Annotated in this window: 106 protein-coding genes and 1 pseudogene (1 of these 107 only partly in view); 55 read left to right on the forward strand and 52 right to left on the reverse strand. The window is 49.9% G+C overall.

The features are described from left to right. Nucleotides 1-59: the beginning of a glutaredoxin 3 gene (gene grxC / locus ACTHSQ_RS05290; RefSeq protein WP_003684090.1), read on the reverse strand. 199 nt of this gene lie to the left of the window's left edge; only the first 59 of its 258 coding nucleotides appear in the window; the start codon lies at nucleotides 57-59; its stop codon lies beyond the left edge, outside the window. A gap of 237 nt (nucleotides 60-296) precedes the next feature. Here grxC and ACTHSQ_RS05295 point away from each other — a divergent pair, with 237 nt between their 5' ends. Then, a complete protein-coding gene (locus tag ACTHSQ_RS05295; protein ID WP_070588517.1) occupies nucleotides 297-1790 on the forward strand; it encodes an Rne/Rng family ribonuclease in 1494 nt (497 codons plus the stop codon). A 57-nt stretch (nucleotides 1791-1847) separates the two neighbouring features. Here the strand turns inward: ACTHSQ_RS05295 and ACTHSQ_RS05300 are convergent, their stop codons facing one another. The 4 genes from ACTHSQ_RS05300 to ACTHSQ_RS05315 form a co-directional block, all read right to left on the reverse strand. Continuing rightward, nucleotides 1848-2516, reverse strand: coding sequence for a DUF3108 domain-containing protein (locus tag ACTHSQ_RS05300; protein WP_107696988.1), 669 nt, complete (start codon nucleotides 2514-2516; stop codon nucleotides 1848-1850). A gap of 30 nt (nucleotides 2517-2546) precedes the next feature. Then, nucleotides 2547-3173, reverse strand: a complete 627-nt coding sequence (gene purN, locus ACTHSQ_RS05305; protein WP_440371458.1) for a phosphoribosylglycinamide formyltransferase — start codon at nucleotides 3171-3173, stop codon at nucleotides 2547-2549. Between the two features lie 96 nt (nucleotides 3174-3269). Beyond that, nucleotides 3270-4085 carry an FKBP-type peptidyl-prolyl cis-trans isomerase gene (locus ACTHSQ_RS05310; RefSeq protein ID WP_003686120.1) on the reverse strand — a complete coding sequence of 272 codons (816 nt, stop codon included), beginning with the start codon at nucleotides 4083-4085 and terminating at the stop codon, nucleotides 3270-3272. 160 nt (nucleotides 4086-4245) lie between these two features. Beyond that, nucleotides 4246-5511 (reverse strand): Glu/Leu/Phe/Val family dehydrogenase, encoded by a 1266-nt coding sequence (locus ACTHSQ_RS05315; RefSeq protein WP_188209172.1) that lies wholly within the window; start codon nucleotides 5509-5511, stop codon nucleotides 4246-4248. A gap of 421 nt (nucleotides 5512-5932) precedes the next feature. Between ACTHSQ_RS05315 and ACTHSQ_RS05320 the strand changes: the two genes are divergently transcribed. The 3 genes from ACTHSQ_RS05320 to ACTHSQ_RS05330 all read left to right on the forward strand — a co-directional run bounded on the left by ACTHSQ_RS05320 (nucleotide 5933) and on the right by ACTHSQ_RS05330 (nucleotide 7445). Beyond that, nucleotides 5933-6646, forward strand: coding sequence for a phosphoglycolate phosphatase (locus ACTHSQ_RS05320; protein WP_063067945.1), 714 nt, complete (start codon nucleotides 5933-5935; stop codon nucleotides 6644-6646). A gap of 100 nt (nucleotides 6647-6746) precedes the next feature. Then, nucleotides 6747-7208, forward strand: a complete 462-nt coding sequence (recX, locus tag ACTHSQ_RS05325; protein WP_440371429.1) for a recombination regulator RecX — start codon at nucleotides 6747-6749, stop codon at nucleotides 7206-7208. A gap of 75 nt (nucleotides 7209-7283) precedes the next feature. Continuing rightward, complete coding sequence (locus ACTHSQ_RS05330; protein ID WP_440371428.1) at nucleotides 7284-7445, forward strand: hypothetical protein; 162 nt, start codon at nucleotides 7284-7286, stop codon at nucleotides 7443-7445. Nucleotides 7446-7564: 119 nt separating this feature from the next. On the opposite strand, the gene ACTHSQ_RS05335 is transcribed toward ACTHSQ_RS05330, so the two are convergent. The 3 genes from ACTHSQ_RS05335 to gmk all read right to left on the reverse strand — a co-directional run bounded on the left by ACTHSQ_RS05335 (nucleotide 7565) and on the right by gmk (nucleotide 10703). Then, the gene (locus ACTHSQ_RS05335) at nucleotides 7565-9721 is read right to left on the reverse strand and encodes a RelA/SpoT family protein (protein ID WP_300481995.1); all 2157 of its coding nucleotides are present in this window, start codon (nucleotides 9719-9721) and stop codon (nucleotides 7565-7567) included. A 104-nt stretch (nucleotides 9722-9825) separates the two neighbouring features. Continuing rightward, complete coding sequence (gene rpoZ / locus ACTHSQ_RS05340) at nucleotides 9826-10032, reverse strand: DNA-directed RNA polymerase subunit omega (RefSeq protein WP_003682294.1); 207 nt, start codon at nucleotides 10030-10032, stop codon at nucleotides 9826-9828. A gap of 53 nt (nucleotides 10033-10085) precedes the next feature. Beyond that, nucleotides 10086-10703: a guanylate kinase gene (gene gmk, locus ACTHSQ_RS05345; protein WP_003686079.1), complete on the reverse strand. Its 618-nt coding sequence runs from the start codon at nucleotides 10701-10703 to the stop codon at nucleotides 10086-10088. Nucleotides 10704-10871: 168 nt separating this feature from the next. On the opposite strand from gmk, the gene ACTHSQ_RS05350 reads away from it, so the two are divergent. After that, nucleotides 10872-11432 (forward strand): adenine phosphoribosyltransferase, encoded by a 561-nt coding sequence (locus ACTHSQ_RS05350; RefSeq protein WP_440371427.1) that lies wholly within the window; start codon nucleotides 10872-10874, stop codon nucleotides 11430-11432. A 45-nt stretch (nucleotides 11433-11477) separates the two neighbouring features. On the opposite strand, the gene ACTHSQ_RS05355 is transcribed toward ACTHSQ_RS05350, so the two are convergent. The 3 genes from ACTHSQ_RS05355 to ACTHSQ_RS05365 all read right to left on the reverse strand — a co-directional run bounded on the left by ACTHSQ_RS05355 (nucleotide 11478) and on the right by ACTHSQ_RS05365 (nucleotide 15691). Next, on the reverse strand, nucleotides 11478-12215 hold the full coding sequence (locus ACTHSQ_RS05355) for a toxin-antitoxin system YwqK family antitoxin (protein WP_003686026.1): 738 nt from the start codon (nucleotides 12213-12215) through the stop codon (nucleotides 11478-11480). 225 nt (nucleotides 12216-12440) lie between these two features. Next, complete coding sequence (gene prmB, locus ACTHSQ_RS05360) at nucleotides 12441-13340, reverse strand: 50S ribosomal protein L3 N(5)-glutamine methyltransferase (protein WP_063076008.1); 900 nt, start codon at nucleotides 13338-13340, stop codon at nucleotides 12441-12443. Between the two features lie 95 nt (nucleotides 13341-13435). Further along, nucleotides 13436-15691 carry a nitric-oxide reductase large subunit gene (locus tag ACTHSQ_RS05365; protein WP_003686065.1) on the reverse strand — a complete coding sequence of 752 codons (2256 nt, stop codon included), beginning with the start codon at nucleotides 15689-15691 and terminating at the stop codon, nucleotides 13436-13438. 400 nt (nucleotides 15692-16091) lie between these two features. On the opposite strand from ACTHSQ_RS05365, the gene nirK reads away from it, so the two are divergent. From nirK to ACTHSQ_RS05385, 4 genes are all read left to right on the forward strand, one after another. Further along, entirely contained in the window at nucleotides 16092-17249 is a 1158-nt protein-coding gene (gene nirK / locus ACTHSQ_RS05370; protein WP_440371426.1) for a copper-containing nitrite reductase, read from the forward strand. 174 nt (nucleotides 17250-17423) lie between these two features. Further along, nucleotides 17424-18179 carry a formylglycine-generating enzyme family protein gene (locus tag ACTHSQ_RS05375; RefSeq protein WP_070631376.1) on the forward strand — a complete coding sequence of 252 codons (756 nt, stop codon included), beginning with the start codon at nucleotides 17424-17426 and terminating at the stop codon, nucleotides 18177-18179. Between the two features lie 209 nt (nucleotides 18180-18388). After that, a complete protein-coding gene (gene rpsO, locus ACTHSQ_RS05380) occupies nucleotides 18389-18658 on the forward strand; it encodes a 30S ribosomal protein S15 (protein ID WP_036491726.1) in 270 nt (89 codons plus the stop codon). 175 nt (nucleotides 18659-18833) lie between these two features. Then, entirely contained in the window at nucleotides 18834-20927 is a 2094-nt protein-coding gene (locus ACTHSQ_RS05385) for an AsmA family protein (protein WP_440371457.1), read from the forward strand. Nucleotides 20928-21194: 267 nt separating this feature from the next. On the opposite strand, the gene ubiD is transcribed toward ACTHSQ_RS05385, so the two are convergent. After that, on the reverse strand, nucleotides 21195-22673 hold the full coding sequence (ubiD, locus tag ACTHSQ_RS05390; RefSeq protein WP_440371425.1) for a 4-hydroxy-3-polyprenylbenzoate decarboxylase: 1479 nt from the start codon (nucleotides 22671-22673) through the stop codon (nucleotides 21195-21197). Between the two features lie 249 nt (nucleotides 22674-22922). On the opposite strand from ubiD, the gene ACTHSQ_RS05395 reads away from it, so the two are divergent. The 7 genes from ACTHSQ_RS05395 to trmA all read left to right on the forward strand — a co-directional run bounded on the left by ACTHSQ_RS05395 (nucleotide 22923) and on the right by trmA (nucleotide 31055). Further along, nucleotides 22923-23585, forward strand: coding sequence for a DedA family protein (locus ACTHSQ_RS05395; RefSeq protein ID WP_440371424.1), 663 nt, complete (start codon nucleotides 22923-22925; stop codon nucleotides 23583-23585). 66 nt (nucleotides 23586-23651) lie between these two features. After that, a complete protein-coding gene (locus ACTHSQ_RS05400; protein ID WP_371464646.1) occupies nucleotides 23652-24635 on the forward strand; it encodes an asparaginase in 984 nt (327 codons plus the stop codon). A gap of 13 nt (nucleotides 24636-24648) precedes the next feature. Continuing rightward, a complete protein-coding gene (locus ACTHSQ_RS05405) occupies nucleotides 24649-25416 on the forward strand; it encodes a TatD family hydrolase (RefSeq protein WP_440371423.1) in 768 nt (255 codons plus the stop codon). Between the two features lie 287 nt (nucleotides 25417-25703). Beyond that, nucleotides 25704-26972 (forward strand): Nramp family divalent metal transporter, encoded by a 1269-nt coding sequence (locus tag ACTHSQ_RS05410; protein ID WP_254321614.1) that lies wholly within the window; start codon nucleotides 25704-25706, stop codon nucleotides 26970-26972. 155 nt (nucleotides 26973-27127) lie between these two features. Further along, complete coding sequence (gene prfA / locus ACTHSQ_RS05415) at nucleotides 27128-28204, forward strand: peptide chain release factor 1 (RefSeq protein ID WP_250590335.1); 1077 nt, start codon at nucleotides 27128-27130, stop codon at nucleotides 28202-28204. Between the two features lie 148 nt (nucleotides 28205-28352). Continuing rightward, nucleotides 28353-29855 (forward strand): phosphate acetyltransferase, encoded by a 1503-nt coding sequence (gene pta / locus ACTHSQ_RS05420; protein WP_003686207.1) that lies wholly within the window; start codon nucleotides 28353-28355, stop codon nucleotides 29853-29855. Between the two features lie 117 nt (nucleotides 29856-29972). After that, the gene (trmA, locus tag ACTHSQ_RS05425; RefSeq protein WP_440371422.1) at nucleotides 29973-31055 is read left to right on the forward strand and encodes a tRNA (uridine(54)-C5)-methyltransferase TrmA; all 1083 of its coding nucleotides are present in this window, start codon (nucleotides 29973-29975) and stop codon (nucleotides 31053-31055) included. A gap of 69 nt (nucleotides 31056-31124) precedes the next feature. Here the strand turns inward: trmA and ACTHSQ_RS05430 are convergent, their stop codons facing one another. Next, nucleotides 31125-32165 carry a zinc-dependent alcohol dehydrogenase family protein gene (locus tag ACTHSQ_RS05430; protein WP_440371421.1) on the reverse strand — a complete coding sequence of 347 codons (1041 nt, stop codon included), beginning with the start codon at nucleotides 32163-32165 and terminating at the stop codon, nucleotides 31125-31127. 162 nt (nucleotides 32166-32327) lie between these two features. Between ACTHSQ_RS05430 and mutY the strand changes: the two genes are divergently transcribed. Then, nucleotides 32328-33362 carry an A/G-specific adenine glycosylase gene (mutY, locus tag ACTHSQ_RS05435; protein ID WP_440371420.1) on the forward strand — a complete coding sequence of 345 codons (1035 nt, stop codon included), beginning with the start codon at nucleotides 32328-32330 and terminating at the stop codon, nucleotides 33360-33362. A gap of 6 nt (nucleotides 33363-33368) precedes the next feature. Here the strand turns inward: mutY and ACTHSQ_RS05440 are convergent, their stop codons facing one another. After that, on the reverse strand, nucleotides 33369-33725 hold the full coding sequence (locus ACTHSQ_RS05440) for a hypothetical protein (RefSeq protein ID WP_036473192.1): 357 nt from the start codon (nucleotides 33723-33725) through the stop codon (nucleotides 33369-33371). Nucleotides 33726-33728: 3 nt separating this feature from the next. Beyond that, nucleotides 33729-33926 carry a zinc-finger domain-containing protein gene (locus ACTHSQ_RS05445; RefSeq protein ID WP_003745781.1) on the reverse strand — a complete coding sequence of 66 codons (198 nt, stop codon included), beginning with the start codon at nucleotides 33924-33926 and terminating at the stop codon, nucleotides 33729-33731. 113 nt (nucleotides 33927-34039) lie between these two features. Between ACTHSQ_RS05445 and ACTHSQ_RS05450 the strand changes: the two genes are divergently transcribed. Further along, nucleotides 34040-34534, forward strand: a complete 495-nt coding sequence (locus tag ACTHSQ_RS05450; protein WP_440371419.1) for a DMP19 family protein — start codon at nucleotides 34040-34042, stop codon at nucleotides 34532-34534. A 63-nt stretch (nucleotides 34535-34597) separates the two neighbouring features. Here the strand turns inward: ACTHSQ_RS05450 and ACTHSQ_RS05455 are convergent, their stop codons facing one another. After that, the gene (locus tag ACTHSQ_RS05455; RefSeq protein ID WP_003686108.1) at nucleotides 34598-35371 is read right to left on the reverse strand and encodes a M48 family metallopeptidase; all 774 of its coding nucleotides are present in this window, start codon (nucleotides 35369-35371) and stop codon (nucleotides 34598-34600) included. A 108-nt stretch (nucleotides 35372-35479) separates the two neighbouring features. After that, nucleotides 35480-36388: a serine hydrolase gene (locus tag ACTHSQ_RS05460; protein ID WP_371440889.1), complete on the reverse strand. Its 909-nt coding sequence runs from the start codon at nucleotides 36386-36388 to the stop codon at nucleotides 35480-35482. Nucleotides 36389-36701: 313 nt separating this feature from the next. Here ACTHSQ_RS05460 and clpX point away from each other — a divergent pair, with 313 nt between their 5' ends. After that, the gene (gene clpX / locus ACTHSQ_RS05465; protein ID WP_003686117.1) at nucleotides 36702-37967 is read left to right on the forward strand and encodes an ATP-dependent Clp protease ATP-binding subunit ClpX; all 1266 of its coding nucleotides are present in this window, start codon (nucleotides 36702-36704) and stop codon (nucleotides 37965-37967) included. 206 nt (nucleotides 37968-38173) lie between these two features. On the opposite strand, the gene ACTHSQ_RS05470 is transcribed toward clpX, so the two are convergent. Then, a complete protein-coding gene (locus ACTHSQ_RS05470) occupies nucleotides 38174-38506 on the reverse strand; it encodes a hypothetical protein (RefSeq protein ID WP_003685960.1) in 333 nt (110 codons plus the stop codon). Nucleotides 38507-38936: 430 nt separating this feature from the next. Between ACTHSQ_RS05470 and ACTHSQ_RS05475 the strand changes: the two genes are divergently transcribed. Further along, complete coding sequence (locus tag ACTHSQ_RS05475) at nucleotides 38937-40331, forward strand: DEAD/DEAH box helicase (RefSeq protein WP_440371456.1); 1395 nt, start codon at nucleotides 38937-38939, stop codon at nucleotides 40329-40331. Nucleotides 40332-40514: 183 nt separating this feature from the next. On the opposite strand, the gene acnB is transcribed toward ACTHSQ_RS05475, so the two are convergent. Together acnB and ACTHSQ_RS05485 are read right to left on the reverse strand one after the other, a co-directional pair. After that, entirely contained in the window at nucleotides 40515-43100 is a 2586-nt protein-coding gene (acnB, locus tag ACTHSQ_RS05480) for a bifunctional aconitate hydratase 2/2-methylisocitrate dehydratase (protein WP_003686102.1), read from the reverse strand. Nucleotides 43101-43300: 200 nt separating this feature from the next. Continuing rightward, the gene (locus tag ACTHSQ_RS05485; RefSeq protein WP_440363175.1) at nucleotides 43301-44338 is read right to left on the reverse strand and encodes a sensor histidine kinase; all 1038 of its coding nucleotides are present in this window, start codon (nucleotides 44336-44338) and stop codon (nucleotides 43301-43303) included. Nucleotides 44339-44431: 93 nt separating this feature from the next. Here ACTHSQ_RS05485 and argH point away from each other — a divergent pair, with 93 nt between their 5' ends. Both argH and ACTHSQ_RS05495 read left to right on the forward strand, forming a co-directional pair. After that, nucleotides 44432-45811: an argininosuccinate lyase gene (argH, locus tag ACTHSQ_RS05490; RefSeq protein WP_440371418.1), complete on the forward strand. Its 1380-nt coding sequence runs from the start codon at nucleotides 44432-44434 to the stop codon at nucleotides 45809-45811. A 168-nt stretch (nucleotides 45812-45979) separates the two neighbouring features. Next, nucleotides 45980-46504: a hypothetical protein gene (locus ACTHSQ_RS05495; protein ID WP_440371417.1), complete on the forward strand. Its 525-nt coding sequence runs from the start codon at nucleotides 45980-45982 to the stop codon at nucleotides 46502-46504. A 50-nt stretch (nucleotides 46505-46554) separates the two neighbouring features. On the opposite strand, the gene fumC is transcribed toward ACTHSQ_RS05495, so the two are convergent. After that, on the reverse strand, nucleotides 46555-47943 hold the full coding sequence (fumC, locus tag ACTHSQ_RS05500; RefSeq protein ID WP_440371416.1) for a class II fumarate hydratase: 1389 nt from the start codon (nucleotides 47941-47943) through the stop codon (nucleotides 46555-46557). A 321-nt stretch (nucleotides 47944-48264) separates the two neighbouring features. Between fumC and ACTHSQ_RS05505 the strand changes: the two genes are divergently transcribed. The 8 genes from ACTHSQ_RS05505 (at nucleotide 48265) to ACTHSQ_RS05540 (ending at nucleotide 57411) form a co-directional block, all read left to right on the forward strand. Then, on the forward strand, nucleotides 48265-50184 hold the full coding sequence (locus ACTHSQ_RS05505) for a TonB-dependent receptor (RefSeq protein ID WP_440371415.1): 1920 nt from the start codon (nucleotides 48265-48267) through the stop codon (nucleotides 50182-50184). Between the two features lie 57 nt (nucleotides 50185-50241). Continuing rightward, nucleotides 50242-51219 carry an ABC transporter substrate-binding protein gene (locus ACTHSQ_RS05510; RefSeq protein WP_440371414.1) on the forward strand — a complete coding sequence of 326 codons (978 nt, stop codon included), beginning with the start codon at nucleotides 50242-50244 and terminating at the stop codon, nucleotides 51217-51219. A 378-nt stretch (nucleotides 51220-51597) separates the two neighbouring features. Then, a complete protein-coding gene (locus ACTHSQ_RS05515; RefSeq protein WP_440371413.1) occupies nucleotides 51598-52422 on the forward strand; it encodes a hypothetical protein in 825 nt (274 codons plus the stop codon). A gap of 28 nt (nucleotides 52423-52450) precedes the next feature. Beyond that, nucleotides 52451-53512, forward strand: coding sequence for a hypothetical protein (locus tag ACTHSQ_RS05520; RefSeq protein WP_440371412.1), 1062 nt, complete (start codon nucleotides 52451-52453; stop codon nucleotides 53510-53512). Nucleotides 53513-53603: 91 nt separating this feature from the next. Beyond that, nucleotides 53604-54401 (forward strand): ABC transporter permease, encoded by a 798-nt coding sequence (locus tag ACTHSQ_RS05525; protein WP_377079360.1) that lies wholly within the window; start codon nucleotides 53604-53606, stop codon nucleotides 54399-54401. Further along, a complete protein-coding gene (locus ACTHSQ_RS05530; RefSeq protein ID WP_440371455.1) occupies nucleotides 54401-55093 on the forward strand; it encodes an ATP-binding cassette domain-containing protein in 693 nt (230 codons plus the stop codon). Before ACTHSQ_RS05525 ends, ACTHSQ_RS05530 begins: the two co-directional genes overlap by 1 nt. A gap of 310 nt (nucleotides 55094-55403) precedes the next feature. Further along, complete coding sequence (locus ACTHSQ_RS05535) at nucleotides 55404-56018, forward strand: CadD family cadmium resistance transporter (RefSeq protein WP_036491903.1); 615 nt, start codon at nucleotides 55404-55406, stop codon at nucleotides 56016-56018. 295 nt (nucleotides 56019-56313) lie between these two features. Next, the gene (locus ACTHSQ_RS05540) at nucleotides 56314-57411 is read left to right on the forward strand and encodes an NnrS family protein (RefSeq protein WP_440371411.1); all 1098 of its coding nucleotides are present in this window, start codon (nucleotides 56314-56316) and stop codon (nucleotides 57409-57411) included. A gap of 52 nt (nucleotides 57412-57463) precedes the next feature. Here the strand turns inward: ACTHSQ_RS05540 and pgi are convergent, their stop codons facing one another. From pgi to zwf, 5 genes are all read right to left on the reverse strand, one after another. After that, the gene (pgi, locus tag ACTHSQ_RS05545; protein ID WP_440371410.1) at nucleotides 57464-59107 is read right to left on the reverse strand and encodes a glucose-6-phosphate isomerase; all 1644 of its coding nucleotides are present in this window, start codon (nucleotides 59105-59107) and stop codon (nucleotides 57464-57466) included. A 143-nt stretch (nucleotides 59108-59250) separates the two neighbouring features. Beyond that, nucleotides 59251-60099, reverse strand: coding sequence for a DNA-binding transcriptional regulator HexR (hexR, locus tag ACTHSQ_RS05550; RefSeq protein ID WP_049329830.1), 849 nt, complete (start codon nucleotides 60097-60099; stop codon nucleotides 59251-59253). A 77-nt stretch (nucleotides 60100-60176) separates the two neighbouring features. Then, on the reverse strand, nucleotides 60177-61157 hold the full coding sequence (locus ACTHSQ_RS05555) for a glucokinase (RefSeq protein ID WP_440371409.1): 981 nt from the start codon (nucleotides 61155-61157) through the stop codon (nucleotides 60177-60179). Continuing rightward, nucleotides 61138-61833 (reverse strand): 6-phosphogluconolactonase, encoded by a 696-nt coding sequence (gene pgl, locus ACTHSQ_RS05560; protein ID WP_285070562.1) that lies wholly within the window; start codon nucleotides 61831-61833, stop codon nucleotides 61138-61140. Before pgl ends, ACTHSQ_RS05555 begins: the two co-directional genes overlap by 20 nt. Before the next feature lie 63 nt (nucleotides 61834-61896). Next, a complete protein-coding gene (gene zwf, locus ACTHSQ_RS05565) occupies nucleotides 61897-63342 on the reverse strand; it encodes a glucose-6-phosphate dehydrogenase (protein ID WP_440371408.1) in 1446 nt (481 codons plus the stop codon). Between the two features lie 477 nt (nucleotides 63343-63819). On the opposite strand from zwf, the gene edd reads away from it, so the two are divergent. Together edd and ACTHSQ_RS05575 are read left to right on the forward strand one after the other, a co-directional pair. Beyond that, on the forward strand, nucleotides 63820-65655 hold the full coding sequence (edd, locus tag ACTHSQ_RS05570) for a phosphogluconate dehydratase (protein ID WP_440371407.1): 1836 nt from the start codon (nucleotides 63820-63822) through the stop codon (nucleotides 65653-65655). Nucleotides 65656-65864: 209 nt separating this feature from the next. Then, nucleotides 65865-66503, forward strand: coding sequence for a bifunctional 4-hydroxy-2-oxoglutarate aldolase/2-dehydro-3-deoxy-phosphogluconate aldolase (locus ACTHSQ_RS05575; RefSeq protein WP_440371406.1), 639 nt, complete (start codon nucleotides 65865-65867; stop codon nucleotides 66501-66503). A 97-nt stretch (nucleotides 66504-66600) separates the two neighbouring features. On the opposite strand, the gene ACTHSQ_RS05580 is transcribed toward ACTHSQ_RS05575, so the two are convergent. From ACTHSQ_RS05580 to ACTHSQ_RS05610, 7 genes are all read right to left on the reverse strand, one after another. Further along, nucleotides 66601-66969, reverse strand: coding sequence for a hypothetical protein (locus ACTHSQ_RS05580; protein ID WP_440371405.1), 369 nt, complete (start codon nucleotides 66967-66969; stop codon nucleotides 66601-66603). A 68-nt stretch (nucleotides 66970-67037) separates the two neighbouring features. Then, nucleotides 67038-68648: an NAD(P)-binding protein gene (locus ACTHSQ_RS05585; RefSeq protein WP_440371404.1), complete on the reverse strand. Its 1611-nt coding sequence runs from the start codon at nucleotides 68646-68648 to the stop codon at nucleotides 67038-67040. A 67-nt stretch (nucleotides 68649-68715) separates the two neighbouring features. Beyond that, nucleotides 68716-68988 (reverse strand): hypothetical protein, encoded by a 273-nt coding sequence (locus tag ACTHSQ_RS05590; RefSeq protein WP_254321596.1) that lies wholly within the window; start codon nucleotides 68986-68988, stop codon nucleotides 68716-68718. Continuing rightward, nucleotides 68978-69361, reverse strand: coding sequence for an adenosylmethionine decarboxylase (gene speD, locus ACTHSQ_RS05595; protein WP_003686184.1), 384 nt, complete (start codon nucleotides 69359-69361; stop codon nucleotides 68978-68980). Before speD ends, ACTHSQ_RS05590 begins: the two co-directional genes overlap by 11 nt. Further along, nucleotides 69358-71052, reverse strand: a complete 1695-nt coding sequence (locus ACTHSQ_RS05600; RefSeq protein ID WP_440371403.1) for a DUF4178 domain-containing protein — start codon at nucleotides 71050-71052, stop codon at nucleotides 69358-69360. The genes speD and ACTHSQ_RS05600 overlap by 4 nt, the downstream gene beginning before the upstream one ends. 203 nt (nucleotides 71053-71255) lie before the next feature. Then, nucleotides 71256-72269 carry an SPFH domain-containing protein gene (locus ACTHSQ_RS05605; RefSeq protein WP_440371402.1) on the reverse strand — a complete coding sequence of 338 codons (1014 nt, stop codon included), beginning with the start codon at nucleotides 72267-72269 and terminating at the stop codon, nucleotides 71256-71258. A 50-nt stretch (nucleotides 72270-72319) separates the two neighbouring features. Continuing rightward, nucleotides 72320-72718, reverse strand: coding sequence for a DUF350 domain-containing protein (locus ACTHSQ_RS05610; protein ID WP_440371401.1), 399 nt, complete (start codon nucleotides 72716-72718; stop codon nucleotides 72320-72322). A gap of 205 nt (nucleotides 72719-72923) precedes the next feature. Here ACTHSQ_RS05610 and ACTHSQ_RS05615 point away from each other — a divergent pair, with 205 nt between their 5' ends. Continuing rightward, nucleotides 72924-73676: a CPBP family glutamic-type intramembrane protease gene (locus tag ACTHSQ_RS05615; protein ID WP_440371400.1), complete on the forward strand. Its 753-nt coding sequence runs from the start codon at nucleotides 72924-72926 to the stop codon at nucleotides 73674-73676. Between the two features lie 73 nt (nucleotides 73677-73749). Here ACTHSQ_RS05615 and ACTHSQ_RS05620 read toward each other — a convergent pair whose 3' ends face one another. Continuing rightward, a complete protein-coding gene (locus ACTHSQ_RS05620) occupies nucleotides 73750-74097 on the reverse strand; it encodes a hypothetical protein (protein ID WP_440371399.1) in 348 nt (115 codons plus the stop codon). A 174-nt stretch (nucleotides 74098-74271) separates the two neighbouring features. Between ACTHSQ_RS05620 and ACTHSQ_RS05625 the strand changes: the two genes are divergently transcribed. Both ACTHSQ_RS05625 and ACTHSQ_RS05630 read left to right on the forward strand, forming a co-directional pair. Then, nucleotides 74272-75162, forward strand: a complete 891-nt coding sequence (locus ACTHSQ_RS05625; RefSeq protein WP_440371398.1) for a DMT family transporter — start codon at nucleotides 74272-74274, stop codon at nucleotides 75160-75162. A gap of 18 nt (nucleotides 75163-75180) precedes the next feature. Further along, complete coding sequence (locus ACTHSQ_RS05630; RefSeq protein WP_440371397.1) at nucleotides 75181-75537, forward strand: STAS/SEC14 domain-containing protein; 357 nt, start codon at nucleotides 75181-75183, stop codon at nucleotides 75535-75537. A 253-nt stretch (nucleotides 75538-75790) separates the two neighbouring features. On the opposite strand, the gene ACTHSQ_RS05635 is transcribed toward ACTHSQ_RS05630, so the two are convergent. Then, nucleotides 75791-76270 (reverse strand): hypothetical protein, encoded by a 480-nt coding sequence (locus ACTHSQ_RS05635; RefSeq protein WP_440371396.1) that lies wholly within the window; start codon nucleotides 76268-76270, stop codon nucleotides 75791-75793. Between the two features lie 98 nt (nucleotides 76271-76368). Next, complete coding sequence (gene argS / locus ACTHSQ_RS05640) at nucleotides 76369-78087, reverse strand: arginine--tRNA ligase (protein ID WP_440371395.1); 1719 nt, start codon at nucleotides 78085-78087, stop codon at nucleotides 76369-76371. Between the two features lie 153 nt (nucleotides 78088-78240). Between argS and ACTHSQ_RS05645 the strand changes: the two genes are divergently transcribed. After that, nucleotides 78241-78777 (forward strand): isochorismatase family protein, encoded by a 537-nt coding sequence (locus ACTHSQ_RS05645; RefSeq protein ID WP_440371394.1) that lies wholly within the window; start codon nucleotides 78241-78243, stop codon nucleotides 78775-78777. Nucleotides 78778-78790: 13 nt separating this feature from the next. Beyond that, the gene (locus ACTHSQ_RS05650) at nucleotides 78791-79291 is read left to right on the forward strand and encodes an N-acetyltransferase family protein (RefSeq protein WP_440371393.1); all 501 of its coding nucleotides are present in this window, start codon (nucleotides 78791-78793) and stop codon (nucleotides 79289-79291) included. 56 nt (nucleotides 79292-79347) lie between these two features. Here ACTHSQ_RS05650 and tehB read toward each other — a convergent pair whose 3' ends face one another. Continuing rightward, the gene (gene tehB / locus ACTHSQ_RS05655) at nucleotides 79348-80217 is read right to left on the reverse strand and encodes an SAM-dependent methyltransferase TehB (RefSeq protein ID WP_440371392.1); all 870 of its coding nucleotides are present in this window, start codon (nucleotides 80215-80217) and stop codon (nucleotides 79348-79350) included. A 12-nt stretch (nucleotides 80218-80229) separates the two neighbouring features. Beyond that, a complete protein-coding gene (locus ACTHSQ_RS05660; RefSeq protein ID WP_003678731.1) occupies nucleotides 80230-80619 on the reverse strand; it encodes a PH domain-containing protein in 390 nt (129 codons plus the stop codon). A gap of 118 nt (nucleotides 80620-80737) precedes the next feature. Here ACTHSQ_RS05660 and rnhA point away from each other — a divergent pair, with 118 nt between their 5' ends. The 3 genes from rnhA (at nucleotide 80738) to ACTHSQ_RS05675 (ending at nucleotide 83088) form a co-directional block, all read left to right on the forward strand. Further along, the gene (gene rnhA / locus ACTHSQ_RS05665) at nucleotides 80738-81175 is read left to right on the forward strand and encodes a ribonuclease HI (RefSeq protein WP_036473212.1); all 438 of its coding nucleotides are present in this window, start codon (nucleotides 80738-80740) and stop codon (nucleotides 81173-81175) included. A 248-nt stretch (nucleotides 81176-81423) separates the two neighbouring features. Then, on the forward strand, nucleotides 81424-81822 hold the full coding sequence (locus ACTHSQ_RS05670; protein WP_070748987.1) for an HIT family protein: 399 nt from the start codon (nucleotides 81424-81426) through the stop codon (nucleotides 81820-81822). A 72-nt stretch (nucleotides 81823-81894) separates the two neighbouring features. Then, nucleotides 81895-83088, forward strand: coding sequence for an LD-carboxypeptidase (locus tag ACTHSQ_RS05675; RefSeq protein ID WP_440371391.1), 1194 nt, complete (start codon nucleotides 81895-81897; stop codon nucleotides 83086-83088). A 63-nt stretch (nucleotides 83089-83151) separates the two neighbouring features. Here the strand turns inward: ACTHSQ_RS05675 and serC are convergent, their stop codons facing one another. Then, nucleotides 83152-84258, reverse strand: coding sequence for a phosphoserine transaminase (gene serC, locus ACTHSQ_RS05680; RefSeq protein WP_440371390.1), 1107 nt, complete (start codon nucleotides 84256-84258; stop codon nucleotides 83152-83154). A 342-nt stretch (nucleotides 84259-84600) separates the two neighbouring features. On the opposite strand from serC, the gene rimP reads away from it, so the two are divergent. The 6 genes from rimP to ACTHSQ_RS05710 all read left to right on the forward strand — a co-directional run bounded on the left by rimP (nucleotide 84601) and on the right by ACTHSQ_RS05710 (nucleotide 90854). After that, nucleotides 84601-85032: a ribosome maturation factor RimP gene (gene rimP, locus ACTHSQ_RS05685; RefSeq protein WP_003685973.1), complete on the forward strand. Its 432-nt coding sequence runs from the start codon at nucleotides 84601-84603 to the stop codon at nucleotides 85030-85032. A 28-nt stretch (nucleotides 85033-85060) separates the two neighbouring features. Next, complete coding sequence (gene nusA / locus ACTHSQ_RS05690) at nucleotides 85061-86566, forward strand: transcription termination factor NusA (protein ID WP_003686161.1); 1506 nt, start codon at nucleotides 85061-85063, stop codon at nucleotides 86564-86566. Between the two features lie 11 nt (nucleotides 86567-86577). Then, nucleotides 86578-89472 (forward strand): translation initiation factor IF-2, encoded by a 2895-nt coding sequence (infB, locus tag ACTHSQ_RS05695; RefSeq protein ID WP_003686028.1) that lies wholly within the window; start codon nucleotides 86578-86580, stop codon nucleotides 89470-89472. 349 nt (nucleotides 89473-89821) lie between these two features. Further along, entirely contained in the window at nucleotides 89822-90010 is a 189-nt protein-coding gene (locus ACTHSQ_RS05700) for a hypothetical protein (protein WP_003686017.1), read from the forward strand. Next, a complete protein-coding gene (locus tag ACTHSQ_RS05705; protein WP_003686128.1) occupies nucleotides 90007-90186 on the forward strand; it encodes a calcium-binding protein in 180 nt (59 codons plus the stop codon). The genes ACTHSQ_RS05700 and ACTHSQ_RS05705 overlap by 4 nt, the downstream gene beginning before the upstream one ends. A 110-nt stretch (nucleotides 90187-90296) precedes the next feature. After that, entirely contained in the window at nucleotides 90297-90854 is a 558-nt protein-coding gene (locus ACTHSQ_RS05710; RefSeq protein WP_003686181.1) for a nitroreductase family protein, read from the forward strand. A 79-nt stretch (nucleotides 90855-90933) separates the two neighbouring features. On the opposite strand, the gene ACTHSQ_RS05715 is transcribed toward ACTHSQ_RS05710, so the two are convergent. The 4 genes from ACTHSQ_RS05715 to yajC all read right to left on the reverse strand — a co-directional run bounded on the left by ACTHSQ_RS05715 (nucleotide 90934) and on the right by yajC (nucleotide 95275). Beyond that, nucleotides 90934-91815 carry a carbohydrate kinase family protein gene (locus tag ACTHSQ_RS05715; RefSeq protein ID WP_440371389.1) on the reverse strand — a complete coding sequence of 294 codons (882 nt, stop codon included), beginning with the start codon at nucleotides 91813-91815 and terminating at the stop codon, nucleotides 90934-90936. A gap of 325 nt (nucleotides 91816-92140) precedes the next feature. Then, entirely contained in the window at nucleotides 92141-93076 is a 936-nt protein-coding gene (secF, locus tag ACTHSQ_RS05720) for a protein translocase subunit SecF (protein ID WP_003686183.1), read from the reverse strand. A gap of 3 nt (nucleotides 93077-93079) precedes the next feature. Then, the gene (secD, locus tag ACTHSQ_RS05725) at nucleotides 93080-94933 is read right to left on the reverse strand and encodes a protein translocase subunit SecD (RefSeq protein ID WP_070632148.1); all 1854 of its coding nucleotides are present in this window, start codon (nucleotides 94931-94933) and stop codon (nucleotides 93080-93082) included. A 75-nt stretch (nucleotides 94934-95008) separates the two neighbouring features. After that, entirely contained in the window at nucleotides 95009-95275 is a 267-nt protein-coding gene (yajC, locus tag ACTHSQ_RS05730) for a preprotein translocase subunit YajC (protein ID WP_070632146.1), read from the reverse strand. Between the two features lie 178 nt (nucleotides 95276-95453). On the opposite strand from yajC, the gene ACTHSQ_RS05735 reads away from it, so the two are divergent. The 6 genes from ACTHSQ_RS05735 to ACTHSQ_RS05760 all read left to right on the forward strand — a co-directional run bounded on the left by ACTHSQ_RS05735 (nucleotide 95454) and on the right by ACTHSQ_RS05760 (nucleotide 101252). After that, nucleotides 95454-96512: a histone deacetylase family protein gene (locus ACTHSQ_RS05735; protein ID WP_440371454.1), complete on the forward strand. Its 1059-nt coding sequence runs from the start codon at nucleotides 95454-95456 to the stop codon at nucleotides 96510-96512. Between the two features lie 234 nt (nucleotides 96513-96746). Beyond that, on the forward strand, nucleotides 96747-97811 hold the full coding sequence (locus tag ACTHSQ_RS05740; protein ID WP_070632139.1) for a 2,3-butanediol dehydrogenase: 1065 nt from the start codon (nucleotides 96747-96749) through the stop codon (nucleotides 97809-97811). 118 nt (nucleotides 97812-97929) lie between these two features. Further along, nucleotides 97930-99033, forward strand: a complete 1104-nt coding sequence (locus ACTHSQ_RS05745; protein ID WP_440371388.1) for an NADH-dependent flavin oxidoreductase — start codon at nucleotides 97930-97932, stop codon at nucleotides 99031-99033. A 19-nt stretch (nucleotides 99034-99052) separates the two neighbouring features. Further along, a complete protein-coding gene (locus ACTHSQ_RS05750; protein ID WP_440371387.1) occupies nucleotides 99053-99232 on the forward strand; it encodes a hypothetical protein in 180 nt (59 codons plus the stop codon). A 63-nt stretch (nucleotides 99233-99295) separates the two neighbouring features. After that, nucleotides 99296-99457 (forward strand): hypothetical protein, encoded by a 162-nt coding sequence (locus ACTHSQ_RS05755; protein WP_224783524.1) that lies wholly within the window; start codon nucleotides 99296-99298, stop codon nucleotides 99455-99457. A gap of 199 nt (nucleotides 99458-99656) precedes the next feature. After that, nucleotides 99657-101252: a peptide chain release factor 3 gene (locus tag ACTHSQ_RS05760; RefSeq protein WP_440371386.1), complete on the forward strand. Its 1596-nt coding sequence runs from the start codon at nucleotides 99657-99659 to the stop codon at nucleotides 101250-101252. A 47-nt stretch (nucleotides 101253-101299) separates the two neighbouring features. Here ACTHSQ_RS05760 and ACTHSQ_RS05765 read toward each other — a convergent pair whose 3' ends face one another. From ACTHSQ_RS05765 to ACTHSQ_RS05775, 3 genes and pseudogenes are all read right to left on the reverse strand, one after another. Next, the gene (locus ACTHSQ_RS05765; RefSeq protein WP_440371385.1) at nucleotides 101300-102070 is read right to left on the reverse strand and encodes a sulfite exporter TauE/SafE family protein; all 771 of its coding nucleotides are present in this window, start codon (nucleotides 102068-102070) and stop codon (nucleotides 101300-101302) included. 132 nt (nucleotides 102071-102202) lie between these two features. Further along, nucleotides 102203-103153: pseudogene (locus ACTHSQ_RS05770) on the reverse strand (bile acid:sodium symporter family protein). 206 nt (nucleotides 103154-103359) lie between these two features. Beyond that, nucleotides 103360-104247 (reverse strand): YicC/YloC family endoribonuclease, encoded by an 888-nt coding sequence (locus ACTHSQ_RS05775; protein ID WP_003686158.1) that lies wholly within the window; start codon nucleotides 104245-104247, stop codon nucleotides 103360-103362. 138 nt (nucleotides 104248-104385) lie between these two features. Here ACTHSQ_RS05775 and rph point away from each other — a divergent pair, with 138 nt between their 5' ends. Next, nucleotides 104386-105114: a ribonuclease PH gene (gene rph, locus ACTHSQ_RS05780; RefSeq protein WP_440371384.1), complete on the forward strand. Its 729-nt coding sequence runs from the start codon at nucleotides 104386-104388 to the stop codon at nucleotides 105112-105114. Nucleotides 105115-105285: 171 nt separating this feature from the next. Then, on the forward strand, nucleotides 105286-106506 hold the full coding sequence (locus ACTHSQ_RS05785) for an aspartate kinase (RefSeq protein ID WP_440371383.1): 1221 nt from the start codon (nucleotides 105286-105288) through the stop codon (nucleotides 106504-106506). A gap of 79 nt (nucleotides 106507-106585) precedes the next feature. On the opposite strand, the gene ACTHSQ_RS05790 is transcribed toward ACTHSQ_RS05785, so the two are convergent. Together ACTHSQ_RS05790 and ACTHSQ_RS05795 are read right to left on the reverse strand one after the other, a co-directional pair. Further along, nucleotides 106586-107026, reverse strand: coding sequence for a DNA polymerase III subunit chi (locus tag ACTHSQ_RS05790; RefSeq protein ID WP_440371382.1), 441 nt, complete (start codon nucleotides 107024-107026; stop codon nucleotides 106586-106588). Between the two features lie 37 nt (nucleotides 107027-107063). Then, the gene (locus tag ACTHSQ_RS05795; RefSeq protein ID WP_440371381.1) at nucleotides 107064-109550 is read right to left on the reverse strand and encodes a heavy metal translocating P-type ATPase; all 2487 of its coding nucleotides are present in this window, start codon (nucleotides 109548-109550) and stop codon (nucleotides 107064-107066) included. Nucleotides 109551-109910: 360 nt separating this feature from the next. Here ACTHSQ_RS05795 and ACTHSQ_RS05800 point away from each other — a divergent pair, with 360 nt between their 5' ends. Further along, a complete protein-coding gene (locus ACTHSQ_RS05800) occupies nucleotides 109911-110036 on the forward strand; it encodes a hypothetical protein (RefSeq protein WP_003678791.1) in 126 nt (41 codons plus the stop codon). 68 nt (nucleotides 110037-110104) lie between these two features. Here ACTHSQ_RS05800 and hflX read toward each other — a convergent pair whose 3' ends face one another. The 4 genes from hflX to lptF all read right to left on the reverse strand — a co-directional run bounded on the left by hflX (nucleotide 110105) and on the right by lptF (nucleotide 114832). Further along, entirely contained in the window at nucleotides 110105-111265 is a 1161-nt protein-coding gene (gene hflX / locus ACTHSQ_RS05805; RefSeq protein WP_440371380.1) for a GTPase HflX, read from the reverse strand. Between the two features lie 44 nt (nucleotides 111266-111309). Further along, entirely contained in the window at nucleotides 111310-112530 is a 1221-nt protein-coding gene (locus ACTHSQ_RS05810; protein ID WP_440371379.1) for a glycosyltransferase, read from the reverse strand. Between the two features lie 119 nt (nucleotides 112531-112649). Further along, nucleotides 112650-113720, reverse strand: coding sequence for an LPS export ABC transporter permease LptG (lptG, locus tag ACTHSQ_RS05815; RefSeq protein WP_049323849.1), 1071 nt, complete (start codon nucleotides 113718-113720; stop codon nucleotides 112650-112652). After that, nucleotides 113717-114832 carry an LPS export ABC transporter permease LptF gene (gene lptF / locus ACTHSQ_RS05820; protein WP_107768894.1) on the reverse strand — a complete coding sequence of 372 codons (1116 nt, stop codon included), beginning with the start codon at nucleotides 114830-114832 and terminating at the stop codon, nucleotides 113717-113719. The genes lptG and lptF overlap by 4 nt, the downstream gene beginning before the upstream one ends. Nucleotides 114833-114984 lie beyond the last annotated feature (152 nt).

Genomic DNA, 114984 nt, shown 5'->3' on the forward strand with positions numbered 1-114984 from the left:
CTTTTCGCCATGGTGCAGTACGGGCAATATGGACCGGTATAAACAGTAACGGTTTGCATGATTTCTTCCAAAATACCAATGTTCATGACTATATGGGCATAGGTGCTATTTTACAAGTGTTCCCGCCGTACGGTCGTAAAAAACATTCAGACGGCCTCTTGGCCATAAACATTTGTGCAGATGCGGAAAAACCATAATTAAAGTATGATAAGCGCTTTCGCAGAATGACTTTTGCCATTTGTTTTTTGGAGAAGAACACATCGCAAAAGTTTTTCTATTCAAAATCAGGTATCCCCATGCTTTCAGGAATTCCCATCCCCAAGGACGCCGTGCGTCCGTCCGAAACCGTCCTCGTCAACATTACGCCGCAAGAAACGCGTGTGGCCGTTTTAGAAGAGAACAATATCTGCGAGCTGCACATCGAGCGTAACAGCGGCCATAGCTTAGTCGGCAATATTTATTTGGGCGTCGTCAAACGCGTCCTTCCCGGCATGCAAAGCGCGTTTATCGATATCGGCTTGGAACGCGCCGCGTTTTTGCATATCGTCGACGTCCTTGAACAACGCCGCAATCCGGACGAAACCCAACGCATCGAACACATGCTCTTTGAAGGTCAGTCCGTCTTGGTTCAGGTCATCAAAGACCCCATCAACACCAAAGGCGCGCGCCTATCCACCCAAATCTCGCTGGCCGGCCGTTTCCTCGTCCATCTTCCGCAAGAAGACCACATCGGCATTTCACAACGCATTGAAGACGATGCCGAACGCAGCAATTTAAGGGAGCGCCTCAACAACCTGCTGCCCGAAAACGCCTGCCACGGCTACATCATCCGCACCAACGCCGAAAACGCTTCCGATGCCCAACTGCAATCAGACATCAACTATCTGACCAAAGTGTGGGAACACATTCAAAAACAAGCAAAAATTCAGCCGCCCGAAACCCTGCTGTATCAAGATTTGCCTTTGAGCCTGCGCGTATTACGCGATATGTTCAGCCTTGATACGCACAAAATCCTGGTCGATTCCACTGAAAACCACCGCCGCATGACCCAGTTTGCCGAACAATACGTTCAAGGTGCATTGGGCAGGATCGAATTGTTTAAAGGCGAACGCCCCCTATTTGAGACCCACAACATCGAGCAGGAAATCGCCCGCGCACTGCAACCGCGCGTCAATCTCAACTTCGGCAGCTACCTCATCATCGAGTCCACCGAAGCCATGACCACCATCGATGTCAACACCGGCGGCTTTGTCGGCGCGCGCAATTTTGATGAAACCATCTTCCGCACCAACCTCGAAGCCTGCCACACCATCGCCCGCGAACTTCGCCTGCGCAATCTCGGCGGCATCATCATCATCGACTTCATCGATATGGCGCAGGAAGTCCACCGCGAAGCCGTCCTGCAAGAACTTGCCAAAGCCCTCAGTTTCGACCGCACCCGCGTCACCCTCAACGGCTTTACCAGTCTGGGCCTTGTCGAACTGACCCGCAAACGCTCGCGTGAAAACTTAAGCCAAATCCTCTGCGAACCCTGCCCTTCCTGCCAAGGCCGGGGCCGTCTGAAAACGCCGCAAACCGTGTGCTACGAAATCCAACGCGAAATCGTCCGCGAAGCGCGCCGCTACGATGTCCAAGCCTTCCGTATTTTGGCCGCTCCGAATGTCATCGACTTGTTCCTAGACGAAGAATCGCAATCGCTGGCAATGTTGATAGACTTTATCGGCAAACCGATTTCGCTGGCAGTCGAAACCGCCTACACGCAGGAACAATACGATATTGTGTTGCTGTAAAAATAAAAGGCTGTCTGAAAACTTTTCAGACGGCCTTCTTGTTTGAGCAAATAGAGATTACGGTTTCACTACTTTACCGTTGATTTTGACGGAAGTCAGTTTCAGGTTGTAGGTTTTGCCGTCATCGGTATAGCTGATTTGCGCAGGGATATTGTCGATATCGGAAGCAAAAGAGTAAGTAACGGTATCGTCGCCACGGCGGACGCGATATTTGCTCACAGGCGTTGTACCACCGTTCAGTTTATAGCTTTCGCTACCGATTTTGTTCATGCTGCCGACGGTGTACAGTTTTTTACCGTTGGTAATTTTCAAACCTGACGGCAGGCGCACGTCATTGGCGGCCAGTTGCCATGCCAAAGTGAACAAGTCCATGGCCGGGCCGGATTTTTCGGTTTTCAAATCACCTGCTTTGCCGTAAGTGATGTTGCCGCCGGAGAATTTGGCCTCGGCATACAATTTACCGCCGCGTACATCTTTGTAGTAAGACGGATTCAAGGTTGTGCCGTTGATGCTGCCGCCGGATTCAAAGCGGATATTGTAAAGCGGTACTTTGATGGTAGAGACGATTTTGTATTGGCTGCCGCTGCGGGTGAAGGTCATGGTCGCAGGAATACCGTAGCTGCCTGAGTATTGCAAAACGGCAGATTGCGGCAATTCAGCGGCTTGTGCGCCGATAGAGGCAGTGAGCAGGGAAAGTGTCAGCAGGGTTGTTTTAATCGGATTCATGATGTTTTCCTTGTGTGTATGGTATTTTAATTAAGCCAACAGGCTTTGACCGGCGGCATTGCGTTGTGCATTCAAAACGCGGTTGCCTTCGATTTTCAGACGACCTGCAACAAAGTCGGCAACGGCTTGCGGAAAAAGCTGGTGTTCAACCGTCAGCACGCGTGCGGCAACGTCATCAGCGGTATCACCGTCCAAAATAGGAACAATGCCTTGAGAAATAATCGGGCCGCAATCCAGCTCGGGCGTCACGAAATGGATGGTGCAGCCTGCCACTCGGCAACCTGCTTCCAATGCGCGTTCGTGGGTGTGCAAACCGGTAAAGGAAGGCAGGATGGACGGATGGATGTTTATCAGGCGGTTTTCATAATGGGCGCAGAATTCCGGGGTCAAAATGCGCATAAAGCCCGCCAACACAACCAAATCCGGCTGATAGGTATCGATTTTTTCCATCATGGCCTGATCAAATGCCAGACGCGAGTCGAAGTTTTTATGGTTCAAACTGTCGGTGGCAATACCGCGTTCTGCCGCCCATGCCAATCCGGCTGCGGTCTCGCTGTTGCTCAATACGGCTGCAATGTTAGCATCAGGAATATCGGCATTCACAATCGCCTGCATATTGCTGCCGCGTCCGGAAATAAGGATGACGATATTTTTCATCATAATTCCTTGCTTGTTTGGAACAAAGGCCGTCTGAAACGGAATTTTTCAGACGGCCTTTTATCCGTTGTTTAAGGGCGTAAGCCTTGATTCGGATTATTGAACTTTTTGTACGTCAACTTGTACAGGTTGTTGTGCAGCGGCATCAGGCGCGCCGACTTTAACCAGTTTCACGTCGAATACCAAAGTAGCGTTCGGGCCGATTTTATCGCCAGCACCAACTTCACGATATGCCAATTTGGCAGGGATGTAGAATGTTGCTTCGCCGCCTTCTTTCAAGAGCTGGATACCTTCAGTCCAACCTGGAATCACTTGGCTTACAGGGAAGCTTACAGGTTCGCCGCTGTTTTTGCTGCTGTCAAATACAGTACCATCAATCAGACGGCCTTCGTATTCAACGGTAACGATGTCGTCTTTAGTCGGTTTTTTGCCTTCGCCTTCTTTGATGATTTTGTATTGCAGACCGGAAGCGCTGGTTTTCACGCCTTCTTTAGTCGCGTTTTCTTTCAAGAACGCTTCGCCTTTTTCCAAGTTTACTTTGGCATCTTCAGCACGTTTGGCAGTGGCTTTTTCTTGTTGCTCTTGCAGGAATTTCATCATCACTTCCTGAGCTTGGGCTTCAGTCATTTTGACTTCTTTACCTTCAAACATGGCTTCCATGGCTTCGGTGAAAACTTTCAAATCGATTTCCGTACCTTGGTCTTTCATTTGTTTCAATGAACGGCCGATGTCCACACCCATTGCGTAGCTGGCTTGTTGGGCAGTAGAGCCGATGGCAGAAGCATCTGCAGTCGCATTTGAAGCTGCGGAAGCAGCAGGGGCGTCTTTAGCGGCAGTGTCTTTTTGGTTGCAAGCAGTCAGTGCCAACAAAGCAGACAAAGCCAATGCGCTGAATTTGAAAGTTTTGTTCATGATTATGTCTTTTCCGGAAAGGTCAAAAAAGGGGATTATAGCTGAGTTTGAATGAAATGGAATCAAGGTGGATAAAAATTTGTAAAGGCGCTTATCAAAAACATTAAGGCCGTCTGAAAACAGGTTTCAGACGGCCTACTCTTAGCTATCGGTCAAACGATTAATACCAGCCGCGCAGTTTCATTGCTTTTTCAACACGACGGATACTCATCATGTAGGAAGCGGTACGCAGGTCGACATCGTATTCTTGAGCCAAGTTCCAAATATCGCGGAACGCACGGCGCAGGACAACGGTTTCTTTCTCTTGAACTTCGTCAAACTCCCAGTAGTAGCCTTGCAGGTTTTGTACCCATTCAAAATAGGATACCACCACGCCGCCGCAGTTTGCCAAAATATCAGGAACAACCAGTACGCCGTTTTGACGCAGGATAACGTCGGCTTCTGGAGTGGTCGGGCCGTTTGCGCCTTCAACCACGATTTTCGCGCGGACTTTACCGGCGTTTTCAGAAGTCAGTTGGTTTTCCAGCGCGCAAGGGGCGAGTACGTCCACGTCCAGAGCCAAAAGTTCGGCGTTGCTGATTTCTTTGCCGTAGCCGGCTTCGTTGGTGATGAAACCTTTTTCTTGGAATTCTTTGATGATTGCTTCCATATCCAAGCCGTTTTCGTTGTAGATGGCAACGTCAACAGTAGATACGGCAACGATTTTCGCACCGGCTTTGTGTGCATAGTAACCGGTGTGGTAGCCCACGTTACCGAAACCTTGAATGGCGTAAGTGGCACCCTTCACGTCTTTGCCCAGTTTTTCCAAAGCTTGGACGGCGGCGAAGTTTACGCCGTAACCGGTGGCTTCGGTACGCGCCAAGGAGCCGCCAAACTCAACCGGTTTGCCGGTGAACACGCCCGGTGCAGAATGTTTCACTACGTTTTCATAGGCATCAACCATCCAAGACATGATTTTGCCGTTGGTGTTCACATCAGGGGCAGGAATATCGATTTTCTCGCCGATCAGCGGAGAAATAGCTTCGGAATAAGCACGGGCGATGCGTTCCAATTCCGCTTCGGAATAGTTACGCGGATCCAAAGTAATACCGCCTTTACCGCCGCCGTAAGGAATACCGGCCACGCAGCATTTGATGGTCATCCAGATAGACAGGGCTTTAACCTCGTCCATATTCACATTAGGATGGAAACGCACGCCGCCTTTGTAAGGGCCGACGGCATTATTGTGTTGTGAACGGTAGCCGGTGAAGTTTTCTACTGTACCGTTATCGAGTTTGACAGGGAAGTTGACTTCCAAAACACGTTGCGGCTTTTTCAAGATTTCAAATACTGCTGGGTCGGCATTCAGACGGTCGCAGGCAGTTTTCACTTGTTTTTGCGCAATTTCAAACGGATTCAGCGTTTCTTTTACAGCAGATGCGGACATGTATTTTTCCTTTTCATACATATGATTAGACGAGAGCCATACACGTTACTATATACAAAAACGGACAAAAATGTAATAGCGTGTAGTCGATAAAAAGCGAATCTATTCATTTATATATGAATTTAGTTTGAGGTCGTCTGAAAATATCGGCACACCAACCAAAAAATTTTCAGACGGCCTAGTATAAATGCTTATCAAACCATTCAAAAAAACACACAAACCCTTTGTTTTTTAATACCTACCAAACCACCCTTTTTGTTGACAAAATCCCTTTCACATTCCCAATAGGCTGACAGCCTTACACCAGCAAAAATTGTTAACAATTTAAACAAACATCTTTTTAAAGAATCGGCAAAACATCGGCAAATCAGGCAAACAATGTTAAAATAACCGCTTAAATAATATGACAGAAAGCTACTCAATGACCACTGCTGCTTTAGAACACGTCCAAGCCGTTGCCTTTGATTTGGACGGTACCTTATGTGATTCCGTTCCCGATTTGGCCGCAGCAGCCCAAGCCATGTGTGCGCACTTGGGTTTACCTGTTTTACCCACCCAAACGGTTGAAAGTTATGTCGGCGACGGCATCAGCAAGTTGGTTCATCGCGTCATTACCAATGATCGTGAAAAAGAAGCCGATCCTGAAATCTGGGAAAAAGGCTTTGTGTTCTTTATGAAATATTATCGCGAGCATTTGAGCGACTTTACCCGCCCCTACCCTGAAACCGAAGCCGGCCTCGGCCTGCTCAAGTCCTTGGGTATTCCATTGGTTGTCATTACCAACAAAAATGAAATTCTGGCTGCCGAGTTGCTGAAACAGCTTAATCTCGATGGCTACTTCAGCCTGGTTCTTGGCGGCGACAGCCTGACTGAGAAAAAACCCAGCCCATTGCCGCTTCAACATGCGGCCGAAGTTTTGGGCATCGACGTTGCCAATATGCTGATGGTGGGCGACTCTAAAAATGACATTATTGCCGCCAAAGCGGCCGGTTGCTTCAGCGTCGGCGTAACATTCGGCTACGGCGACATGACCTTGCTCTCCCAAGACAAAGCGACCAAACCTGATTTGTTGATTCGCGCCCTGCCTGAAATCTACGAAAATCTGCAACCGCAAAAAAACAAAGACGAAGAATAATTCGGCTTTATTTTCAGACGGCCTTTTCGGTTCTTTCACCTAATCAGGCCGTCTAAAAATGTAATTCAATGTAGTTAAATCCCTACCCTTCCATATCCCCATGAAACCTCCCAAAACCTTACGCGTCCGCGCCTTGGATATTCTTTCCCGTCAGGAAGTCAGCCGTGTTAGCTTGAAACGCAAACTGGCTCCACACGCTGAAAGCGAAGAAGAATTGGAAAAGGTTTTGGACGAATTCACCGAACGGAATTGGCAATCCGACCAGCGTTATGCAGAAGCCTATATTCACAGCAAGAGCAACCGTTACGGCACGCTCCGCCTCAAGCAAGCCTTGGCGCAACAAGGTATCGATGCAGACGACTGTCGGGAGTTCCTACCCGACAGGGAGGACGAGCTGCAAACCGCCATTTCCGTCTTACGTAAAAAATTCAAGCAAGAAGCTCAAGATTTGAAAGAAAAACAAAAACAAGCGCGTTTCCTTGCCTATCGCGGCTTTGGCGCCGACACCATTCAGACGGCCTTAAAAACCGCGTGGAATGAAGACGAAGACTTCTATCAATAATCATTCCCACTTGAATCTTTGCTTCTATCGGCGTACCCTTACGCTTTTATTCAATAATTCAATCAGAGCTTCATCATGTCCAACAAACCGCACAATACACCTAATCCCCTACTCGAAGACGAACGCAAAAATCCTGTTTACCGCTTGGGTCAGGCAGTAGCCGGATTCATGTTGCTGGTTTGGGCCGGCGTTTTGGCCTTGGTTTTCTTCTTGGTTTTCCGTTTTTGGTTGAGTTAAACCCAATCCAATTACAAAAAAGCCATAAACCCTCTTAAAAAGAAGCCAACAGCTTTTATTTGTAAACATCAAAAAGGCCGTCTGAAAACACTTTCAGACGGCCTTTGCTTATAACGAGATCATCCTCGAATCACTTTGCGGATATTCGGATTGGCATGCATTGCATGAATAATCTGATTAACCTGATCCAAGTCTTTGACTTTAATTGTGAATTTAAATTCTACAAAACCTTCCGTTCCTGCTTGCGCTTTGGTTGGCGTATCGACAGATTCGATATCCGCACCGGAATTGGAAATCGCTTGCGCCATTGAAGCCAACAAACCATGCGCATCTTCGGATTTGACGTTGAGGATAGTGCGGTACGTTTGATTGCGCAAACTGTCCCAACCCGCATCGAGTTGCTCTTCCGGATCAGCTTTGACCAAAGTTTGACAGGTATCACGGTGGATAATCATACCCTTGTCTTTGACCAATAAGGCGCGGATCGCATCGCCGGGAATCGGATGGCAACATTCGGCAAAATGAATCCGGCCGGTTTCCTGATCGTTGACTTTGATCGGACTGAGTTTGACCGCACTGCCAAAATGTTGGCCTGCCAACTCGGCAATGTGCATGGCAACGTGTACCGGCAAAGTATGCCCCATCCCGACATTGTAGAGGACCTCTTCAAACGAGGTTTGTTTGGTATTCAAATCGGCAAGGTATTTTTCTTTGAGGTCGTCTGAAAGCAGGATATCTTTAGGCAACAGGCTGGATAAAGCTTTTTGCAGCAAGTTTTCACCCAAAACAACGGCATCGTGACGATTCAGATTTTTAATGTATTGACGGATGGCGCTGCGCGCACGGCTGGAAACGGCAAAGTTCAGCCATGCTACATTAGGCTTGGCGTGCTCGGAAGTAATGATTTCTACCGTATCGCCGGTTTTCAGCTTGGTGCGCAACGGCATCATGACGTTATTGATACGCGCGGCAACGGTTTTATGACCGATATTGGTGTGAACGGCATAGGCAAAGTCAATCGGCGTTGCACCTTTAGGCAAGGTAAGGATATCGCCTTTCGGGGTAACGATATAGACTTCGTTGGGGAACAAATCGACTTTGACATGCTCCAGAAACTCGATGGCATTTGAGCTGCTGGCTTGCAAGTCAAGAATATTTTTCATCCATCGGTTCATATGGAGGACGGCTTGGTCCGGAGTGTTTTCACCGGATTTGTAAATCCAATGGCCGGCAATACCGCCCTCAGCCACAGCGTCCATTTCACGCGTACGGATTTGCACTTCGATCGGCAAACCGTAAGGGCCGACCAAGGTCGTGTGCAGGCTTTGATAACCGTTGCTTTTCGGAATGGCGATATAGTCTTTGAAACGGCCGGGCTTGGGGTGGTATAAATTATGCAATGCGCCCAACGCGGCGTAACAGGCAGGAATGTTGTTTACGATGACCCGAAAGCCATAGATATCCATCACTTCTGCAAAACGCAGCTTTTTAGCCAGCATTTTTTGATGGATGCTGTATAAGTTTTTCTCGCGGCCTTTGATTTTGGCTTCAATATTGACACCGACCAAACGCTGACCGAATGCACGCAACACTTTGCCGACAACATCGCGGCGATTTTTGCGGCTGTTGTCCATGGCTTTTTTCAGGGTTTCGTAGCGTCTTGGGTGGAGATTTTGGAACGATAAGTCTTGAAGCTCTTGATACGCATTGTTCAGGCCAATGCGGTTGGCGATTTGAGCATAGATTTCGAGGGTTTCTTTGGCGATGCGGCGGCGTTTTTCCGGACGCATAGAGCCAAGGGTGCGCATATTGTGCAATCGGTCGGCAAGTTTGACGACGATGACGCGCACATCTTTAGTCATGGCGAGGATAAGTTTGCGGAAACTTTCCGCCTGATGCTCGGCATGATCTTCAAATTTGAGCTTTTCCAGCTTAGAGAGGCCGTCTACCATTTCGGCAATGGTATCGCCGAATTCTGCCGCCATTTCGACTTTGGTTACACCCGTATCTTCCAATACATCGTGCATAACGCCCGCGCAGAGGCCTTGAACATCCATGTGCCAAATCGCAAGCTGCGTGGCAACGGCAAGGGGATGGGTGATGTAGGGTTCGCCGCTTTTACGGGTTTGTCCGTCATGGGCGTGGAAAGCGTAGGCAACGGCTCTTTCAAGCTCGGCCTGCTCGTTGGTATTGAGATAGGATGCGGTGCGAAACAAAAGCTCGCGCGCTTCCGCTGTCAACGGATCATAGGGGGCGGTAGGCAGTGGGGCTGGCATTTTCAGACGGCCTTTTATGGCTATTTTTAAGCCGTCAGACTGTATCGGTTGTGATATCGCACCGATACAGTCCGCGCGGCGGTTTTATCGGTTTGCCGGTTGGTTTATTTGTTGCGGGTCAGCAGCTCGGTTCCGATTTGTCCGGCTGCGATTTCGCGCAGGGCGGTAACGGTTGGTTTGTTGTTGCGGATGTCGTCAACCAAAGGCGTGTTGCCGTTTTCTAATTGGCGTGCGCGACGGGCGGCAACAAGTGTAAGGTCGAAGTGGTTAGGGATTTTACCTGTGCAATCTTCAGTAGTAATACGGGCCATGTTTGCTTGCTTTCTTTCTATGTTTCAAATAAAACGGTTATTTTCGCTGTTTTTTACGAATTTTCCAACAGGTTTGAGATAAATCCCTGTTGAGAGGATTTTTTCAGACGGCCTGCTTTAATAATGTGGAACAAATCGGCTTCGGCACGATCCAAATCGTCATTCACGACGACGTAATCGAACAAAACGGATTGCTCAATCTCATGACGGGCTTTTGAAAGGCGTGTTTGAATAACTTCTTCGCTGTCTGTACCACGGCCGATCAAACGTTGCGCCAATACTTCAAAGGAAGGCGGCAGAATAAAAATGCTGCTGGCTTCAGGCAACGATTTACGCACTTGCGCCGCACCTTGCACATCAATTTCCAAAATTACGTCATAGCCCTCTTCGCTCAACGAATTCACGCCGGCAATGCTGGTGCCGTAATAATTGCCGAACACATTGGCGTGTTCCAAAAAGGCTCTTTGCTCAATCAGCGATTCAAATTCTTCTTTGGGAACAAAGTGATAATGCACACCATGTGCCTCACCTTCACGCGGCTGGCGTGTAGTATGAGAAATGGAAACACGGATATCGTCATGATTTTTCAACAGGCGCGACACCAAGGTCGTTTTACCTGTGCCGGAAGCGGCAGAAATGATGTAAATATTGCCTTTTTTATGATTTTGCATGGTGGTTCAGCCGATGGTATGTATCTGTAAATTATAACACAACACAATATTTCTCGGAATTTCAGACGGCATGTTGCAAAATTTGGCTATTGTATCGATTAATTTGGCAAGTCCGCATATGACCGCTACAATATCGTGTTAAAAACTTTTTGATTTCGGAATGTCGAGATGTTGATTCATCCTGAAGTAATAGGCGTAGAGGCTTTGGCGGACAAAATCCGTAAAATTGAAAACTGGCCGCAAAAAGGGATTTTGTTTCATGACATTACTCCCGTTTTGCAAAGCGCAGAATATTTCCGCCTGCTGGTTGATTTACTGGTTTACCGCTATATGGGGCAGAAAATTGATGTCGTGGCAGGCTTGGATGCGCGTGGCTTCATCATTGGTGCAGCTTTGGCCTATCAGCTGAATGTCGGCTTTGTCCCCATCCGCAAAAAAGGCAAACTGCCGTTTGATACGGTTTCTCAAAGTTATGCTTTGGAATATGGCGAAGCAACGGTAGAAATCCATACCGACGCCATCAAGCCGGGCGCACGCGTTTTGTTGGTAGATGATTTAGTGGCAACCGGCGGCACAATGCTGGCAGGTGTCGAGCTGATCCGAAAACTGGGCGGCGAAGTAATCGAAGCGGCTGCCATTTTGGAATTTACCGACTTGGACGGTGGCAAAAAAATCCGTGAAAGCGGCGCTCCGTTATTTACCCTATGTCAAAACAAAGGCTGTATGTAATAAAAAACCGCAAGCTGCTCAGCCTGCGGTTTTTTATGATCAAAATTATTCAAGGACGTATCCGTCCGTATCCCAAAAAGTTTTTTTCACCAACTGGTCGTCTTTATAAACCAACTCGGATTTCTTCGCACCATCATCATACCAATCCAAAATGATGCCGCTGCGTTTACCGTTGCGAATACTCAATTCAGACACGATGCGGCCATTTTCATCCCAACTGATAATCTCCGTCGGTTTGTCATTGCTCATCATCATTTCGGTTTTCGGGCTGCCGTCTGAATACCACTGTTTCCAATGGCCATTGGCTTTATCGTGCTTAAATTGGATTTCGCTTTCTTTCACACCATTTCGGTAATAGCGGGAACCCACGCCCTCACTCAGGCCATTTTGATAAGGCATTACCGCAGATTTTTTGCCGTTTGGATACCAGTTGACCCATTCGCCATGCGGTTTGCCGTTGCGATAGCTGCCAACCATCTTTTTCTGACCGTTGAAATGCCACAGGGTCAGCGTACCATTATCCAACGCCGGCACAAAAACCTTAATCTGACCGGCGGGTACTTCATAAGGATCAGAATATTTCTTCATCGATGGATAGTAAAAATCCTGCACCTGCGCCTTTCCTGCCTCAATCTTGTATTGGCGGACATAAGCAACCGAAGGCATGGTCGCCGTCAGTTTACCGTTTTGATTGAAATAAACGGTATGTTGCTGGGCAAAGGCGGCAACGGGCATACTGAACAAGGCAGCAGCCAACAGGCCTGATTTTAAATAATTATTCATAATATGGAGTTTGGCAGTATATGTTCTACAAAAAGTCAGCAATAAAAATTCACTGACATTAGAAACTATGACGAATATTATAAGCCATAGTTTCAAAGCCTGCTTGGATTTCATATTCGGCATACCATAGGCATTTGTATTTTCTTAAAATATTAAAATTTTTATAAAACAAAGGCCGTCTGAAACTTTTTCAGACGGCCTTTGTTTTATTTATATCAAAATAAACTATTCTTCACCCAGTAATTGCTCGCGGGTCAACAAGAATACAAACCCATCTCCACCGCTGGTTTCCAACCAAGTAAACGGTAATTCAGGATAAGCCGCTTCCAATACCTCACGGTTGTGACCGATTTCAACCAGCAATACACCTTTCGGATTCAAATATTTCGCCGCTTGCAGAATGATTTGACGTGTAGCGTCCAAACCATCTTCGCCACTGCCCAAAGCCAATTCCGGCTCGTGCAGGTATTCATCAGGCAATGCTTCCACAGATTCCGCGTCGACATAAGGAGGATTGGAAACAATTAAGTCGTATGTTTCATCCAAACCTTCAAACAAATCGGTATGCACCAAGCTGATGCGGTCTTCCAAGCCATAATCTTCGATATTGATGGCGGCCACTTCCAGCGCATCCAAGCTTAAATCAACGGCATCGATTTGTGCGTCGGGATAGTGATGCGCCATTTGAATGGCCAAACAGCCGCTACCGGTACACAAATCTAAAGCTCGATGCACCAACTCATCATGTTCAATCCAAGGACGGATACCATCACCAAGCAATTCGTAAATAAAAGAACGAGGCACAATAACGCGCTCATCGACATAAAAATCAAACTCGCCCTGCCATGCCTGATGCGTCAGATATGCGGCAGGAATATGCTCAACTGCGCGACGTTCGATAATCGACAACACTTCCTCCTTCTCACTTTGCAACAATTTGGCATCCAAATAAGGCTCCAACGTATCCAAAGGCAGGTTCAAAGTGTGCAAAATCAGATAGGCCGCCTCGTCATGGGCATTATCACTTCCGTGTCCGAAAAACAGTCCGGCATCATTAAAACGGCTGACGGCGAAACGCAATAAATCGCGAACAGTGGTCAGCTCTTGAGCAGCTTGGTTGAACATAATGTTTTGTCTTGTCAATTTAAGAATGTTGAAATTATAACAGAAAGGCCGTCTGAAAACTTTTCAGACGGCCTTCGATTTAATTCAGCTTAAGATTATTTATCGCGGCTGAATACAATTTTGGTAGCTTGGATAGCAACGCAGACAGCACCACCGATGAAGATCAAGTCAGCAGCGGTACGAACCCAACGCAGGGTATCCAGGATTTCCATTTGCAGGAACTCTTCGCTACGTGCATACCACAGACCATGAGTGATAGAAGCGTAAGCTTGAATCACGCCGACCGGCAACAGGCTGATGGCAATCATACCCACCAGACCGCCGTTCAGCAGCCAGAAACCCCAAGTCATCAGTTTGTCGTCAAATTGAACATTAGGTTTCAGGTAGCGTGCAACCAGCAATACGAAGCCCAGAGCCAAGAAACCATACACACCGAACAGAGCCGCGTGAGCGTGAACTGCAGTAGTGTTCAGACCTTGGATGTAGAACAGGGAAATCGGCGGGTTAATCAAGAAGCCGAATACGCCGGCACCGATCATGTTCCAGAAGGCAACTGCTACGAAGCACATCAGAGGCCAACGCAGACGTTTCGCCCAGTCGGACAGGTGTTGGTAAGACCAGTGTTCGTAAGCTTCTCGACCCAGCAGAACCAAAGGTACAACTTCCAAAGCGGAGAAACATGCACCGATTGCCATAGAAGCAGAGGTAGAGCCGGAGAAGTACAAGTGGTGCAATGTACCTGGAATACCACCCAACATGAAGATTGCAGCAGCTGCCAGAGTAGAAGCAGTAGCAGTACTACGGCGGACAAAGCCCATGTTGTAGAAGATGAATGCGAAGGCGGCAGTAGCGAACACTTCGAAGAAGCCTTCTACCCACAGGTGAACCACCCACCAACGCCAGTATTCCATCACAGCGATTGGAGATTTCTCACCGTAGAACAGGCCAGGAGCGTAGAACACACCCACACCGACCATAGAAGCTACGAAGATAGCCAACAGGTTTTTATCTGTACCTTTTTCTTTAAAGGCAGAGATAGTACAACGCAGCATCAGGAACAGCCACAACAGCAGGCCGACCATCAGCAGAAGTTGCCAGAAGCGACCCAAATCCAAGTATTCGTAACCTTGGTGGCCAAACCAGAAGTTCAGTTCAGGTGGAATGATGTGAGTCAAAGCAAAGAAGTTACCTGCGTAAGAACCGCCAACTACGATGAACAGGGCGATGTATAGGAAGTTCACACCGGCACGTTGGAATTTAGGATCTTTACCGCCGTTCACAATCGGAGCTAAGAACAGACCTGCTGTCAGGAAGCCGGTTGCAATCCAGAAAATAGCGGATTGGATGTGCCAAGTACGGGTCAACGCATATGGGAACCAGTCGGCCATTTCAAAGCCCAGTGCAGTATCGATACCGTAGAAGCCTTGACCTTCGACAGTATAGTGAGCGGTCAAACCACCCAACAGTACTTGTACGACAAACAGCGCAACAGTCAGGAATACATATTTGCCCAACGCTTTTTGAGAAGGAGTCAGTTGTACTTTAGAGATAGGATCTTCAGTAGGTACTTCAACCTCTTCATGCTTGGTCAAGAAAGAGTAACCCCACATCAACAAGCCGATACCCATCAGCAACAATACCACGCTGGTGAAAGACCACATGTAGTTTTCAGTAGTCGGTACATTGTTGATCAAAGGCTCGTGAGGCCAGTTGTTGGTGTAAGTGAAAGTCTCGTCAGGACGGTTGGTCGAAGCAGACCAAGAAGTCCAGAAGAAGAAGTTGAACAGTTTTTCACGCGCTTCTGGGCTTGGCAATGTGTTGTTTTTCATTGCAAAGTGTTCGCGAGTGGTTTGGAACTTAGGATCGTCACTGTACACACCGTGGTAGTAAGGCAGGATGCTTTCGATCGCTTTCACACGAGTTTCACTGACAACGACAGAACCATCTTCCTTAACACGGCTTTGGTTGCGGTATTCGTCAGCCAAACGGGTTTTCAGAACAGCTTGTTCTTCAGGAGAAACTTCGTCAAATTTTTTGCCGTAAGTTTCTTGCGCAGTCAGATCCAACCATGCAACCAGCTCGCGGTGCAGCCAGTCGGCAGTCCAGTCCGGAGCTTGGTATGCACCGTGCCCCAATACAGAGCCGACTTCCATACCGCCGATAGTTTGCCATGCAGATTGACCTGCCAAAATATCGTCTTTGGTCATCAGGACTTTGCCGGATGCAGAAACGACTTGTTCAGGGTATGGCGGAGCCTTTTTATAGACTTCGCTACCCATATAACCAAGAATGGTAAAGCATACTGCCAGCACGGCAAACAGCAAGTACCAAAGCTTCTTGTACTGTCCCATTTTAAGTACTCCTTAATTTTGGTAAAAAGTGGTTGGGTGGTATTAATTCATCAAATATGAATGTTAAAGATTGTATCACGGTTTAATAAGTAAAGAAATATTTTGTCAATAATATTCCTTTAAAACCATTAACTTATATGATATTGATTCCCATTTTCCTATACAAACCCTCCTTTATCGTATTTGTGTTAAGTTTTCGCTAACATTTTCACACAAAAATAAACTTTTCGATGTATTTTTTTATACTTCTAAAGGAGTATTTAGGGATTAAAAGATTCATATTCCCTGAACAATTTGATTTACATCAAAATATGACCAAACAAGCGCCTACATAATCATACAAAATTTCAAACCATCCTATCAGGATTCTTACTTTTCTTACTATAAGGAAACTTTAAACATGAAACGCCAAACCTTAGCCGCACTTATCGCTTCTGTATTTGCACTGGCCGCATGCGGCGAGCAAGCTGCTAAACCTGCTGAAACTCCAGCTGCTACCGCTTCTGCTGAAGCTCCTGCTGCTTCCGACTCACAAGCTGCTGCCGAGACTCCTTCTTCAGAACTGCCTGTAATCGATGCTATCGTAACTCACGCTCCGGAAGTTCCACCTCCAACTGATCGCGATCATCCGGCTAAAGTACGCGTTAAAATGGAAACCGTTGAAAAAACCATGACCATGGAAGACGGTGTTGAGTACCACTACTGGACATTCAACGGCGACGTTCCAGGTCAAATGATCCGTGTACGTGAAGGCGATACTGTTGAAGTTGAATTCTCTAACAATCCTTCTTCTACCGTTCCTCATAACGTTGACTTCCACGCTGCAACCGGCCCAGGCGGTGGTGCAGAAGCTACCTTTACTGCCCCAGGCCACACTTCTACCTTCAGCTTCAAAGCACTGCAAGCTGGTTTGTACATCTACCACTGTGCCGTTGCTCCTGTAGGTATGCACATCGCCAACGGTATGTACGGTTTGATCTTGGTTGAACCTAAAGAAGGTCTGCCTAAAGTGGACAAAGAGTTCTACATCGTACAAGGCGACTTCTATACTAAAGGTAAAAAAGGTGCTCAAGGCCTGCAGCCTTTCGATATGGATAAAGCGATTGCTGAACAACCTGAATACGTTGTATTCAACGGTCACGTAGGCTCTATCGCCGGCGACAACGCTCTGAAAGCTAAAACTGGTGAAACTGTTCGTATGTACGTTGGTAACGGTGGTCCTAACTTGGTATCTTCTTTCCACGTTATCGGCGAAATCTTCGACAAAGTATATGTTGAAGGTGGTAAACTGATCAACGAAAACGTACAAAGTACCCTGATTCCTGCCGGTGGCGCCGCCATGATCGAATTCAAAGTCGACGTTCCAGGCAGCTACACTGTGGTTGACCACTCTCTCTTCCGTGCGTTCAACAAAGGTGCTTTGGGTCAATTGAAAGTTGAGGGTGATGAAAACCCTGAAATCATGACCAAAAAACTGAGCGACACCGTTTACCAACCTGCCGGTGCTGCCGCTTCTGCTCCAGCAGCTGCGTCTGGTGCTTCTGAAGCCGCTAAATAATCTCTCGGTTTAATACGCCAAGCCACTGCTGCCCTACTCTTTAGAGCAGCAGTGGCTTCCATCACGATTAATCTTCCTGTTCAAATCAGACAGATTGATTTTTCAGACGGCCTTGTTATGATTAGGCTATCTGAAAAATAAATTTTCTGTTTCAATCGATAATAAGGGCGTACCATGAAACTCATACGACTCCTCCTCTTAGGCAGTGCCTTAATCTGCGGCAATACATTTGCTGCCGAAATGGTAAAAATCGAAGGAGGCAGCTACCGTCCTCTCTATCTCAAAAAAGAAACTTCCCTTATTAAAGTCAAACCCTTCCAGCTTGACAAATATCCGGTGACTAATGCTGAGTTTGCCGAATTTGTGAACACGCATCCGCAATGGCAAAAAGGCAAAATCAGTTCCAGACATGCTGAAAAAGCTTACCTGAAACATTGGGTAAAGAACGGCAGCAACAGTTTTGCTCCTAAAGCCAGCGAACTCAAACATCCGGTAACCAATGTTTCATGGTTCGCCGCGAATGCTTACTGTGTTTCCAAAGGTAAACGCCTGCCGACTATTGACGAGTGGGAATTTGCAGGCTTGGCCTCTGCCACTCAAAAAGACGGCTCTGCCGAACCCGGCTACAACCGCACCATCTTGGATTGGTATGCAGACGGTGGCCGCAACGGCCTGCATGACATCGGTAAAAACAAACCCAACTACTGGGGCGTATACGATATGCACGGCCTGATTTGGGAATGGACTGAAGACTTCAACAGCAGCCAACTCTCAGCTGGCTCGTCCAACACCCAAATGTTCTGTAGCGGCGCATCCGTAGGCTCAAGCGACCCATCCAACTATGCGGCTTTCTTGCGCTACGGCATCCGTACCAGCCTGCAATCCAAATATGTTTTAAATAACTTAGGCTTCCGCTGCGCAAGCAAATAAAGTTTAGTTTTATCACCAAAGCAGCTTTGGCGGTACTGGAAGGTATCGCCGCTTTTTTTGGCCGTCTGAAAAGATGTGGCACACAAAGACAAATTGTGGCATAATCCGCCCGTCTTTATAAAAAGACACTTAGGAGTTTGCTTAGGTCGCTTGGCTTGGCAAACTTGTCCGAACCTGAAAAGGTTCTTTTATTTTCGGAGTTATCCATCATGGCATTGACCGTAGAACAAAAAGCACAAATTGTTAAAGATTTCCAACGCAAAGAAGGCGATACCGGTTCTTCTGAAGTACAAGTCGCTCTGTTGACTTTCCGCATCAACGACCTGACTCCTCACTTCAAAGCCAACCCTAAAGACCACCACAGCCGTCGCGGCCTGTTGAAAATGGTTAGCCAACGTCGTCGCCTGCTGTCTTACCTGCGCCGTACTCAGCCTGATACTTACCGTTCACTGATTACCCGCCTGGGTCTGCGTAAATAATTTATGCTTAAAATCAACACCGCCTTTGGGCGGTGTTTTTATTCATATGCCCATGCCGTCTGAAACCAGGCTCACTCTGTGTTATACTTCCACACGCTTAAGCAGCAAGGCTTAAACTCCCAATCATTCCTTAAAGCTCCCATCAAAGCGAGAATCTGAATTGTCTGTTCATTCCATGTTGCACTCAGGAAAATTTTGGCTGAAAACCCTGGTTTTCAGCATTACCGCGCTTTTATGCCTCGCGGCAGTATTGAGTGCCCTAATGTTCCGCATATTCAACACAGAAAACATCGACGCATTCATACAAAAAAACTTTTCCGCCCATGGCTGCCAAATCAAATACAACGCCACTATCGGCAGAAAATGGCTGCCGCGCCCCACGCTGATTTTAAAAGACCTCAGCCTTTCCTCTTCCGAACCTGACACGCCGACGCTGAACATCGCCGAGTCAAAAATGGGCTTTGGCTGGAGCAGCCTATGGTCGGATGCCCCCATTCTTGAGAAATGGATTCTTTTAAACCCGGCACTGACACTGGACTCAAAACACCATCTGCCCACCTGCCTGCAACAAGACCCATCGTCAAAAGAAAGTTTTCAGCTCAACCGCATCATCATCAATAACGGCAGCATCCGTTATCACACTAAAGAGCAAAATATTGCCTTAAACAATCTGCAATTTTCCCTGCAGCAAGCTGATTCAGACGGCCATCCCTTCGACATCAGCGGCACACTGCAAAACATCGGCAACCCCATCAGTTGGCAGGGTGCAGGCTATCTGGTACCCAACAATGCCGGTTGGAGTGTTCCCGCCCTTAAGCTGAACCTGCAAACCGTATTACTCAAAAACAAGCTGGATGCCCAAATCGCAGGCAGCCTTAATTGGCAAAACCAAACCGCCCTACTCCGCGACTTCAATCTGCAAGCCGAAAGCGGCTTTCAAAACTTGCATATCAACGCACGTTCTCCTCTATTGCAATTCAAAAACGGCTATTTACACCTTAATACACTCAACGGCGCATTGACCGCCGGCAGCGAAAACAACCAATGGGACGGCTCATTCAAACTGGACAAAGCCAACCTCTACGCAACCGTTTTGACCGCCGCCAATTTTGAACTCAAAGGCAGCCATAAAGACAACCGCCTCCAAACCAACTTTACCTTTTCCAGCCCATTGGTTTGGCAAAAAGGCAAAGGCATCGATGCGCCCAAACTGCACCTCAGCACCCTGCAAGACACCATCAACCGCCTTCCCCGCCCCCGATTCATCAGCACCCTTGAAGGACAGGCCAATTTCAGCCTCAATACATGGGAAGGCCGTCTGAAAGGCGCATTTGACAGACAAGCCCTCGCCTTGGCCTTTAAATACCAACGCGATGCCCAACCTCGTCCGCACCTTGACGCCGGTATCGCCTTACAAAAACTCAATCTGACCCCTTACTTGGAAGATCTGAAAACCCAGCCATCACTAAACTTTCCTTCCCTGCTGGCCAAATCCTGGTTGCCCGACATTGAGGCCAACCTCCAAATCGGCAGCATTCAAACCGCCGGCCTGCAATTAGAAAACATTGAATCCCTGCTTACCGCCGATAAAGAACATATCGCCCTGCACCGTTTCAAAGCCGGGCTTTATGGCGGCAAAACCGAGGGCGGCCTGAGTATTGCGGCGACCCAACCTGCTTCCTACCACCTTCAGCAAAACGCAAAAGGCATACAAATTCAGCCGCTGCTGCAAGACCTGTTCGGTTTCCACAGCTTCAGCGGCAGCGGCGACGCCGTTATCGACATTAAAACCACCGGTAACGACCGCGCCCAAATGATACAAGCCCTAAACGGCAGCCTGTTCCTCGATATTACCAACGGCGCATGGCACGGCATTGATATGGATAGCATTCTGAAAAACGGCATTTCTTCGGAAAAAATCGACAACAGCAACCTCAAAACCCCTTTCCATCATTTCACCCTCAATAGCGAAATCGAGAAAGGCATCAGCCATCACATCAACACCGAACTGTTTTCCGACAGCCTGCACGTTGTCAGCAGCGGCTATACCGATTTGAATACCCAAAAGCTATCGGAAAACCTGCTTATCAGCAACGTGCTGCAACCCAAAAACAAACCGATTCCCCTAAAAATCGGCGGAACCGTACAAAACCCTTCCATTACCCTCGACTACAGCCGTTTGATCAATGGCATGAACACGCCTGCAGAAAAACAAAAAGCCCTACAAGAAACCATACAAGAACAATGGAAGTGGCTCAAACCGCGCTAAGTATTCAAATCAAAGGCCGTCTGAAACCCCAAAAGTTTCAGACGGCCTTTTAACAGATACATTGTCAGAATAAGATGTTTACTGAGGAATGACCATATACACAATCAGTGCAACAATGATGGCAAACCATATCGCCAACATTATTAAGCCTTTTTTGGAGAGTTTTCTTTTTCTCCAATCGAGCCTCAATATTTCTACCGTACCCTCAAACATAGACCCAATCATTTCCATCAATATTTGAAGTAGAAACTCCAATAAATCCGACATCTACAAACCCAAACTCTCCCAAATCTCATCGATTTTGGCTGTAACGGCAGGGTCTTTTTTGATCACACGCCCCCATTCGCGGTCGGTTTCTCCCGGCCACTTGTTGGTCGCATCCAAACCCATTTTGCCACCGAGTCCGCTGACGGGGCTGGCGAAGTCGAGGTAGTCGATGGGTGTGTTTTCCATCAAAACAGTATCGCGTACAGGGTCCATGCGCGTGGTGACCGCCCAGATGACTTCTTTCCAATCGCGTACGTTCACATCATCATCGACCACGATGATGAATTTGGTATACATAAACTGGCGCAGGAACGACCAGCAGCCCATCATCACGCGCTTGGCGTGTCCGGCGTATTGTTTTTTCATGCTGACCACCGCCATGCGGTAGGAGCAGCCTTCTGGCGGCAGGTAGAAATCGGTGATTTCGGGGAACTGCTTTTGCAAGAGCGGTACGAACACTTCGTTCAACGCCACGCCCAAAACGGCGGGTTCATCAGGCGGTTTGCCCGTGTAGGTGGAGTGGTAAATCGGATTTTCGCGCATGGTGATGCGTTCGACAGTGAACACAGGGAAATGGTCCTGCTCGTTGTAATAGCCCGTATGGTCGCCGTATGGGCCTTCCAACGCGGTTTCGTTCGGATGAATAACGCCTTCCAGCACGATTTCTGCACGGGCGGGCACTTGCAAATCGCTGCCGATACATTTCACCAGCTCCGTCCGCGAACCGCGCAGCAGTCCGGCAAACTGGTATTCGCTCAAGGTATCGGGAACAGGCGTTACCGCACCCAAAATGGTGGCGGGGTCGCAGCCGAGCACGACGGCGACGGGGTACGGCGTATCGGGATTGAGTTTGCAGAACTCCTGATAATCCAGTGCGCCGCCGCGATGCGACAGCCAGCGCATAATCAGCTTGTTTTTGCCGATTAATTGTTGGCGGTAAATGCCGAGATTTTGGCGTTTTTTGTGCGGGCCGCGCGTTACGGTCAAGCCCCACGTTACCAGCGGCGCGACGTCTTCCGGCCAGCAATGTTGAATCGGAAGTTTATATAAATCAACGTTTTCGCCCTCCCATACAATTTCCTGACACGGCGCGTTTTTCACCACGTTCGGCGCCATGCTCCAAATGTCTTTCAACAGCGGTAGTTTGGAAAACGCGTCTTTGATGCCTTTGGGCGGTTCGGGTTCTTTCAAATACGCCAGCGTCTGCCCGATTTCGCGCAGCTTGGACACGCTGTCCGCGCCCATGCCCATCGCCACGCGTTCGGGCGTGCCGAACAGGTTTGCCAACACGGGATAATCATAGCGCGTACCGTCGGGCTTAATCGGGTTTTCAAACAACAACGCCGGCCCTTCGGCACGCAGCACGCGGTCGGCGATTTCGGTCATTTCCAAATGCGGCGACACCGGATGCTGAATGCGCTTGAGTTTGCCATCAGCTTCCAATCCGGCGATAAATTCTCGCAAATCTCTGTATTTCATGATTTCATTTTCCTGAACAGGCCGTCTGAAAACAGACTGCCATTTCGGGTTTGAAAGATAAACCAGCGGCTATTGTACCTGCCAAATCTGTTCAAATCTCAACTTTCCACGTCCGAATTTCGAGATTTTTTGCAAACTACCGTCAAATTTAAACAATATCTGCTTGTGATTGCTTTCAGACGGCCTTATCTTTGGTAAAATTCCAACTTAATCCAGTTATCAATCAATATCTATCGTGGGACAGCGGCCATGTTTGCTTTTTTGGAATCTTTTTTCGTTGAATACGGCTATGCGGCCGTGTTTTTCGTTTTGGTTATTTGCGGCTTTGGCGTGCCGATTCCTGAAGATTTGACACTGGTTACAGGCGGCGTGATTTCCGGATTGGGTTATACCAACTCGCATATTATGTTTCTTGTCGGTATGCTCGGCGTATTGGCGGGCGATGGCTTTATGTTTGCGGCCGGCCGGATTTGGGGGCAAAAAATCCTTAAATTCAAACCGATTGCGCGCGTGATGACGCCCAAACGCTACGCCCAAGTACAGGAAAAATTCGACAAATACGGCAACTGGGTTTTATTCGTCGCCCGTTTCCTGCCCGGCCTGCGTACCGCCGTTTTCGTAACCGCCGGCATCAGCCGCAAGGTTTCCTACCTGCGCTTTATCCTGATGGACGGCTTGGCCGCGCTGATTTCCGTTCCGGTTTGGATTTATCTGGGCGAATACGGCGCACGCAATACCGACTGGCTGATGAAAAAAATGCACAGCCTGCAATCCGGTATCTTTGCGGTACTGGGCATCGGTGCCGTCATTGTCGGCTGGATTTGGTGGAGAAAACACCGCCGCCATACCTTCTTCCGTGAAAAATTACACGAAAAACGCGCTGCAAAAGCCAAAAAACAAACCAATCAATAAACCATTCCAGGCCGTCTGAAACACTTCCCCGCTTTCAGACGGCCTCAATCATTCATCAGAAACACCATGAAACAAAAAATCTTCGTCCTCTACACCGGCGGCACCATCGGCATGACCCAAAGCAGCGCCGGCCTGCGTCCCGACACCGCCCTCGTCGATAAAGCCCTTGCCCCCTTTTCAGACGGCCTTGATTTCGAATGGCACGTTTGCCAGCCGCTCATCGATTCTTCCGCAGTAACGCTGCAAAACCAACGCGACTGGTTGGAGCTTATTATCGCCAAACTGCCTGACTATGACGGCATTTTGGTGCTGCACGGCACGGATACCATGGCGTACACAGCCAACCTCTTCGCCCTTTCGCTGCAAGGTTTGGACAAACCTATTATCCTGACCGGCTCGCAATGGCCTTACGATGCCGCCAACAGCGATGCGCCGCGCAACCTTGCCATCTCCGTTTCCGCCTTCTCGCTCAAACTCAAACAAGTGGCGATTGCCTTTGACGGCAAGCTCTTCCCAGCCGTCGGCAGCAGCAAGGTCAGCACCGAAACCGCCGCAGGTTTTGACAACCTGCATTTTGGCGCGCTTGCCGAATGGGAGAAAAACAAAGGTTGGCACAATATCCGTACCGCCCCGACCCAACATTCAGACGGCCTCAAACCGCGTCTTCCATCCCCCGAAGCAAAAGTTTCCGTCCGCACGCTGATTCCCGGTTATGCCGCGCAAGAACTTTCAGACGGCCTGCCCCATCTTTCCACCCAAGCCCTGATTCTGCAAAGCTACGGCCACGGCAATGCGCCGAGCGACGATGCGTTTGTCCGAGCCGTCCAAGCCTTTACGCAACAAGGCAAGTTACTGCTCAACATCAGCCAAGTGCCGCAAGGTTGCGCCGCCGCAGTCTATGCCCAAGGCGATGCTTTGCGTCAGGCAGGTATCATCAACGGCGGCAAATGCAACCTCGAAACCGCCACTGCGCTGATGACCCTTGCCGTATCGCATGACTGGAATGCGGATAAGGTGCAACAAGAATTGCGACAATTAAATCTGCTGTAAACCGCCATTTAATATGACTTTCACCGACACCCACTGTCATCTTGCTGATCCCAAACTTGCCGACACGCTGCCTACCGTGCTTGCCGAAGCGCAAGCCGTTGGCGTAGCGCGTTTTATCGTACCGGCTACATCACCAAATGATTGGCAGGCAGTTGCACAGTTGGAAAGGCCGTCTGAAAACATCCATATCGCTTTGGGCATTCATCCTTGGTTTTCAGACGGCCTCAACGAAGCGGCATTCCAAGAGTTAGAGTCCGAATTAATCCGGCATCCGCAAGCATGGGTTGGCGAAATCGGCTTGGATTTTTATGGCAAAGAGCAAACCCAAGCACAACGCGACACGCAGACCGACGTCTTTATCCGCCAACTCATCCTCGCCCAAAACCTCAACCGCCGCGTCATCATCCATAATCTGAAAGCTACCGCCGCCATTGCCGCCGCCGTTAAAACCGCCGGTTTCACACAAGGCGGTATCGTTCACGCCTTCTCCGGCAGCGTAGAAGAAGCGCGGATTTTGGTGAAACTCGGCTTCAAAATCGGCATAGGCTCGCTGCTACTCAATCCCAATGCAAAAAAAGTCCGTGCCGCCTTACAAGCTTTAAACGACACAGATTTCGTTCTCGAAACCGACAGCCCTTTCATGCTCGGCCATGAAACCAATACACCAGCCAACATCCGACGTATCGCCGAAATTGCCGCCGAATTGCGCGGCATACCGCTGACACAACTGGCTGAAATCACCGAGCAAAACGTGGATTCCCTGCTCCATACTTCCCCTTAATATGCCCTCCTCAAAGCATCAAAAAGCCTTGCCCTGCCATTTCGTTTCCAAACCGACACACTCTGCCTCCCCTACCCTATATTCATGAATAAAAAGCGATACAAGGCCGTCTGAAAAAATGTTTTTGGCACAAAATATCGCTAATTCCCCTATTTCAGCTTTTTCAAACCGTATTTTCCCCTTGATTGATAAAAAGTATTACGCATATTATTGGGCAAACTTTTTATTTACGTTAAAATATGCTTTTTTTTGATAATAAGGCCGTCTGAAACAGGCGGAAAATACTTATGGCAGAACAACATACACACTCCTCTACCTGGCAGAGCAAAATTAATGCCCTCGGCCCTGGCATCATGATGGCTTCGGCAGCGGTCGGCGGCTCGCACCTGATTGCCTCCACGCAGGCAGGTGCGCTTTATGGCTGGCAGCTTGCGCTAATCATTATTTTAACCAACCTGTTCAAATACCCATTTTTCCGTTTCAGCGCACATTACACGCTGGACACGGGCAAAAGCCTGATTGAAGGCTATGCCGAAAAAAGCCGCGTTTATTTGTGGGTATTTTTGATTTTGTGTATTGCATCGGCAACGATTAATGCCGGCGCGGTCGCCATCGTCACCGCCGCCATCGTCAAAATGGCAATCCCATCCCTAACGCTCGATACCGGTATAGTGTCCGCCCTGATCATGGCTTCCTGCCTGCTGATTCTGGCAAGCGGCCGCTATAAAGCGTTGGACAACGTTTCCAAAATCATCATCGTCAGCCTGACCATTGCCACCGTCGCCGCGGCAGCCGTGGCCATGTCTCGCGGTATGCAGATGAAACCTGACTTTATCGAGCCCACCCCATGGACGCTGGCCGGCTTGGGTTTCTTAATCGCACTGATGGGCTGGATGCCTGCGCCGATTGAAATTTCCGCCATCAACTCTTTGTGGGTAACCGAAAAACAACGCATCAACCCTTCCAGCTACCGCGACGGCATTTTCGACTTCAACGTCGGCTACATCACCAGCGCAGTGTTGGCCGTCGTCTTCTTGGCCTTGGGTGCATATGTCCAATATGGCAACGGCGAAGCCGTACAAATGGCCGGTGGCAAATATGTCGGCCAGCTGATTAATATGTACGCCGTGACCATCGGCGACTGGTCGCGTCCTCTGGTGGCATTTATCGCCTTCGCCTGCATGTACGGCACCACCATTACCGTAGTGGACGGCTACGCCCGCGCGATTGCCGAACCGGTACGCCTGCTGCGCGGCAAAGACAAAACCGGCAATGTCGAATTGTTTGCCTGGAACGTCTGGGTTGCAGGCTCAGGCTTGGCTGTGATTTTCTGGTTCAACAGCGCAATGGCCGAGTTACTCAAATTCGCCATGATTACCGCCTTCGTTTCAGCCCCTGTGTTCGCTTGGCTGAACTACCGCCTCGTCAAAGGCGACAAACGCCACAAACTGACCATGGGCATGAACTTCCTCGCCATCCTCGGCTTGATTTACCTGACCGGATTTACCGTTTTGTTCCTACTGAACCAAACAGGCATCTTGGCTGCGCCTAAATAAGCCCATATGAAAAAGGCCGTCTGAAACTCAAAAACAGGTTTCAGACGGCCTTTCCAATCCATCATATCTTTTTGAATTTTCATTCAAACCCATTATAATGACTCCTTATTTCGCCGTTGCAGACCACTCGACGGCATCCGTATTTTGGAAAATTTATGAAGCCGTCTATCTTAGAAAAACTACAACAACTCAGCGACCGACTGGAAGAAGTCACGCACCTGCTCGGCCAGCCTGAAGCCACGTCCGACATGGACAACTACCGCAAACTCACACGCGAACACGCCGAATTAACCCCCGTCGTCGAAGTCTTCCAAAACTACCAGCTGGCGCAAAGCGACTTAGCGGATGCCGAAGAAATGCTGTCCGATCCCGAAATGAAAGACTTTGCCGCCGAAGAAATCGAAGCGGCCAAAGCCAAAATCGACGAACTCGATACCGAACTGCAAAAACTGCTGCTGCCAAAAGATGCCGACGACGACAAAAATATCTTTATCGAGGTACGCGCCGGTACCGGCGGCGACGAAGCCGCGCTGTTTGCAGGCGATTTGCTGCGTATGTACAGCCGCTACGCCGAACGCAACCGCTGGCAGGTTGAAATCGTTTCCGCCAACGAAAGCGAATTGGGCGGCTATAAAGAAGTCATCGCCCGCATTGTCGGTTTGGGCGCGTACAGCCGTCTGAAATTCGAATCGGGTGGCCACCGGGTGCAGCGCGTCCCCGCTACCGAAAGCCAAGGCCGTATCCACACCTCCGCCTGCACCGTCGCCGTCATGCCCGAAGCGGACGAACTCGAAGACATCGAGCTGAACCCTGCCGACCTGCGTATCGATACCTTCCGCGCATCCGGCGCGGGCGGTCAGCACATCAACAAAACCGACTCCGCCGTCCGTATTACCCACTTGCCGACAGGCATGGTGGTCGAATGCCAAGACGGCCGCAGCCAACACGCCAACAAAGCGCAAGCGATGAAAGTCCTCGCTGCCCGCCTGAACGACGCGCAAAAACGCGAAGCACAAGCCAAAGAAGCCGCCGAACGCAAATCCCTGATCGGCAGCGGCGACCGCAGCGAACGCATCCGCACCTACAACTACCCGCAAGGCCGCGTTACCGACCACCGCATCAACCTTACCCTGCACAAACTGGATTTTGTGATGGACGGCGATTTAGAAGAAATCACCAATGCCCTGATTGCCGAGCATCAAGCCGAGCTTTTGGCAGCAATGGGGGATTGATGGATTTGGTCCATTGCGTTTATACTTTTCAGACGGCCTGATGACATATGTTAATATGGCCGTGTATATGTTATCCCGAAGTGATAAATGCAGCACCAGCTGCGCCACAGCAACACCCTTCTACAATCACCGAATGAGAGGACACAAAATGGCAAAAATCCTGATCGCACCGGTATCTGCCGGTCTGAGCGCCGATGCAGCGGCAAAAGCATTTGCAGCAGCATTAAATGCGCAAGTTTTCCAAGCCGTTGACCCTGCTGCTGAAACCCTATTGGCTCAAGGCAAAAGTGACGATTGGTTTGACGCACTTGTCGGTAAAGTTGCAGCATTAAATGCAGACAATCTCGTTATCGAAGGCATCACTCCTGATGCGGACAAATTGTTCTTGGCAGGCAAAAACGTTGAATTGGCGCTGTCTTTGGATGCAGGCGTTGTATTGGCGCTGAAATCCGACAACACTGATGCCGCTGCCGTCACTCAACAATTGAATCTTGCCAAACAGCTCTATACCAACTCTCCAGGCTTATTGGAAGGCTTTATCATTGACGGCGCAGCCGCTGCTTTGGGCGCACAAGTTGCCGAACAAACCGGCCTGACTTTCTTCGGCTCCAGCGACAAACTGCAAGACGTATCCGCTTTGGCCAAACGCGAAGCCAAACGCCTGTCTCCAGCCCAATTCCGTTACAACCTGATCGATTTTGCCCGCAAAGCCGATATGCGCATCGTTCTGCCTGAAGGCGCAGAACCGCGCACCGTCGCCGCTGCCGCCATCTGCCACGAAAAAGGCATCGCCCGTTGCGTACTGTTGGCGACCCGCGAAGAAGTTGAGGCCGTAGCTAAAGAACGCGGCATCTCCCTGCCTGATTCTTTGGAAATCATTGATCCTGCTTCTTTGGTTGAGCAATACGTTGGGCCGATGTGCGAATTGCGCAAATCCAAAGGCCTGACTCCTGAAGACGCACGCAAACAGCTGCAAGATACCGTCGTACTCGGCACCATGATGATGGCTCAAAACGACGTAGACGGTTTGGTTTCCGGTGCAGTCCACACTACTGCCAACACTATCCGCCCTGCCCTGCAACTGATTAAAACCGCTCCGGGCGCAAGCCTTGTATCCAGCGTATTCTTCATGTTACTGCCTAACCAAGTATTAGCATTTGCCGACTGCGCGGTTAACCCAAACCCAACTCCGGAACAACTGGCCGACATCGCCATCCAATCTGCCGACAGCGCCAAAGCCTTCGGTATCGATCCAAAAGTAGCCATGATTTCCTACTCTACCATCAACTCAGGCAGCGGCCCTGATGTCGATGCGGTGATCGAAGCAACCAAACTGGCGAACGAAAAACGCCCTGATTTGGCCATCGAAGGTCCGTTGCAATACGATGCGGCTACCGTTCCATCTATCGGCCAATCCAAAGCTCCGGGCAGCGCTGTTGCCGGTCAAGCAACCGTTTTGGTTTTCCCAGACCTCAATACCGGCAACTGTACTTACAAAGCCGTACAACGCAGTGCCAACGTCCTGAGCGTAGGTCCGTTGTTGCAAGGTTTGCGTAAACCGGTTAACGACTTGTCCCGCGGCGCATTGATTGAAGACATCGTCTTCACCATCGCCCTGACTGCCGTTCAAGCCAAACAAATGCAAGGCTGATTGACAAGCTGATGCTTTGAAATCAAAGGCCGTCTGAAACTGATGTTTCAGACGGCCTTTCGTATCTTTGCGCCAACTATATTATAATTCGCCATTATTTTCCGAAAGACTGCCCCAATGACTGCCTACCAGCAACAACTAGCCGACAAAAAGCAATATCTTCAGCAACTTTTCCAAGGACTGGATTTCCCTGAAATCGAAGTCTTTGAATCTCCGGAACAGCATTACAGAATGCGTGCCGAGTTCCGTATCTGGCATGAGGGCGGTGAAATGTTTTACGCCATGTTTGAGCGCGGGCAAAAGGCAAGCGGGGCAAGCCTGATCCGTTGCGACCAATTTCCTGCCGCATCCGAATCCATCAATGCCTTGATGCCGAAATTGATTGAAGCCACATCCAATCATCCCGAGCTGAAAAACCGCTGGTACGCCGTCGAATTTTTGTCCACTTTAAGCGGCGAAATGCTGGTTACCATGATTTACCACAAGAAACTGAACGAAGCATGGCAACAAGCCGCGCAAGAGTTGGCGCACAATTTGGGCATCCACATCATTGGCCGCAGCCGCGGACAAAAAATCGTATTGAGCCAAGATTTTGTGACCGAAGCATTAGAAGTCAACGGAAAAACCTTCCGCTATCGTCAAATTGAGGGCAGCTTTACCCAACCCAATGCCCAAGTGTGCCAAAAAATGCTGACGTGGGCGTGTGATGCTGCGCAAAACTTAGGCAAAGACCTACTTGAGCTGTACTGCGGCAACGGCAATTTCACCCTGCCACTTTCGCAACATTTCACTCAAGTATTGGCAACCGAAGTCTCCAAAACTTCCGTCAACGCCGCCCAATGGAATATTGAAGCCAACCAAATTACCAATCTCAAAGTCGCCCGCCTGTCTGCTGAAGAATTTACCGAGGCCTACACGCAAAACCGCGAATTCCGCCGCCTGCAAGAACAAGGCATCGACTTGAAAAACTATGATTTTTCAACTATTTTTGTCGATCCTCCACGCGCCGGTGTTGATGATGAGACGCTCAAATTGGTTGCCCGATTCGACAACGTCCTCTATATTTCCTGCAACCCTGAGACCCTACGCACCAACCTCGATACGCTCTGTCAAACCCATACCATCGAACGCGCCGCCCTGTTCGACCAATTCCCATTTACCCACCATATCGAAAGCGGCGTTTGGTTGAAGAAAAAATAAAACCATACAAAAAGGTCGTCTGAATGTTCAGACGGCCTTTAATTAACGGCATATTAAACGATTTTCAAATCAATCCGCCTCCAAAACCACTTTCATGGCTTGGTTTTCAGCAGCATGCTTGAATACATCGTAAGCTTTTTCCAATTCGCTGAATTTGAAATGGTGGGTCATCATTTTGGTGTAATCCACTGAGCTGCTGGAAATGGCTTTCATCAGCATTTCGGTGGTATTGGCGTTAACCAGGCCGGTAGTGATGGCAAGGTTTTTAATCCACAGTTTTTCCAGTTTGAAATCAACGGATTGACCATGTACACCAACCACAGCAATATGGCCGCCGGGTTTCACGATGTCTTGGCACATATTCCAAGTTGCAGGGATACCGACCGCTTCGATGGCGCAATCTACGCCGTCTTCGCCGACGATATCGGCAACTTGCTTGCTCACATCGCTGGAAGCGGGGTTGATGGTATGGGTTGCGCCCAATTCTTTCGCCAGTTTCAAGCGGTTTTCGTCCATATCGCAAACAATGATGGCGGCAGGGCTATACAGCTGCGCAGTCAGCAAGGCAGACATACCGACAGGGCCGGCACCGGCGATGAATACGGTATCGCCAGGTTTCACATCACCATATTGCACGCCGATTTCATGGGCGGTCGGCAAGGCATCGCTCAACAGCAGGGCAACTTCTTCATTGACGTTGTCAGGCAGTGGAACCAAGCTGTTGTCGGCATAAGGCGTACGGACGTATTCGGCCTGAGTACCGTCAATCATATAGCCCAAGATCCAACCGCCGTTGCGGCAGTGTGAATAAAGTTGGATTTTACAGTTGTCGCAAGTACAGCATTTGCTGACACATGAAATAATGACTTTATCACCGACTTTGATGTTTTTTACAGCATCGCCGACTTCTTCTACAATACCGATGCCCTCATGACCGAGAATACGACCATCGGCAACTTCAGGGTTTTTACCCTTCCAAATACCCAAGTCAGTACCGCAAATCGTGGTCTTAACGATTTTGACGACTGCATCGGTCGGATCGATAATTTGAGGGCGAGGTTTTTCTTCGAAACGGATGTCGTTTGCGCCATGATAAACCATTGCTTTCATGTGAATCTCCTTGAGGGGTTAATAAATTTTAACAATACCGCGTAAATCCACGTTAACTATATTTATATACCCCTACATCAGATAAGTCAATTCTGATTATTATTTCATATATTATATTATAACATATTGTTTTAAAAATAAATAATTAAAAAGTAAATATTAATGAACACACCCACATCCTTCGCTCGACGACTCATCGATTGGCAGCGCCAACACGGCCGCCACAACCTGCCTTGGCAGGTCAAAGACCCTTATTCCGTCTGGCTTTCAGAAATCATGCTCCAACAAACGCAAGTAGCCACCGTATTGGACTACTATCCGCGTTTCTTAGCCACATTCCCGACCGTGCAATCGCTTGCCGCCGCGCCGCAAGACGAGGTTTTATCCTTGTGGGCAGGCTTGGGCTATTACAGCCGCGCACGCAACCTGCACAAAGCAGCGCAACAAGTCGTCGGACAATTCGGCGGTATCTTTCCATCCGAGCGCAAAGACTTGGAAACGCTCTGCGGCGTAGGCAGAAGCACCGCCGCCGCCATTTCTGCCTTTGCTTTCAACCGACGCGAAACCATCTTGGACGGCAACGTCAAACGCGTTCTCTGCCGTGTCTTTGCCCAAGACGGAAATCCGCAGGACAAAAAATTTGAAAACTCGCTCTGGACGCTTGCCGAAAGCCTGCTGCCGTCTGAAAACGCCGATATGCCCGCCTACACGCAAGGTTTGATGGACTTGGGCGCAACCGTGTGCAAACGGACAAAACCTTTGTGTCATCAATGCCCTATGGCAGAGATCTGCGAAGCAAAAAAACAAAACCGCATTGACGAGCTACCCCGCAAAAAAACTGCTCCTGAAGTGCAAACCCTACCGCTTTATTGGCTGATTATTCATCACACTGACGGAGCATTATTGCTTGAAAAACGCCCTGCCAAAGGCATTTGGGGCGGTCTGTATTGCGTACCCTGTTTTGAAAAATTAGACGATTTGTATACTTACGCCGAACACTTCGGCATTGTTTCAGACGGCCTTGAAGAACAAACTACGTTTACCCACAGCCTGACCCACCGTTTATTGATGATTACCCCTTTTCAGACGCAACAAAGGCCGTCTGAACATCTTTCAGACGGCCTTTGGGTATCATTGGAACATTTGGCGGATTATGGTTTGCCCAAACCTTTAATCAAATATTTGGCTAAAGGCTAAACCGCCCTATTCCACAATCTCTTTAAATACAACTTCTTTCCCGCCGCGAATCAGTACGGCAAACCCATCGCCAATTTGCCAACGCGAGCTCGGATTGGCGTACTCGACGCCCTGACTCCGCAAGCGGACTTGCACCAGTTTTTCAACCGTATTGCCTTCACGCAGCTCAACCATCATCGGGCTGTGGCTGTTGATATAAATTGCAGTAATCGTCCGACCTTGTGCGGATTGATAACGGACAGAATACGTCTGCGCTTGTGCAATGACCGGTAACGGCGCGTCAGGACGCACGGCCTTATACGAGCCGCACGCAGCGCACAAACTCACGCACAAAGCGCAGATAATTTTGTTCAACATAGGCATAGATCAGTAATGGTGATGCGGAATCTCGCCATCAAGACGGTAATAAGTGCCGCAATACGGGCATTCAATCTCACTGTTGGACTGAATCGGCAAGAACACACGCGGATGGCCGTTCCATGTTTCATGATTAGGGCCGGAGCAATGTAGCGGCAAATCCTGCGGCTTGATGACTACAACGTTTTTTTCAGACTGTGTACTCATGGTTTGGTTCCTCACTATGTTTTCTTATCTTCCGATATTGTAAAGCAAAACGGCCGCCAGGTTCAGACTGAAAACATTATATAATCACTTTTTTCAGACGGCCTTTGATGATTATGACCACCCTGCTCCGCCTTCAAGATTTCGATACTTCCGATTCCGCTTCATTTCTTTATACACTCAGCGCAGCCTATTTGGAACACACCGAACAGGCAGGCGACGAGGAAATGTCCAGCCTCAACGACGAACAGCATACATTGACCGCCCTTTGCTACCTCGACAGCCAAGTTCAAGAAGGCGGCTTCGTACAGCTTATCGCTTCAGGATACGGAGAATACATCTTCGGCAATCCAGTTGCCGACAGCCTGCGCCGCTGGCGCATCAAGCCGATACCGAAAATCTTAGACAAAGCCAAAGCCCTGTACGAAAAACACGGCGAAGCCATTGAAAAAATGGCAGATGAGCAAAGAGATTTCGATGAAATCCGCAAAGCGTTTCCCGATTTTGAAGAGCTTGACGGCGATTATTATGATGTTGCCGACGAAGACTTGGAAACCGCAGCAGCCTACGTTCAGGCAAATTGGGATAAATTTGCCAAACTGTCAGGCTGAAACCATAAAACTTTGCCGGTTTGAATCATCTGATCAAACCGGCAAAATCATCAATACGTCAAATTAACGTTTGTTTTTCTGATAAATCGGCATTACTTCAGGCAACATTTTGCGGATTGCATTGATACGCGCCTGATTGGTTGGGTGAGTCGACAAAATAGCCAATGAGCTGCCGCCCTGTACTTTGTTCATTTTTTCCCACACGCTTACCGCTGCCTCAGGGTTGTAGCCTGCTTCAGCCATCAAACGCACACCGCCGGCATCCGCTTCGCTTTCCTGATAACGTGAGAACGGTTTGGTCGCCAACAAATCTGCACCCAAGCCGACCAAATCACCATCCACACCGGTTGAGCTGGCCAAAATCGAACCGCCCAAGCCGGTCAATACTTGTCCGCCCAAAGCTTTTTTACTGTGTTCCAACAAAGCATGGGTCATTTCATGGCCGACAACGGCGGCAATTTCATCATCAGTCAGCTTCAATTTTTCTACTATGCCGGTGTACACGGCCATTTTACCGCCCGGCATTGCCCATGCGTTCATTTCATCACTGCGGATAACGTTCATCTGCCAGTTGAAAGGCACGCCGGTTTTGTTGGCGCGCTCAGCATGAGGACGCAGACGTGCAAACACGCGTTGAACGCGTTGAGCGGTTGGAGATGAAACATCCAAAGCTTTTTGACCACGCGCTTTTTGAATGACTTGCGAGTAACTTTTAGCCGCGTCTTCATTTAAAGTCGCGGTATCGTAGCCAACCATATCTGCTACAGAAGTACAGCCGGTCAACGCCAAAATCACGCCCATGCCGGCCCAATATTTTTTATTCCATTTTTTCAACATGTTTTCTCTCTGTGTTTTAAAATTAATGTAACGACATTGTACCCAAATTTAATACACTTTACACAAAAGGCCGTCTGAACGGTTTCAGACGGCCTTTAAGCGCAATATTTAAGAGCGGCGCTGCAACATCCAAGACTCAATCTTACGCGCATCGTTCACACGTGTTGTGGAAGACGGAGAGTTGAGCAATACGATGGTAATCGGCTGATTCTGTACATTGGCCTTAACCACCATAGAACGTCCTGCCTCGCGGATATAGCCGGTTTTCTGCAATTCAATATTCCAGCTACCTTCACGCACCAAGGCATTGGAGTTTTTGTAGTTTTGACGACCATTTGCCGTCCAAACCGAGCCATAATTTGAAGTAGAATTTTTGCGGATCAGCGGATATTTGCTGGCTGCCGCAACCATGCGGTTCAAATCGCGCGCAGTGGAAACGTTTTGGAAATTCAAACCGGTAGGCTCATAGAAACGGCTGCTGGTCATGCCCAGGCTTTGCGCTTTGGCATTCATTGCCGCAACAAACGCGCTCATACCGCCCGGATAGGTACGGCCCAACGCATGGGTAGCACGGTTTTCACTGCTCATCAGGCTCAGGTGCAACAATTCGCCGCGTGTCAGTGTCGTGCCGATGCTCAAACGGCTGCCTGTACCTTTCAAACGGTCGATTTCAGCCTCGGTAATCGTGATAGGCTCGTTCATATCCAGATGCGCATCCAACACCACCATCGCGCTCATCAATTTGGAAATAGAGGCAATCGGCATAACACGATCAGGATTTTTCTGATACAGCACTTCACCGGTTTTATTATTGAAAATCAAAGCAGATTGCGAAGAAAGCAGAGGACCTGCCAAAGCGGCTTGAGCTTCGACTTGGTCGGCATGACTCAACGCAAAAGCTTCCATCGGGTCATTTTGCACTGGGAAATTTTGCTCCAAAAATTGTCCCAATACATCCATATCATCGGCAACGGCAGGTGCAGAAGCAAAGGCCAATGCCACACCTGTCCATACCATTCCTAAAGTTTTATAGAATTTCATATCTGCCAATTCAAAAAAATACATTTAATTCAAAATTCTGTTAAATTTTTCACTAATTGTAAAGCGAGTTGAGAAAACTTTGCGTTTGTTTGCGAGATATTCAAATCCAGCGCCCTCATCTGTTTCTTAGACGATACGGCGCAATGCCTGCTCTGATTTGAAAAAACACAAGATAGTCATTATACTTAGGCTCCTTTGTCAGAGGCATTCCCTCAATCCGGCAATACGCCCGAAAGATCTGTTCCCCCTTTACAACACAGCCTCCATACAACCATACGAAGAAATTATTATGTCTGAAGAAAAACGCACCTGTTCATTCTGCGGGAAGTCCGAAAACGACGTTAAAAACCTGATTGAAGGCGAACACGCCTTCATCTGCAACGAATGTGTAGAAACTTGCGGCATGATGCTGCAAGACAACGAATCAGGCGAGATTGAAAACGAGCTTGCCAAAGCGAAAGAAGAAAACGCCGAAAAAAAACTGCCTACCCCGGCTGAAATCGTTGCCAACCTCAACGATCACGTTATCGGTCAGGAACACGCAAAAAAAGCGTTGGCAGTATCGGTTTACAACCACTACAAACGCCTGCGCCACCCGAAAGCGGAAGGCAAAGTCGAGTTGTCCAAATCCAATATCCTGCTCATCGGCCCTACCGGTTCAGGTAAAACCCTGTTGGCACAATCTTTGGCGCGCAAACTGGATGTACCTTTTGTCATGGCGGATGCCACAACTTTGACCGAAGCGGGTTATGTAGGTGAAGACGTCGAACAAATCATCACCAAACTTTTGGGCAAATGTGATTTTGACGTTGAAAAAGCCCAGCGCGGCATCGTTTATATCGATGAAATCGATAAAATTTCACGCAAAAGCGACAATCCGTCCATCACGCGCGACGTATCCGGCGAAGGCGTGCAACAAGCCTTGCTGAAACTGATTGAAGGCACGGTAGCGAGCGTTCCTCCGCAAGGCGGCCGCAAACATCCGAACCAAGAATTCATCAACGTTGATACCACCAACATCCTCTTTATCTGCGGCGGTGCATTTGCCGGCTTGGAAAAAGTCATCCGCCAACGTACTGAAAAAGGTGGTATCGGCTTTGGTGCGGCGGTGCACAGCAAAGATGAAAACGCCGATATTTCAGCCCTGTTTGAAACAGTCGAGCCTGAAGACTTAATTAAATTCGGCTTGATTCCCGAGCTTATCGGCCGTCTGCCCGTGATTGCCACATTGGCAGAATTGGACGAAGATGCTTTGGTCAACATTTTGACCGAACCGAAAAATGCCTTGGTCAAACAATATCAAACCTTGTTTGCAATGGAAGATGTCGGTCTTGAGTTTGAAGAAGACGCCTTGCGCAGCATCGCCAAACTGGCGATGGAACGCAAAACTGGTGCGCGCGGCCTGCGCTCTATCGTCGAACGTTGCCTCTTGGACACCATGTACACCCTACCAGATTTGAAAGACGTAGCAAAAGTCGTCATCAATAAAGAGGTCGTGGAAAAAGGCGAACAGCCAAAACTTTTCCGCGAAGACGGCAGCGAATATAAGCAATAAGGATCATTCTCCAAAAAAGACGTGTACCCGTTACACGTCTTTTTTATTTTTTAATAAAACCAAAAGCATATCTTTGAATAATGGTCATATACATAAAAAACAAAGGCCGTCTGAAATATACTCAGACGGCCTTTGTTTTCAAGTTGCTCTAAGTCTGTCTTCATCTGGAGTATTGATAAGAGTGACTTCCTTGAATTTTATGAAGCTTATTTTTTTGCTTTCTTAGCAGCTTTTTTAGCAGGAGCAGCTTTGTCGGCAGGCTCAGAAGCTGCAGCTTCAGGAGCAGTAATTTCAGGAGCAGCTACAGGCTCAGATGCAGCAGGCTCGGAGGCAGCTGATTCAGCCGTACGTTGATAGCCTTTACCTTTCATGCAGGCATCAAATACAGCGCGATCAGCATTTTCACCAGATGCTTGTTGACATTGAGTCATTGCTTCTTCAACAGTGATGCGTGGCGCTGCCGCCTCTTCAGTTTTAGAAGAAGAACAAGCTGCCAACATCAGGCTACCGGTTGCAAGAGCGATTAATAAAGTTTTCATAATTGTATATTCCTAAATTTTGATTTTATGGTTTACCGTTAAACGGGAGATACGGGCTACAAAACAAGCCCTGCACCTCAATATTGAGTACGTGAGTACAATTTAGTTTCATTTCAGCTTGTAAGTTTTTGATAAATTAATTCTATTGACGTTAAGACAAATGCTTAATTCCCAATAAACTCAAAACCTTGCAGGCCAGTAAATTTTTCTGTTTTTGAACTGTGAAAATATCAAAACTTGGTCAATCCTAGCCGCAACCATCATTTGGGGAGTCCCTCTTTTTATGGCATAATGGACTACTTGACGGATTATTCCGCCCCCCATTTTTTTTCAAACCGCAGAATCAAGATCATACTGCGGTTTGTCCATTTCAGAATCAGATTTTTCAGACGGCCTATCATTCAAAAGGCCGTCTGAACAGAAAGCCACCATCATGAATCCTTTCTCTTCACTCGGTTTAGGCAGCGAATTAGTCTCTGCCCTGACCGATCAGGGTTATGAAAACCCGACGCCCATCCAAGCCGCAGCGATTCCTAAAGCCTTGGCAGGACACGACCTTTTGGCCGCAGCACAAACCGGCACAGGTAAAACCGCCGCCTTTATGCTGCCCAGCCTCGAACGTCTGAAACGCTACGCCACATCCAGTACCTCCCCTGCCATGCACCCTGTCCGTATGTTGGTATTGACCCCAACCCGCGAGCTGGCCGATCAAATCGATCAAAACGTGCAGGCATACATTAAAAATCTTCCTTTGCGCCATACCGTCCTCTTCGGCGGCGTCAATATGGACAAACAAACTGCCGACTTGCGCGCCGGTTGCGAAATCGTTGTCGCTACGGTTGGCCGACTGCTCGACCACGTCAAACAAAAAAACATCAATTTAAACAAAGTTGAAATCGTTGTACTCGACGAAGCCGACCGTATGCTTGATATGGGTTTCATCGACGATATCCGTAAAATCATGCAGATGTTGCCCAAACAGCGACAAACCCTGCTTTTCTCCGCCACTTTCTCACCACCTATCCGCAAGCTTGCGCAAGATTTTATGCACACGCCCGAAATGGTTGAAGTGGCTGCGCAAAACACCACCAACGCCAATGTCGAGCAACACATCATTGCCGTTGATGCACTCAAAAAACGCAACCTGCTCGAACGTCTGATTGTTGATTTGCATATGAATCAAGTCATTGTATTCTGCAAAACCAAACAAAGCGTCGATCAAGTTACCCGCGACCTCGTCCGCCGCAACATTGCCGCGCAATCCATCCACGGCGACAAATCCCAACAAAGCCGACTGGAAACCCTCAACGCCTTTAAAGAAGGTACATTACGCGTTTTGGTTGCCACCGACATTGCCGCGCGCGGCCTGGATATTGCCGAGTTACCTTTCGTCATCAACTACGAGCTGCCAACCCAACCTGAAGACTACGTCCACCGCATCGGACGTACCGGCCGGGCCGGTGCCGACGGCGTTGCTATTTCCTTAATGGATAAAACCGAACAGAAAATGTTTGAATCCATTAAAGAGCTGATCGGCAGCGATTTGAATGTGGAACGCATCGAAGGCTTTGAACCGCATTGGTGGGGTAATGACAATCAAGATGAAACCGAAGCGCAACCGGTTCAGCACAACGACAGCCGCTCTCGCCGCGATGATAGAAACAAACGCAACGAATACGCGAATAAATCAGACAAAAACTCGAAAAAAGCAGAAGAGAAAAACGATCCGAGTATTGTCTGCGGTAAAATTGCCGGCAGAACACGCCGCAGCCGTCACGAGCGCCAGCCTTGCGCCCTGCTCCAACCTAGTTTTGGCGTAAAGTAAACAACACTGATTAATCGGTTTTTTGATTATTTATCCTAAGCAAAGGCCGTCTGAAACTTATCTTTCAGACGGCCTTTTATTAAACTAAAAATAAAAAGGACGTGATGAACACGTCCTTTATTTTTCCGTTTCAGACGGCCTTTGTTACTTAAGGCCGTCTGAAAATCGGTTTACCTTGCTATATTAAACATTCACTTTCTCGGCTACTTCGTTGTAGCTGTCGATTTCGTTGAAGTTCATGTAACGGTAGATTTGGTCGCCCTGTTCGTTGATGATACCGATGTTGGCTTGGTATTCTTCAACGGTCGGGATTTTACCCAGTTTGGAACAGATTGCCGCCAACTCAGCCGAGCCGAGGTAAACAAAGGTGTTTTTACCCAAGCGGTTCGGGAAGTTACGGGTAGAAGTGGACATCACAGTCGCGCCTTCGTGTACTTGGGCTTGGTTACCCATACACAATGAACAACCCGGCATTTCCATACGCGCGCCTGCACGGCCGAGTACACCGTAGTGACCTTCATCAGACAACTCTTTCGCATCCATTTTGGTTGGAGGAGCCATCCACAGACGTACCGGGATATCGGTTTTACCTTCCAAGAGTTTGGAAGCGGCGCGGAAGTGGCCGATGTTGGTCATACAAGAACCGATGAACACTTCGTCAATTTTGGTGCCGGAGCGTTCAGACATGAAGCACACGTCGTCAGGGTCATTCGGACAAGCAATAATCGGCTCTTTAATGTCATCCATGTTGATTTCAATCACGGCTGCGTATTCGGCATCTTTATCCGCTTCGAGCAATTCAGGATTTGCCAACCATGCTTCCATGGCTTTGATACGGCGTTCCAAAGTGCGCGAATCTTGATAGCCGTCGGCAATCATGTTTTTCATCAACACAATATTGGATTTCATGTACTCGATAATCGGCTCTTTGTTGAGCTTCACGGTACAGCCTGCAGCAGAACGTTCGGCAGACGCGTCAGTCAATTCAAAGGCTTGTTCCACTTTCAAATCAGGCAGACCTTCGATTTCGAGGATGCGGCCGGAGAAGATGTTTTTCTTACCGGCTTTGGCAACGGTGAGCAAACCTTGTTTAATTGCGTAAAGCGGAATGGCGTTCACCAAATCGCGCAGGGTTACACCTGGTTGCAGTTTGCCACTAAAGCGTACCAATACGGACTCAGGCATATCGAGCGGCATTACGCCGGTGGCTGCTGCGAAAGCAACCAAGCCGGAGCCGGCAGGGAAAGAAATACCGATAGGGAAACGGGTGTGGCTGTCGCCGCCGGTACCGACTGTATCAGGCAGCAGCAGACGGTTGAGCCATGAGTGAATCACGCCGTCACCCGGACGCAGGGATACACCGCCACGAGTAGAGATGAAGGCAGGCAATTCTTTATGGGTTCTGACATCGACAGGTTTTGGATAAGCCGCGGTGTGACAGAAAGATTGCATCACCATATCGGCGGAGAAGCCCAAACAAGCCAAATCTTTCAACTCGTCGCGGGTCATCGGGCCGGTAGTGTCTTGCGAGCCGACAGTCGTCATGCGCGGTTCGCAGTAAGTACCCGGACGCACGCCTTTGCCTTCCGGCAGACCACAAGCACGGCCAACCATTTTTTGAGCCAATGTGAAACCAGCTTTGCTTTCAGCAGGCGCTTGAGGCAGACGGAATTCGGTAGAAGCAGGCAGTTTCAATGCTTCACGTGCTTTGGCAGTCAGACCGCGGCCGATAATCAGGTTGATACGGCCACCGGCTTGCACTTCGTCCAGCAATACTTGAGATTTCAGGCTGAACTCGGCAACGGTTTCGCCGTTTTTCACGATTTTGCCTTCATAAGGCAGAATATCGACGACATCGCCCATTTTCAGCGCGGAAACATCGACTTCAATCGGCAGCGCGCCGGAGTCTTCTTGAGTATTGAAGAAAATCGGCGCGATTTTGCCGCCTAAGCATACGCCGCCGAAGCGTTTGTTCGGTACGAACGGGATGTCTTCGCCGGTATGCCAAATCACGGAGTTGGTTGCGGATTTGCGTGAAGAACCGGTACCGACCACGTCGCCGACGTAGGCAACGGGATAACCTTTGGCTTTGAGTTCTTCCAACAGTTTAATCGGACCGACTTCGCCCGGTTTGTCGGGATTAATGCCGTCGCGCGGGTTTTTCAACATCGCCAGCGCGTGCAGAGGAATATCAGGACGGCTCCATGCATCAGGTGCAGGAGAGAGGTCGTCTGTATTGGTTTCGCCGTCGACTTTGAAGACGGTAACAGTGATTTTTTCGGGAACTTTGGCGCGCGAGGTGAACCATTCGGCGTCCGCCCAAGATTGCAAAACTTCCTGCGCGTATTTGTTGCCTTTTTCGGCTTTTTCTTGAACATCGTGGAAAGAGTCAAACATCAGCAGAGTGTGTTTCAGACCATTTGCAGCGATAGGCGCAAGTTTGTCGTTGTCCAAGAGTTCGATGAGTGCATGAATGTTGTAACCGCCAAGCATGGTACCCAACAGCTCGGTAGCATACTCAGGGGAAATCAGCGGACTGGATACGCTGCCTTCGGCAACGGCTGCCAAAAATGAGGCTTTGACTTTGGCGGCATCGTCCACACCGGGTGGTACGCGGTGAGCCAACAGCTCAACCAAGAACTCACCTTCACCGGCAGGTGGATTTTTCAGCAGCTCAACCAAATCAGCAGTCTGCTGAGCAGTCAGAGGAAGGGGGGGAATACCAAGGGCGGCGCGCTCGGCGGCGGCTTTACGATAGGCTTCTAACATCTCTTTGTTCCTTTTTCTGTTTTTTCTTCTGGGCAATTGCAAATGATTTGCAATTAAGGATTGTAAACAATCCTTTTAAGCATCATAGACCAGTTTTCAAAAAATGGGAACAGTTATGTTACTGAATGTAATAAATTTAAACTATTTTATTTAATGTGTTAATAGTCTAACCTATCTAAAGCCACCCTCTTCTATGCGGTTTAGCCAAACAGACGGGAAACTTCGGCTGATTTTTTACGGTACGGCAATATGATTTCAACGCGGAACAGGCCGTCTGATTGGATGTTTCTGATTTTCGCGTCGGTGTCATACATCAAAGTCAGACGCTCTTTCAGATTGCGTAAGGCCATAGAATTGCCTTTATGCGGCTTGGTATTTTCATTAGGTTCTTTTCCACACGGATTTTCGATACTGATGAAAATAGATGATTTTTCCAATTTTGTTAATACTGTAATTATCCCTGGGCGGTGGCTGGATTCGACACCATGGAATACAGCATTTTCCAAAAGCGGTTGCAGCAGCAGATGCGGCGTTTCCGCATCGTCGGGTGCATGGTGCTGCCACATAACCTGTACACGCATATGTCCCATGCGGATTTGCTCGATGGCAATATATTCCTGCGCCCACTCGATTTCCTGCCCCAAGGTGCTGTTTTGACTACCGTCGCGCAGTTGTGCGCGGAACAGGTTGGCTAGATTCTCCAGCAAAGTTTCCGCATCATACGGACGCAGACGGATTAAGCTGATCGCGGCATTCAGGCTGTTAAACAAGAAATGCGGACGGATACGCGCCGTCAACGCACTCAATCTAGCTTCGGAAATAGAAGGCGCAAGGCTGTTGCGGCGGGCCGCTTCGATGTACATGAAACTGAAACAAAAAAAGGTCAGCAAGAAGAAGTGCTGAATCAACGACCAAATATCTGTCTTCAAAATTACTAAATCGACAAACAAGAAAATCAGCAGGTTGGAGACGTAGGAAACCACAACGCTGTACTGCGAGCGAAGCAGGGACGGCGCAAATGCCTGTAAGAAATAGACTTTAAGTAAAATTAAAAGGATGACGGGGCAAGCCCATGAAAAATGTTGGAAAATCTGTTCCGGATAAGGCACGCCCGATACCGTCATCAGCGGAAAGATAAACAAACTGATTAACAAAACAATGAGTAGGCGCACCAAAGTTGCGGAATTGCGCAAATCCGGCACTGCGAAATTCTGGTTTATTTGACGTATAATAGACATGATTTCAACCGTTTTCTTTCATAATGTATAGACGGGTCTGCTATATTGAAGACGTAGACCCTGTTTTTTTATTTATATTTTAAGGATGCTGATATGAGCAAGGACAAAACCTGGTCAGGCCGTTTTAACGAACCTGTTTCCGAGCTGGTCAAAAAATATACCGGCTCGATTGATTTTGACAAACGACTGGCAGAATGGGACATCCAAGGCTCGCTAGCACACGCGCAAATGCTGACACAGTCGGGCGTTTTGAGCGAAGACGACCTCTCCGTCATCCATCAGGGCATGGCCGAGATTATAGCAGAAATCAAAGAAGGAACGATTTCCTGGTCGCTGGATTTGGAAGATGTCCACATGAACATCGAACGCCGTCTCACCGACAAAATCGGCGATGCGGGCAAGCGCCTGCATACCGGCCGCAGCCGCAACGACCAAGTCGCCACCGACATCCGCCTGTGGCTGCGTGATCAGATTACCGTTATTCAAGACCTGATTCGAAGCCTTCAGACGGCCTTAGTCGATTTGGCGGAACAAAATGCCGAAACCGTTATGCCCGGTTTTACCCACCTGCAAGTTGCCCAGCCGGTCAGCTTCGGGCATCACATGCTCGCCTATGTTGAAATGCTCGGCCGCGATTTCGAGCGCATGGCCGACTGCCGCAAACGCGTCAACCGTATGCCGCTCGGCGCCGCAGCTCTTGCCGGTACCACCTACCCGATTCAGCGTGAAATCACCGCCGAATTGTTGGGTTTCGAACAAATCTGCCAAAACTCGCTCGATGCCGTATCCGACCGCGATTTTGCCGTCGAGTTCACCGCCGCCGCCTCGCTGATTATGGTTCACTTGAGCCGCCTGTCTGAAGAATTGATTTTGTGGATGAGTCCGCGTTTCGGCTTTATCGACATCGCCGACCGTTTCTGCACAGGTTCATCCATCATGCCGCAGAAGAAAAATCCCGACGTTCCCGAACTCGTGCGCGGTAAGTCAGGCAGAGTCATCGGACACCTTATCGGCTTGATTACCCTGATGAAATCGCAACCTTTGGCATACAACAAAGACAATCAGGAAGACAAAGAGCCTTTGTTTGACACTGCCGACACACTTATCGACACCCTGCGCATTTACGCCGATATGATGCGCGGCGTGACCGTCAAACCCGACAATATGCGCGCCGCCGTAATGCAGGGTTTTGCAACGGCTACCGACTTGGCGGATTACTTGGTGAAAAAAGGCATGCCTTTCCGCGACAGCCACGAAGTCGTTGCCCAAGCCGTGCGCCATGCCGATGAAACAGGCGTTGATTTGAGCGAATTGCCGCTTGAAGTCCTACAAGGTTTCAGCGGTTTGATTGCCAACGATGTTTACAGCGTGCTGACACCCGAAGGCAGCTTAAACGCGCGCAACCACTTGGGCGGTACTGCGCCTGAACAAGTCCGTTTCCAAGTCAAACGCTGGCGTGAATTGTTGGCTTAAACCCATCTAAACACATAATAAAAGGCCGTCTGAAAATTTTCAGACGGCCTTTTGATTACCCATGTTACACTCAACCTCACAATAAAAACAGCTAAAACCTAAACTTACCTTCAAACGAGAAAACACGCCTCCTGACTTTGCCGCCGTCTTCAAACAAAAGGAGCAAGGATGAAAAACATTGTCTTAAAATTGGTCATGATCTGCCTATGCTGCGGATGCTATGCCGTATTCGTCGCCTGGGAAAATGGCGGATTCAGCCAGCTCCATGATTTTCAAGCAATAGAGAGCAACGGCATGAGCGCATACCTTCATCAAACCTCCTCCGCAGTCATGCAGGCTGAAAAAAACGAGCTGTCGATTTTGCAAAACAACCAAAACAGCTTGGCCTCTTGCGTCGGCATTGAATCTTTATGCGAACACGCCAAGCCAGGCATCTGGGTTGAACATGCCAAATTCTTACAACACAAAGACACGGGTAAATTATTGGTACTTTCGTTGGACTATTTGGAAAACAATGACACCGCAAAAACCCTACACAACCGCTATACCGCATCGCTCCTACCTCAAGCAGACAGAACGGAGACGTGGCATTACGCCTGGCGTACATTTCTGAACTCAATAATGTTTTTAATGGTCGCCAATCTGCTGCCAATGATTTTTGCCCTATTCGAACAAAAAACAAGCGCAGCATAAAAACATGCCGTCTGAACACATTTTCAGACGGCATGTTTCATTATTAAAGCTTAACGCGGATGAACCATATCGGCAGGAACGACCAATTCGTCAAACTCTTCGCCTGTCAACAAGCCCAATTCGATGGCGGTTTCGCGCAACGATTTGTCGTTTTTGTAGGCGGTTTTGGCGACCTTCGCGGCGTTTTCGTAGCCGATTTTGCGGTTTAACGCAGTAACTAACATCAGTGAATGGTGCAGGAAATAATCGATTTTTTCCGGTACGGGTTCGATGCCGATGGCGCAGTTTTCGTTGAAGCTGTTGCACGCATCGCCCAACAGGCGGATGGATTGCAAGAGGTTGTAGGCGATAACGGGCATATAGACGTTCAGCTCGAAATTGCCCGACGCGCCTGCCATGCCGATGGTGACGTCGTTGCCGAACACTTGGCAGCACACCATGGTCATCGCTTCGCATTGAGTCGGGTTGACTTTGCCCGGCATGATAGACGAACCCGGCTCGTTTTCGGGGATTTTGATTTCGCCCAAACCGCAGCGCGGGCCGCTTGCCAACCAGCGGATGTCGTTGGCGATTTTGTTCAGGCTTGCCGCCAGCGTTTTCAATGCGCCCGAAGCGGCAACGGCGGCATCGCGTCCGCCCAAGGCTTCAAATTTGTTCGGCGCGCTGACAAACGGTAGACCGGACAATTCGGCGAGTTTGGCGGCGGCTTTTTCGGCGTATTCGGGATGGCTGTTCAAGCCCGTACCGACCGCCGTGCCGCCCAAAGCGAGTTCGTATAAACCTTTGAGTGCGTCGTTCAGACGGCCTAAGCTGTGGTCGAGCTGGGAAACGTAGCCGGAAAATTCTTGTCCCAAAGTCAGCGGCGTCGCGTCCTGCAAATGGGTGCGGCCGATTTTGACGATGGGGGCGAAGGCTTGGGCTTTTTTGTCCAATGTATCGCGCAAGGCTTTTACCGCCGGAATAAGGTGGCGGTTGATTTCAATCGCGGCGGCGACGTGGATGGCGGTCGGGAACGCGTCGTTGGTCGATTGCGCGTGGTTCACATGGTCGTTGGGATGGACGGGCTGATACGCCGCCAAACCCGTACCGGCGATTTCGTTGGCGCGGTTTGCCAGCACTTCGTTCATGTTCATATTGGACTGCGTGCCGGAGCCGGTCTGCCAAACCACTAAGGGGAACTGCCCGTCGAGCTTGCCGTTCAACACGTCGTCCGCCGCCTGCGTAATCAAATCCGCCTGTTCGGGCTTAATCCTGCCGAGGGAAACATTGGTGGCGGCTGCGGCTTTTTTCACCAGCGCCAAAGCATAAATCAAAGGCCGCGGCAGGGTTTCGCCGCCGATTTTGAAATTGTTGCGGCTGCGCTGGGTCTGCGCGCCCCAATAGGCTTCGGACGGGACTTCGACATTGCCCATGGTGTCGTGTTCGGTACGGGTGCTCATGCGTTTCTCCTATATTTAAATAGAAATAATAATGATTCGTAAAATTCATTATAACCAGCAATAGGCCGTCTGAAAAGAGAGAGTTTTTTTCAGACGGTCTATCTGCTTTATGAACGGAAAACACAAACGCAAAATAAAACTCAAATACAAACCTCGCTAACACTTTCTTCTAAAAGTTTTTAGCCCATATCGGCTTGTGTTCAAGGCTAAAGCATTCCTTACCGACAATAAAGTTTTATCGGCTTCAGATACTTTATCGTTTCTTTACTTTGCTTCTCTCTAAGAGCATAATAAATAAAAACGATTATCAGGATATAAATCATGAAACAAAACCATTTGATTTGCTTATTAATGAGTAGTTTTGCCGCCGCAAACGGCTTTGCCGAAACCTTGGCAGACCCTGACGAAATCCAGCCTGTCAAAGCCTTCTCGCCCCCCAAGCCCGTTGCGCCGACCGCAGCTCAGGGCTACTTCCCCGAAAACCAATTCGACCGCACCGACCGCAGCAATCATTACTTTGTTACCGAAAACATAGACCAAGCCTTCCGCCCGCTGAAGGCAAACAGCGGCTTTTACGGCAAAAGCTTTTACAACTCCGTTACCGCGCAAGCGCGTGGGGCGAAGGTATACGGCGTAGCCAACCTCAATCACACCAAGGCAAACGGCTACAAAGACGGCGGCGGGCGCGATACCGATTGGAAATACAGCCGTTTTAATCAAGCTTTGGTACTCGGTTTCGTGCCGTCTGAAAATCAGGAATACCGCCTCACTTATCTGCACGACGACATCAACAACGACCGCCAGCCGCAGTTCGTCAACGACGCATTGGACACCGAACGCCACATCACCAAACTCAACGCGCGTTGGGGCAATGCCGATTTGAGCAATACGGTCAGCGCGGAAGCAGGCGTCATCAAACTCAAACGCCATGCCGACAATTACTCACTGCGCCAAAACAATACGCCGCAGCAAGTATTCGTAGAGCTTGACCGAAAAGTGTACGACTTCTCGCTCAAACACGATGCAGATTTCGGCAAGTTCCACAACAACGCCGCAGTCAGCTACCGCAACGACAGCCAAAACGGCGAGCGCAACGCCCACACCGCCATGCGCGATTTCCTCAACGGCTACCGTTTCGCCGATGTACACCTCGACCGCTGGCGCATTGCCGATACCTTGTCTTACAAGTTTGACGACCGACACAAACTGGACTTGGGTTTGAGCTACGAACTCAACGAAGCGGACGTTCGCAAAAATACGGCGCAACCCGCCCATCCGATGAACCGCAATCTCGCCTTTGCCTCGGCGCAACAAATCTGGAAAACCCATTACGGCTACGACTTCAACGGCAAAGTGCGCCGTCATGCTTTGTCGGGCGAACTCAAATACGATTTCACGCCGTCTGAAACGCAAAAATACAGCGTTTCCCTTGCACATTTGGAACGCATCGGCGACAACACCGAACGCTTCAACTCGCTTGCCGCCATCATACAAAACCGCATGAACGGCGCGCTGATGAACCAAAATCCAGCCGCCGCCATCGCAGGCAATCCCCTGCTGAAAACCGAAAAACACAACCGCATCAAGCTCACCGCCGACAGCCGCAACGACTACTACAACGGCTACATGAACTCGTTGGCAGGCGCGGGCTGGAACGTAGGCGGCACGCTTGTGGCGGACAAAGTCAAAGACCTGATTATTTTTGACCGTGCCCACGGACAAAGCGGCACGGCTTCCAAAGGCGGCGGCATCATCACACGCAACGTGGACGCGCGATTATTTACCGCGCAAGCCTACGCGCGTTACAACTTCAATCCGCATTGGGCGGCAGGTATCAAAGCTACCTACAACTACGGACACAACGAAACCGACAGCAGGCCGCTCTATCAAATCCGTCCGTTTGAAGCCGCCGTCCAAGCCGACTACAAAAACTACTTTGCCCACGGCAGCTACAACATCGGCGCCGCAACACGCTTTGTCGCCAAACAAACGCGCGGCGATTTTGACGCGGCAAGCGGTCTGGGCATAGACAAACGCGAAGCCGCCAAAGGCTTTACCGTTGCCGACGTGTATGCCGGCGTGAACATCAAAGACAAATACGGCTTGCGCCTGGGCGTGAACAACGTGTTCAACAAAAAATACGCCGAACACATCAGCGGCGACCACGTCCTCGCCCTATCCCCCAGTGTAGTGTATGCACCGGGCAGGACATATTGGTTGAGTTTGCACGCGGCGTTTTAAAATCAGGCCGTCTGAAAGAATGCCTACACTGGCTTATTAAGAATTAGGAGATAAAAAATGGATATGAAAAGACGTGATTTCTTAAAAATGACCGCCGCGCTGGCAGCAGCAGGCGTTTCGCCTTCATTGTTGGCAGCCGGTAAAGAACAATTTACCGTGTACGGCGCGCCGGCAATGCCCAGCGTTACCATCGCCGTAGCGGCGTTGCAAGGCAAGCTGGCGAAGCAGGCGGACGTGTCGCTAAAAATTTGGCGTTCGCCCGACCAACTTCGCGCGGGCGTGGCGAGCGGGCAATTTAAAGTGATGATGAGTCCGAGCAATGTCGGCGTGAACCTGCGTAACCAAGGGCAGAAAGTCGGCATGGTCAATATTTTGACCAACGGCATCACGCAGTTGGTCTGCAAAGGCAGCGCGATTGCCTCGCCGCAGGATTTGGTCGGCAAAAAAATCCTCGTGCCGTTTAAAAACGACATGCCCGACATCGTGCTGCAAGCCTTGCTGAAAAAACTGAAAATCGACGCGCACAAAGTCGGCATCACTTATACCGCCACGCCGCCCGAAGCGGTGGGGCTGTTTTTGAGCAAGGACTACCACGCCGCCATCCTGCCCGAACCGATGGCGAGCGCGGGTATGCTCAAAGGCAAAACCATGGGCGTAAACGTCGTGCGCGGCTTTGATTTGGTGAAGGCATGGGGGCAGGCGTTTGACACCAAACCGCTGATTCCGATGGCGGGCATCATCGCCAACGAAGAATATTTCCACGCGCACAAGGCGCAGTTCGACATCTTCCATCAGGATTTGAAAAACGCGCTCAACTGGATACTTGCCAACCGCCAAAGCGCCGCGAAAATCGGCAAAAACTACCTCCCCGCCCCCGAACCCGCCCTAGTCATGGGCTTGGACGGCGCGCGGCTGACGGTAACCAAAGGCAGCGAAGTGAAGAACGAGATTTTGAAGTTTTACGAAATCCTGATGCAGTTCAACCCGAAACTCTTAGGAGGCAAGCTGCCGGATAACGGGTTCTTCTTGGCTTAAAAGAGGATAGAGGCCGTCTGAAAATAGTGGAAGCCATGAAATCTGACTTGTCATTTTCAGATGGCCTATCAGATAATAATTAGAACAGTACACAAAAAGCCGTTATTCGCACACAGGCGGGAATCTAGCCCCCGATATTGCAGGAATATTTTAAAATTACAGCAACGTCAAACTTCTAGATTCCCTTCTGTGCGCGAATAACGATAGGTGGTAACAGCGGATTGGGTTGCCAAAACTAGAAACCGTTGAATTACCTGAAATGTCAGGACATAGCCCAACTTACGTTTACTACAATTTTTGTAAATAAACCCCAAATTTTCTGATTATAATTTAAGCTATAAAACTTTAACTTTTACAGCAGATGATAAGGAATAGTTGATGAAATATTTTACCGTAAAAAAATTATATGCCGTCTTCTGCCTGTTGCCGTTTTTAATCGCTTGCAATCCGCCCCAAAAAAACGATGCACAGGCTGTATTTGATCAAAAAGAGAGTCGTTACCCTTACCCGCATCATGATACGGTCGGCAATTTCGGCGGTATCCCCATCCGTTTTTCTTCATATATTACTCCCGGCCCTGTTGTCAGTTACGAAGACACGCCGAGTGGTTTGTCGAAGGAATGGGAAACCTATAATCCTCCACCTCGAACCTTAGAATCCCCTCTAACCGGATTTTTAGTTATATGGAACCTGAAAACGGACGAGATTTTCGATTTGCGAAATCAGACGGGATTTGATTATTATGATGCCATGGATTATCCGGAAAACCCTTGGGTGGAGTTCAGCTATCATGCGGATAAAACGCCTTGGTCATTGGACTTTTTGACCAAGCGGCTGGAAAGGAATTTGGATAAAGATAATATTCCCCCATACAGATACCGGAAAACAGGTAGGGTATTGTATAATTTGGAAGAATACGAACCGCAGGCAGAGCATTCGTTGGGAGGTTCTGATAACCTGTTTATCGGAAAGGATAAAAATGGCAATGTAACAACATATATTTCTTGTTTCAATAATAAGAAAAATGAATCAATTAACCCGCCATGTACACATGACTTTCTCTGGAAAGACAATCTATATATTAACTTCCGCGCCTCATATAGCAAATTTTATTTGAAAGACTGGAGAAAAATCGAAAGTCAATCTAAAAAAATATTGGAAGAGTTTAAAGATAATGCTAAGCATCTTGAAAGAAAACTTTAATTAACTTTGCCATAGAAAGGAAATAAAAATGCCGCAAACGATTAATTTGCAGGATATAAAACGCTATCAGGATATGATAGACAGAAACCAAGTACAGGGAGCTATCCGTGTTTACGAAGAACTTTTGTCCAAAGGCTACGACTATGCGGGTTGGGCAAAAGGCGTTGCCAAAGGCGATACTGTAACGGGCGAAGCCGCCATTCTGTTTATGAAGGAAACCTCGGGACGGAAATTCAGTGAAAGTAAGCTGAATGAAATCCGTGTCGATATGGCCCGAGGCTATCTCGACGCATTAGCCGTTCAAATGGAGCAAACGGGTCAAACCAATACCGATGTTAAATTTGAAAAAATCCGCGATTTCCATGAGAAAGCGTTCATTAAGCACAAATTGAGCTTGAAGAACTGGACACTTGAAGAGCCTATGCGCCTGCTGGGTAAATATGGACACGGTAAAGCGACGCAGGAAAGAATATGGCGGGATCTTGCCAAGACTCAGGGAGACGGACCGGATGCGATAGCGGCAAGCGTCATGCTATACCTGACCGTTGCTGATTTTGCCAACGGTGCGATTGATGTCGATAAAAACGGCAAGTACTCCCCCAGACCGCAGGCAGTTACGCCTTATTCACTGCCGATTTACGGATATGAGCACAGTGTCCGTCGCGTTGACGCAGATGACCAAAAGCAAGCATTGGGCTGGCTGAAACATGCGGCACAATGGCGTTCGCTTTCCAAAACGTTTGCAGATGCCCAAGATATTACAGATCAAAAAATCGGTTTGGCAGCGGGAAGCCCTACATTTCAAGGAATTCAGACAGAAGCAGACAATGCCGCAATGTCCGCTTCGACAAGCAGAGTCCAAACAGCGGAGGAAAGGCTTAAGCACCTGATTGACGGACTGAAGAATGATACGGACGGTTCGTTTGCCTTGCAGCTGAGGGAAAAGAACAAAGACGTAATTGAAGCATTTAACAAGGAGCTAGAGGAAAGACTTGAAGTAGTCCGACAATCAGAGAAATCCTCTGAATTTCAACAGGATTTGGTGCAACAGGGACAACAGGAACGCTCTCGCGGAATCAGTTTGTCTTAGGAATATCGGATAGGTCGTCTGAGAAGTAGGCAAATATTTTTCAGACGACCTATCATCCCTACACCATTCCCATCAAACCAACACCCAAACCATGATTAAAACCGACAAAATCCGCAAACCGCAGCCTGCGGTGTTTTACATCATCGACTACCTTTGGAGCGGCTTTGCCGGTCTGAGCGTGGCGATGGTGGTGGTAGCGTTGTGGGCGTGGGGCAGTGCCGTGTTCGGCGAGTTTATGCTGCCTGCGCCGGTGGAGGTGTTTCAAAAGTCTTTGGATTTATTGAAACATTTTCAGGAAAACGAAATCGGGATTTCGCTGTGGCGGTCGGTGGTGGGGATTTCGGTTGCGCTGGCAGCGGGATTGGCGGCGGGGCTGGTGGCGGGCAGCTTTAAGACGGCGATGGCGTTGCTCAAGCCTGTGATTACGGTTTTGTTGGCGATGCCGCCGATTATTTGGGTGGTGATGGCGTTGTTTTGGTTCGGATTCGGCAATCCGAGCGTGTTGTTTACCATCATTGTGTTGGTTGCGCCGCTGACGTTTGCGAGTGCGGCGGTCGGGATGGCGAGCGTGAACAAGCAGCATGAGGAGTTGTTTGACGCTTATAAATTAGGCCGTCTGAAAAAAATCCGTTATCTGTATATCCCGCATCTGACGGGCTATGTGATTTCCAGCGTCGGCGTGGCGGTGGCGATGGGGGTGAAGGTGGTGATTATGGCGGAACTCTTGGGCGCGAGCGAAGGCGTGGGCGCGCGGATTGCGGACGCGAGGGCGATGCTGGAGACTTCGACGGTGATGGCTTATGTGGTGTTGGTTATCGTGTTTGTGTCGCTGTTTGAATACTTGATTACCAAGCCTTTGGAAATTTTGTTTATGCCGTGGAGGAGATGATGCTCAGCCTTGAAAACGTGCGTTTTGAAATTCTCCGCGACCCCATCGTGCGCGATTTCAGTTTGAACCTGCAACACGGCGAAGTGAAGGCCTTGTTCGGGCCGAGCGGCTGTGGCAAGACGACGGTTTTGCGTTTGATTGCGGGCTTGGAAACGCCGAAATCGGGCTCGATACGCAATACTTTCCGCAAAACGGGTTTTCTGTTTCAGGAAAACCGCCTGCCGGAAAACTTGACCGCGATGCAGAATATCGCTATTTTTATGGACAAACCCGATGAAGGCGAAATCATCGCGCTGGCGGCGAAAGTCGGGCTGACTGCGGGCGATTTGAACAAATATCCGACCGAATTGTCCGGCGGCATGGCGAAACGGGTAGCATTTTTGCGCCTGCTGCTGTGCGGCTGCGACCTTGCCTTGCTGGACGAGCCGTTCGTCGGTTTGGACCGCGATTTGCGCGATATTTTGGTCGCCATGCTGGTGGAAAAAATCGAGCAGCAGGGCATGGCGTGTATGCTGGTAACGCACGACCGCTTCGAAGCCGCGCGCCTGAGCCATGAAATCATGCTGCTTTCCACTAAGGGCATGAACGTACAAAACGTGATGACCCTGCCCACGCCGCTGTCCGAACGCGATTCGGCTTTTGAAGAGGCAGTTGTGGCAAGGGAGTTTCAGGGGATTCATTATTATGAGTGATGAGGGGATTTGAGTATCTGACGAACCTTGCGGTTCGTTGCCCTCTCCCTAACCCTCTCCCACGGGGAGAGGGGATTAGGTTGCTGAAAATCAGAGCGTGCAGGATTGGGAATCAGATGTCAGGTAAACCTGAAAATGTTAGGGTTTGGTAACCCGATTCCCTCTTCCCGTGGGAGAGGGCTAGGGAGAGGGTAAGCAAGCCGCAGGCTTGCCTCTTTAGCGAAAGATACGAATCTGTTATCCGAACGCGATTCGGTTTTTGAAAAAGCCGTGGTACCAAGGGGGCAGGGAATTCATTATGAGGTGCTTTATGTTTTCGACTGTGATTACTGCTGCTGTTTTATATATTGCTACAGCAGTAGATTTGTTGGTAATACTATTAATATTTTTTGCTAGAGCAAATACTAGAAAAGAATATCGAGATATTTATATCGGACAATATTTAGGTTCTGTAATTTTAATATTAGTTAGTTTATTTCTAGCTTTTGTTTTGCATTATGTTCCGGAAAAATGGGTGTTGGGTTTATTAGGTTTAATACCGATTTACTTAGGTATTAAAGTTGCTATTTACGACGATTGTGAGGGCGAAAAAAGAGCTAAAAAAGAATTGGATGAAAAAGGGTTGTCAAAATTAGTCGGTATTGTTGCTTTGGTTACAGTTGCTAGTTGTGGTGCAGATAATATTGGACTTTTTGTTCCTTACTTTGTGACTTTAGATCTTGTCGACTTATTAGTTACTCTTCTTGTATTTTTAATATTGATTTTTGTTTTAGTATATACAGCACAAAGATTGGCTAATATTTCAGGTGTTGGTGAAATTGTAGAGAAGTTTAGTCGTTGGATAATGGCTGTTATTTATATTGGTTTAGGATTATTTATTATTATTGAAAATAATACAATTCAAACAATAATATCAATAATATGAATGATACGGGGATTTGAGTGTCTGACGAACCTTGCGGTTCGTTGCCCTCTCCCTAACCCTCTCCCACGGGGCGAGGGAATCAGGTTTCTGAAAATCAGAGGGCGCAGGATTGGGAATCAGCTGGCAGGCAAACCTGAAAATGTTCGGACTCGACAGCTTAATCCCCTCTCTCCGCGGGAGAGGGCTAGGGAGGGGGCAAGCAAGCCGCAGGCTTGCCTCTTTGGCAAAAGATACGGCCCTGTCCGCCCAATAAATCCATATCCGAAAGCATCTTCATGCAGAATCAAGCCAAGCGATGAATAAATTTTTCACCCACCCTATGCGGCCGTTTTTCGTCGGCGCGGCGATGCTTGCCATACTCGGCGCGTTGGTGTTTTTCATCAGCCCCGCCGCTATCGTCCTGCACCGCCAAATCTTCTTAGAACTCATGCTGCCTGCGGCATACGGTGGCTTCCTGACTGCCGCCATGCTTGAATGGACGGGCTATCAAGGCCGTCTGAAACCTGTCGCTACTTTGATGGCGGCATTATTGCTCGCCTCATCCGCCATACTGCCCTTTTCGCCGCAAACTGCCTCGTTTTTCGTTGCTGCCTATTGGCTGGTGTTGCTGCTGTTCTGCGCCTGGCTGATTTGGCTCGACCGCAACACGGACAACTTTGCCCTGCTAATGCTGCTTGCCGCATTTACTGCTTTTCAGACGGCCTACGCCGCAACTGGCGATTTGAACTTACTTCACGTGCAAGTGCATCTGAACATGGCAGCTGTCATGTTTGTATCCGTGCGCGTCAGCATTCTTTTGGGCGCGGAAGCCCTTAAAGAATGCCGTCTGAAAGACCCTGTTTTTATTCCAAATATCGTTTATAAAAACATCGCCATTACTTTCCTGCTCTTGCACGCCGCCGCCGAACTTTGGCTGCCCGCGCAAACCGCCGGGTTTACTGCGCTTGCCGTCGGCTTTATCCTGCTCGCCAAGCTGCGTGAGCTTCACCATCACGAACTCCTGCGCAAACACTACGTCCGCACTTATTACCAGCTCCAACTCTTTGCCGCAGCCGGCTATCTGTGGACAGGCGCGGCGAAACTGCAAAATCTGCCCTCCTCCGCCCCATTACACCTGATTACCCTCAGCGGCATGATGGGCGGTGTGATGATGGTGTGGCTGACCGCCGGACTGTGGCACAGCGGCTTTACCAAACTCGACTACCCGAAACTCTGCCGCATTGCCGTCCCCCTACTCTTTATGGCCGCCATCTCGCGCGCTTTCTTGATGAACGTGAACCCGATATTTTTCATTACCGTTCCTGCGATTCTGACCGCCACCGTATTCGTACTGTATCTTTTCACATTTGTACCGATATTTCGGGAAAATGCGTTTACGGATGATCCGGAATAAAACAAAAGGCCGTCTGAAAATTTCAGACGGCCTTTTGTTTTAAATAAATGCTTTATTTGTTGGCATTCAAATAAAGATTAATCAGACGTGTAGTCGAGCTGTCGTGTTTTTGCACTTCGGTCTCGCCGGTCAATTCGGCAAGAATGGTTTTAGCCAGTTGTTTGCCGAGCTCTACGCCCCATTGGTCAAAGCTGTTGATGCCCCAAATAATGCCTTGAACGAAGGTTTTGTGTTCGTACATGGCAATCAGACTGCCCATATTACGCGGGTTGATTTTGTCCATGAGGATGAGGTTGGTCGGACGGTTGCCGGAGAAGGTTTTGTGCGGAACCAGCTCTTCGATACGCGCTTCGTCCATGCCTTGGGCTTGAAGCTCGGCGCGTACTTCGCCAGGCGTTTTGCCGCGCATAAAGGCTTCGGCTTGGGCAAAAACGTTCGCCAGCAGGATTTCGTGGTGACCGCGCAGGTTGCTGCGTTTTTCAAGGGATGCAATCAGGTCAATCGGCGTGATGTGCGTACCTTGGTGCAGCAGTTGGAAGAAGGCGTGCTGGCCGTTGATACCGGTTTCACCCCAAATAATCGGTGAGGTTTCGTAACCGACAGCTTTGCCGTCAAGGGTCACTTGTTTGCCGTTGCTCTCCATATCGAGCTGCTGGATGAATTTGGGCAGGCGGTGGAGATGTTGGTCGTAAGGCGCGATAACGTGGCTGCCGCCGCCGTAGTAGTTGATGTACCAAACGCCGATAAGGGCAAGGATAACAGGCAGGTTGCGCTCCAGCGGCGTGTTGATGAAGTGTTGGTCCATCAGGTGCGCGCCATTGAGCATTTCAATGAAGTTTTCTTCGCCGAGATACAGCATAATCGGCAGGCCGATGGCCGACCACAGGCTGTAACGGCCGCCGACCCAGTCCCAGAATTCAAACATATTGGCGGTATCGATACCGAATTCGGCGACGGCTTTTTGGTTGGTCGATACGGCAACGAAATGTTTGGCTATGGCGCTTTCATCGCCTGCATGATCCAAGAACCATTTACGCGCGGTCAGGGCGTTGGTCAGGGTTTCTTGAGTGGTAAAGGTTTTGGAAGCAATGATGAACAGCGTGGTTTCAGGGTGGACTTTAGACAATACGTCGCTCAGTTGGGAGCCGTCTACGTTGGAGACGAAGTGCATCTTCAGGCGAGGATGACCAAAAGGCTTGAGCGCGGTACACATCATCAGAGGGCCGAGGTCGGAGCCGCCGATACCGATGTTGACAACGTCGGTAATGACTTGATTGGTATAGCCCAACCAGCTGCCGCTGCGGACTTCGTGTGCGAACTCGCCCATGCGTTGCAGGACATGGTTGACCTTAGGCATGACATCCTCGCCATCTGCGACGATAGGGGCATTGGTGCGGTTGCGCAGGGCAACGTGGAGTACGGCGCGGTTTTCTGTCGTATTGATTTTTTCGCCGTGGAACATTTGCTGCATCCGCTCCGGCACGCCTGCTTCACGCGCCAACTCGAACAAAAGCGACATGGTTTCGTCGTTGATACGGTTTTTAGAATAATCCAAAGTCAGGCCGCCAACCTGCAGCCAGTAGCGCTCGGCACGTTCGGGATCTTGCTCGAACATTTCGCGCATATGTTGTTCTTTGGTTTCGTCAAAATGTATCCATAATTTTGACCAAGCTGGTAAATCGTGAAGGTGTTTCATCGGATGCTCTCCTGGATAGTGGACAGTTTTGTTGAGAAAACGGCCGTGAGGTCGTCTGAAACGGGAACGGGGTGGTTTCCGTTTTTTGAGGTTTCAGACGGCCTTGATGTAGGTTGGGGCCGTCTAAAGATATCAGTGAAGAATCAATCTTTATCGTATTCGATGTGTTTGTTATGTATGCTTTTTTTACTTTTTTGCAGTTGAATGCTGGCCGTGTCGCCCAAGCGTAAAGCCAAGCCGATGGCAAGAATGTCGATAACGGCCAGCTGCAGAAGACGGGACACCATAGGCGTATAAAGCTCGGCATTTTCCTGAGTGGCAATGCTCAATACGCAGTCGGCCATTTGGGCCAACGGCGAATCATTGCGGGTCAGCGCGATAACGGCTGCACCGTTTTCTTTGGCAATACTGGCCGCATCCAACAATTCGATAGATGAGCCGGTATTGGAAATCGCCACCAATACATCCTGCTCGGTCAATACGGAAGCCGCCATCAACTGGGTATGCGTATCGACATAGGCGACGGTTGACATACCGAAACGGAAGAATTTGTGCTGCGCATCTTGGGCAACAATGCCGGAGTTGCCGACACCATAAAACTCAACGCGTCGCGCGTGCATCAGAATGGCAATCGCGTTTTCCAGCTCAGACTCTTTCAAGAAACGGCGCTCACCCAAAAGGGAGGCTGCGGCATTGCCCAATACTTTTTCGACCACGCTGCTCATGTTGTCATCGGCGTTCAATTCTTCATGAACGTAAGGCATACCTTCATGACCGATGCTGGCAGACAAAGCGAGTTTGAACTCAGGTAAGCCTTTGTAACCCAAACTGCGGCAGAAACGGATCACTGTCGGCTGACTGACGGATGCACGCTCGGCGATTTCCGCCACAGCGGCATGAACAAACCATTTCGGCTCGGCCAGCGCAGATTCGGCAACTTTGCGTTCTGCACCGGAGAGATTGGACAATGATTCGCTGATTTTGCTTAACATATACTCTACCCTTTGATTCTTTGACGTTCAGGACAAGGTACATTTTCGTACCCTGCCCTGCACCGCCGTTTGTGTGTTTAAACGTTATTTAAATGATTGTCTAATGCCACCGTCGCGCCGACGATGCCCGGAAATTCGCTCAATACGACATACACGGGAATGGCGGCAAGATAAGCTTCAAAGCGGCCTTTATTTTCAAAGCGGCTGCGGAATGGAGACGTTTTAAAGTAATCCAACACGCGCGGGATAATCCCGCCGCACAAATACACGCCGCCGCGCGCGCCCAAAGTCAAAGCTAAATTGGAAGCAACCGTACCCAGCATGGCGCAGAAAATATCCAAAGTCTGACGACAAATCGGTGATGTTCCGCTCAATGCCTTATCGGTGATTTCAGAAGGCTTCAGACGGCATTGTTTGATGTTGTCGCGTTTGGCCAATGTTTCGTAAATCAGGCTCAAACCTGAGCCGCTCAAGAAACGCTCGGCAGAAACATGGCCGTATTTGTTTTTAGCGTATTGCCAAATCAACACTTCCATATCGTCAAACGGTGGGAAGCTGGTATGGCCGCCCTCGCCTGCCAACGCCACCCAGCCGGCAGCGCTATGCACCAAACCGCTGACACCCAAACCGGTACCTGGGCCGATAACGGCTTTAGGCGCAAACTCGATTGGTTTTTGACCGCCGATTTGTATCAAGTCTTTCTTATCGGTTTGCGTTACCGCCAAAGCCTGTGCGGTAAAGTCGTTCAACAGAATCAACGTTTCCAAGCCCAAAGCCTGACGAGTGGTTTCAATGGAGAATGCCCAGTGGTGGTTGGTCATCTGCACCCAGTCGCCCAAAATCGGATTGGCAATCGCAAAGGCGGCATGCAAAACTTTCGGGCTGCCTGCGCGTTCCAAATAAGTTTTGGCGGCATCGACGATGGTGTCGTAATCCTTGCAAGGCAAGACTTCAGCTTTTTCAATAACCTGTGGTGCAGTTTCAAGTGCAAAACGGGCATTCGTACCGCCGATATCGGCGATCAAACGAGGATAAGCCTCAGTGTGCATAGTAGACATGGCAGTTAATTCCTTGGTGATTGAGAATCAGACTGGTCGGATATTCGGTGTCAGCCCTTGCAGCAGCCTTATCGAATACCGCTTTTTTCTCTGCGCCTTGAATGGCCAAAAATACATTCGGCGTTTTGGCAATCGCACCCAAAGTCATGCTCACACGTTCATGCGGCGCGGTAACCGGCGTTGTATGAATCAATGTCGGGTCATTGGCTTCATTGATTGCGGCCTGTAATTGAGGCGCTTGAGGGAACAACGACGCTGTATGCCCGTCTCCGCCCATGCCCAACACCAGCACGTCAGGTTGCTTATAATGTTTCAATGCGTAAGCAACGACAACTTCAGGTTGTAATTCAGTTTCAGACTTTCCGTCTTCAACAACAGGAATCCATGTGGCAACAGCCGCGTTATTTTTGAGCAAATATTCGCGTACCAAGCCTGTATTGCTGTCGGCATGCGTGGTCGGAACAATACGCTCGTCCACCAAAGTAATGCCGACGTTTTGCCAATTTAAATCTTTTTGCGACAAAGCCTCGAAAAACGCAATCGGCGAACGACCGCCGGAAACGGCCAAAACCGCATGGCCTTTCTCATTCAACGCAGCTTGCAATGCGGCGGCAACGGCATCGGCAAGAGCTTGCGCGGCAGTTGCAGCGTTTTCTTGTTCGTGCCAAACAAACATGTTTCGTCCCTCCATGGTCTCAGACGGCCTTTTGTTGGAAAACAAGGCCGTCTGAAAGAAATATTATTGCTCTTCGTGCCATTTGTTGCCGTCACGGGCCAACAGCGCGCGCGCAGCTTCAGGGCCCCAAGAATGGGCTTCGTAAGCATGTGGAGGCGTTGTATTGTTCGCCCAGTTTTCCAAAATCGGCATCACATATTCCCAAGCGGCTTCGAGTTCGTCACGACGGTTGAACAAAGCGAGTTTGCCGTTAATCACATCCAGCAGCAGACGCTCATAAGCCTCGGCGCGGCGGCCCTCGACGGCTGTGCCCAAGTCCACACCAATCGGTGTCACTTCGACTTTGTTGCCTGCACCCGGGGTTTTCACTTGAGTGTAAAGGCGGATGGATTCGGTCGGTTGTAGTTCAATAACCAAACGATTCGGCGCAGGTTGGCTGTTGTCAAAAATATGGTTTTGCAGCGGACGGAAGTTCAACACGATTTCCGCCACTTTGCCTGCCATGCGTTTGCCGGTACGCAGGTAGAAAGGTACGCCTTTCCAACGCTCGTTTTCGATTTCGGCTTTGATGGCGACATAGGTTTCAGTGAAGCTGTCTTGCGGAACGTTGACTTCTTCCAGATAGCCGTTCATGCCGTTTGCTGCAACATATTGGCCGCGAATAACATTTTCGTTAACGGATTCGATGGTCAGCGGTTTCAGCGATTTGATGACTTTTACTTTCTCGTCGCGTACGGCATCGGCATCCAAGCTCGCCGGTGCTTCCATCGCAGTCATACAAAGCATTTGCATCAAGTGGTTTTGCACCATATCGCGCAACGCGCCGGTAATGTCGTAAAACTCGCCGCGTTCTTCCACGCCGAGCTGTTCGGCGATGGTCAGTTGTACGCTTTCGATGTATTTGTTGTTCCACAATGGCTCGAACATTACGTTCGCAAAACGCAGCGCCAGTAAGTTTTGCAGGCTTTCTTTACCCAGATAATGGTCAATACGATAGATTTGTTCTTCTTTGAAATAACGGGCCACATCTGTATTGATTTGTTGGGAAGAGGCCAAGTCCGTACCCAACGGTTTTTCCAAAACCACGCGCACGTTATCGGCATTCAAACCGATTTCGGCAAGGTTTTCACAGGCTTGCGCAAAGAATTTCGGCGCAGTTGAGAGATAGATCACGACATTTTCAGTATTCTTGCGTGCTTTTACCAAGTCGCCCAAGGCAATGAAATCGCCTTTCTCTGTAACATCGACTTTTAAATACTCGATACGTTGGATAAACGACGTCCACGCTTCATCTGAGAAGTTTTGTTTGATATGGATTTTAGAATTCGTTTCCACTTTAGACAAAAAGCCGGCGGTATCCAATTCGCTGCGGCTTACACCCAAAATACGACCTTCGGGATGAAGCAAACCGGCTACATGCGCCTGATACAGGCAAGGCAAAAGTTTACGCATTGCCAAATCGCCGGTCGCGCCAAACAACACCAAATCAAAATTTGTCTGTGTACTCATCGTTTCATCTCTCGTTGAGGAAGCTTGCTTCAAAACTTTTGGACTGTCGTCATCCATAAAAATCAATTAAAATCAAAAGCCTTTAAGCAATAAAAAACCAATCGCCTGCACCAAAATTTCAAACAAGCAGGCTAGTGAGTAGTAATACTACACATGGCTACAGATTTTGTCCATTCTCATTTTTACAAATTGTTTGATTTAACATAAAAGTTTGATGACTTTTGCAGCCCAACATTTTACGAATTGACCATACCTCGATTTAAATCAAATTTCTTCCACTTAGCGAATTATTTTGTAACAAAATTACAGAATTTGTACTATAATACGCAGGCGCTTCGAAGAGAAATCTTCAATATTTCAGACGGTACTCATTATTTATTCCCACAGCTCCAGGCCGTCTGAAAAAACACCCAATACAAAAATCAGAAACGCGCAAACAAAATCCCCATACTACCCCCTTTCGACAGGAGACCGAACATGAACCCCACTCCTATCCACCCCAAGCTCACCGAAATCACCGAGCGCATCATCGAGCGCAGCCGCCCGACGCGTGAAAAATATCTGGCGAAAATCCGTAGTGCCAAACAGATGGGACGCTTAGAGCGCAACCAACTCGGCTGCAGCAATTTGGCTCACGGCTACGCCTCCATGCCCAAAAGCATCAAAATCGAAATGCTTCAGGATACCGTCCCCAACTTAGGCATCATTACCGCCTACAACGACATGGTTTCCGCACACCAGCCGTTTAAAGACTTCCCCGACCAAATTAAAGACGAAGCGCAGAAAAATGGTGCGACCGCGCAAGTCGCCGGTGGTACGCCCGCCATGTGCGACGGCATCACGCAAGGCTACGCCGGTATGGAATTGTCGCTGTTCTCCCGTGATGTGATTGCCATGAGTACCGCCATCGGCCTATCGCACCAAATGTTTGACGGCAGCCTGTTTATGGGCGTGTGCGACAAAATCGTTCCGGGCTTGATGATCGGCGCTTTGTCTTTCGGCCATATTCCGGGCATCTTCGTTCCGGCAGGCCCGATGTCCAGCGGTATCGGCAATAAAGAAAAGGCCCGTACCCGCCAACTTTTCGCCGAAGGCAAAGTCGGCCGCGATGCCTTGCTTGAAAGCGAAATGGGTTCTTACCACAGCCCGGGTACTTGTACCTTCTACGGCACTGCCAACTCCAACCAAATGATGATGGAAATGATGGGCGTGCACCTACCTGCCGCCGCCTTTGTCCACCCATACACCGACCTACGCGAAGCCCTGACCCGCTACGCAGCCGGACACCTCGCACGCGGCATCAAAAATGGCACCATCAAACCATTGGGCGAAATGTTGACCGAAAAATCCTTCATCAACGCCCTGATCGGCCTGATGGCGACCGGCGGTTCGACCAACCACACCATGCACCTCGTTGCTATGGCGCGTGCCGCAGGCGTAATTTTGAACTGGGACGACTTCGACGAAATTTCCTCCATCATCCCGTTGCTCATCCGCGTGTACCCCAACGGCAAAGCCGACGTGAACCACTTTACCGCAGCAGGCGGCCTGCCTTTCGTTATCCGCGAATTACTGGATGCAGGCTTGTTGCACGACGATGTCGATACCGTCGTCGGACACGGTATGCGCCACTACACCAAAGAACCTTTCCTCATCGACGGCAAACTCGAATGGCGCGAAGCCCCCGAAACCAGCGGCAACGACGACATCCTGCGCAAAGCCGACAACCCATTCTCCCCGGACGGCGGTCTGCGCCTGATGAAAGGCAACATCGGACGCGGCGTGATTAAAGTGTCCGCCGTGCGCGAAGGCTGCCGCATCATCGAAGCGCCCGCCATCGTGTTCAATGACCAACGCGAAGTGTTGGCTGCATTTGAACGCGGCGAGTTGGAACGCGATTTCGTCTGCGTCGTCCGCTACCAAGGCCCGCGTGCCAACGGTATGCCTGAGTTGCACAAACTAACCCCGCCTTTGGGCATCCTACAAGACCGCGGCTTCAAAGTGGCGCTACTGACCGACGGCCGTATGTCCGGCGCATCCGGCAAAGTGCCCGCGTCCATCCACATGACGCCCGAAGCCCTGATGGGCGGCAACATCGCCAAAATCCGTACCGGCGACCTGATCCGCTTCGACTCCGTTACCGGTGAACTCAACGTCCTGATTAACGAAGCCGAATGGAACGCCCGCGAAGTCGAGCGCATCGACTTGAGTGCGAACCAACAAGGCTGCGGCCGCGAACTCTTCGCCAACTTCCGCAGCATGACCAGCAGTGCAGAAACCGGCGCCATGAGCTTCGGCGGCGAATTTGCCTGATGCACGTTTCAGACGACCTTTTCAAACGGAAGGTCGTCTGAAAAATTATTGAAGCTGTTTAAGAGATGCAGGCGTAGCGTGGGCTTTGCCCACGAACAAAACCAAAGCAACATCAGAATGTTTTACCCTAGAGGTCGTCTGAAAACTTAACCTCCCATCCCGTTTGACCGCAGCAAAAAACAACACCCCATTCCACTTGGAGAACCGAAATGTCCAAACTGACCCCACGTGAAATCCTGAGCGCAGGCGCAGTTGTGCCTGTTATGGCGATTGACGACTTAAGCACCGCCGTCGATTTGTCCCACGCCCTTGTCGAAGGCGGCATCCCCACCCTCGAAATTACCCTGCGCACCCCCGTCGGCCTCGACGCCATCCGCCTGATTGCCAAAGAAGTGCCCAACGCCATCGTCGGCGCGGGTACGGTAACCAACCCCGAGCAGCTTAAAGCCGTCGAAGACGCAGGCGCGGTTTTCGCCATCAGCCCGGGTTTGCACGAATCCCTCGCCAAAGCCAGCCACAACAGCGGCATCCCCCTGATTCCCGGCGTTGCCACTCCGGGCGAAGTCCAACTGGCTTTGGAACACGGCATCGATACCCTCAAACTCTTCCCCGCCGAAGTCGTCGGCGGCAAAGCCATGCTCAAAGCCCTCTACGGCCCTTATGCCGACGTACGCTTCTGCCCGACCGGCGGCATCAGCTTAGCATCCGCACCCGAATACTTGGCGCTGCCTAATGTCTTGTGCGTCGGCGGCTCATGGCTGACTCCGAAAGAAGCCATCAAAAACAAAGACTGGGATAACATCACCCGTCTGGCTCGCGAAGCTGCCGCTTTGAAACCAAAAGCCTAATCAGAATAAAAGAGCAAAGGCCGTCTGAATATGATTTCAGACGGCCTTTTTTACTGCAAGCATACCGAATCAAGCATTATTCGGCTTAATATTTATCCTAATTGGCAGCATTAACACACAAAGATTCAATCTTACCCGCGCGTGGGAAGCGGATGGTGTAACGTCCTTTTTGATTGATTTCGGCAAAGCTGAAGCGGTTTTCAGGTGCATCTCCATCAGCCCCTACTTCCAAAGCAATCCGTTTGCCTTTCGGGTCTTTCACAACGACACCTGGACTGACAGGCGCGAATGAAAGCACTAAACCGGCATCTGCCGAACTATTAAAACCAAACACTTGACCACGTTTAACCTGTAAGGGTTGGTCAATGCAGCCTGTTTCGTTCAGAGGCAGCATTTTTTCAGCAGAGGCAAATGCCGCGCTCCCTACCCCTAAGGCAACAATCAGAGAAAAGCTCAAATATTTCATATAATTTCCTTTTAGAATTGAAATTTGAATACAAACAGATATTTAGCCCAGTATCCGCCTAATTCAAATTATCCCTGTCCCAACACTTTCCGTGCCGCTTCCACACCCCAATACAAAGCCTCTTCAAATACCGAATAGCTGCTTAAGTCACTGTGTGCAAATAATAATCCAGAATTTCGGTTTCTGATTTTTAATAAAGCCTCATCGCTTAAATAGCCGGGTTTCGGCACGCTCATGCCATGCCCGCGAACGGTAATGTCAACACGGGAAACGTGCCGCCAAAAGCCTTCGCCGTAAGCGGTAAGCAGATCTTGGGCGGCAAGCTGGAGCAACTCTTCGTCGCTTGCTTCAAGCAGCTGGCGGCGGACGACTTGTGGCGTATCGTGGTTAAGCGCGGCGTAGGCGGTAAAAATCGTGCGTTCAGGACGGGCAACCCGGATAAGCTGGTTGGTCGCAACAACATAGCCCAACCCTTGGCTGCCGTAAACCACATTGTCCCACGCAAGTTCGCTGTTGTTTTTTTCTTTCGGGAAACTGTGCAGTTCAAAATTAGAAACCAGCCATGGCGCGTATTCTGGGATGTCCAGACCAAATTGTTCAGGAGATTCAATAATGCGGGCGGCAACCATCAGCGGCATGGCGGAGATAACGTGTTGTGCGGTTACGGCAACGGTTTCCCCTTTTGCATTATCACGCAGCCACACTTCAATCCGGCCATCCGAAAGCGGTTTGATTTTGACGGCAGAAGCATTAATTGAAGCAGGTTTCTCCAAATGGATACTATTTTCAGACGGCCATTGCCAACCTTCCTGCAAACCGGCATGACGGCGCAGGTTTTCAGAAAGATGCGCCAAACCTTCGGGCCAAGTGAGGACGGTTTCCGCGCTGTTGCGGGCGGCAAAATAATGAAGTCCGGCAAAGGCAGAAACTTGGCCAATGCCTTGTCCGTAATCATCGCGGCAACAATAATCGAGATACCATAAAAGCTCGGGCGAGTTATAACTTTCTTGCTCAAGCCATTGTTTGAACGTCAGATTATCGAGTTTGCGCCATGTCTCATCTGCCGATGACAGCGCAATCGGAATGGCAAAAATTTTCTTACCGTCATTGCCGTAAGCCTGTTTCAGACGACCTATCAAATCAAAAAACCGTTTGGAGTCCGCATCTTCTTTCGGCAATAAATGTTCCACCCATTTATCCTGATACAAAAGGCGCGATTCGGGCGCATAGACCAAATCGGTTTCCCTAAAGCTGCCGTCTGACTGCAAAATACCGAAATCCGCCAGCATCTCGCGCACATACACGCTTTCTTTCGACGGCAAAGCCAAATAATGCGCACCACTCGGCGCTTTCAGGCCGGCTGAAGACGTATAGGCGGCATTGTTGCCATTGCGTTCAAACCCTTCTGCCAATAATACATCGCAGTGATTATGCTTCGCCAAATACCACAACGCCCCCAAACCAGCCGCACCGCCACCGAGTATCAAGGTATTGCATTCATAACGACGGGTCGGCTGATTGATCAATTCTCCGTCGCGCAACAAATGCCCCAACGGCAAGCCGACACGGTTAATAGAAACCGGAGGTTTGCGGTTGAGGTATTTATAAGTCTGCCAAGAGAAAGCAGAGGCAGCACCAAGCGCGGCAGTATAGCTGAGAAATTGACGGCGGGTTAGCATGTTTTATAAAAAGGTCGTCTGAAAAAATAAAAGTAAAACGGTACAACGAGGTTAATCAGGCCTCGCGTTATTTATGCCCTGCCGAATAACCATGATAGGAGCCGCCGGAACCGGAATGCGATGAATCACTTTCTTCTGCTTGGACATAGTTGAACAAGACGGTAAGGAAAATGATGAAAGCAAAGAAAATAATCGTCCCTACCCGTTCTTCTTCATAATCACGATCGTTTTTATATCTGTCAGAAACCCATATCCATACCAATGCACACAGACTGACCGCTATACCAACAGGGTTACGTAGGTGCGGTGACAGCCAGGCCGGAAAGATTTTATTGTTCAACAGCTGGTTGTATATCGCCCAGTATCCCTTCGCCACGTCGCGCAACCGTCCAAACAGCCCTTTCTGCCGCCAATTCCCTGCGCAAGATTTCCTTCACTTTTTCCAATTTCATACCGCCGCAGATAAATGCGTCAATGGCGGCGAAATGGTGTTCCGGCCAAGTATGGATACTGATATGGGACTCGGCAAGCAGCAAAACGCCGGTTACGCCGCCTGCGCCGCCGAATGTGTGGAAGTGTTCGGTTAATATGGTGGCTTCTGCGGCCTGTGCGGCAGCTGCTAAAGCGGTTTTCAGACGGCCTTCATCTTTTAAGATGGCTTCATCGCAGCCGTATAAGTCTAATAGGCCATGGTTACCGGGCATGTGGGTCATTTATGGCCTCCGGAATAGCCGCTTGAATAACCGCCGTAGCTTCCTCCTGAATGAACTCGGCTACCGTCATCATCCAAATCAGACAAATCTGCATAATTCATCATCGTAACAAAAACAATCAAAGCCATTGCACAAATAACATATCCCACTCGAGAGATACTCTGTTCGCCATTTTCATCTCTCTTCCGTCCAACTATAAAAAGAGCATAGACACCCCAACCGATAAGAAATATATCGAACAGTATATCGAAGCCATTCATAAACAATGACGGAATATTGACGATAACCAAAATAGCAATCATCAGAAGTCGTAATTTTTCATCGATATCATCTGCACTCATTTTCACGGTGTAAGATGATATTTTATTGGTCAGATTAAATGCGTCCGCAATTTCCCGATAAGCAATGGGGGTACTTCTACTCCATGCCATTTCGCGACTGTTTAGTTCGGAACCAAGCTTACGGCTTTGTCCGTCTCGGTAATCGCTGTAATAGTTCAAATCACCGCTTCGGACACGCCAATAGAAGGCGCCGGCAGCGACTTCTACCCTGCCTCCATAGTCATAAAGTTTGCCATAGCCTTGCGGTTGGCGGTTTCGGTCGAGGCGCGGCCAATCGTTCAAGGTTTCAGAAATATTCCAACCTTCATCAGCTTCAACCAGCCATAAGAAACCCTGAGTTGGGTTGTAAAGCAGATATTCCGACCATTGGCCTTCGGGTATGAGCACGCGGTTGGCTCCGTTGAACAGGTTGTCGAACGTTTCCTGTGCGTCAGTTTCGGCGTATCTGATCGCTCCCATAACGTAAAATTCGCGTTTTTTCAGACGGCCTGTCGAGCCGACAGGCAAAGTAAACATCGTATTTTGCGACAAACGCAGATTATTGGCGGTAATAAGCTCCGCTTTATCTTTGCCGACTGCCAATTCGCTGCCGCAACTTTGACAGTTCAGATGGGAAGTCAGACCGTTCACCCAATGAATGGATGAGCCGCAGTTAGGACAGTTTTCTGAAGTAATACTGCCTTTCAGACGGCCTGCACTTTCTTTAATTTCATCTTCGTGGCGCGTGTTTTCCAGCTTCAAATCATCTAGGTTTACCATGCGGCCAAAGAAGGCTTCGGGTGTTTTATTGTTGTAATCGAGCGTGATGAAAAGGTTTTCGCAACGCCAGTCGGAAACCCGATTTTCTGTATCCTCTTTCAAAACAAACGGTAATTCGCCCTGCGCAGCCACGCGTTTCAAACTGATTTTGCGGACATCGGAGGCAATATAGCGCTTATCTTGAAAAGTCAGCTCGCTAAATCCGGCTCGCGTGTCTTCAAATTTCGGCGGATTATCGATTTCGACCGGCATGGTCATCACATACAAATCGCCCGCCTCAGAAAGCCAACCGGCCCTGCCGTCGTCAAACAGCGCATACCATTCATTCCACGCACCATCGTCGTATTGCACCTGAAGCCGTCCGACCAAGGTAAAGCGTTGAGCGACAAATGTGCCGCTGGTTCCGATTTGCAGCGGACTAAAATCTTCCAGCAATGCGGAATCGCGGCCGGAGTCGACAACGCCGTTATCTTGCCGCACCAGCATGCTGTTGCAATAGCCGCACACCAGCGTCACAGCAGAAGCAGAATGCGCTTCGACAGGTGCGCCGCAGCTTGGGCAGTCGGTTTTGAAGAAAGGAGTTTGAGACATGGGTTTGCTTTTTCAGAATGGGTTGGAATGTTTCAGACGGCCTTAACGTTTATATCAACTGGTTTTATCAATGATTTCAAATTAGAAACAAACCAAATCGCCGAACGGACTCAATCAAATGATTCAAAAGGCCGTCTGAAACCTTTTCACAGAAGCAGCTCAACGCTTCTTTGAATGATATTTTTCAGACGGCCTTCAATTGATTAACCAATCAACTGTTTCAACACTTCAGCCTTGGCCTTATCAAAATCTTCTTGCGAAATCAAACCGCCATCCAGCAAAGACTTGAGTTTCACCAATTTCGCCTGCGGATCTTCGGCAGCCGGCTGAGCATTTTGCTGAGCCTGTTGCACATTCGGCTGCATCATGCCAGACATGGCACCCGCCATCGCCTGACCGATACCGGCACCCACACCCAAGCCTGCACCGATTCCGGCAAGTCCGCCTTCATTTTGTGCCGCAAGCGGGATGGATTCGGCGGTTTGATATTGGGTGTAGCGTCCCAAATCGCCGATAACGCCCATCGAAATTTTCTTATCCAACGCAGCCTGAATAGACGCAGGCAAGGTAATGCTTTCAACAGTGAAATTTTCCAACGCCAAACCCAGCTTGGCAAATTCCGCACCGAGCAATTCGCCGATTTTTTGCGACAGCAAAACTTGGTTCGCCGCCATATCCAAGAATGGGATACCGGAGCTGCCAAACGCGGCCGCCAATTGGGTGACTGCAATATTGCGCAGCTGGTTTTCCAAGTCTACACCGCTGTATTGCGCCGCCACGCCGCTGACTTCTTTGAAGAATTTTGCCGGATCGCTGATGCGGTAAGAATACATACCGAACGAACGCAGTTGCACCGCGCCAAACTCGGCATCACGTACGGTAACAGGTTGGGACGTACCCCATTTTCGTGCGAGCTGTTGTTTGGTATTGAAAAAGTAAACATCCGATTTAAAAGGGGATTCAAAAAGCTTGTCCCAGTTTTTCAAGTTGGTCAGCACAGGCAACGTTTGCGTATTGAGTGTGTAACGCCCCGGACCGAACACATCGGCGGTTATGCCTTCATCGACAAACATCGCCATCTGCGCCTCACGCACAGTCAGGCTTGCACCGTTTTGGATCTCCTCATCGGCAATTGGAAAACGCCACATCAGCAGGCTGTCGTCGGGATTCGGCCATTGAATGACGTCGATAAACTGTTTCTTGATAAAATTGAACATTTCAGTTCCTTATAAAATAAATCGGGATACAAAATTCAAGGTATGGGTATTCAAGTCAAGCAAGCAGCGTTCAAAATGCCGATCGAGATGGACACTGCACCAAACAACGCGCCGACGGCGACATTGTTGCCGATAAGTTCTGCGGTAGCGCCTTTAATCATCATTGTTGCTGCGAAATAGACAAAAATCTGAATCACTGCTGCGGCAAGTCCCCACAGGATAAAATCGATGAAGCTGATGCTGTGGGCAATGCTTGAGGCAAGCGTCAGACAGAAACCGACCAATGCGCCGCCAAACGACAAGGCGCAGGCAAGGTTGCCGTTTTTAATCAGGCGCAACTCTTCGACGGGGGTAATCCGCAGATATACAGCACCGAAAACTACAGTCATGGCAACACCTGCCAACATATATTGCAGGTAAAGCAGATATTGGGACAGAGAAATACTCACGATAAGATTCCTTGTTTTGCAATAAAGTGATTATGCCATATTTTTGAAGATAAACCCTTCGGAAATATGGCATTTTTAGAAGCGCTTCAGGCCGTCTGAAACGGTCAGATTTTTTAATTCATGTTTTATTGTGATAATTGTTGACAATTTTTGTATATTTATGTAACTATTGCGCACCGCTATTTATTAGAGTAACGAGGAGAATATGAGCATACTCGCCGCCATCCGCCCTAAAGAGCCTTTGCGCCATCTGCGCTGGTTTGACATGCTGATTGTAACCGCCATCCTGTTCGGTCAATTTGCCTACCGTTCTACCCAACTTTATATCGCCAGCCTGATGCCGCAAGTGGAAACAGCCGCTGCTACCGAAGAAGTGCGCGATACTGCAGTAACCGGCGTGGCTTATTCTGAAAACATGAGTCTGCAGTTGACGCTGCTTACTATTGCTTTGATTTACCTCGTTATCCGCCGTTTCGACTTCAAACAGTTGCCGATTCGCTTTAATTTAGGCGTATTGTTTTGGACGCCTGTAATTTTTATCCTGATGGGTCTGACCGCCGATGCGGTGACTTCGTTAAGCGGCGGCTACAATTACTTCACCACTGAAATTTTCCAATACATCAAGCCATTATCCATCTTCGACAAATTCGCTGCCCTTGCGCCGATGGCCATCCTCTACGGCCTTTTAAACGGCTTTTATGAAGAATTCTGTTTCCTCGGTCTTTTGACCTGCGTGGAAGACAAATACAAATGGCAGGCATTGGCCTATTCGATCTTGGTGCGCGTCTCCTTCCATACTTACCAAGGCATGCTTTGGGCGACCGTTATCGGCGTTGTTTTCGGCTTGATGTACTACTTCTTCTACAAATACAAAGTCAAAAACCTGCTGCCGTTTTTCCTGATTCACGCCTTGGCAGATATCTTCGGCTCCGGCTTCATCTATTTGATTTGCGCTTAATGGTAATGGTTGACTGAATAAACCAGGCCGTCTGAAACATCATTTTTCAGACGGCCTTTTATCATCTATCGGTTTACTTAATCAAAGTAATTGCCACATCCGCATCTTCGGTTGCAACGGCCTCAATCACTGCATCGCCGCCAAACCTCAACACCGATCCTGCGCCGACCGTATGTTTTTCAGTCTGATTCAACGTTACGTCAAAGCTTCCTTTTCCAACGGCAAAAATCAGCGTTTTAAAACCCGGATGATCGTGCGGTTTAATCTGCTCCCCTTTCTTCATGTCTTTCTTAACAACAATGTAATTTTCGCCGCTGAAAATTTTACCGTTTTCGGAAGAAACCTCTCCCAAAGGCGCGGCAGAAACGGCAATGGAAAACAAAGCAGACAGCAATACAGCAGGAATATTAGATACTTTCATGACAAGCCTTTCTTAAAACAGGGCTTCCATTCTATAAAAACCCGCTTTATTATTCCATAACAATTCTCATTTCCTAATAAAAAGGCCGTCTGAAACCCAACGATATTTTTCAGACGGCCTGATTGACCTGTATAATATTTTCTTATTAATAAAATCGCTTTACATACCCATCAAATGGAAACCATCAGAAAAGATCCGCTCGGCTCGGCATGGGTGGTTATTGCCACGCTCGGCTTTACCGTCATGAACCTCTCCGTCAAAGCCGCCTCTACACATTTCGGCTTTTCCAGCGGCGAGCTGGTCTTTTGGCGCATGCTGGTCTCCACCCTGTTCTTAGGCATCATGGCCAAAGTGCAAGGCAACACATTTTCCACACCGCATTGGAAAACCCATCTCAACCGCAGCGTCATCGGCACGCTTGCCATGATGTGCACGCTTTATTCCGTCATACATCTGCCGCTGGCAACAGGCGTCACGCTCAACTACACCTCCTCCATCTGGCTTGCCATCTTTTCATTTTTCATTTTAAAAGAACGAATTACGCTTTATACCCAAGCCATTCTGGTTATGGGCTTTATCGGAGTTATCCTGTTGCTCAATCCATCTTTTCAAGGCGGACAGGAATTTGCCGCGCTGGTCAGTTTGGCAGGCGGCGCCATGTCAGGCTGGGCGTATTTGCAAGTGCGCGAACTCTCGCTTTTGGGCGAACCGGGCTGGCGCGTGGTGTTTTACCTCTCGCTTACCGGCCTGATTATGAGCGCAGTCTGGAGCACCATCACAGGCTGGCATCCGCTGACCGTCTCTTCCCTGCCCTATCTGGCCGGCATCGGCATCTCCGCCATGATTGCACAATTGACCATGACCCGCGCCTATAAGGTCGGCAAGAAATTTACCGTTGCCTCGCTTTCCTACCTGACCGTCGTTTTCTCCGCCCTGTCCGGCGTACTGCTTTTCGGCGATAAAATCACTTGGCAGGAAGCTGCCGGCATGGTTATCATTGTTGCAGGCGGCGTGTTCAGCAGTTTTACTCCGGCCTCAATCAAAAAATTTCTGATGAAGCAATAATTTAACAAGGAGAACACCATGATTTCCATCCGCGAACAATCTTACGGCTTAAACGTAGCGCTGTACAACGAGTTCACTTTGGACGATTTCCGCCAATTGGAAGAAGCCTTGTTGGCCGCAAAACAAAAAGTCCATCTGCCCGACATCCTGTTGGACTTGTCCATGCTGAAAGACTTCACCATCGATATGGCGGTCGAGCAAATCAAATTTCTCAACCAACACGATACCGACTTCGGCCGCGTTGCCGTCATTACCGACGACATTTGGATCAAACTCGGCGCGCGCCTGTCCAGCCTTCTGACCAACCAACATCCCAAATATTTCAGCGACGCTGCCGAAGCACAGGCTTGGTTGTTGGCAAGCAATTTGAAATAAAGACAAGGCCGTCTGAACGCATTACCTGAGCAAATTCAAAACCGCTTAGGCTCAAAATCAACGGCATCACAATATTTTTCAAAGCATAAAAAAAAGGCCGTCTGAAACTTTCAGACGGCCTTTCTTGATTCAAACGAAGCGGTAATGGAAAACGACGGCCGGCAATCCGTTTCAAGCCAAAACACCGCATCCATACCGTCCGACTACCCTGCCGATCCACCTCCGCAGCCATTGTCCCGCATTGCCGCCAAACCTACTTCGGCTGACTGCTCCCGCCGGCTTTGGCATCCCAATAATCGGCCTGCCGTTTATTCTCGGGCGTTTGTTCCGCAGAGAGGCTGTAATATTGCCAAAGCCGCTTGGCGGCGGCCGTGTCGCCGTTTTCCGCTTTCTCCCGCAGCAGGTCGATTTGCTGCGGCCGGAGATGGTAGATACTGCCGGTGGACACGGGGGCATCGGGATCGTAGCGTTCTTCATCCAATACTTGTTGCAGGCGTGGCGGGAGGGTGATGCCCCGCCGTTTCAGTTCGTATGCCCACGCGGCGGCATCGTGATAACGGTAGGCAGCCAAGTGTTCTTCGGCATAGGCCGACAATTCTTCATTGGTCGGCACGGCATCGGAAGCCGTTGGCGGATGTTCTTGGGAAGCGGGTCGGTTATCGGGCATGGCGGGACTTTCCCGGCAGGAGGTAAGGAGCAATAAGGCGGCAAAGATGGCCGGCAGGCGTTTCATGATTTTTCGCTCCGATAAAAGGTTTGAAAAGACGGCAGGCGGAAGGAAGCCGATAAACAGAGGCCGTCTGAAAAACAGTTTTCAGACGGCCTTTTCATTTACATCACATCCAACACATCAATGCCCAGCAAATCCAAGCCTTGTTTCAGCGTGTCGCCGGTGAGCTTCGCCAGTTGCAGGCGGCTGTTGCGGGTTGCGCCTTCTGATTTCAGAATCGGGCAGGCTTCGTAGAAGCGGCTGAACAAGGTGGCGATTTGATATAGGTAGGCAGCGAGGTAGTGCGGATACGCAGTATCTGCCACGCTTTGCAGCACGTCTTCGAATTTCAGAAGCTCGGCGGCAAGTTGTTTTTCCAGCGGTTCGGTCAAAACGGTTGACGCGGTCGCGTCCCATTCGCCGGCTTTGCGGAACACGCTTTGCACGCGGGTGTAGGCGTATTGCAGGTAGGGGGCGGTGTTGCCTTCAAATGAGAGCATGGCGTCCCAGTCGAACACATAATCGCTGGTGCGGTTTTTGCTCAAATCGGCGTATTTGACCGCGCCGATACCGACGGTTTTGCCGATTTTCGCCGCTTCGTCTGCGCCCAATTCGGGATTTTTTTCTTTCACCAAAGCCGTGGCGCGCTCGACGGCTTCGGTCAGCAGGTCAACCAGTTTTACGGTGTCGCCGCTGCGCGTTTTGAACGGCTTGCCGTCTTTGCCCATCATGGTGCCGAAGCCGATAAACTCGGCTTTTGCATGTTCCGGCAGATAGCCTGCTTTACGGGAAGTGGTAAAGAGTTGCTCAAAGTGCAGGGCTTGGCGGTGGTCGACGACATACAGCAGGCGGTCGGCTTTCAGACGGCCTATACGGTAGCGCAGACATGCTAAGTCGGTGGAAGCATAAAGGAAGCCGCCGCCTTGTTTTTGGACGATAAATGCGGCAGGTTCACCCTCTTTATTTTTGAACTCGTCCAAGAACACGACTTTCGCGCCGTCGTCTTCGACTGCCAAACCTTTTTCGACCAAATCATCAACTACGGGTTGCAAATCGTCGTTGTACTTCGATTCGCCCGCCACGTCTTCAGGGCGCAGCTTCAAGCCCAGCGTGTCGTAAACGGCCTGGGCGTGCGAGAGCGAAATATCGACAAACTGTTTCCACAACGCCAACACGGTTTCATCGCCGCCTTGCAGCTTCACAACATATTCGCGCGCGGTGTCGGCAAAGGCGGGGTCTTCGTCAAAGCGCACTTTGGCGGCGCGGTAAAACTGCTCCAAATCCGCCAGCTCGAACGCGGCGTTGTCTTTTTGCTGCTCGACCAAATAAGCGACCAACATGCCGAACTGCGTACCCCAGTCGCCGACGTGGTTTTGGCGGATGACGGTGTTGCCCATAAATTCCAACACGCGCGAAATGCTGTCGCCGATGATGCTGGAACGCAGATGGCCGACGTGCATTTCCTTCGCCAGATTGGGTGAGGAATAGTCGATGACGACGGTTTGCGGTTTGTCAGTTTTTGCCACGCCGAAACGCGCGTCGTTTAAAGCCGCATGAATGTTTTGGGCGAGAAATTCGGGGCGCAGGCGCAGGTTGATGAAGCCCGGGCCGGCCACTTCCGCGCTTTCAATCACGGCATTGCCCGCCAATGCTTCGGCCACTTTTTGCGCCAACTCGCGCGGATTTTGTTTGGCTTTTTTCGCCGCACCCATCACGCCGTTGATTTGGAAATCGCCGTGTTCGGCGTTTTTGGTCGGCTGCAAAACAACGGGACTGTCGGCGATGCCTGCGGCGGCAAAGGCGGCGGCGGCTTCGCGTTCGACGGTTTGGTATAAATTCATGTTGTCGGTCTCTATCAATTCAAATCAGGCGGTATTTTAAAAGAATTTCAGGCTTTAAAACAGGGCAAGCTGCAATACTTTTCCAGCGGCTTGTTATATGATTGCATTCTGATTCAACGATTTTGCTGTCAAGGCCGTCTGAAAGGAAAAGCCATGAACCCGAAAAATACGCTTTGTCTGATTGTCGATATTCAAGAACGCCTGCTGCCCGCCCTTTCCGGCGCGGACGAAATGTTGGAACGCTGCCGCCTGCTGATTCAAGGCTTGACGGCTTTGGACGTACCCTTTGCCGTAACCGAACAATATCCGAAAGGTTTGGGCAACACCGTATCCGCCGTATCGCTGCTGTTGCCCGAAGGTACGCCTATTGTCGAGAAAACCCGATTTTCAGCGTTTTTACCCGAAATTCAGGAAATATTACGCAAAAACGACATTAAAAACGTTATTTTAGTTGGAGCGGAAGCGCATATCTGTATGCTTCAGACGGCCTTGGATTTGAAGGCGCAAGGTTACGCCGTATCCCTGCCTTTTGAATGCACCGCCTCGCGTACAACGGCCAACCGTGACAATGGTTTGGCGCAAATGAACCGTCAAGGCATTATCGTTTCCAATGTCGAAAGTATTTTGTTCCAACTGCTCGGCGATGCCAAACATCCAGCCTTTAAGACTATCTCCAAACTGATTCAATAACAGGCCGTCTGAAATGCAATACACCATCCGCCCTGCCCTGCGCCAAGACTTGCCCGCCATCGTCGATATTTACAACAGCACCGTGGCCACGCGCCAATCTACGGCCGATTTGTCGCCGACCACGGTTGCCGAACGCGAAATGTGGTTTGCCGCACACACGGACAAACGCCCGATCTACGCCCTTTACGACACCGACGGCACCGTATTGGCCTGGGGCAGTTTCAGCGACTACCATCCGCGCTACGCCTACCACATCAGCGCGGAAGTCAGCGTTTATGTCCGCCACGATATGCGCGGCGCAGGCGTGGGCAAAATCCTGTTGCGGCACATGCTCGAACGCGCGCCGTCCTTAGGCATCCGCAACGTCATCGCGCTTGTGTTCGGCCACAACTATCCGAGCCTGAACCTGTTTCACCGTTTCGGTTTTGAAGAATGGGGGCGGCTGCCGCAAGTCTGCGATTTGGACACCATGTTGGCAGACGTGGTGATTTTGGGCAAAAGGATTGTGGATTGATTACGGCAAAGGCCGTCTGAAAACTGAATTCAGACGGCATTTTGACGGTAAAACCTTTATTCCGGTTTCTTCGCCAGCATGGTAACGAATTTAAACTGAATCGGATTGCCGAATTCGTCTTTCGCGTGCATCGAACCCAGCTCTTCCTTGTATTCCACCAATTCCCAATCCTTATAGTATTCGCGCAGTTCGCCCTCGCCAAACTTGAACGGGAACGGCATCGGGCAAGGGAAATCTTCTGTATCCATCGCAGACACGATCAGATTGTAGCCGCCGGGGTTGGTGTGTTCCTTCATGTTGGTAATCACGTCAGGAACGTAACGCGGCATCAGGAACATAAACACCACGGTCGCCACCATATAATCGAAGTTTTCCTGAATATTGGCGGCGTTGAGGTCGTATTCAAACGCGCGGACATTCAGTTCTTCGATACGCGCCAGCTCTTCCACGTTTTGAACCGCATTCGGATTATTATCGACAGCGGTAACGTCAAAACCTTTCAAACCCAAATACAGCGCGTTTCGACCCTGACCGCAGCCCATATCCAAAACCTTGCCGACAGGCACGATGCCTTCGGCGGCGCGGACGGCCGAATGTGTCGCGCTCATGCCGTATTTCTTATTGAAATAGTCCGCCGCCTCGCAGTAAAACGACAGTTGAATTTCCGTATCTTGCGTTTGCGGCGCGATAAAGTGCCATGCTTGCGGATGGATAATCCAATCATCGCTTTCAGGCGTCAGCTCATGCGTGGCCGTAATATTGCCCGCTTCGTCCACTTCGTTGAAGTTCAGACGGCCTTGGAGGACATTGAGGCAGCCCCAAGTACCGGCAGCAGTATTGTGTTTGGACAACAAGGCTTCGGGAATCTCGTCCGCCGTCCACACAGGCATCTGTTTGTAACAAAACAACTCTTGCTGTTCGCTCATCATGTTTCCTTTCTATTTTGACGGTTTCAACACAGCTTCTGCCAAGGCTTTCTGAATGGCAATCACGCTCTTGTCGCTTTTAAACTGCAAGGTTTCGGTCGGCGCTTCGCCGGAAGAAACCCAAATCTTCAGCTCGGCATCCAAATCGAAATGACCCGAGGTTTCCACCGAAAAGCGCGACACGGAACGATACGGAATCGAACGGTAAGACACTTTCTTACCGGTCAACCCCTGCTTGTCCACCAACACCAGCCGATATTCGGTAAACACAATCAAATCGCGCACCAGGCTGAATGCCATTTTTACCTGTTCGCCATCAATCAGGATATTCGCCAAATCGCGTTCCACCGCATCGGCGTCTTTTTGCGAAGCATTGCCCAAAAGGCCGCTGAACAATCCCATATCTGCCTGCTTTCTATACGAGTGATAAGTCAGGGTATTTTACACGCGCAAACCGTATTTGCCGATATTTCAGACGGCCTTATGTTATGATACCGCCTTATTCGACAAAGACATGCCCATGGATAAACCCGTTTACCTCTACACCGACGGCGCATGCAAAGGCAACCCCGGCGCAGGCGGCTGGGGTGTATTTATGCGCTACGGCACACACGAAAAAGAATTGTTCGGCGGCGAAGCCGAAACCACCAACAACCGCATGGAGCTGACCGCCGTCATCGAAGGACTGAAATCCTTAAAACGCCGCTGCCAAGTCGTCATCTGCACCGACTCGCAATATGTCAAAAACGGCATGGAAAGCTGGATACACGGCTGGAAAAAAAACGGTTGGAAAACCGCCGCCAAAAAACCGGTTAAAAACGATGATTTATGGAAAGAGCTGGATAGTTTGGTTCAACAGCACGATGTCCGCTGGACGTGGGTAAAAGGCCATGCCGGACACCCTGAAAACGAAAAAGCCGACGAGCTTGCCAATCAGGGGGCTGCAAAATTTGCATAACACTTCACCCATGACTGTCCTAAAACATCTCAAGCCGTTGTTTTGGATTGCCGTCATTGCATTGATTTGTGTGATCACGTTAAGAGTGCCGAAGAATGTGACGACTGAATCACGCTCGCCTATTTATTTTGGTGGTTTATACCCAAACCGTGGTTTTTCACATTCATCACACTGACTGCTATTTACCTCATTCTAAAAATCCTGATTGAAATCATCCGATTCCTATTCAGACTGAGAAAGAAAAACCCATGACCTGCCCCATCTGTACTGCCGACAACGAAGACATTTTGCTGCAAACGCCAAACCTGCGCGTTATCGCCGTCCACAACGAAGCCGGCGCACCGGCATTCTGCCGCGTTATTTGGAATAACCATGTTTCCGAGATGACCGACCTTTCCCCTGCCGAACGCAACGAAATCATGGAAATGGTGTATCAGGTTGAAGCCGCCATGCGCCAAGTCTTCCGCCCGGCAAAAATCAATTTGGCCAGCCTCGGCAATGTTGTGCCCCACCTGCATTGGCACGTCATCGCCCGTTTTGAAAACGACGCCAACTTCCCCGCGCCGATTTGGGCTACGCCCGTCCGCGAACACGGTATGACCTTGCCCGAAAATTGGCCGGAACAAATCAAAAACTTAATCGCTTAACTTTCAGACGGCCTGTAAGGTCCGACATGCCAAGTTCAGGCCGTCTGAACATATAACGAAAGGAAAACCTCAATGAACTCCACCACGCGCCGCCATTTCCTGCGCACCTGCTCTGCCGCGGCAGGCGCAGGATTGTTGCAAGCCTGCGGTACAGGTACGACCACCACGCCGCAAACCAAAACCACATCTACCACCGCGAAAGCCCAAACCGTGCAACCTAAGCAACCTCATCCGCCACGTTCCGGCGACAACCTCCTGCGCGTTGTTGCGCCGTCAGGCTTTGCCGAAGACCCCAACCGCGTGACCACCGGCCTGACCCGCCTCTACAACGCAGGCTTTACCGTGACCAACCAACAGGCAGGCAGCCGCCGTTACCAACGCTTTGCCGGCAGCGACGCCCAACGCGCCGCCGACTTCCAAGACGTTGCCAGCGGCCGCGTTGAAACGCCTAAAGTCTTGATGGGCCTGCGCGGCGGCTACGGCGCGGCACGCATCTTGCCGCAAATCGACTTTGCCTCACTCGGCGCCAGAATGCGCGAACGCGGTACATTGTTCTTCGGTTTCAGCGACGTGTGCGCCGTCCAACTCGCCCTGTTGGCCAAAGGCAATATGATGAGCTTTGCAGGCCCGATGGTGTACAGCGAATTCGGCAAAGCTGACCCCAGCGTCTTTACCATGGATTCTTTCATCCGCGGCACGACCAACAACGTCAATATCGTTGATGTCCCAACCATCCAACGCGCCGATGTCAACGTCGAAGGCACATTGTGGGGCGGCAACCTCAGCGTTCTCGCCTCCCTCGCCGGTACGCCTTACATGCCCGATATTCAAGGCGGCATCCTCTTTATCGAAGACGTCAGCGAGCAACCCTACCGCATCGAACGTATGCTCAACACGCTTTATCTGTCAGGTGTTTTGCAAAAACAACGCGCCATCATCTTCGGCGATTTCCGCATGGGTACTATCCGCGACGTGTACGACTCCAGCTACGACTTCTCCGCCGTCGTCAACCACATTTCGCGCACTGCCAAGATTCCTGTGTTGACCGGTTTCCCATTCGGCCACATCACCAACAAAACCACTTTCCCGTTGGGCGCGTATGCCAAAGTCCGTAGTACCGGCAACGGCGGTTATTCCGTAACCTTCAGCGGCTATCCTACGCTGAACCCGTCCGCGCTGACGCTCAACAACCTGCTGCCGCCTCCTGTTCCGACTTACGACAGCACTATCTACCGCGACAGCATCACTGAAGAAGTCACCGAATAAGGCTTGTTCAAATAAAAAGGCCGTCTGAAATCCAGTTTCAGACGGCCTTTTTATATCTTCATCTTAACCGTAACGTCGTTGAAAATCTTTCATAAAGTCAGCCAACGCGTTCACACCTTCAAGCGGCATCGCATTGTAAATGCTGGCACGCATACCGCCGACGGTTTTATAGCCCTTGAGCAGGCACAAGCCCTGCAACTCAGCTTCCAACACAAAACGGCGGTCCAAGTCTTCGCTTGCGGTTTTGAAGACCACGTTCATTTTGGAGCGCGCATCAGGATGAATATCGTTGATGTAAAAACCGCCGCTGCCGTCTATCGTCTCATACAAGGTTTGCGCCTTTATTCGATTGACCGCTTCAATTTTTTTCACACCGCCCTGCGTTTGCAGCCAGCGGAACACCAAACCCGACATATAAATCGCATAAGTAGAAGGCGTGTTGTACATACCGTCGCGGTTGATATGCGAACGGTAGTTGAACACATCGGGAATATCGTTCGGACAACGCTCCAGCAAGTCATCGCGGATAATGACCACGGTCGCACCGGCAGGACCGATATTTTTTTGTGCGCCGGCATAAATCAAGCCGTAATCGGATACATCAAACTCACGCGACAAAATCTCGCTCGACATATCGCACACCAGCGGCGGCAGGCCGTCTGAAAGTTTGGGGACGTTTTGATACTGCAAGCCGTTTACGGTTTCATTAATCGCAAAATGAACAAACGCGGAATTCGGGTTGACATCCCAATCCTCCACCGCAGGCAGGTTTTTATAGGCATATTGTTCGCCGCCATGCGCGGCCAAACGGATTTCGGCATTGCTCAAACGGCTCATCTGTTCATAGGCAATACGACTCCAGTTGCCCGTTACCACCGCGTCGGCAGTCGCAAAACCGTGCGCCAAATTCATGGCCACCATATTAAATTGCGTGGTCGCACCGCCCTGTAAAAACAGGATTTTATAGTTGGACGGAATATTCAAAAGCTGGCGCAAGTCTTGTTCGGCATGATGCAGAATGCTCAAAAACATATCCGAACGGTGGCTCATCGCCATCACGGGGAAGCCCGTATCGTTGTAGTCGAGCATTTCCTGTTGTGCGGTACGCAATACCGCTTCCGGCAATACGGCAGGACCTGCAGAAAAATTGTAAATCGGGTGTGCAGACATGGCGGCCTCCTTTCTTATTCGGTGGGTATGAAGAAATTGTAGAACCGCCTTGCACATTGTGCAAGCGCGAAAAATCAGGAAATCCAAGGCCGTCTGAAAACAAAGCAATACCAATTCTTTGTTTTCCAAAATAATTTCAGAAACGCCATATCAAAACTTGTCAACAATTTCCTTTTCAGACGGCCTCAACCCTACTCTTCCATTTAAGCAATCACTTCAAAAAATCCACGCCAAATCAACACTTTTCTTTTATCTTGAAAACAGTTATAATAGGCCAATTTTTCAAATCACACGAAAAATGGCCGCGCGGCCATTTTTTTGTTTATGTACTTCTGGAGAAGCATGGATATTCAAAGCATTCTTGATAAAACCCTGCCCGGCTTGGGCTACGAGCTGGTCGATTTCGAACTGACCGCACAAGGCGATTTGCGCGTTTTCATCGATAAAGAAGGCGGCATCACCGTCGAAGACTGCGCCACTGTCAGCAACCATCTGAGCCGCGTGTTTATGGTTGAAGACATCGACTACAAACGTTTGGAAATCTCCAGCCCTGGCCTTGACCGTCCGCTGAAAAAAGCCGCGGACTTCGTGCGCTTTGCCGGCCAGAACGCCAAAATCAAAACACGCCTGCCGATTGATGGTCAGAAAAACTTCATCGGCCGCATCGAATCTTGCGAAAACGACATTGTTACCGTCTCTTTCGACGGCAAAACTGCCCAAATCGAATTGAGCAACATCGACAAAGCCCGTTTGCGCCCCGAATTTAAATTTTAAAAACCGATTACTTTGGAGATTCTAGAAAATGAGTCGCGAAATGTTACAGCTGGCCGAAGCGCTGGCAAGTGAAAAAAACGTTGAAACGGAAGTCGTATTCAAAGCCCTTGAATTCGCCCTCTCTACTGCTGCCAAGAAAAAAGCCGACCGCGAGCACATGGACGTGCGTGTCGAAATCGACCGCGATACCGGCGAATACCAAACCTTCCGCCGTTGGCTGATTGTTGCCGATGAAGACTACACCTACCCCGAAGTAGAAAAAACCATCGAGGAAATCCAAGAAGAAATTCCCGGCACCACCATCCAAATCGGCGAATACTACGAAGAGCAGCTGCCAAACGAAGGTTTCGGCCGCCAAGCCGCGCAAACTGCCAAACAAATCATCCTGCAACGCATCCGTGATGCGGAGCGCGAGCAAAACCTGAACGAGTTCCTCGCTTCTAAAGAAGACATCGTTTCCGGTACGGTAAAACGTGTCGAGCGCCACGGCATCATCGTTGAAGTCGTCGCAGGCAAACTTGACGCCCTGATTCCGCGCGAAGAAATGATTCCGCGCGAAAACTTCCGCAGCGGCGACCGCATCCGCGCCCTCTTCCTGCGCGTGGACGAAATCGGCAATACCGGCCGCAAACAAGTCATTTTGAGCCGTACCAGCGGCGACTTCTTGGCCAAACTCTACGCCAACGAAGTGCCTGAAATTGCAGACGGCCTATTGGAAATCCGCGAAGTAGCACGCGACCCTGGTCAACGCGCCAAAGTTGCCGTTAAAGCCAACGACCAACGCATCGACCCGCAAGGTACTTGTATCGGCGTGCGCGGTTCCCGTGTTAACGCCGTGAGCAACGAATTGTCCGGCGAACGCATCGACATCGTATTGTGGTCTCCTGAGCCTGCCCAATTCGTGATGAATGCGCTGTCTCCTGCCGAAGTAAGCCGCATCGTGATTGACGAAGACAAACACGCTGTTGACGTAATCGTTGATGAAAACCAACTGGCGCTGGCCATCGGCCGCGGTGGTCAAAACGTCCGTCTGGCTTCCATCCTGACCGGCTGGCAGCTGAACATCATGACCGTTGAAGAAGCAGACGAGCGCAATGCCGCCGAAGATGCCGTTATCCGCAACCTCTTCACCACCCACTTGAACATCGACGACGAAACCGCCGATATCTTGGTGGAAGAAGGTTTTGCCACTTTGGAAGAAGTTGCTTACGTTCCAGCGGCGGAATTGCTCTCGATTGACGGTTTTGACGAAGAAATCGTTGAAACCCTGCGCAATCGCGCACGCGATGCGATCCTGACCATTACCATCGCCGCAGAAGAAAAACTGGGTGAAGTGTCTGAAGACATGCGCAATTTGGACGGCGTAGATTCCGATATGTTGCGCAAACTGGCCGAAGCCGGCGTTACCCAACGCGATGATCTGGCCGAATTGTCTGTTGACGAATTGGTCGAAATTACCGGTGTTGACGAAGAAGAAGCCAAAAAAGTGATTTTGGCTGCACGCGAACACTGGTTTACTGAAGAAAATAACTAAGGGGGTACTGAATGAGTAATACAACCGTAGCGCAATTTGCCGCCGAACTAAACCGCCCCGTCGATGATTTGCTTAAACAATTGAAAGAAGCCGGGGTCAACAAAAACAGCGGCAATGACAGCATAACCACTGACGACAAACAACTGTTGACTGCTTACCTGCAAAAGAAAAACGGCAGCAACAGCGGTACCATCAGCATCCGCCGCAAAAAAACCGAAATCAGCACCGTTGACGGCGTAAAAGTGGAAACTCGCCGCCGCAGCCGTGCCGTTACCATTCCTTCTTCCGAAGAATTGGCAGCGGAAGCCAAAGCCAAAGTAGCAGCGAAAAACCAAAAAGCCGAAGCAGAAAAAGTAGCCGCTCAAGCCGCCGAAGAAAAAGCCAAAACTGAAGCAGAAGCTGCCGCAAAAGCCGACGCCCGCGCCAAAGCAGAGGCTGAAGCAGCCAGACTGAAAGCAGCCAAAGCCGCACCAAAAGCGGAAGATAAGCCTGTCGCAGCGAAAAAAGAAGAAGCCAAACCGGTTGAAGCCGTAGAAGCCAAGGCCGAAGCAAAAGTTGAAGCGAAAGCAGACAACAAGCCGTCTGAAAAATCCGTTGAAGCTGAAAAACCAGTCGAAGCCAAAAAACCTGCCAAAGCCAAACAAGACAAAGGCGGCAAAGGCAAAGAAGCGAAAAAAGCAGCCAAACCTGCCGCTCCTGCCGTACCGCAACCTGTCGTCAGCGAGGAAGAACAGGCTCAACGCGATGAAGAGGCCCGTCGTGCCGCCGCCCTGCGTGCGCACCAAGAAGCCTTGTTGAAAGAAAAACAAGAGCGTCAAGCACGCCGCGAAGCCATAAAACAACAGGCCGTTCAAGACTCAAAACCTACTAAAGAAGCCAAATCAGGCGAACGCCATAAACCTGCCGAGAAAGCCAAAGCAGCATCCGGCGAAGGCAAATCCGAACACAACGCGCGCGGTAAAAAAGAAGACCGTCGTGATCGTGATGAAGAAAACCAAGGCCGTAACGCCAAAGGCAAAGGCGGCAAAGGCGGCCGTGACCGCAACAATGCACGCAATGGCGACGACGAACGCGTACGCGGCGGCAAAAAAGGCAAAAAACTCAAACTTGAGCCAAACCAACACGCCTTCCAAGCGCCGACCGAACCTGTCGTACACGAAGTTTTGGTGCCTGAAACCATTACCGTTGCCGACTTGGCACACAAAATGGCCGTTAAAGGCGTCGAAGTGGTTAAAGCCCTGATGAAAATGGGCATGATGGTAACCATCAACCAATCTATCGACCAAGACACTGCCCTGATTGTGGTGGAAGAACTCGGCCACATCGGTAAACCTGCCGCCGCCGACGACCCTGAAGCATTCTTGGATGAAGGCGTTGAAGCAGTAGAAGCCGAAGCATTGCCGCGTCCTCCGGTTGTTACCGTGATGGGTCACGTTGACCACGGTAAAACCTCCCTGCTGGACTACATCCGCCGTGCCAAAGTGGTACAAGGCGAAGCGGGCGGCATTACCCAACACATCGGTGCATACCACGTTGAAACCCCACGCGGCGTGATTACCTTCTTGGATACTCCGGGTCACGAAGCATTTACCGCCATGCGTGCGCGCGGTGCGAAAGCAACCGATATCGTGATTCTTGTGGTAGCAGCCGACGACGGCGTAATGCCTCAAACCATCGAGGCGATTGCCCACGCTAAAGCCGCGGGCGTGCCTATGGTGGTAGCGGTAAACAAAATCGATAAAGAGGCGGCCAATCCCGAGCGTATCCGCCAAGAGCTGACTGCGCACGAAGTCGTGCCTGACGAATGGGGCGGTGATGTACAGTTCATCGACGTTTCCGCTAAAAAAGGCCTGAACATCGATGCATTGCTCGAAGCTGTCTTGCTCGAAGCCGAAGTTTTGGAACTGACTGCCCCAGTCGATGCACCTGCCAAAGGCATTATCGTTGAGGCACGTTTGGACAAAGGCCGCGGCGCGGTTGCCACCCTCTTGGTACAAAGCGGTACACTGAAAAAAGGCGATATGCTGCTGGCCGGTACTGCATTCGGTAAAATCCGTGCAATGGTTGACGAAAACGGCAAAGCCATCAATGAAGCCGGCCCGTCTATCCCTGTCGAAATCCTCGGCTTGTCCGACGTACCGAACGCAGGCGAAGATGCAATGGTATTGGCCGACGAGAAAAAAGCGCGCGAAATCGCCCTCTTCCGTCAAGGCAAATACCGCGACGTGCGCTTGGCCAAACAACAGGCCGCGAAACTGGAAAACATGTTCAACAACATGGGCGAAAACCAAGCCCAATCCTTGTCCGTCATCATCAAAGCAGACGTACAAGGTTCTTACGAAGCTTTGGCTGGCAGCCTAAAAAAACTGTCCACCGACGAAGTGAAAGTGAACGTGTTGCACAGCGGTGTTGGCGGTATTACCGAATCTGATGTCAACTTGGCCATCGCTTCCGGCGCATTCATCATCGGCTTTAACGTCCGTGCAGATGCTTCCGCACGCAAACTGGCTGAGAATGAAAACGTGGAAATCCGTTACTACAACATCATTTACGATGCCATCGACGACGTGAAAGCCGCCATGAGCGGTATGCTCTCTCCGGAAGAGAAAGAGCAAGTAACCGGTACGGTCGAAATCCGTCAGGTTATCTCCGTTTCTAAAGTCGGCAACATTGCAGGCTGTATGGTTACCGATGGTGTGGTCAAACGCGACTCCCATGTCCGCCTCATCCGCAACAACGTGGTTATCCACACCGGCGAGCTGTCTTCTTTGAAACGCTACAAAGACGACGTCAAAGAAGTCCGCATGGGCTTCGAGTGCGGCTTGATGATCAAAGGCTACAACGAAATTATGGAAGGCGACCAACTGGAATGCTTCGACATCGTCGAAGTTGCCCGTACTCTGTAATCAGACAGGCCGTCTGAAAAATCAGAAGCAGGTTTTGCAATGCGAAACCTGCTTCTTTTTTCAGACGGCCTTTTTACAACCATTCATAGTTTGAAACTATGAAAATTGATGTGTGGTATATAAGAAACAAAACAGCCGCACAAGGCAAAGCCATTTAGCAAAGGAATAGACGGCAGACAAAGCCTAATAAGGCTCTCTATATATTGTCATATCTTAATGTTTCTGTTGTTTTTATCAAATTTCGGCACTAGTATATACAGCCTAAACACAATACAAATTAAGCAATACCGGCCATATGCCGGATACGTTTACTTCCTTGTTACTCTCATCAATATCTAAAGAAAATATCATGACAATCGAAAAAGCAATGCGCATCCGCAATGCGCAATTTGAATTACGACATTTAGAGCAATTGCAGCCATCTCCCCTTGCACAAGCAACAACAGGCACATCGGGAGATGACGTTTATTATGTAACCCGCAGCGACGATAAAATCATTGAAAACCCAAATGGCAGAGATGATACGGTTTACAGTTGAAAACCGGCGATGATTGGGTCTTAACCATCAAAGATACAGGCGACACCCTGACCATCCATGACATTGCCAACAATAATGTCGACAGCTTTGTATTCGAAAACGGTAAGAGCTACACCGCCGACGAAATCAACAAAGCACTGATTACTGAAAATACACAAAACAACAGTATCCTGTAAAACTCAAAGGCCGTCTGAAACCTTAATTCAGACGGCCTTAGTCCTTTGCTGATTTATTTATCGTTCTGCTATATAATTATTCTCATTCGAATTCACAAGAAAGAATAAAAATGGATGCCTTAAATCTCCTCACCACGCGTCGCTCTTCCAAAAAACTGACTGCTCCTGCACCCAATGCCGAGCAACTGGAACAAATGCTGCAAGCGGCAACACAAGTTCCTGATCACGGCAATATGCGCCCTTACCGCTTTACTGTGATTCAAAGCGAGACTGGCTTACAACGTTTCCGCGAGCTGTTGAGCAATACCGTTACCGAACTCAACTTCGGCGATGATGCTATGAAAAAAGCCGAACGCGTCGGCAACATGGCGCCTATGATTATCGGCGTTACATTTACGCCAAACCGTGAAGTGGCAAAACCCAAACCTGAATGGGAGCAAATGCTGACTGCCGGCTGCGCCGCCTATGCTTTACAACTGGCTGCTTCTGCTCAAGGCTTCGACAACGTTTGGATTACGGGCATGTGGGTCAACAGCCCATTGTTGCGCGAAGCATTTGAGTGTGCCGACAAAGACAAAATCATCGGTCTGATGATGATTGGTTCGCCGACCGAAGAAGGCGGCGGCCCGAAAAATACCAACTTGGAATGTTTTACAACTTATTGGTAAAGCCTGAAAACACTAAGGCCGTCTGAAAACCTGATTTAATGGTTGTTTAGACGGCCTTTTTATATCTATTATCGAAGCATCAAGCCGGATACATAAACGCTTCAATTTCTTCCAAAGAAATATCCACCGTCGCGCCATGACGTGAAGCCACCAATGCACCTAACGCACAAGCAAAAGCAATAGCTTCTTGAGGAGGCGCATTGTTCAGCAGTTTGTAAGTCAAGCCACCAAGGAAGCTGTCGCCGGAGCCGACAGTATCCACCACTTTGACGCGGAAACCGCAATGACGGTATAACTCGCCGTCCTTATACAAAACCGCGCCATGGCTGCCCAAAGTCACGCAAAGGATTTTGACGCCGGTCAGCTCAACGAGGTAGCTGATATTTTGCTCGATACTGTGATAAGGAGAACCATAAGCCGCAGCCAATTCATACAACTCATCATCATTGAGTTTGACCATATCGGACTGTTTCATGGTCTCCAACAAGCGGTCAATATCGTAATGGGGCTTGCGCAGATTAACGTCAAAAATTTTGAATTTGGCTTCTTTCAGCAAAACTGCCAAGCTTTTATGCGAAACTTCATCACGGGTTGCCAAGCTGCCAAAAACGAACGCATCGGATTCTGCTACACGTTTGATTGCCGCATCATCAACCGCAATCCTGTCCCACGCGCAAGGATAGACAATCTCATAAGACGCACTGCCACACTTATCCAAATGTACTTTCACCAAGCTGGTCGCACATTCATGACAAACCTGCAAATAATCAGTGTTGACGTTTTTGCTTTGAATCTGGCGTAGCAATTCTTCGCCATCGGCATCATCGCCACGACGGCTGATGATGGCAGTATCGATACCCAAAGACTGCAAACGAACGGTAACATTCAGGGGTGCACCACCCAATACCTTTCCGTTTGGAAAATCGTCCCACAGCACTTCGCCGAAACTGGTTACTTTCATTCTTGGCCTTCCTTTTTTGAGGTTGATTGGCAGGATCTGCACGCCCAACAGATTTTTTGCAAATCATGTACTTGTAGTAAAACTCCAGCATCGGGGGCGAAAGTATTATGTTTTAAAATATTGGGACTGACAAGCAATTAAGGGCATATCAGACAATAAACTTGATTCATCACAAAATTATATTGTTCCTATTTTTTTCTTTTTCTTTCACATTTATCCCCTCCTATTTCATTAAAACAAAACATTCTGAAATTTAAATACAAAAGGCCGTCTGAAAACTGATTCAATCAATTTTCAGACGGCCTTTATTGAAGTATTGCAGCGATTAAACTACAACTTCTTCTTTTTTCTTCACTTCTTTGGCAATGTTCTCACGGCTCAAGCCAAACATCAGCAAGAGCGGGCTGGCAACCAATACGGAAGAGTAAATACCGAATACGATACCGATGGTCAGCGCCATAGAGAAACCGTGCAAGGCTGCACCGCCGAACACCAGCATAGAAACAACCATTGCCTCGGTCGAACCGTGGGTAATGATGGTACGGCTCATGGTTGCGGTAATCGCGTTGTCGATGACTTCCGGCACAGTGTGGCCGCGCATATGCGGCTTACGGAAGTTTTCACGAATACGGTCAAACACAACCACAGATTCGTTCACGGAATAACCCAGAACTGCCAAAATACCTGCCAAGACAGTCAGAGAGAATTCCCATTGGAAGAAGGCGAAACAGCCGAGAATAATCACGATATCGTGCATATTCGCAATAATCGCGGATACTGCAAAACGCCACTCAAAACGCATGGACAAGTAAATAATGATACCTGCCACCACGAAGCCCAATGCCATCAAACCATTGGTAACCAATTCTTCACCAACCTGAGGGCCGATAAATTCGACTTGGCGCAAGGTAACATCAGGATTGTCTTTTTTCAGCAAATCCATCACTTGGTTGGACAACTGGGCAGACGTTACGCCTTCTTTGTTCGGCAGGCGAATCATGATGTGTTTGTTCGTACCCAATGCCTGAACCTGTACATCACCCATTTTCAGCGTATCGAGGCGTTCGCGCGTTTTATTCACATCTACGCCCTGCTGATATTGGACTTCCATCACCGTACCGCCGGTAAATTCGACGGAGAAATTCAGGCCTTTGGTTACCAAAAAGAACACGGCGGCGATAAACGTAACCAACGAAATAAAGGTCGTCAGTTTGCCGTAGCTCATAAACGGAATATCGCGTTTGATTTTAAATAATTCCATGTTTTACTCCTTGCCTTCTGCCATTTCAGCTTTCGGCTTCCATACCGCACCAATGGAAATATTCCGCAATTTGCGACGGCGGCCGTACCACAGGTTAACCAAAGCACGGAACACGACCACAGACGAATACATCGAGGTCAGAATACCGATACAGTGCACAACAGCAAAACCACGTACAGGGCCGGAACCAAATACCAACAAAGCAATACCGGCAATCAGAGAGGTCAAGTTAGAGTCGACAATGGTTGCCCAAGCATGTTGGAAACCGAGGTTGATGGCCTGTTGAGGTGGTATACCTGCGCGTAATTCTTCACGGATACGTTCGTTAATCAATACGTTGGAGTCAATCGCCATACCCAATGTCAATGCCAACGCAGCAATACCCGGCAGGGTCAGCGTTGCCTGCATGGCAGACAAAATACCTACCAAGAACAAGATATTGGTACTCAAAGCGATGGTAGAGAAGAAACCCATCAGGCGGTAGTAAACCACCATAAATGCGGCAACGGCGGCAAAGCCCCACAAGGTAGAATTGAAACCTTTTTCAATGTTTTCCTTACCCAAAGACGGGCCGATGGTACGTTCTTCGACAATCTGCATAGGCGCAGCCAGCGAACCGGCACGCAGCAACAATGAAGTATCGTTGGCTTCGGCAGTTGTCATGCTACCGGAAATTTCCACACGGCCACCGGTAATGGCGGAGCGGATGACAGGCGCAGTCACAACTTCGGATTTACCTTGGTCGATCAACACCATAGCCATACGTTTACCCACATTGGCCGAAGTCAATTCGCCAAAAATGCTGCCACCTGCGCTGTCCAAGCTCAGGCTCACAGCAGGAGCGCCCATTTGGTCAAAGCTAGGTTGCGCGTCGTTGATGTTGTCGCCGGTCAGTTCAACTTGTTTGTTGACCAAAATAGTTTCCGGATGATCGCCACCGCTTGACAGTAACTCATAACCAGTCGGTACATTACCGTTTAAGGCTTCTTGCAGTTTAATCGGATCGTCTTCCACCATGCGTACTTCCAAAGTCGCAGTACGACCGATAATGTCTTTTGCTTTGGCAGTATCTTGTACACCCGGCAGCTGTACAACAATGCGGTCAAGACCGGATTGCTGGATAACCGGTTCTGCCACACCCAATTCGTTCACACGGTTGTGCAAAGTATTGATGTTTTGCTTAACCGCATCAGAGCGTACTTTATTAATCGCCTCTTCAGACAGAGTCAGCACGATATTGTTACTGTCTGCAACTAAAGTGGCTTCAGGGAACATTTTTTGCAACTGAGGCAAGGCCTTTTGTACATCAGCGGCATCTTGCAGAGGTACGGTCAGACCGTTTTCAGCCTGATGCACCGTACCGGTACGGATTTTTTCGCGACGCAATTCGCGGCGGATGTCGCCGGCGTAACGTTCAAACGTTTTCTGCATCGCGGCTTTCATGTCCACCTGCATGGTGAAATGCACACCGCCGCGTAAGTCAAGACCCAAGAACATCGGATTGGCTTTAATTTTCGCCATCCACTCAGGGCTGTCCGCCAAAAGGTTAAGCGCGGTAATATAGCCTTCGCCCAAAGTGTTTTCGATGACATCACGCGCTTTCAGTTGCGTTTCAGTATCTTTAAAACGCACTTTCAGCGAGTTATCGACAATGAACATACCGTCCGTCTGAATACCTGCGCTTTGCAACGCAGAAGACACTTTAGACTGAGTTTGATCATTGATAACGATGGCTTGTCGGTTGGTCGATACCTGTACGGCAGGCGTTTCACCGAAAAGGTTGGGCAGCGAGTAAACAGCCGCAACCACAATCGTGAACGCAATCAGCAGGTATTTCCATAAAGGATAACGGTTCATGGTAAACCTTTGCTTTATTTATAAAGGCAAACAGCCGCACTCGGAAAATGAGGCGGCTTTTCGCAAAAAAACGGATTATTCGGCTTTCGCGGCAATCGCGTTGCGTTCCACTTCTACTTCGATTCTCACACCTTGACCGATGTCGACAGTGTAGAATTGCTCGCCGACTTTAGTCACGCGGCCTTTGAAACCTGCAGCCAAAACGACTTTATCGCCTACTTTCAAAGCAGCCAGCATAGCTTGGTGTGCTTTGAATTTCTTTTGTTGAGGACGCATAATCAGGAAGTAAAACACCACCATAATCAGCAGTAAAGGGGCAAATTGAGCCACAGCTTGATTCATAATATATCCGTTCTTTTGAGTTTTAAGATAAAGTAAAAAACTGCATACAGCCCAAAACGCAGTTGGTCGGACTGTAAAATTGAGCTATTCTAAAGGCCGTCTGAAAAATTTCCAAGCATTTCCGTATTTATTAACCATATTTAGCAGTCTTTACGACTTGTCCGACACATACTGTTCCATGTTCAAAAAAATCCTTTGGCGCATCAGCACCCGCCTACGCCGTTTGTTTGGCAAAAACGCCCGCACCGTATGGATTTCCCATCCGATATTTTTGCAGCATCAGCCGGGCACCAACCACCCCGACAAGCCCGAACGCATCAGCGCCATTCAAGCCGCCTTAAAAAAGGAAGGCATCTGGCGTCATCTGCAAACCGCTGAAGCACCCGAAATAAAAGATGCGCAACTGGCATTGGTCCACTCGCGCAACTATCTGCACGAATTAGAGGCCGCACAGCCGCTCCCCGGCAAAATCCACCGCATCGATGACGATACCGTCATCTGCCACGACTCCCTCCAAGCCGCCCGTTTTGCGGCCGGCGCCGTCGTCAAGGCAGTCGATATGGTGATGAATAAAAAGGCCTGGCATGCTTTTTGCGCCATCCGCCCGCCAGGCCACCATGCCCACAGTAACAGCGCCGGCGGATTTTGCCTGATCAACAACGTTGCCGCCGGCGTGATGCACGCCATTGCCCAATACCGCCTGCAACGAATTGCCGCCATCGATTTCGACGTCCACTTCGGCGACGGTACGGCGGAGATTCTCCGAGACGATCCGCGCGTGATGTTTTTCAACCTGTTTGAAACCGACATCTTCCCCTTCCCGGAGGCGGAACAATACGCCGGCAGCAAAAATATGCTGCATACACCCCTCAAACCGGGCACAGGCAGCCGTATCTTCCGCACGACCATCCGCGAACAATGGCTGCCCAAGCTCACGGCTTTCCGTCCCGAGTTGGTGTTGCTTTCAGCCGGTTTTGACGGACACAAACAAGACGAAACAGGCCGTCTGAACCTGCATGAAGCCGATTTTGCCTGGCTGACACACAAAATCGTCCAAGCAACGGCAAGCTGTCAGGGACGTGTCGTTTCCGTACTGGAAGGCGGATATACCTTGGAATCCCTGTCCAAATCCGCCGCCGCCCACATCCGCGTATTGGCGGGCTTGAGCAAGGCCGATTACGTCATCGCCTACCAAAAGCATTTGAAGCGCGGCAAAAGTAACAATCCTACGCAATAACGCATTTAAACTATCGACCCAGGCCGTCTGAAAACACATCATCCGTTTCAGACGGCCGGCCTTTTTTTCATTTACACACGTTAATTTGAGCAAAGACAAACCATTTCCATATTATCAGTAGTAAAATAACAAAAATAAAACGGACAAATAAAAATAGTTCACACACCTCACTGCTACCCTTTCCCCAATTGACCGTCTTTTCAGACGGCCTCCATTTAAAAAAGGAGCGTTACAATGAAAGCAGCACGTTTTTACAACAAAGGCGACATCCGCATCGAAGACATTCCAGAGCCAACCGTAGCTCCGGGTACTGTCGGCATTAATGTTGCTTGGTGCGGTATCTGCGGTACCGACCTGCACGAATTCATGGAAGGCCCGATTTTCATTCCGCCTTGCGGCCATCCACACCCAATCTCCGGCGAGTCTGCGCCAGTTACCATGGGTCACGAGTTCTCCGGCGTAGTTTATGCCGTAGGCGAAGGCGTGGACGACATCAAAGTCGGCCAACACGTTGTGGTCGAACCCTACATCATCCGCGATGACGTACCGACCGGCGAAGGCAGCAACTACCACCTCTCCAAAGACATGAACTTCATCGGCTTGGGCGGCTGCGGTGGCGGCTTGTCTGAAAAAATTGCCGTCAAACGCCGTTGGGTACACCCTATTTCCGACAAAATCCCATTGGACCAAGCTGCTTTGATTGAGCCTCTGTCTGTCGGCCACCATGCTTATGTACGCAGTGGTGCGAAAGAAGGCGACGTGGCCTTGGTAGGCGGCGCAGGCCCAATCGGTTTGCTGTTGGCTGCCGTATTGAAAGCCAAAGGCATCAAAGTCATCATCACCGAATTGAGCAAAGCACGTAAAGACAAAGCGCGCGAATCCGGCGTTGCCGACTACATCCTCGATCCGTCCGAAGTCGATGTCGTCGAAGAAGTGAAAAAACTGACCAACGGCGAAGGCGTGGACGTGGCATTCGAATGCACCAGCGTCAACAAAGTGTTGGATACTTTGGTGGCCGCCTGCAAACCTGCCGCCAATTTGGTCATCGTATCCATTTGGAGCCACCCCGCCACCATCAACGTCCACAGCGTTGTGATGAAAGAGCTGGACGTGCGCGGCACCATCGCCTACTGCAACGACCACGCCGAAACCATCAAATTGGTTGAAGAAGGCAAAATCAACCTTGAGCCTTTCATCACCCAGCGCATCAAACTGGACGAATTGATTTCCGAAGGCTTCGAGCGCTTGATCCACAACAACGAATCCGCAGTAAAAATCATTGTTAACCCTAATCTTTAATCCTAAGGCTTAAAGAATAAACAGGCCGTCTGAAACCTTTCAGACGGCCTGTTTACTTGATAATTTCCCGAATAGCCCAATTCTCTGCCAACCATTCACTTATCAAGAGCAAAATCTCATGAATCCAAAATACGCCCCACTCTTTCAAACATACACCCTCAATAACGGCGTAACCATCAAAAACCGCCTTGCCGTTGCCCCCATGACCCATTTCGGCTCACAAGCCGACGGTTTGATCAGCGACCAAGAGCGCACCTTCCTCAGCAACCGCGCAGGCGATATGGGCTTGTTTATCACTGCCGCCACTTTGGTTCAAAAAGACGGCAAAGCCTTTCACGGCCAACCTGAAGCCACAGGCAAACACTGCCTCGACAGCCTGAAAGAAACCGCACAAATCCTGCAACAGCAAGGCGCAAAAGCAATTTTACAAATTCATCACGGCGGTTCCAAAGCCATGGATGACCTTTTGGACGGTCTCGATAAAATCAGCGCTTCCGCCAACGAAGCCGAACACGCACGTGAAGCGACCGCAGAAGAAGTCGAAGCACTCATCGCCTCTTATGCGCAAGCCGCCGATTTGGCGCTTCGTGCCGGTTTTGACGGCGTGGAAATCCACGGCGCGAACGGCTATTTAATCCAACAGTTTTACTCAGCCCAAAGCAACCGCCGCAACGACCAATGGGGCGGCAGCTTGGAAAACAGAATGCGCTTCCCGCTGGCCGTTATCGATGCCGTGGTTGCCGTCCGTGAAAAACACCAGCGCAACGACTTCATCATCGGCTACCGCTTCTCGCCCGAAGAAGCAGGCGAAGACGGGCTGACCATGACCGAAACCGGCGCACTGATTGACGCGCTGATACAGAAGCCGCTACAATACCTGCACGTTTCCTTGTGGGAGTTCGACAAAAAAATCCGACGCGGCGGCGATACGGCGCAAACCCGTATACAGTTTATCCACGACCGTATCAATGGCAAACTGCCGCTTATCGGCGTGGGCAACCTGTTTACCGCCGATCAAATTTTGGCCGCCTATGAAACCGGCTGGGCAGAATTTATCGCATTGGGCAAAACCGTGATGATTAATCCGCACATCGCCACACAAATCCGTGAAGGCCGCGAAGATGAAATCGAAACGCAACTCGACCCAACGCGTGCCGACCATTACAGCCTCCCCGACACCTTGTGGGGCTTTGCCTCCAGCGGTCAGCTAAATAGAGAGTAAATTAGTTTAGGAGAAAAAGATGAAAGCTACTGAATTGAATGAAAAACTTATTGTTGCAGAAGACGCTTTGGCTGAATTGTCAAAAGATGACCTTGTATCTCTTTTATGTGAAATTGGTTATAGTCCTGCGGTTATTGATGTATTGACAGAATATCAGGAATTTGTCAAAGCTTTTCGAAAGAAACTAGGTTTGCTCTAATCCGAATGCCCCCCTGTGAAAACTGGCCCTTGTGGCCTGACAATCTAACAGGAGAAAATAAACATGTCACGTATTGGTAATAAAGTTATCGTGTTGCCTGCTGGTGTTGAACTCACTAACAATGACAACGTAATAACTGTAAAAGGACCTAAATACGCAATCATGGCTGCCGCCGGTAAAAGGCGCGGAATGGAAACCGATGGATATTTAATCATCGATTCATAAACAAAGGCCGTCTGAAACTTTTCAGACGGCCTTTGTTTTGGTGCAAACATTGAATTATCAAGCATTTTTTTGTACAATTCCGCATCTTTCAATCTATTGCAGGGCGTGTTGCACACGCCCTTATTTTAGCCTGTTTTCCAACACCCATATCCTTCAGGCCGTCTGAAAAAACGGCCTGAAACTTTTTGCAAAGAAAGCCATGTCCCAAGAAATCCTCGACCAAGTGCGCCGCCGCCGCACGTTTGCCATCATCTCCCACCCCGACGCGGGTAAAACCACGCTGACCGAAAAGCTCTTGCTGTTTTCAGGTGCGATTCAGAGCGCGGGTACGGTAAAAGGCAAGAAAACCGGCAAATTCGCCACTTCCGACTGGATGGAAATCGAGAAGCAGCGCGGCATTTCCGTCGCTTCGTCAGTGATGCAGTTCGACTACAAAGACCACACCGTCAACCTCTTGGACACGCCGGGACACCAAGACTTCTCCGAAGACACCTACCGCGTTTTGACCGCCGTCGACAGTGCCTTGATGGTGATTGACGCGGCAAAAGGTGTGGAAGCGCAAACCATCAAACTCTTGAACGTCTGCCGCCTGCGCAATACGCCGATTGTTACCTTCATGAACAAATACGACCGCGAAGTGCGCGATTCTTTGGAATTGCTGGACGAAGTGGAAAATATTTTAAAAATCCGCTGCGCGCCCGTTACTTGGCCTATCGGCATGGGCAAAAACTTCAAGGGCGTGTACCACATCCTGAACGATGAAATCTATCTCTTCGACGCAGGCGGCGAACGTCTGCCGCACGAGTTCGACATCATCAAAGGCATCAATAATCCCGAATTGGAACAACGCTTTCCTCTGGAAATCCAGCAGTTGCGCGACGAAATCGAATTGGTGCAGGCGGCTTCCAACGAGTTCAATCTCGACGAATTTCTCGCCGGCGAACTCACGCCCGTGTTCTTCGGTTCGGCGATTAACAACTTCGGTATTCAGGAAATCCTCAATTCATTGATTGACTGGGCGCCCGCGCCGAAACCGCGCGACGCGACCGTGCGCATGGTCGAGCCGGACGAGCCGAAGTTCTCCGGATTTATCTTTAAAATCCAAGCCAATATGGATCCGAAACACCGCGACCGCATCGCCTTTTTGCGCGTCTGCTCCGGCAAATTCGAGCGCGGCATGAAGATGAAACACCTGCGTATCAACCGCGAAATCGCCGCTTCCAGCGTGGTTACATTCATGTCGCACGACCGCGAGCTAGTGGAAGAAGCCTACGCGGGCGACATCATCGGCATCCCGAACCACGGCAACATCCAAATCGGCGACAGCTTTTCTGAAGGCGAACAACTGGCGTTCACCGGCATCCCCTTCTTCGCGCCCGAACTGTTCCGCAGCGTCCGCATCAAAAACCCGCTTAAAATCAAGCAACTGCAAAAAGGTTTGCAACAACTCGGCGAAGAAGGCGCGGTTCAGGTGTTCAAACCGATGAGCGGAGCGGATTTGATTTTGGGCGCGGTCGGCGTGTTGCAGTTTGAAGTCGTTACCTCGCGCCTCTCCAACGAATACGGCGTGGAAGCCGTGTTTGACAGCGCATCCATCTGGTCGGCGCGCTGGGTATCGTGCGAAGACAAGAAAAAACTGGCGGAGTTTGAAAAAGCCAATGCAGGCAATCTCGCCATCGACGCAGGCGGCAATCTCGCCTACCTCGCCCCCAACCGCGTGAATTTGGGACTCACGCAAGAACGCTGGCCGGACATCGTGTTCCATGAAACGCGCGAGCATTCGGTGAAGCTGTAAAATCCAAAGGCCGTCTGAAAATTTCAGACGGCCTTTTCAGCTTGGCATCAACTCAATAAATCCCAAGCGAATTTTCCAATTGTCAGGCACAGCAGCAGCATGAATCCGTAACGCAGGAAACGGGTTCCGCCACGTATCGCCAACCGTGCGCCGACCACGCCGCCGCATAAATTCGCCACGGCCAACGGTATCGCCCATGCCCACACGACATGGCCTTGCGGGATAAAAAACGCCAGCGCGGCAAGATTGGTAGTCGAATTGATGACCTTTGCCGAGGCGTTCGCCGCTAAAAAATCGTAGCCGTAAAAGCGGACGAACACAAAAGCCAGTAGGCTGCCCGTTCCCGGCCCGAACACGCCGTCGTAAAACCCGATTAACGCGCCGAAAAATAAGCCCCATAAGGTTTCGCGGCGTGTCAGCTTTTCAGTGCGCACTGTCTGCCCCAAGTCTTTTTTCAAAAAAGTGTACAGACACATGGCAATCATGATGACCAGCATCGCCGGTTTCATGTATTGCACGGGGAAATACACCACCGTTTTCGCGCCCAAATATGAAGCGGCAAATGCCAACGCCGCGGCAGGCAGCAGCATTTTCCACGGCACGGGGATTCGGCGCAGATATTGCCCTGTCGCAGTCAAAGTGCCGCAGCAGGAAGCAAATTTATTGACACCCATCACCGAGGCCACAGGCGTAGCGTTTGGCAATAGGTTGAACAATCCGGGAATCTGCAACAGCCCGCCTCCGCCAACGGCCGCATCCATCAGCCCGGCGGCAAAGCCGACCAATACCAGATAATAAAAAAACGAATCTGCAAGCATAATGTCCATCTCTAAAAAGCAAAGCGATTTTGCGCGTGTTTGCCTGTCCTGACAACCTACAAGGCCGTCTGAAAACAAGAAACCATATTCTGTTTTCAGACGGCCTTTTGTTATTTGGCAATATTTACCGGCTTATTGCTTACGCTTGTCCCACCATGCAAACAAATTGCCCAAAACCGTTCCCGATACAGAGTGCCAAACGCAGGCAACGGCGGCGGCAACGGCAGACTCGGCATTACCAGGGAAGAATTTAGCGCTCAAACCGGTGGCAAGTCCGGCGTTTTGTACGCCGACTTCGATGGCAAGGGTGCGTTTTTTGGCGGTATTCATGCCGGTCAGCGCGCCGCTGTAATAGCCAAGAATATAGCCGCCGATGTTGTGGGCAGCGATGGCGAGTACCATCACGAAAGCGGATTCAGCAAAGCGGTGTCCGTGAACGGCAGCAACGCCGCCGACAATGCAGGCAAACGCGACAACGGCAACGGCAGGCATAATCGCGCGTACGTCTTCAAACCAATGTTTTTTATGCAGCAAGATATTGGCGGCAGAGCCGATAACGACAGGCAGCAGGGTAACGAGCAACATAAACTTGAACATACCCCAGCCGTCCATTTCGACGGTTTAACCAACAAGATAAGTCATCCACAATGGCGTCATCACAGGAGCGAGGACGGTAGAAACAGTCGTCATGCCAACCGAAAAGGCAACATCGCCTTTAGCCAAAAAACTCATGATATTGGACGAAACACCGCCCGGACAAGTACCGACCAAAACCAAACCCAGCGTCAATCCGGGCGAAAGGTCAAAGGCTTTGGCAATGCCGATGGCGAGCAGCGGCATGATGGTGTATTGGGCGATGGCGCCGATGAAAATGTCGAGCGGACGTTGCGCCAAAATTTGATAATCCTCTTTGCCTAAAGTCATGCCCATACTGAGCATGATAATGCCGAGTACGACAACTTGCGTATCGCCTTTCACCCACGAAAAAGTGGCAGGTTCGATAAAGGCGATGATGGAGGCAAGGACGATAATCAGGGCGGTGAAGCGGGTCATTTGCCGACTGATAGCGGTCAGAAAGTTCATTATTTTTCTCCTGTGTATGTTTTTATCATGACAGTAATTATCATAATTTAACACATGTTAACTCTTGTGTGCAATTACAGTAACGAAACAGGAAATCCGCCATCCAATAATGTTTAAAAACACACCACACCGATTCCACCCAATATCAACACAAAGGCCGTCTGAAACCTTTTCAGACGGCCTTATCCTATCCGTTCATGATCGATTTATTCGATATTTTGAACCTGTTCGCGCATTTGTTCGATCAAGACTTTCAGTTCTACCGATGCTTGCGTACATTCGGCGGCGATGGCTTTGCTGCCCAAGGTATTAGCTTCACGATTCAACTCTTGCATCAAGAAGTCTAAGCGTTTGCCTGCGCTGCCCTTGCCTTCGGTAACAATGCGGCGCACTTCTGCGATATGGGTGCGCAAACGGCTGAATTCTTCATCCACATCAGATTTCTGAATAAACAAAGCAAATTCCTGTTGCAGGCGGTCATTGTCGATGTTGCCGACGGCTTCCGCCAAACGGGCTTTGACTTTATCCATATGCGCTTGCAGCAGGCTTGGGAACAGCTCGTTCAAAGCATCCACAATCTCTTCCATAGCGGTCAGACGTTGCAGCAAATGTTCGCCCAGTTTTTTGCCTTCACGTTTGCGGGCGGCTGTGAACTCTTTCAACGCGTCGGTCAATAAATCTTTAACACCTTTCGCCAAGGCCTCGGAGTCTTCGCTCTGACCTGCCAAAACGCCGGGGAAACGCAAAACGTCGGCCACGCTCAGCTTGCCGAAATTGTGTTCCTTACGCCATTCTTTGTTTAAATGCGCCAGCTGTGCGACCAAATCCTGATTGACTTCCAAAGTCTGTCCACCAGAAGCCGCATCTTGCAGCTGAACACGGCACTCCAATTTACCGCGTGCCACAGCCGCGGCAATCTGTTCGCGTAATGCGCCTTCCAAATAGCGCAGCTCTTCCGGCATACGGAATTGGACATCCAAATAACGATGGTTGACCGCGCGGATTTCCAAATTAATCCGCTTGCCGCCGCATTCGCCTGCGGCATTGGCAAAGCCGGTCATGCTGTGGATTTGAATAGTTCGTCTTGTAGCCATGGTTTTACTCCGTTTCCAAATACGAGTGAAAGTATGGACACTATAACACACCCGACCGACGATTTTCAGACGGCCTTTGGTGCCAAATTCCTCTATAATTCAAGGCAACCTGTTTTTTATTCTCCCCAAAGGACCATCATGAGCGACTACACCCGCACCGGCCGAGCCGCCGACAGCCTGCGCAACATTAAAATCACCCCCAATTTCCTGCCACACGCCGACGGCTCCTGCCTTATTGAGTGTGGCAACACCAAAGTGATTTGCACTGCCTCCATCGATGAAAACGTTCCCCCTTTTCTGCGCTGTAAAGAACAAGGCTGGGTAACGGCCGAATACGGCATGTTGCCGGCCTCCACCGCCTCCCGTATGCGCCGTGAAGCCGCCGCAGGCAAACAGTCCGGCCGCACACAAGAAATCCAACGCCTAATCGGCCGCTCGCTGCGCGCCGTCGTCGACCTGGAAAAACTCGGCGAACGCCAAATCCTAATTGACTGCGACGTTATCCAAGCCGACGGCGGCACGCGTACCGCTTCCATTACCGGCGCCTACGTTGCCCTGCAAATCGCCGTAGACAAACTCCTTTCAGACGGCCTTATCAGCGAAAACCCCATCCGAGAAGCCGTTGCCGCCGTTTCCGCCGGCGTGGTGGGCGGTGTACCGCTTTTGGACTTGGACTATCCCGAAGATTCAGGCTGCGACAGCGACGTTAACATCATCATGACAGCATCCGGCAAAATCATCGAAATCCAAGGTACAGCCGAAGGCGCACCGTTTAGCATCGAAGAATTGGGCAAACTCATTGCCCTCGCACATAAAGGCATTGCCGAATTGGTTCAACACCAGCAGGCAGCCCTTTTAGCCCGATAATCAGCAAGGCCGTCTGAAAACTTTCAGACGGCCTTTTTCAACAAAATCCTTTTATGCGCATTTACTCAAAAAAGCGCGTTCCATCCTTGAATTCCATGTAAAAAATAGTAATAATAACCCTTTTTCCAGCAAACCAAGCTGCCCGACAACCCCCACAAGAAAGCACGAAACATGGCGTTAATCGTACATAAATACGGCGGCACATCAGTAGGCTCGCCCGAACGCATCAAAAACGTAGCCAAACGTGTCGCCAAAGCCCGCGCCGAAGGACACGACATCGTAGTCGTCGTATCCGCCATGAGCGGAGAAACCAACCGACTGGTCGCACTGGCGCACGAAATGCAAGAACATCCCGATCCGCGCGAACTCGACGTCGTCCTTGCCACCGGCGAACAAGTGACCATCGGCCTGCTGGCCATGGCCCTGAAAGACATCGGCGTTGACGCCAAGAGCTACACCGGCTGGCAAGTCGCCCTCCAAACCGACACTTCCCACACCAAAGCCCGCATCGAAAACATCGACAACGAGAAAATGCGTGCCGATTTGGCCGCCGGAAAAGTCGTTATCGTAGCCGGTTTCCAAGGCATCAGCAGCGAAGGCAATATCTCAACCCTAGGCCGCGGCGGTTCGGACACCTCCGCCGTTGCCATCGCCGCAGCCCTCAAAGCCGACGAATGCCAAATTTACACCGACGTGGACGGCGTTTACACCACCGACCCGCGCGTCGTACCCGAAGCGCGCCGCATGGACACGATCACTTTTGAAGAAATGATCGAACTGGCCAGCCTCGGTTCAAAAGTTTTACAAATCCGCTCCGTAGAATTCGCCGGAAAATACAAAGTGCGCCTGCGCGTACTCAGCAGCCTGCAAGATGGCGGCAACGGCACCCTGATTACCTTTGAAGAGGACGACAACATGGAAAGAGCTGCCGTAACCGGTATCGCATTCGATAAAAACCAAGCCCGCATCAACGTGCGCGGCGTACCCGACAAACCCGGCGTCGCCTACCAAATTTTAGGCGCGGTTGCCGATGCCAACATCGAAGTCGATATGATCATCCAAAATGTCGGCAGCGAAGGCACCACTGATTTCTCCTTCACCGTACCGCGCGGCGAGTACAAACAAACCATCGAAATCCTGACCAAACTGCAAGACAGCATCGGCGCAGCCGCCATCGACGGCGACGACACCGTGTGCAAAGTCTCCGCAGTCGGCTTGGGCATGCGTTCACACGTCGGCGTTGCCGCCAAAATCTTCCGCACCCTCGCCGAAGAAGGCATCAACATCCAAATGATTTCCACCTCAGAAATCAAAGTTTCCGTCTTGATTGACGAGAAATACATGGAACTCGCTACCCGCGTTCTGCATAAAGCATTCGACTTAGGTAACTAATTCCAGCCTATTAAAAAGGCCGTCTGAAACTTTATTGTTTCAGACGGCCTTTTATATTAAAACTTTGCTGTTTCAATACTCAATCCTTCCCTTCTCTCGAAAAATGCTCAATCTCAAATCCACTCTGACGATAAGCTCGGAAACGGTCTCGGGCTTCGGCTAAATCTTCCAAGCTGTTGCCTACAATTTCAAGGATACGGTTTGGAATGGCCGGGGCTTGGCTCCAAAAATCGGCAGACAGGTTCAAAACCATGCAATCTTGCGGAATATTCGGCAATGCGTTTCCAAACGCAAGCAATACCGGCGTTTCAGACGGCATGGGGTCGGTAGGCAGCCAGACTTCATGCGGAATAAAGCTTTCGGGAATCTGCTGCCATAAATCAACGTCTAGTTGCTGCACTGCCGCAGAAGAATCCGACCACACCAAAATCTGCCCGCCATCGCGTATGGCGCGCGCAATCAGGCGGCAGGCAAAGGCGGCCGGTTGGGCGACGTGTGTATAAAAAGTGGCTTTAGGCATGGCGTATTCTTTCATTTAAGCAATGGATTTGCCGTTTTCAGACGGCCTTTTTGGTTTTCAACAATCTCAAGGCATTGCCCAACACCAGCAGCGAGCTGAAACTCATGCCGAGCGCGGCGATCCACGGGGTAACGTAACCAAATACGGCCAGCGGAACGGCAACCAGATTGTATGCGCTCGCCCAAGTCAGGTTTTGGCGGATGATTTGATGGGTGCGGCGTGCCTGTTCCATCATTACGGGCAAAACGTTCAAATCATCATTGAGCAAAACCACATCCGCACCGTCTCGCGCCACATCGGCACTAGTGGCCACGGCGGCCGATACGTCGGCTTGGGCAAGGACGGGGGCATCGTTGATACCGTCGCCGATCATCATGACTTTACGTCCTTGTTTTTGCAGATTTTCCACATAAGCCAGCTTGTCTTCAGGCGTGGCTTCGGCGCAATAAGCATCCAAACCCAGCTCTTGTGCGACTTGTGCTACGGCAGCCTGACGGTCGCCGCTTAAAAGGTGCAGACGGATGCCGTGCTGTTTCAGGTTTTGCAACATTTCAGCGGCGCTGTCTTTGATTTGGTCTTCCAGCAAAAAGGCCGTCTGAAAACCGCTTTGATTGCCCAAGAAAATAATGCCGCCTGTGTGGTCGATATGGGCAAATGCTTCGGGCAGATGACCGGCAATTTCCGAAACAAACGCCGCTTTGCCCAAAGCCCAAACTTGGGTTTCGCCATCAAATTCGATTTGCGCGCTGACGCCGTGTCCGATACGGTTGACCCGTTGCTGTACTTTCACATCAAGCGCGGATACAGGGCCGTCTGAAAGCGTATGGTTCAAAATGGCACGGGCGATGGGGTGTTCGGATTGCTGTTCCAATGCTTGGGCGATAGCAAGGGCTTGGACTTCGTTCAGACGGCCCGCGGACAACATACGGCTGACGGAAAGCTGCCCTTTGGTCAGCGTACCGGTTTTATCGAACACGACGTCGTCAATTTGGGCAAGCGTTTCCAGGCTTTGTTTGCCGCTGATAAGAATGCCGTCTTTGGCAAGCGCACCGGTAGAAGCGGCCAGCGCGGTCGGCGTGGCAAGCGACAAGGCACACGGGCAGGTAATGACCAGCAGGGCAACGGTAATCCACAAAGCAGTGTGCGCGTCGGCATACCATGCCCAGCCGATAAAAACAGGAATCGCAAGCAAAAGTTCGCCAAACACGAAACTGGACGCGTATTTTTCGGCCAACTCGGCGGCACGCGGTTTTTGCGCCAGCGCACGGTCGAGCAGTTTAACGATATGGGACAAGCGCGTGTTGCCGCCGGTATGATCGGTGCGGATGATTAAAGGGCTGCTGGTGTTGAGTGTACCGGCGGTTACTTTTTCAGACGGCCTTTTCACGATGGGCAGGCTTTCGCCGGTCAACATGGCTTCGTTAACTTCGCTCTCGCCGGATAAAACCGTACCGTCCACCGGAATGACTTCGCCGGGTTTCACAACAATCGTATCGCCAATATTGAGGCGGACGACTGCGGCTTCCTCGATGGCATCGCTTTCAGGATAAGACGGCAAACGGTGGCAGAATGCCGGAACCAGTTTGACCAACCGCTCCGCCGCATCGCCTGCTTTGCGTCGGGCAATCTGTTCCATAAAACGCCCGCCCAACAGGAAAAACAGCAGCATGGCGATGGATTCAAAATACATGCCCTGCCCCGCGTTGGTGGCCAAGCTGTAAATACCGGCGATAAAGGTCATCACAATGGCAATGGCAATCGGCGTATCCATGCCGACACGGCGGTTTTTCCAGTCGCGCCAGGCACCGCGGTAAAACGGCAACGCGCTGTAAAACACAACGGGCAACACCATCAAAAAGCCGCCCCAATGCAGGATTTCCAAATAAAGCGGCTCGATGTCGCCACCGTAAAAATAAGTCGGCAGGGCAAACATCATCGTCTGCATCATACCCAGACCGGCCACGGCCAATCTGACGATAAACTGTTTGCGTTCCTTCTGCGCCTGCGCTTCGATTTTTTGCGCATCATAAGGCGCGGCGGTATAACCGGTTTGGCGGATTTTCAGCAAAATGTCCGACAATTCGATGTGGGCGCCGTCCCATACCACGCGGCAACGGTGGGTGCTGTAATTCAAATCCACGCGCACCACGCCCTTCATGCGCAACAACTGCTGCTCAATCAGCCACACACACGCGGCGCAGGTAATGCCGCCCAGCATCAACACCGCCTCGCGCTCATCCCCTGCGCCGACCTCGACAAAATCAGCCTGCACTTCGGGCAAATCATATAGCTTTAATTGCGACAACACTTCCGGCGGCGGCAATTCGGATTTTTCCGCGTCTGCAGTACGCTGTTTGTAATAATTGCCCAAACCTGCATCGATGATACTCTGCGCCACCGCTTGGCAACCGGCGCAACAGGTTTCGTGTTCTTCGTCTTCAAAACGAACCGTCAGATGCAGATGCTCCGGGACTTCAAGTCCGCAATGAAAGCAGTTTTTTTGGGGATGTGTGGAAGATGTCATAATGTGTTCGATTTATTTTTCAGACGGCCTGAAACAATCGTTTCAGGGTGTTACATTTTAGCAAAAAGCGTTTTCCCGCCTCATTTCATTTACTTTTGAATTAATAGACTGTCGAATTTTATAAAAAATATGGAAAACAAAGTATTGACCGTTTATCAAATGATGAACGGTAACATATAAATACCGTTTATCTTTAAAAACTTCCAATTATTTTAATGTAAAAATGGAACTTTTTTAAAAATTCAAATATGTTTTTTATTGACCTCAGTCCATTTAAGCAGCATACTTTAACCATTCCGCGAAGACGGAAATACAAAACACACATTTACTTATAAAACTAACTTATTGGGAAACCTCACCATGATTGATCGCCTTATGCCTATCTTCGCCGTTATCGGCATTTTGTCCAGCACCGTATACCTGAGCCTCGCCGCTTGGATGCTTTACGAAAGCGTGTTCAAAAAGAAAAGCCCTCTGTCGGCATAATCCTCGGATTTAGAATTTTACGGTAAGGCCGTCTGAACATTCAGACGGCCTCGTTTCATTCCATACTATCAAGCACTTGGCTGTACGGCCAATTCAATCATCGCTTCGCGCAAACCGTCCAAGCCCAAACTTTCGGCGACGGAAACATTCACGCCGACGGCGTGCCCGGAGTTGTCGCGCAAAATGCCTGCTTCACGCATACCCGACGGCAGCAAATCGATTTTGTTGTATACCACCAATTGCGGAATTTCATGCGCGCCGATTTCTTCCAAGACTTCGTTGACATCGTCCATCTGCCGTTCAAAATCGGGATTGGACGCATCAACAACGTGCAGTAGCACATCCGCCATTGCCGTCTCTTCCAAAGTAGCGGAAAACGCCGACACCAGCTTGTGCGGCAAATCACGGACGAAGCCGACGGTATCGGTCAAAATCACGCTCGCCTCGTGCGACAGGAAAAGCCGACGCGCAGTGGTATCCAAAGTGGCGAACAACTGGTCTTTCGCCAATACGTCCGCTTTGGTCAAACGGTTAAACAGGCTGGATTTTCCGGCGTTGGTATAGCCGACAATGGCAAAGGTTTTCAGACGGCCGCTCATACGCGATTTGCGGCGCGTGGCGCGTTGTTTGCGGACATCGGCAAGCTGTTTTTTCAATGCCGTGATTTTTTGTCCGATTAAGCGGCGGTCAGTTTCCAGCTGGGTTTCGCCCGGCCCTTTCAAGCCGATGCCGCCCTTCTGACTTTGCAAATGTCCATAACCGCGTACCAGCCGTCCGCTCAAATGGTTCAGCTGGGCCAATTCCACCTGCAACTTACCTTCCTGAGACTGGGCGCGTTTGGCGAAAATCGCCAAAATCAAACCCACTCTGTCGAGGACGCGGCATTGAAGCTCTTTTTCCAGATTACGCTCTTGTGTCGGCGTAAGTTCGTGGTTGAACACGACCAGCCCGACATCATGCTGCTTGACCACTGCCGCCAACTCTTCCGCCTTGCCCGTACCGACAAACAAAGCCGGATGCGGTTTGTCGCGGCGTGAAGTTTCGATAGAAACCAAATCGCCGCCGGCCGCGCCCACCAATTCTGCCGCTTCAGTCAAGGCCGTCTGAAAGCCGCGCTCGCGCGTTTCGTTTGCGCCGGAATAGTCCGCCGTCAGCATTACGCCGACCAAGAGGACGCGTTCGGGCTGTTCCAAAGATTTATCGACGGAAAACAGATTGCGCTTGCTCAAAAAATTTCCTTTCAGACGGCCTGACGGCTGAGTCAAAGTCCTGATTAACGGTTTTTCAAAATATCGGCGAAATATTCGGTCACTTCTGCCAAACGTCCGCCCTGCGCGGCATAAGGCTGCATTACGGCCACCAGCTGCTCCAATACTTCACGCGTTTCGGTTTGCGCGTGTTCGCGGTAGAGCCACATATTTTGCATGGTTACCGTGGTCAATGCCTCGCGTACATTAAGCAAGAGCAAGTGTCTGCAAGACTCATAGCCTTGACGCAAATCGCCGGCCGCATAGGCGGTAACCGACAATTCATAGTCGATGTCCAACTGATAAACATTGTTTTGGACAAAAAGAATATCGTCTGTTGGGAACGGAATGCGTTTCGCCATCAGTCCTATTGCATGGGAAATGCGGTATTTCCCTTCCTGACGCAGCATGGTTTGCGCAAGGTAGAGACACTCGGCACGGCGCGGATTGTAATCGTAGCCTGCCAACCAAGTCGCCAGGGCTTCATCACGTTTGCCCATTAATTTATAGCACTCGCCCAGCTGTTGGTAAGAAACCGTCACTTCCTCGATCCAACCGCCCAACTCGATGCGTTTTTTAAACCATTCGCTCGCACGCTCGGGCATATCAGAATCCCAATAAGAACGCGCCGCATAAAAGGCGTAACGCGGTTTCAGGTCTTCATCTTCAGGACTGTAAAACGCTTTTTCCAAAGAAACGGCGTCAAGCAGGTATTTGTTCGCCATATTGCTGCGTGCGCCGAAACGGCCGCTGAGGACCGTATAGTCGCCATGAAGCGTGGCTTCGCTGGTATCTTGTTTGTCGGTTTCGATAAACTCGTGCAAGACGCCGCGCCAGTAGAATGTACCGTCATTGCGCAACAACAGCGGACGGTAATAAACCACGCCGCCCATGGCATTTCTCATGCGGAGGCGGTAACGGTCGGCGGTCAGCTCGGGCAATTCCAATTTGCCTTCAAAGCGGTCGTCCGCATCAAAAATCAACACGTAATCGGTTTTGTCTTTTGCGTGTTTCAAAGCCTGATTGCGGTTGTATGCAAAATTTTGCCAACCATCATGATGAATCTCGCCTGCGATGCCCTTTGCATCGAAAAAGCGGCAGATCACGCCGGCGGTATCATCGGTCGAGCCGGTGTCGCTGATGACATAGTAGTCAAGTTTGATGTGGTCGGTGATGTTGGCCAGTGTTTCTTCGATGATTGCCGCTTCGTTTTTGACAATCATATTCAAGCAGATGGTTTGGGACATTTTCAATAGCCGCATTGGTTTGGAAAGGTATTATTTTACTTTAGCATTTTGTTTTTTGCACACAAAATACTCAGGCCGTCTGAAGATTGCCTTTCAGACGGCCTGAAGCTTATTTTGCCTTATCTTTTTTCCTGACGACGTATCAGATATACCGCCAACAGTGCAAACAAAACCGTCGGCAAGGCTCCCGCCAAAAACGGCGGCACGCCGTACAACTGGCTGGTAAAGCCGAAGAGCCGTCCGGCAAAGTGGAACAGCAAACCGAGACAAATACCGCCGAAAAGTTTCAAGCCCATATTGCCGTGGCGCGTGGTTTGCGGGGTAAAGGCAAAGGCAACAAGCGCCATCACCCATGCGGCAACGGGATACACCAGCTTGCGCCACCATGCGATGGCATAGACTTGGGTATTTTGGTTGTTTTTTTCCAGATGGTCGATGTAGGTGGTCAATTCGCCGACAGACATTTGATCGGGCTTGACGAGCAATACATCCATCAGGTTGCGTTTGACGGAAATCGGCCAGTTTTCTTCGGCGGTAGTAGAAACCTCGACTTTATCTTCACCCAATATGCTGCGGCGGATATTTTTCAACTGCCAGCTGCCGTCTGGATTCAAAACGGCTGATTCGGCTTCTGCCGCTTGGGTCAGTTCGTTTTTATCGTTGCGCTGCCAAATTTTGATGCCCAAAAGCGTATGGTCGGGCAACATTTCGCGCACGTTGATAATGCTGTTTTTTTCTTTCAGCCAAAGGCCGGTATTGCCGGTACTGATTTTGCCGTTGATGGCGGCGGCTTTGATGTTTTCGGCTTTTTGACTCAGCGTGGGGGCAACCCATTCGCCAAGAGCAACGGTGGCAATGGCGAAAATCAAACCGAACTGCGACAGAATCAACAGCAGCTTTTTGGTACTCATGCCGCTGGCTTTGATAACGGTCAGCTCGCTGCCGGAAGCCAGTTGGCTGAGGGAAATCAGGCCGCCGATCAAAACGGCGAGCGGCATCAGTTCATATGCGCGCGCAGGCATCTGCATTAAAACATACTGCCCCAATTTTGCGCCGTTATAGCTGCCCTTTCCAAGATCGCCGACTTCGTTGATGATTTCAAAAAAGCTGTACAAAGCGAGGAAGGCAAGGAGGGCGTAAACCGCCATAACCGCCATTTGACGGATGATGTAACGTGAAATCAGGTTCATTTTCCGCCTTTCAATGTCAGACTTTTGGCTACCGCCTGCCAGAAGGGTTGGCTAGGCATACTGCGCACGCGCAGCAGGATGACGGCAATCACGAACATGATGATGTGCATAGGCAGCAGTCCAAGCCAAAAATGGATTTTGCCGTCTTCCACAGCATTGCGCAGGAAGGTCAGTCCGTTTTGGTAAACCAAAAACAAACCGATGGCAATCAAGATATTGTAGGTATGGCCGCTGCGCGGATTGAAATAGGAAAGCGGCACGGCAAGCAGGCACAGCAACAAAACACTGACGGTCAAGGAAATACGCCACATCAATTCCGCTTGGTGTTGGGGATTGCTGCTGCCAATCAGTTGGGCGGTCGGAATGGTACGGCGGTGTGAAACAGGGTCGATGAGTTTGGGCGTGGTGCTGATAATCAGGCTGAGGTGTTGGAAAGAAACGCGGTTGTAATCGGCTTTGCCGGGCGTACCGCTGTAACGGTAGCCGTCGCGCAATTCAAGCGTGCGTTTGTTGTCGGTCAGCGAAAAATTGCCCTCTTTGGCAAAAACGATGTTGTCGTTGCCGTTTTTGTCCTGCTCACGCAGGAAGAGGTTTTTCATGATGCCGGATTCGGTATCGAAGGTTTCGACAAAATAAACCCTGCCGTTGCGCTTGCCCAAGTTATTGAACTCACCGGCTTCCACCAAAGACAATTCCTGCTTCTGCTTCAAGATTTCGGCATATTCGCGGCTGCGCAACTCTGCCCACGGCATCACCCAAAGCTGCATGACGGCAATCAAAATGGCAAACGGCACGGCAAACTGCATGACCGGGCGTATCCATTGTTTCAATGCCAATCCGCAGGAAAGCCAAACCGACATCTCGCTGTCGCGCCAGTAGCGGGTCAATACGGTCAACGTACTGATAAATGCGGTCAACACCAGCAAAAGCGGGGTCATGCCGATTACCCAGAAGCCGACTAAGGCCAACACGGCATCGATGGCGACACGCCCGTCGGCTGCGCGGCCAAGCAGGTTGATGGCCTGCGTCGACACCAATACCGCCAAGAGGACGACAAAGATGCCGACGGCGGTAAAGGAAAGTTCTTTAATAAAGTTTCTTTGGTAAATCATAAGATTGAGCGTGGTATACGGTTTATGGGAAACCTATATTTATTAATAAGGCTTCAGACGGCATGACACAAATGGAGTACAATGATTTTCATCTGTTCGGACGGTTGGTCAACATGCCGTCTGAACAACCGACAACCGTTCCAATCAGGAGA

Source organism: Neisseria sp. P0009.S008 (assembly GCF_051958615.1).
Classification (GTDB): domain Bacteria; phylum Pseudomonadota; class Gammaproteobacteria; order Burkholderiales; family Neisseriaceae; genus Neisseria; species Neisseria subflava.

What these genes read in the sequence shown, in the direction of transcription:
- acnB (WP_003686102.1), bottom strand. Translation starts at nt 43,100, where the DNA reads ATGTTAGAAGCCTATCGTAAAGCCGCCGCCGAGCGCGCCGCCCTTGGT.
- ACTHSQ_RS05675 (WP_440371391.1), top strand. Translation starts at nt 81,895, where the DNA reads ATGAACTCCACCACGCGCCGCCATTTCCTGCGCACCTGCTCTGCCGCG.
- ACTHSQ_RS05350 (WP_440371427.1), top strand. Translation starts at nt 10,872, where the DNA reads ATGTTGATTCATCCTGAAGTAATAGGCGTAGAGGCTTTGGCGGACAAA.
- ACTHSQ_RS05505 (WP_440371415.1), top strand. Translation starts at nt 48,265, where the DNA reads ATGAAACAAAACCATTTGATTTGCTTATTAATGAGTAGTTTTGCCGCC.
- ACTHSQ_RS05670 (WP_070748987.1), top strand. Translation starts at nt 81,424, where the DNA reads ATGACCTGCCCCATCTGTACTGCCGACAACGAAGACATTTTGCTGCAA.
- ACTHSQ_RS05395 (WP_440371424.1), top strand. Translation starts at nt 22,923, where the DNA reads ATGTTTGCTTTTTTGGAATCTTTTTTCGTTGAATACGGCTATGCGGCC.
- ACTHSQ_RS05585 (WP_440371404.1), bottom strand. Translation starts at nt 68,648, where the DNA reads ATGCTAACCCGCCGTCAATTTCTCAGCTATACTGCCGCGCTTGGTGCT.
- ACTHSQ_RS05775 (WP_003686158.1), bottom strand. Translation starts at nt 104,247, where the DNA reads ATGGCTACAAGACGAACTATTCAAATCCACAGCATGACCGGCTTTGCC.
- ACTHSQ_RS05430 (WP_440371421.1), bottom strand. Translation starts at nt 32,165, where the DNA reads ATGAAAGCAATGGTTTATCATGGCGCAAACGACATCCGTTTCGAAGAA.
- ACTHSQ_RS05760 (WP_440371386.1), top strand. Translation starts at nt 99,657, where the DNA reads ATGTCCCAAGAAATCCTCGACCAAGTGCGCCGCCGCCGCACGTTTGCC.
- ACTHSQ_RS05600 (WP_440371403.1), bottom strand. Translation starts at nt 71,052, where the DNA reads ATGTCTCAAACTCCTTTCTTCAAAACCGACTGCCCAAGCTGCGGCGCA.
- rimP (WP_003685973.1), top strand. Translation starts at nt 84,601, where the DNA reads ATGGATATTCAAAGCATTCTTGATAAAACCCTGCCCGGCTTGGGCTAC.
- ACTHSQ_RS05375 (WP_070631376.1), top strand. Translation starts at nt 17,424, where the DNA reads ATGAAACTCATACGACTCCTCCTCTTAGGCAGTGCCTTAATCTGCGGC.
- ACTHSQ_RS05795 (WP_440371381.1), bottom strand. Translation starts at nt 109,550, where the DNA reads ATGACATCTTCCACACATCCCCAAAAAAACTGCTTTCATTGCGGACTT.
- clpX (WP_003686117.1), top strand. Translation starts at nt 36,702, where the DNA reads ATGTCTGAAGAAAAACGCACCTGTTCATTCTGCGGGAAGTCCGAAAAC.
- purN (WP_440371458.1), bottom strand. Translation starts at nt 3,173, where the DNA reads ATGAAAAATATCGTCATCCTTATTTCCGGACGCGGCAGCAATATGCAG.
- edd (WP_440371407.1), top strand. Translation starts at nt 63,820, where the DNA reads ATGAACCCCACTCCTATCCACCCCAAGCTCACCGAAATCACCGAGCGC.
- ACTHSQ_RS05515 (WP_440371413.1), top strand. Translation starts at nt 51,598, where the DNA reads ATGAAATATTTTACCGTAAAAAAATTATATGCCGTCTTCTGCCTGTTG.
- ACTHSQ_RS05385 (WP_440371457.1), top strand. Translation starts at nt 18,834, where the DNA reads ATGTTGCACTCAGGAAAATTTTGGCTGAAAACCCTGGTTTTCAGCATT.
- recX (WP_440371429.1), top strand. Translation starts at nt 6,747, where the DNA reads ATGAAACCTCCCAAAACCTTACGCGTCCGCGCCTTGGATATTCTTTCC.
- ACTHSQ_RS05575 (WP_440371406.1), top strand. Translation starts at nt 65,865, where the DNA reads ATGTCCAAACTGACCCCACGTGAAATCCTGAGCGCAGGCGCAGTTGTG.
- ACTHSQ_RS05520 (WP_440371412.1), top strand. Translation starts at nt 52,451, where the DNA reads ATGCCGCAAACGATTAATTTGCAGGATATAAAACGCTATCAGGATATG.
- ACTHSQ_RS05625 (WP_440371398.1), top strand. Translation starts at nt 74,272, where the DNA reads ATGGAAACCATCAGAAAAGATCCGCTCGGCTCGGCATGGGTGGTTATT.
- serC (WP_440371390.1), bottom strand. Translation starts at nt 84,258, where the DNA reads ATGTCTGCACACCCGATTTACAATTTTTCTGCAGGTCCTGCCGTATTG.
- ACTHSQ_RS05755 (WP_224783524.1), top strand. Translation starts at nt 99,296, where the DNA reads ATGTCACGTATTGGTAATAAAGTTATCGTGTTGCCTGCTGGTGTTGAA.
- ACTHSQ_RS05450 (WP_440371419.1), top strand. Translation starts at nt 34,040, where the DNA reads ATGACCACCCTGCTCCGCCTTCAAGATTTCGATACTTCCGATTCCGCT.
- ACTHSQ_RS05710 (WP_003686181.1), top strand. Translation starts at nt 90,297, where the DNA reads ATGGATGCCTTAAATCTCCTCACCACGCGTCGCTCTTCCAAAAAACTG.
- ACTHSQ_RS05810 (WP_440371379.1), bottom strand. Translation starts at nt 112,530, where the DNA reads ATGTCCCAAACCATCTGCTTGAATATGATTGTCAAAAACGAAGCGGCA.
- ACTHSQ_RS05785 (WP_440371383.1), top strand. Translation starts at nt 105,286, where the DNA reads ATGGCGTTAATCGTACATAAATACGGCGGCACATCAGTAGGCTCGCCC.
- rnhA (WP_036473212.1), top strand. Translation starts at nt 80,738, where the DNA reads ATGGATAAACCCGTTTACCTCTACACCGACGGCGCATGCAAAGGCAAC.
- ACTHSQ_RS05445 (WP_003745781.1), bottom strand. Translation starts at nt 33,926, where the DNA reads ATGAGTACACAGTCTGAAAAAAACGTTGTAGTCATCAAGCCGCAGGAT.
- ACTHSQ_RS05615 (WP_440371400.1), top strand. Translation starts at nt 72,924, where the DNA reads ATGAGCATACTCGCCGCCATCCGCCCTAAAGAGCCTTTGCGCCATCTG.
- ACTHSQ_RS05315 (WP_188209172.1), bottom strand. Translation starts at nt 5,511, where the DNA reads ATGTCCGCATCTGCTGTAAAAGAAACGCTGAATCCGTTTGAAATTGCG.
- ACTHSQ_RS05510 (WP_440371414.1), top strand. Translation starts at nt 50,242, where the DNA reads ATGGATATGAAAAGACGTGATTTCTTAAAAATGACCGCCGCGCTGGCA.
- ACTHSQ_RS05330 (WP_440371428.1), top strand. Translation starts at nt 7,284, where the DNA reads ATGTCCAACAAACCGCACAATACACCTAATCCCCTACTCGAAGACGAA.
- ACTHSQ_RS05495 (WP_440371417.1), top strand. Translation starts at nt 45,980, where the DNA reads ATGAAAAACATTGTCTTAAAATTGGTCATGATCTGCCTATGCTGCGGA.
- ACTHSQ_RS05410 (WP_254321614.1), top strand. Translation starts at nt 25,704, where the DNA reads ATGGCAGAACAACATACACACTCCTCTACCTGGCAGAGCAAAATTAAT.
- rpoZ (WP_003682294.1), bottom strand. Translation starts at nt 10,032, where the DNA reads ATGGCCCGTATTACTACTGAAGATTGCACAGGTAAAATCCCTAACCAC.
- argS (WP_440371395.1), bottom strand. Translation starts at nt 78,087, where the DNA reads ATGAATTTATACCAAACCGTCGAACGCGAAGCCGCCGCCGCCTTTGCC.
- prmB (WP_063076008.1), bottom strand. Translation starts at nt 13,340, where the DNA reads ATGTTCAACCAAGCTGCTCAAGAGCTGACCACTGTTCGCGATTTATTG.
- ACTHSQ_RS05355 (WP_003686026.1), bottom strand. Translation starts at nt 12,215, where the DNA reads ATGAATAATTATTTAAAATCAGGCCTGTTGGCTGCTGCCTTGTTCAGT.
- ACTHSQ_RS05440 (WP_036473192.1), bottom strand. Translation starts at nt 33,725, where the DNA reads ATGCCTATGTTGAACAAAATTATCTGCGCTTTGTGCGTGAGTTTGTGC.
- fumC (WP_440371416.1), bottom strand. Translation starts at nt 47,943, where the DNA reads ATGAGCACCCGTACCGAACACGACACCATGGGCAATGTCGAAGTCCCG.
- ACTHSQ_RS05620 (WP_440371399.1), bottom strand. Translation starts at nt 74,097, where the DNA reads ATGAAAGTATCTAATATTCCTGCTGTATTGCTGTCTGCTTTGTTTTCC.
- speD (WP_003686184.1), bottom strand. Translation starts at nt 69,361, where the DNA reads ATGACCCACATGCCCGGTAACCATGGCCTATTAGACTTATACGGCTGC.
- ACTHSQ_RS05365 (WP_003686065.1), bottom strand. Translation starts at nt 15,691, where the DNA reads ATGGGACAGTACAAGAAGCTTTGGTACTTGCTGTTTGCCGTGCTGGCA.
- ACTHSQ_RS05460 (WP_371440889.1), bottom strand. Translation starts at nt 36,388, where the DNA reads ATGGTATGGACAGGTGTGGCATTGGCCTTTGCTTCTGCACCTGCCGTT.
- nirK (WP_440371426.1), top strand. Translation starts at nt 16,092, where the DNA reads ATGAAACGCCAAACCTTAGCCGCACTTATCGCTTCTGTATTTGCACTG.
- ACTHSQ_RS05295 (WP_070588517.1), top strand. Translation starts at nt 297, where the DNA reads ATGCTTTCAGGAATTCCCATCCCCAAGGACGCCGTGCGTCCGTCCGAA.
- ACTHSQ_RS05715 (WP_440371389.1), bottom strand. Translation starts at nt 91,815, where the DNA reads ATGAAAGTAACCAGTTTCGGCGAAGTGCTGTGGGACGATTTTCCAAAC.
- ubiD (WP_440371425.1), bottom strand. Translation starts at nt 22,673, where the DNA reads ATGAAATACAGAGATTTGCGAGAATTTATCGCCGGATTGGAAGCTGAT.
- gmk (WP_003686079.1), bottom strand. Translation starts at nt 10,703, where the DNA reads ATGCAAAATCATAAAAAAGGCAATATTTACATCATTTCTGCCGCTTCC.
- pta (WP_003686207.1), top strand. Translation starts at nt 28,353, where the DNA reads ATGGCAAAAATCCTGATCGCACCGGTATCTGCCGGTCTGAGCGCCGAT.
- rpsO (WP_036491726.1), top strand. Translation starts at nt 18,389, where the DNA reads ATGGCATTGACCGTAGAACAAAAAGCACAAATTGTTAAAGATTTCCAA.
- hexR (WP_049329830.1), bottom strand. Translation starts at nt 60,099, where the DNA reads ATGTTAAGCAAAATCAGCGAATCATTGTCCAATCTCTCCGGTGCAGAA.
- ACTHSQ_RS05650 (WP_440371393.1), top strand. Translation starts at nt 78,791, where the DNA reads ATGCAATACACCATCCGCCCTGCCCTGCGCCAAGACTTGCCCGCCATC.
- ACTHSQ_RS05790 (WP_440371382.1), bottom strand. Translation starts at nt 107,026, where the DNA reads ATGCCTAAAGCCACTTTTTATACACACGTCGCCCAACCGGCCGCCTTT.
- pgi (WP_440371410.1), bottom strand. Translation starts at nt 59,107, where the DNA reads ATGAAACACCTTCACGATTTACCAGCTTGGTCAAAATTATGGATACAT.
- ACTHSQ_RS05400 (WP_371464646.1), top strand. Translation starts at nt 23,652, where the DNA reads ATGAAACAAAAAATCTTCGTCCTCTACACCGGCGGCACCATCGGCATG.
- ACTHSQ_RS05525 (WP_377079360.1), top strand. Translation starts at nt 53,604, where the DNA reads ATGATTAAAACCGACAAAATCCGCAAACCGCAGCCTGCGGTGTTTTAC.
- yajC (WP_070632146.1), bottom strand. Translation starts at nt 95,275, where the DNA reads ATGAATCAAGCTGTGGCTCAATTTGCCCCTTTACTGCTGATTATGGTG.
- secD (WP_070632148.1), bottom strand. Translation starts at nt 94,933, where the DNA reads ATGAACCGTTATCCTTTATGGAAATACCTGCTGATTGCGTTCACGATT.
- ACTHSQ_RS05540 (WP_440371411.1), top strand. Translation starts at nt 56,314, where the DNA reads ATGAATAAATTTTTCACCCACCCTATGCGGCCGTTTTTCGTCGGCGCG.
- nusA (WP_003686161.1), top strand. Translation starts at nt 85,061, where the DNA reads ATGAGTCGCGAAATGTTACAGCTGGCCGAAGCGCTGGCAAGTGAAAAA.
- lptF (WP_107768894.1), bottom strand. Translation starts at nt 114,832, where the DNA reads ATGATTTACCAAAGAAACTTTATTAAAGAACTTTCCTTTACCGCCGTC.
- pgl (WP_285070562.1), bottom strand. Translation starts at nt 61,833, where the DNA reads ATGTTTGTTTGGCACGAACAAGAAAACGCTGCAACTGCCGCGCAAGCT.
- ACTHSQ_RS05765 (WP_440371385.1), bottom strand. Translation starts at nt 102,070, where the DNA reads ATGCTTGCAGATTCGTTTTTTTATTATCTGGTATTGGTCGGCTTTGCC.
- ACTHSQ_RS05740 (WP_070632139.1), top strand. Translation starts at nt 96,747, where the DNA reads ATGAAAGCAGCACGTTTTTACAACAAAGGCGACATCCGCATCGAAGAC.
- ACTHSQ_RS05660 (WP_003678731.1), bottom strand. Translation starts at nt 80,619, where the DNA reads ATGGGATTGTTCAGCGGCCTTTTGGGCAATGCTTCGCAAAAAGACGCC.
- ACTHSQ_RS05635 (WP_440371396.1), bottom strand. Translation starts at nt 76,270, where the DNA reads ATGAAACGCCTGCCGGCCATCTTTGCCGCCTTATTGCTCCTTACCTCC.
- ACTHSQ_RS05455 (WP_003686108.1), bottom strand. Translation starts at nt 35,371, where the DNA reads ATGTTGAAAAAATGGAATAAAAAATATTGGGCCGGCATGGGCGTGATT.
- infB (WP_003686028.1), top strand. Translation starts at nt 86,578, where the DNA reads ATGAGTAATACAACCGTAGCGCAATTTGCCGCCGAACTAAACCGCCCC.
- ACTHSQ_RS05645 (WP_440371394.1), top strand. Translation starts at nt 78,241, where the DNA reads ATGAACCCGAAAAATACGCTTTGTCTGATTGTCGATATTCAAGAACGC.
- ACTHSQ_RS05750 (WP_440371387.1), top strand. Translation starts at nt 99,053, where the DNA reads ATGAAAGCTACTGAATTGAATGAAAAACTTATTGTTGCAGAAGACGCT.
- ACTHSQ_RS05745 (WP_440371388.1), top strand. Translation starts at nt 97,930, where the DNA reads ATGAATCCAAAATACGCCCCACTCTTTCAAACATACACCCTCAATAAC.
- argH (WP_440371418.1), top strand. Translation starts at nt 44,432, where the DNA reads ATGAGCAAGGACAAAACCTGGTCAGGCCGTTTTAACGAACCTGTTTCC.
- prfA (WP_250590335.1), top strand. Translation starts at nt 27,128, where the DNA reads ATGAAGCCGTCTATCTTAGAAAAACTACAACAACTCAGCGACCGACTG.
- secF (WP_003686183.1), bottom strand. Translation starts at nt 93,076, where the DNA reads ATGGAATTATTTAAAATCAAACGCGATATTCCGTTTATGAGCTACGGC.
- lptG (WP_049323849.1), bottom strand. Translation starts at nt 113,720, where the DNA reads ATGAACCTGATTTCACGTTACATCATCCGTCAAATGGCGGTTATGGCG.
- ACTHSQ_RS05605 (WP_440371402.1), bottom strand. Translation starts at nt 72,269, where the DNA reads ATGTTCAATTTTATCAAGAAACAGTTTATCGACGTCATTCAATGGCCG.
- ACTHSQ_RS05735 (WP_440371454.1), top strand. Translation starts at nt 95,454, where the DNA reads ATGTTCAAAAAAATCCTTTGGCGCATCAGCACCCGCCTACGCCGTTTG.
- ACTHSQ_RS05310 (WP_003686120.1), bottom strand. Translation starts at nt 4,085, where the DNA reads ATGAACAAAACTTTCAAATTCAGCGCATTGGCTTTGTCTGCTTTGTTG.
- ACTHSQ_RS05300 (WP_107696988.1), bottom strand. Translation starts at nt 2,516, where the DNA reads ATGAATCCGATTAAAACAACCCTGCTGACACTTTCCCTGCTCACTGCC.
- ACTHSQ_RS05580 (WP_440371405.1), bottom strand. Translation starts at nt 66,969, where the DNA reads ATGAAATATTTGAGCTTTTCTCTGATTGTTGCCTTAGGGGTAGGGAGC.
- ACTHSQ_RS05405 (WP_440371423.1), top strand. Translation starts at nt 24,649, where the DNA reads ATGACTTTCACCGACACCCACTGTCATCTTGCTGATCCCAAACTTGCC.
- zwf (WP_440371408.1), bottom strand. Translation starts at nt 63,342, where the DNA reads ATGAGTACACAGACAAATTTTGATTTGGTGTTGTTTGGCGCGACCGGC.
- ACTHSQ_RS05535 (WP_036491903.1), top strand. Translation starts at nt 55,404, where the DNA reads ATGTTTTCGACTGTGATTACTGCTGCTGTTTTATATATTGCTACAGCA.
- ACTHSQ_RS05335 (WP_300481995.1), bottom strand. Translation starts at nt 9,721, where the DNA reads ATGCCAGCCCCACTGCCTACCGCCCCCTATGATCCGTTGACAGCGGAA.
- ACTHSQ_RS05700 (WP_003686017.1), top strand. Translation starts at nt 89,822, where the DNA reads ATGACAATCGAAAAAGCAATGCGCATCCGCAATGCGCAATTTGAATTA.
- rph (WP_440371384.1), top strand. Translation starts at nt 104,386, where the DNA reads ATGAGCGACTACACCCGCACCGGCCGAGCCGCCGACAGCCTGCGCAAC.
- ACTHSQ_RS05470 (WP_003685960.1), bottom strand. Translation starts at nt 38,506, where the DNA reads ATGAAAACTTTATTAATCGCTCTTGCAACCGGTAGCCTGATGTTGGCA.
- ACTHSQ_RS05530 (WP_440371455.1), top strand. Translation starts at nt 54,401, where the DNA reads ATGCTCAGCCTTGAAAACGTGCGTTTTGAAATTCTCCGCGACCCCATC.
- ACTHSQ_RS05555 (WP_440371409.1), bottom strand. Translation starts at nt 61,157, where the DNA reads ATGTCTACTATGCACACTGAGGCTTATCCTCGTTTGATCGCCGATATC.
- ACTHSQ_RS05800 (WP_003678791.1), top strand. Translation starts at nt 109,911, where the DNA reads ATGATTGATCGCCTTATGCCTATCTTCGCCGTTATCGGCATTTTGTCC.
- trmA (WP_440371422.1), top strand. Translation starts at nt 29,973, where the DNA reads ATGACTGCCTACCAGCAACAACTAGCCGACAAAAAGCAATATCTTCAG.
- mutY (WP_440371420.1), top strand. Translation starts at nt 32,328, where the DNA reads ATGAACACACCCACATCCTTCGCTCGACGACTCATCGATTGGCAGCGC.
- ACTHSQ_RS05630 (WP_440371397.1), top strand. Translation starts at nt 75,181, where the DNA reads ATGATTTCCATCCGCGAACAATCTTACGGCTTAAACGTAGCGCTGTAC.
- ACTHSQ_RS05320 (WP_063067945.1), top strand. Translation starts at nt 5,933, where the DNA reads ATGACCACTGCTGCTTTAGAACACGTCCAAGCCGTTGCCTTTGATTTG.
- tehB (WP_440371392.1), bottom strand. Translation starts at nt 80,217, where the DNA reads ATGAGCGAACAGCAAGAGTTGTTTTGTTACAAACAGATGCCTGTGTGG.
- ACTHSQ_RS05485 (WP_440363175.1), bottom strand. Translation starts at nt 44,338, where the DNA reads ATGTCTATTATACGTCAAATAAACCAGAATTTCGCAGTGCCGGATTTG.